The sequence below is a fragment of the Saccharothrix sp. AJ9571 genome, assembly GCF_021725495.1.
Lineage (GTDB): Bacteria > Actinomycetota > Actinomycetes > Mycobacteriales > Pseudonocardiaceae > Amycolatopsis > Amycolatopsis magusensis.
On sequence record NZ_CP091382.1, the window covers coordinates 4,079,237 to 4,189,831 of the forward strand.

112 protein-coding genes (2 of these 112 only partly in view) are annotated in these 110,595 nt (G+C 70.0%); 64 read left to right on the top strand and 48 right to left on the bottom strand.

The window, feature by feature from the left end; all coding sequences use genetic code 11:
* Positions 1 to 382, top strand: partial view of a carboxymuconolactone decarboxylase family protein gene (locus L3Q67_RS18655; protein ID WP_499191574.1) — the 3' portion only. It extends 77 nt beyond the left edge of the window; the window shows 382 of its 459 coding nt (coding positions 78-459); its start codon lies beyond the left edge, outside the window; the stop codon is at positions 380 to 382.
* On the top strand, positions 379 to 1,101 hold the full coding sequence (locus L3Q67_RS18660) for an isocitrate lyase/PEP mutase family protein (protein WP_499190693.1): 723 nt from the start codon (positions 379 to 381) through the stop codon (positions 1,099 to 1,101). The genes L3Q67_RS18655 and L3Q67_RS18660 overlap by 4 nt, the downstream gene beginning before the upstream one ends.
* 58 nt (positions 1,102 to 1,159) lie before the next feature.
* Here L3Q67_RS18660 and L3Q67_RS18665 read toward each other — a convergent pair whose 3' ends face one another.
* The 5 genes from L3Q67_RS18665 to L3Q67_RS18685 are packed head-to-tail and all read right to left on the bottom strand — an operon-like array spanning position 1,160 to position 6,054.
* Positions 1,160 to 2,161 carry an ABC transporter substrate-binding protein gene (locus tag L3Q67_RS18665; RefSeq protein ID WP_499190694.1) on the bottom strand — a complete coding sequence of 334 codons (1,002 nt, stop codon included), beginning with the start codon at positions 2,159 to 2,161 and terminating at the stop codon, positions 1,160 to 1,162.
* A gap of 47 nt (positions 2,162 to 2,208) precedes the next feature.
* Entirely contained in the window at positions 2,209 to 3,270 is a 1,062-nt protein-coding gene (locus L3Q67_RS18670) for an ABC transporter permease (RefSeq protein ID WP_499190695.1), read from the bottom strand.
* Positions 3,267 to 4,031 (bottom strand): sugar ABC transporter ATP-binding protein, encoded by a 765-nt coding sequence (locus L3Q67_RS18675; RefSeq protein WP_499190696.1) that lies wholly within the window; start codon positions 4,029 to 4,031, stop codon positions 3,267 to 3,269. Before L3Q67_RS18675 ends, L3Q67_RS18670 begins: the two co-directional genes overlap by 4 nt.
* Positions 4,028 to 5,071, bottom strand: a complete 1,044-nt coding sequence (locus tag L3Q67_RS18680) for a class I mannose-6-phosphate isomerase (protein WP_499190697.1) — start codon at positions 5,069 to 5,071, stop codon at positions 4,028 to 4,030. The genes L3Q67_RS18675 and L3Q67_RS18680 overlap by 4 nt, the downstream gene beginning before the upstream one ends.
* The gene (locus L3Q67_RS18685) at positions 5,068 to 6,054 is read right to left on the bottom strand and encodes a LacI family DNA-binding transcriptional regulator (protein WP_499190698.1); all 987 of its coding nucleotides are present in this window, start codon (positions 6,052 to 6,054) and stop codon (positions 5,068 to 5,070) included. The genes L3Q67_RS18680 and L3Q67_RS18685 overlap by 4 nt, the downstream gene beginning before the upstream one ends.
* Positions 6,055 to 6,338: 284 nt before the next feature.
* On the opposite strand from L3Q67_RS18685, the gene L3Q67_RS18690 reads away from it, so the two are divergent.
* Positions 6,339 to 6,704: a DUF3817 domain-containing protein gene (locus L3Q67_RS18690; protein ID WP_499190699.1), complete on the top strand. Its 366-nt coding sequence runs from the start codon at positions 6,339 to 6,341 to the stop codon at positions 6,702 to 6,704.
* Between the two features lie 50 nt (positions 6,705 to 6,754).
* Here the strand turns inward: L3Q67_RS18690 and L3Q67_RS18695 are convergent, their stop codons facing one another.
* Complete coding sequence (locus L3Q67_RS18695; RefSeq protein WP_395901729.1) at positions 6,755 to 7,255, bottom strand: MarR family winged helix-turn-helix transcriptional regulator; 501 nt, start codon at positions 7,253 to 7,255, stop codon at positions 6,755 to 6,757.
* An 89-nt stretch (positions 7,256 to 7,344) separates the two neighbouring features.
* Between L3Q67_RS18695 and L3Q67_RS18700 the strand changes: the two genes are divergently transcribed.
* Entirely contained in the window at positions 7,345 to 7,635 is a 291-nt protein-coding gene (locus L3Q67_RS18700) for a thiamine-binding protein (protein WP_499190700.1), read from the top strand.
* Positions 7,636 to 7,666: 31 nt separating this feature from the next.
* Positions 7,667 to 8,638: a YbbN family protein gene (gene trxA, locus L3Q67_RS18705; protein ID WP_499190701.1), complete on the top strand. Its 972-nt coding sequence runs from the start codon at positions 7,667 to 7,669 to the stop codon at positions 8,636 to 8,638.
* A gap of 64 nt (positions 8,639 to 8,702) precedes the next feature.
* Here trxA and L3Q67_RS18710 read toward each other — a convergent pair whose 3' ends face one another.
* The gene (locus L3Q67_RS18710; RefSeq protein WP_499190702.1) at positions 8,703 to 10,148 is read right to left on the bottom strand and encodes a neutral zinc metallopeptidase; all 1,446 of its coding nucleotides are present in this window, start codon (positions 10,146 to 10,148) and stop codon (positions 8,703 to 8,705) included.
* A gap of 96 nt (positions 10,149 to 10,244) precedes the next feature.
* Entirely contained in the window at positions 10,245 to 11,642 is a 1,398-nt protein-coding gene (locus tag L3Q67_RS18715; protein ID WP_499190703.1) for a neutral zinc metallopeptidase, read from the bottom strand.
* A 76-nt stretch (positions 11,643 to 11,718) separates the two neighbouring features.
* Here L3Q67_RS18715 and glgP point away from each other — a divergent pair, with 76 nt between their 5' ends.
* Positions 11,719 to 14,277: a glycosyltransferase family protein gene (gene glgP / locus L3Q67_RS18720; RefSeq protein ID WP_499190704.1), complete on the top strand. Its 2,559-nt coding sequence runs from the start codon at positions 11,719 to 11,721 to the stop codon at positions 14,275 to 14,277.
* Positions 14,278 to 14,344: 67 nt separating this feature from the next.
* Complete coding sequence (locus L3Q67_RS18725; RefSeq protein ID WP_499190705.1) at positions 14,345 to 15,577, top strand: SGNH/GDSL hydrolase family protein; 1,233 nt, start codon at positions 14,345 to 14,347, stop codon at positions 15,575 to 15,577.
* 789 nt (positions 15,578 to 16,366) lie between these two features.
* Here L3Q67_RS18725 and L3Q67_RS18730 read toward each other — a convergent pair.
* Together L3Q67_RS18730 and L3Q67_RS18735 are read right to left on the bottom strand one after the other, a co-directional pair.
* Complete coding sequence (locus L3Q67_RS18730; protein WP_395901719.1) at positions 16,367 to 16,759, bottom strand: rhodanese-like domain-containing protein; 393 nt, start codon at positions 16,757 to 16,759, stop codon at positions 16,367 to 16,369.
* Positions 16,756 to 17,301 carry a cysteine dioxygenase gene (locus tag L3Q67_RS18735; protein WP_499190706.1) on the bottom strand — a complete coding sequence of 182 codons (546 nt, stop codon included), beginning with the start codon at positions 17,299 to 17,301 and terminating at the stop codon, positions 16,756 to 16,758. The genes L3Q67_RS18730 and L3Q67_RS18735 overlap by 4 nt, the downstream gene beginning before the upstream one ends.
* A gap of 334 nt (positions 17,302 to 17,635) precedes the next feature.
* Here L3Q67_RS18735 and L3Q67_RS18740 point away from each other — a divergent pair, with 334 nt between their 5' ends.
* From L3Q67_RS18740 to L3Q67_RS18755, 4 genes are read left to right on the top strand one after another with little or no spacing between them, the layout of a single operon-like run.
* Complete coding sequence (locus tag L3Q67_RS18740; RefSeq protein ID WP_499190707.1) at positions 17,636 to 18,448, top strand: ABC transporter ATP-binding protein; 813 nt, start codon at positions 17,636 to 17,638, stop codon at positions 18,446 to 18,448.
* 58 nt (positions 18,449 to 18,506) lie between these two features.
* Positions 18,507 to 19,286 (top strand): enoyl-CoA hydratase/isomerase family protein, encoded by a 780-nt coding sequence (locus L3Q67_RS18745; protein WP_209670154.1) that lies wholly within the window; start codon positions 18,507 to 18,509, stop codon positions 19,284 to 19,286.
* A gap of 4 nt (positions 19,287 to 19,290) precedes the next feature.
* A complete protein-coding gene (locus tag L3Q67_RS18750; protein WP_209670152.1) occupies positions 19,291 to 20,268 on the top strand; it encodes a class I SAM-dependent methyltransferase in 978 nt (325 codons plus the stop codon).
* Positions 20,269 to 21,447, top strand: a complete 1,179-nt coding sequence (locus tag L3Q67_RS18755; RefSeq protein ID WP_499190708.1) for a THUMP-like domain-containing protein — start codon at positions 20,269 to 20,271, stop codon at positions 21,445 to 21,447.
* Here the strand turns inward: L3Q67_RS18755 and L3Q67_RS18760 are convergent.
* Positions 21,431 to 22,093, bottom strand: coding sequence for a transcriptional regulator (locus tag L3Q67_RS18760; RefSeq protein ID WP_499190709.1), 663 nt, complete (start codon positions 22,091 to 22,093; stop codon positions 21,431 to 21,433). The genes L3Q67_RS18755 and L3Q67_RS18760 overlap by 17 nt on opposite strands.
* The gene (locus L3Q67_RS18765; protein WP_499190710.1) at positions 22,090 to 23,190 is read right to left on the bottom strand and encodes a sensor histidine kinase; all 1,101 of its coding nucleotides are present in this window, start codon (positions 23,188 to 23,190) and stop codon (positions 22,090 to 22,092) included. The genes L3Q67_RS18760 and L3Q67_RS18765 overlap by 4 nt, the downstream gene beginning before the upstream one ends.
* A gap of 96 nt (positions 23,191 to 23,286) precedes the next feature.
* On the opposite strand from L3Q67_RS18765, the gene L3Q67_RS18770 reads away from it, so the two are divergent.
* The gene (locus tag L3Q67_RS18770; RefSeq protein WP_499190711.1) at positions 23,287 to 23,853 is read left to right on the top strand and encodes a copper resistance CopC family protein; all 567 of its coding nucleotides are present in this window, start codon (positions 23,287 to 23,289) and stop codon (positions 23,851 to 23,853) included.
* Here L3Q67_RS18770 and L3Q67_RS18775 read toward each other — a convergent pair.
* From L3Q67_RS18775 to L3Q67_RS18795, 5 genes are all read right to left on the bottom strand, one after another.
* Positions 23,850 to 24,626 (bottom strand): ABC transporter permease, encoded by a 777-nt coding sequence (locus tag L3Q67_RS18775; RefSeq protein ID WP_499190712.1) that lies wholly within the window; start codon positions 24,624 to 24,626, stop codon positions 23,850 to 23,852. The two genes, L3Q67_RS18770 and L3Q67_RS18775, sit on opposite strands and share 4 nt — an antisense overlap.
* The gene (locus L3Q67_RS18780) at positions 24,623 to 25,603 is read right to left on the bottom strand and encodes a DrrA family ABC transporter ATP-binding protein (protein WP_499190713.1); all 981 of its coding nucleotides are present in this window, start codon (positions 25,601 to 25,603) and stop codon (positions 24,623 to 24,625) included. The genes L3Q67_RS18775 and L3Q67_RS18780 overlap by 4 nt, the downstream gene beginning before the upstream one ends.
* Before the next feature lie 159 nt (positions 25,604 to 25,762).
* Positions 25,763 to 26,446 carry a PadR family transcriptional regulator gene (locus L3Q67_RS18785; protein ID WP_499190714.1) on the bottom strand — a complete coding sequence of 228 codons (684 nt, stop codon included), beginning with the start codon at positions 26,444 to 26,446 and terminating at the stop codon, positions 25,763 to 25,765.
* Positions 26,447 to 26,583: 137 nt separating this feature from the next.
* The gene (locus tag L3Q67_RS18790) at positions 26,584 to 28,047 is read right to left on the bottom strand and encodes a prenyltransferase/squalene oxidase repeat-containing protein (RefSeq protein ID WP_499190715.1); all 1,464 of its coding nucleotides are present in this window, start codon (positions 28,045 to 28,047) and stop codon (positions 26,584 to 26,586) included.
* 206 nt (positions 28,048 to 28,253) lie between these two features.
* On the bottom strand, positions 28,254 to 28,889 hold the full coding sequence (locus tag L3Q67_RS18795; RefSeq protein WP_499190716.1) for a poly-gamma-glutamate hydrolase family protein: 636 nt from the start codon (positions 28,887 to 28,889) through the stop codon (positions 28,254 to 28,256).
* Between the two features lie 174 nt (positions 28,890 to 29,063).
* Here L3Q67_RS18795 and L3Q67_RS18800 point away from each other — a divergent pair, with 174 nt between their 5' ends.
* Positions 29,064 to 29,288, top strand: coding sequence for a hypothetical protein (locus L3Q67_RS18800; RefSeq protein WP_499190717.1), 225 nt, complete (start codon positions 29,064 to 29,066; stop codon positions 29,286 to 29,288).
* A gap of 98 nt (positions 29,289 to 29,386) precedes the next feature.
* Complete coding sequence (locus L3Q67_RS18805; protein ID WP_499190718.1) at positions 29,387 to 30,205, top strand: MerR family transcriptional regulator; 819 nt, start codon at positions 29,387 to 29,389, stop codon at positions 30,203 to 30,205.
* Here L3Q67_RS18805 and L3Q67_RS18810 read toward each other — a convergent pair.
* Positions 30,196 to 31,152, bottom strand: coding sequence for an MDR/zinc-dependent alcohol dehydrogenase-like family protein (locus L3Q67_RS18810; RefSeq protein WP_499190719.1), 957 nt, complete (start codon positions 31,150 to 31,152; stop codon positions 30,196 to 30,198). The genes L3Q67_RS18805 and L3Q67_RS18810 overlap by 10 nt on opposite strands.
* 36 nt (positions 31,153 to 31,188) lie before the next feature.
* On the bottom strand, positions 31,189 to 31,533 hold the full coding sequence (locus tag L3Q67_RS18815; protein WP_499190720.1) for a MerR family transcriptional regulator: 345 nt from the start codon (positions 31,531 to 31,533) through the stop codon (positions 31,189 to 31,191).
* Positions 31,534 to 31,625: 92 nt separating this feature from the next.
* Here L3Q67_RS18815 and L3Q67_RS18820 point away from each other — a divergent pair, with 92 nt between their 5' ends.
* Both L3Q67_RS18820 and L3Q67_RS18825 read left to right on the top strand, forming a co-directional pair.
* Complete coding sequence (locus L3Q67_RS18820; protein WP_499190721.1) at positions 31,626 to 32,021, top strand: VOC family protein; 396 nt, start codon at positions 31,626 to 31,628, stop codon at positions 32,019 to 32,021.
* The gene (locus tag L3Q67_RS18825) at positions 32,018 to 32,764 is read left to right on the top strand and encodes an SRPBCC family protein (RefSeq protein WP_499190722.1); all 747 of its coding nucleotides are present in this window, start codon (positions 32,018 to 32,020) and stop codon (positions 32,762 to 32,764) included. The genes L3Q67_RS18820 and L3Q67_RS18825 overlap by 4 nt, the downstream gene beginning before the upstream one ends.
* On the opposite strand, the gene L3Q67_RS18830 is transcribed toward L3Q67_RS18825, so the two are convergent.
* A complete protein-coding gene (locus L3Q67_RS18830; protein WP_499190723.1) occupies positions 32,754 to 34,007 on the bottom strand; it encodes an FAD-binding oxidoreductase in 1,254 nt (417 codons plus the stop codon). The genes L3Q67_RS18825 and L3Q67_RS18830 overlap by 11 nt on opposite strands.
* Before the next feature lie 181 nt (positions 34,008 to 34,188).
* On the opposite strand from L3Q67_RS18830, the gene L3Q67_RS18835 reads away from it, so the two are divergent.
* Positions 34,189 to 34,908 carry an SRPBCC family protein gene (locus L3Q67_RS18835; RefSeq protein WP_499190724.1) on the top strand — a complete coding sequence of 240 codons (720 nt, stop codon included), beginning with the start codon at positions 34,189 to 34,191 and terminating at the stop codon, positions 34,906 to 34,908.
* Here L3Q67_RS18835 and L3Q67_RS18840 read toward each other — a convergent pair.
* A complete protein-coding gene (locus L3Q67_RS18840; RefSeq protein WP_499190725.1) occupies positions 34,899 to 35,768 on the bottom strand; it encodes an alpha/beta fold hydrolase in 870 nt (289 codons plus the stop codon). The two genes, L3Q67_RS18835 and L3Q67_RS18840, sit on opposite strands and share 10 nt — an antisense overlap.
* Before the next feature lie 65 nt (positions 35,769 to 35,833).
* Here L3Q67_RS18840 and L3Q67_RS18845 point away from each other — a divergent pair, with 65 nt between their 5' ends.
* Both L3Q67_RS18845 and pip read left to right on the top strand, forming a co-directional pair.
* Positions 35,834 to 36,652, top strand: a complete 819-nt coding sequence (locus L3Q67_RS18845; protein WP_499190726.1) for an AraC family transcriptional regulator — start codon at positions 35,834 to 35,836, stop codon at positions 36,650 to 36,652.
* A 38-nt stretch (positions 36,653 to 36,690) separates the two neighbouring features.
* Complete coding sequence (gene pip, locus L3Q67_RS18850; protein WP_499191575.1) at positions 36,691 to 37,587, top strand: alpha/beta hydrolase family protein; 897 nt, start codon at positions 36,691 to 36,693, stop codon at positions 37,585 to 37,587.
* Here pip and L3Q67_RS18855 read toward each other — a convergent pair.
* Together L3Q67_RS18855 and L3Q67_RS18860 are read right to left on the bottom strand one after the other, a co-directional pair.
* Positions 37,584 to 38,387 carry an ArsR/SmtB family transcription factor gene (locus tag L3Q67_RS18855; protein ID WP_499190727.1) on the bottom strand — a complete coding sequence of 268 codons (804 nt, stop codon included), beginning with the start codon at positions 38,385 to 38,387 and terminating at the stop codon, positions 37,584 to 37,586. The genes pip and L3Q67_RS18855 overlap by 4 nt on opposite strands.
* A 163-nt stretch (positions 38,388 to 38,550) precedes the next feature.
* The gene (locus tag L3Q67_RS18860) at positions 38,551 to 39,288 is read right to left on the bottom strand and encodes a maleylpyruvate isomerase family mycothiol-dependent enzyme (RefSeq protein ID WP_499190728.1); all 738 of its coding nucleotides are present in this window, start codon (positions 39,286 to 39,288) and stop codon (positions 38,551 to 38,553) included.
* Between the two features lie 42 nt (positions 39,289 to 39,330).
* Between L3Q67_RS18860 and L3Q67_RS18865 the strand changes: the two genes are divergently transcribed.
* On the top strand, positions 39,331 to 40,206 hold the full coding sequence (locus tag L3Q67_RS18865; RefSeq protein ID WP_499190729.1) for a MerR family transcriptional regulator: 876 nt from the start codon (positions 39,331 to 39,333) through the stop codon (positions 40,204 to 40,206).
* Here the strand turns inward: L3Q67_RS18865 and L3Q67_RS18870 are convergent.
* A complete protein-coding gene (locus L3Q67_RS18870; protein ID WP_499190730.1) occupies positions 40,197 to 40,559 on the bottom strand; it encodes a MerR family transcriptional regulator in 363 nt (120 codons plus the stop codon). The genes L3Q67_RS18865 and L3Q67_RS18870 overlap by 10 nt on opposite strands.
* 65 nt (positions 40,560 to 40,624) lie before the next feature.
* Between L3Q67_RS18870 and L3Q67_RS18875 the strand changes: the two genes are divergently transcribed.
* Together L3Q67_RS18875 and L3Q67_RS18880 are read left to right on the top strand one after the other, a co-directional pair.
* Positions 40,625 to 41,791: an MFS transporter gene (locus L3Q67_RS18875; protein ID WP_499190731.1), complete on the top strand. Its 1,167-nt coding sequence runs from the start codon at positions 40,625 to 40,627 to the stop codon at positions 41,789 to 41,791.
* A 41-nt stretch (positions 41,792 to 41,832) separates the two neighbouring features.
* Positions 41,833 to 42,192 (top strand): MerR family transcriptional regulator, encoded by a 360-nt coding sequence (locus tag L3Q67_RS18880; RefSeq protein WP_499190732.1) that lies wholly within the window; start codon positions 41,833 to 41,835, stop codon positions 42,190 to 42,192.
* Between the two features lie 80 nt (positions 42,193 to 42,272).
* On the opposite strand, the gene rox is transcribed toward L3Q67_RS18880, so the two are convergent.
* The 3 genes from rox to L3Q67_RS18895 form a co-directional block, all read right to left on the bottom strand.
* Complete coding sequence (gene rox / locus L3Q67_RS18885; RefSeq protein WP_499190733.1) at positions 42,273 to 43,703, bottom strand: FAD-dependent monooxygenase; 1,431 nt, start codon at positions 43,701 to 43,703, stop codon at positions 42,273 to 42,275.
* A gap of 177 nt (positions 43,704 to 43,880) precedes the next feature.
* Complete coding sequence (locus tag L3Q67_RS18890) at positions 43,881 to 45,029, bottom strand: C40 family peptidase (protein WP_499190734.1); 1,149 nt, start codon at positions 45,027 to 45,029, stop codon at positions 43,881 to 43,883.
* Between the two features lie 2 nt (positions 45,030 to 45,031).
* A complete protein-coding gene (locus tag L3Q67_RS18895; protein WP_499190735.1) occupies positions 45,032 to 45,985 on the bottom strand; it encodes a nucleoside hydrolase in 954 nt (317 codons plus the stop codon).
* A gap of 52 nt (positions 45,986 to 46,037) precedes the next feature.
* Here L3Q67_RS18895 and L3Q67_RS18900 point away from each other — a divergent pair, with 52 nt between their 5' ends.
* Together L3Q67_RS18900 and L3Q67_RS18905 are read left to right on the top strand one after the other, a co-directional pair.
* Positions 46,038 to 46,802 carry an acyltransferase gene (locus L3Q67_RS18900; RefSeq protein WP_499190736.1) on the top strand — a complete coding sequence of 255 codons (765 nt, stop codon included), beginning with the start codon at positions 46,038 to 46,040 and terminating at the stop codon, positions 46,800 to 46,802.
* Between the two features lie 142 nt (positions 46,803 to 46,944).
* The gene (locus L3Q67_RS18905) at positions 46,945 to 48,153 is read left to right on the top strand and encodes a M14 family zinc carboxypeptidase (RefSeq protein ID WP_499191576.1); all 1,209 of its coding nucleotides are present in this window, start codon (positions 46,945 to 46,947) and stop codon (positions 48,151 to 48,153) included.
* Here L3Q67_RS18905 and ilvA read toward each other — a convergent pair.
* Complete coding sequence (gene ilvA, locus L3Q67_RS18910) at positions 48,150 to 49,412, bottom strand: threonine ammonia-lyase (RefSeq protein WP_499190737.1); 1,263 nt, start codon at positions 49,410 to 49,412, stop codon at positions 48,150 to 48,152. The genes L3Q67_RS18905 and ilvA overlap by 4 nt on opposite strands.
* A 143-nt stretch (positions 49,413 to 49,555) precedes the next feature.
* A complete protein-coding gene (locus tag L3Q67_RS18915) occupies positions 49,556 to 50,980 on the bottom strand; it encodes a short-chain fatty acyl-CoA regulator family protein (protein WP_499190738.1) in 1,425 nt (474 codons plus the stop codon).
* 236 nt (positions 50,981 to 51,216) lie between these two features.
* Here L3Q67_RS18915 and aceA point away from each other — a divergent pair, with 236 nt between their 5' ends.
* Positions 51,217 to 52,503 (top strand): isocitrate lyase, encoded by a 1,287-nt coding sequence (gene aceA, locus L3Q67_RS18920; protein WP_499190739.1) that lies wholly within the window; start codon positions 51,217 to 51,219, stop codon positions 52,501 to 52,503.
* A 161-nt stretch (positions 52,504 to 52,664) separates the two neighbouring features.
* Positions 52,665 to 54,266 (top strand): malate synthase, encoded by a 1,602-nt coding sequence (aceB, locus tag L3Q67_RS18925; protein WP_499190740.1) that lies wholly within the window; start codon positions 52,665 to 52,667, stop codon positions 54,264 to 54,266.
* 414 nt (positions 54,267 to 54,680) lie between these two features.
* On the opposite strand, the gene L3Q67_RS18930 is transcribed toward aceB, so the two are convergent.
* On the bottom strand, positions 54,681 to 55,739 hold the full coding sequence (locus L3Q67_RS18930; protein ID WP_499190741.1) for a helix-turn-helix domain-containing protein: 1,059 nt from the start codon (positions 55,737 to 55,739) through the stop codon (positions 54,681 to 54,683).
* 271 nt (positions 55,740 to 56,010) lie between these two features.
* A complete protein-coding gene (locus tag L3Q67_RS18935) occupies positions 56,011 to 56,451 on the bottom strand; it encodes an Imm1 family immunity protein (protein ID WP_499190742.1) in 441 nt (146 codons plus the stop codon).
* Positions 56,452 to 56,946: 495 nt separating this feature from the next.
* On the opposite strand from L3Q67_RS18935, the gene L3Q67_RS18940 reads away from it, so the two are divergent.
* The 6 genes from L3Q67_RS18940 (at position 56,947) to L3Q67_RS18965 (ending at position 62,477) form a co-directional block, all read left to right on the top strand.
* Entirely contained in the window at positions 56,947 to 58,218 is a 1,272-nt protein-coding gene (locus L3Q67_RS18940) for an NsdA family TPR-like regulatory protein (protein ID WP_499190743.1), read from the top strand.
* Positions 58,219 to 58,423: 205 nt separating this feature from the next.
* Positions 58,424 to 58,618 carry a helix-turn-helix domain-containing protein gene (locus tag L3Q67_RS18945; RefSeq protein ID WP_499190744.1) on the top strand — a complete coding sequence of 65 codons (195 nt, stop codon included), beginning with the start codon at positions 58,424 to 58,426 and terminating at the stop codon, positions 58,616 to 58,618.
* Positions 58,615 to 58,950: a WhiB family transcriptional regulator gene (locus L3Q67_RS18950; protein ID WP_499190745.1), complete on the top strand. Its 336-nt coding sequence runs from the start codon at positions 58,615 to 58,617 to the stop codon at positions 58,948 to 58,950. Before L3Q67_RS18945 ends, L3Q67_RS18950 begins: the two co-directional genes overlap by 4 nt.
* Positions 58,947 to 59,273 carry a hypothetical protein gene (locus L3Q67_RS18955; RefSeq protein ID WP_499190746.1) on the top strand — a complete coding sequence of 109 codons (327 nt, stop codon included), beginning with the start codon at positions 58,947 to 58,949 and terminating at the stop codon, positions 59,271 to 59,273. Before L3Q67_RS18950 ends, L3Q67_RS18955 begins: the two co-directional genes overlap by 4 nt.
* On the top strand, positions 59,270 to 60,112 hold the full coding sequence (locus L3Q67_RS18960) for a hypothetical protein (protein WP_499190747.1): 843 nt from the start codon (positions 59,270 to 59,272) through the stop codon (positions 60,110 to 60,112). The genes L3Q67_RS18955 and L3Q67_RS18960 overlap by 4 nt, the downstream gene beginning before the upstream one ends.
* A complete protein-coding gene (locus L3Q67_RS18965; protein WP_499190748.1) occupies positions 60,102 to 62,477 on the top strand; it encodes a hypothetical protein in 2,376 nt (791 codons plus the stop codon). Before L3Q67_RS18960 ends, L3Q67_RS18965 begins: the two co-directional genes overlap by 11 nt.
* Before the next feature lie 334 nt (positions 62,478 to 62,811).
* Here the strand turns inward: L3Q67_RS18965 and L3Q67_RS18970 are convergent, their stop codons facing one another.
* A complete protein-coding gene (locus L3Q67_RS18970) occupies positions 62,812 to 64,347 on the bottom strand; it encodes a recombinase family protein (protein ID WP_499190749.1) in 1,536 nt (511 codons plus the stop codon).
* 216 nt (positions 64,348 to 64,563) lie between these two features.
* Here L3Q67_RS18970 and L3Q67_RS18975 point away from each other — a divergent pair, with 216 nt between their 5' ends.
* Positions 64,564 to 65,547 (top strand): M28 family metallopeptidase, encoded by a 984-nt coding sequence (locus L3Q67_RS18975; RefSeq protein WP_499191577.1) that lies wholly within the window; start codon positions 64,564 to 64,566, stop codon positions 65,545 to 65,547.
* 86 nt (positions 65,548 to 65,633) lie between these two features.
* On the opposite strand, the gene L3Q67_RS18980 is transcribed toward L3Q67_RS18975, so the two are convergent.
* Positions 65,634 to 66,887, bottom strand: a complete 1,254-nt coding sequence (locus L3Q67_RS18980; RefSeq protein WP_499190750.1) for a glycosyltransferase family 4 protein — start codon at positions 66,885 to 66,887, stop codon at positions 65,634 to 65,636.
* Positions 66,888 to 66,958: 71 nt separating this feature from the next.
* Between L3Q67_RS18980 and L3Q67_RS18985 the strand changes: the two genes are divergently transcribed.
* From L3Q67_RS18985 to L3Q67_RS19005, 5 genes are all read left to right on the top strand, one after another.
* The gene (locus L3Q67_RS18985; protein ID WP_499190751.1) at positions 66,959 to 68,680 is read left to right on the top strand and encodes a glycoside hydrolase family 2 protein; all 1,722 of its coding nucleotides are present in this window, start codon (positions 66,959 to 66,961) and stop codon (positions 68,678 to 68,680) included.
* A 75-nt stretch (positions 68,681 to 68,755) separates the two neighbouring features.
* Positions 68,756 to 69,163 carry a pyridoxamine 5'-phosphate oxidase family protein gene (locus tag L3Q67_RS18990; RefSeq protein ID WP_499190752.1) on the top strand — a complete coding sequence of 136 codons (408 nt, stop codon included), beginning with the start codon at positions 68,756 to 68,758 and terminating at the stop codon, positions 69,161 to 69,163.
* On the top strand, positions 69,160 to 69,804 hold the full coding sequence (locus L3Q67_RS18995) for a transcriptional regulator (RefSeq protein WP_499190753.1): 645 nt from the start codon (positions 69,160 to 69,162) through the stop codon (positions 69,802 to 69,804). The genes L3Q67_RS18990 and L3Q67_RS18995 overlap by 4 nt, the downstream gene beginning before the upstream one ends.
* A gap of 51 nt (positions 69,805 to 69,855) precedes the next feature.
* The gene (locus L3Q67_RS19000) at positions 69,856 to 70,890 is read left to right on the top strand and encodes a GAF domain-containing sensor histidine kinase (RefSeq protein WP_499190754.1); all 1,035 of its coding nucleotides are present in this window, start codon (positions 69,856 to 69,858) and stop codon (positions 70,888 to 70,890) included.
* Between the two features lie 96 nt (positions 70,891 to 70,986).
* Positions 70,987 to 71,877, top strand: coding sequence for a nitroreductase family protein (locus L3Q67_RS19005; protein WP_499190755.1), 891 nt, complete (start codon positions 70,987 to 70,989; stop codon positions 71,875 to 71,877).
* A gap of 459 nt (positions 71,878 to 72,336) precedes the next feature.
* On the opposite strand, the gene L3Q67_RS19010 is transcribed toward L3Q67_RS19005, so the two are convergent.
* From L3Q67_RS19010 to L3Q67_RS19020, 3 genes are read right to left on the bottom strand one after another with little or no spacing between them, the layout of a single operon-like run.
* A complete protein-coding gene (locus L3Q67_RS19010) occupies positions 72,337 to 72,822 on the bottom strand; it encodes a glutathione peroxidase (protein WP_499190756.1) in 486 nt (161 codons plus the stop codon).
* Between the two features lie 7 nt (positions 72,823 to 72,829).
* Complete coding sequence (locus L3Q67_RS19015; protein WP_499190757.1) at positions 72,830 to 74,293, bottom strand: glycoside hydrolase family 57 protein; 1,464 nt, start codon at positions 74,291 to 74,293, stop codon at positions 72,830 to 72,832.
* On the bottom strand, positions 74,290 to 75,054 hold the full coding sequence (locus L3Q67_RS19020) for a class I SAM-dependent methyltransferase (protein WP_499190758.1): 765 nt from the start codon (positions 75,052 to 75,054) through the stop codon (positions 74,290 to 74,292). Before L3Q67_RS19020 ends, L3Q67_RS19015 begins: the two co-directional genes overlap by 4 nt.
* A gap of 45 nt (positions 75,055 to 75,099) precedes the next feature.
* Between L3Q67_RS19020 and L3Q67_RS19025 the strand changes: the two genes are divergently transcribed.
* Positions 75,100 to 75,510, top strand: a complete 411-nt coding sequence (locus L3Q67_RS19025) for a hypothetical protein (protein WP_499190759.1) — start codon at positions 75,100 to 75,102, stop codon at positions 75,508 to 75,510.
* A gap of 121 nt (positions 75,511 to 75,631) precedes the next feature.
* Here the strand turns inward: L3Q67_RS19025 and L3Q67_RS19030 are convergent, their stop codons facing one another.
* Both L3Q67_RS19030 and L3Q67_RS19035 read right to left on the bottom strand, forming a co-directional pair.
* A complete protein-coding gene (locus tag L3Q67_RS19030; RefSeq protein ID WP_209670074.1) occupies positions 75,632 to 75,793 on the bottom strand; it encodes a hypothetical protein in 162 nt (53 codons plus the stop codon).
* Positions 75,794 to 75,878: 85 nt separating this feature from the next.
* On the bottom strand, positions 75,879 to 76,703 hold the full coding sequence (locus tag L3Q67_RS19035; RefSeq protein WP_499190760.1) for a DegV family protein: 825 nt from the start codon (positions 76,701 to 76,703) through the stop codon (positions 75,879 to 75,881).
* A gap of 264 nt (positions 76,704 to 76,967) precedes the next feature.
* On the opposite strand from L3Q67_RS19035, the gene L3Q67_RS19040 reads away from it, so the two are divergent.
* From L3Q67_RS19040 to L3Q67_RS19055, 4 genes are all read left to right on the top strand, one after another.
* A complete protein-coding gene (locus L3Q67_RS19040; protein ID WP_499190761.1) occupies positions 76,968 to 77,756 on the top strand; it encodes an electron transfer flavoprotein subunit beta/FixA family protein in 789 nt (262 codons plus the stop codon).
* Positions 77,757 to 77,774: 18 nt separating this feature from the next.
* Positions 77,775 to 78,734, top strand: coding sequence for an electron transfer flavoprotein subunit alpha/FixB family protein (locus L3Q67_RS19045; protein ID WP_499190762.1), 960 nt, complete (start codon positions 77,775 to 77,777; stop codon positions 78,732 to 78,734).
* A 177-nt stretch (positions 78,735 to 78,911) separates the two neighbouring features.
* Positions 78,912 to 79,694 (top strand): GNAT family N-acetyltransferase, encoded by a 783-nt coding sequence (locus tag L3Q67_RS19050; protein WP_499190763.1) that lies wholly within the window; start codon positions 78,912 to 78,914, stop codon positions 79,692 to 79,694.
* Entirely contained in the window at positions 79,691 to 80,599 is a 909-nt protein-coding gene (locus L3Q67_RS19055) for a lysophospholipid acyltransferase family protein (RefSeq protein ID WP_499190764.1), read from the top strand. Before L3Q67_RS19050 ends, L3Q67_RS19055 begins: the two co-directional genes overlap by 4 nt.
* On the opposite strand, the gene L3Q67_RS19060 is transcribed toward L3Q67_RS19055, so the two are convergent.
* Positions 80,580 to 81,254, bottom strand: a complete 675-nt coding sequence (locus L3Q67_RS19060; protein WP_499191578.1) for a class I SAM-dependent methyltransferase — start codon at positions 81,252 to 81,254, stop codon at positions 80,580 to 80,582. The genes L3Q67_RS19055 and L3Q67_RS19060 overlap by 20 nt on opposite strands.
* A 126-nt stretch (positions 81,255 to 81,380) precedes the next feature.
* Here L3Q67_RS19060 and L3Q67_RS19065 point away from each other — a divergent pair, with 126 nt between their 5' ends.
* From L3Q67_RS19065 to mnmA, 3 genes are read left to right on the top strand one after another with little or no spacing between them, the layout of a single operon-like run.
* Complete coding sequence (locus L3Q67_RS19065) at positions 81,381 to 82,739, top strand: MFS transporter (RefSeq protein ID WP_499190765.1); 1,359 nt, start codon at positions 81,381 to 81,383, stop codon at positions 82,737 to 82,739.
* Positions 82,740 to 82,783: 44 nt separating this feature from the next.
* Positions 82,784 to 83,980, top strand: coding sequence for a cysteine desulfurase family protein (locus L3Q67_RS19070; RefSeq protein WP_499190766.1), 1,197 nt, complete (start codon positions 82,784 to 82,786; stop codon positions 83,978 to 83,980).
* Between the two features lie 5 nt (positions 83,981 to 83,985).
* Complete coding sequence (mnmA, locus tag L3Q67_RS19075; RefSeq protein WP_499190767.1) at positions 83,986 to 85,077, top strand: tRNA 2-thiouridine(34) synthase MnmA; 1,092 nt, start codon at positions 83,986 to 83,988, stop codon at positions 85,075 to 85,077.
* Positions 85,078 to 85,479: 402 nt separating this feature from the next.
* Here the strand turns inward: mnmA and L3Q67_RS19080 are convergent, their stop codons facing one another.
* The 4 genes from L3Q67_RS19080 to L3Q67_RS19095 form a co-directional block, all read right to left on the bottom strand.
* A complete protein-coding gene (locus L3Q67_RS19080; protein WP_499190768.1) occupies positions 85,480 to 85,926 on the bottom strand; it encodes a GNAT family N-acetyltransferase in 447 nt (148 codons plus the stop codon).
* On the bottom strand, positions 85,923 to 86,969 hold the full coding sequence (locus tag L3Q67_RS19085) for an MBL fold metallo-hydrolase (protein ID WP_499190769.1): 1,047 nt from the start codon (positions 86,967 to 86,969) through the stop codon (positions 85,923 to 85,925). The genes L3Q67_RS19080 and L3Q67_RS19085 overlap by 4 nt, the downstream gene beginning before the upstream one ends.
* Positions 86,970 to 86,972: 3 nt before the next feature.
* Positions 86,973 to 87,782: an LURP-one-related family protein gene (locus L3Q67_RS19090; RefSeq protein WP_499190770.1), complete on the bottom strand. Its 810-nt coding sequence runs from the start codon at positions 87,780 to 87,782 to the stop codon at positions 86,973 to 86,975.
* A gap of 238 nt (positions 87,783 to 88,020) precedes the next feature.
* The gene (locus L3Q67_RS19095; protein ID WP_209670053.1) at positions 88,021 to 88,854 is read right to left on the bottom strand and encodes a nitrilase-related carbon-nitrogen hydrolase; all 834 of its coding nucleotides are present in this window, start codon (positions 88,852 to 88,854) and stop codon (positions 88,021 to 88,023) included.
* 124 nt (positions 88,855 to 88,978) lie between these two features.
* Between L3Q67_RS19095 and L3Q67_RS19100 the strand changes: the two genes are divergently transcribed.
* From L3Q67_RS19100 to vapC, 6 genes are read left to right on the top strand one after another with little or no spacing between them, the layout of a single operon-like run.
* A complete protein-coding gene (locus L3Q67_RS19100; protein ID WP_499190771.1) occupies positions 88,979 to 89,995 on the top strand; it encodes a uroporphyrinogen decarboxylase/cobalamine-independent methonine synthase family protein in 1,017 nt (338 codons plus the stop codon).
* Between the two features lie 14 nt (positions 89,996 to 90,009).
* On the top strand, positions 90,010 to 90,705 hold the full coding sequence (locus L3Q67_RS19105; protein ID WP_499190772.1) for a hypothetical protein: 696 nt from the start codon (positions 90,010 to 90,012) through the stop codon (positions 90,703 to 90,705).
* Between the two features lie 11 nt (positions 90,706 to 90,716).
* Positions 90,717 to 92,867 (top strand): NAD-dependent DNA ligase LigA, encoded by a 2,151-nt coding sequence (gene ligA / locus L3Q67_RS19110; RefSeq protein WP_499190773.1) that lies wholly within the window; start codon positions 90,717 to 90,719, stop codon positions 92,865 to 92,867.
* 49 nt (positions 92,868 to 92,916) lie between these two features.
* Positions 92,917 to 93,843 carry an LLM class oxidoreductase gene (locus L3Q67_RS19115; protein WP_499190774.1) on the top strand — a complete coding sequence of 309 codons (927 nt, stop codon included), beginning with the start codon at positions 92,917 to 92,919 and terminating at the stop codon, positions 93,841 to 93,843.
* Positions 93,844 to 93,878: 35 nt separating this feature from the next.
* On the top strand, positions 93,879 to 94,088 hold the full coding sequence (locus L3Q67_RS19120) for a type II toxin-antitoxin system VapB family antitoxin (RefSeq protein ID WP_499190775.1): 210 nt from the start codon (positions 93,879 to 93,881) through the stop codon (positions 94,086 to 94,088).
* Complete coding sequence (gene vapC / locus L3Q67_RS19125) at positions 94,082 to 94,495, top strand: PIN domain nuclease (RefSeq protein ID WP_499190776.1); 414 nt, start codon at positions 94,082 to 94,084, stop codon at positions 94,493 to 94,495. Before L3Q67_RS19120 ends, vapC begins: the two co-directional genes overlap by 7 nt.
* A 79-nt stretch (positions 94,496 to 94,574) precedes the next feature.
* On the opposite strand, the gene L3Q67_RS19130 is transcribed toward vapC, so the two are convergent.
* A complete protein-coding gene (locus L3Q67_RS19130; protein ID WP_499190777.1) occupies positions 94,575 to 95,228 on the bottom strand; it encodes an ACT domain-containing protein in 654 nt (217 codons plus the stop codon).
* Between the two features lie 218 nt (positions 95,229 to 95,446).
* Here L3Q67_RS19130 and gatC point away from each other — a divergent pair, with 218 nt between their 5' ends.
* From gatC to L3Q67_RS19160, 6 genes are all read left to right on the top strand, one after another.
* Complete coding sequence (gene gatC, locus L3Q67_RS19135; RefSeq protein WP_113693768.1) at positions 95,447 to 95,743, top strand: Asp-tRNA(Asn)/Glu-tRNA(Gln) amidotransferase subunit GatC; 297 nt, start codon at positions 95,447 to 95,449, stop codon at positions 95,741 to 95,743.
* Between the two features lie 2 nt (positions 95,744 to 95,745).
* A complete protein-coding gene (gene gatA / locus L3Q67_RS19140; protein WP_499190778.1) occupies positions 95,746 to 97,260 on the top strand; it encodes an Asp-tRNA(Asn)/Glu-tRNA(Gln) amidotransferase subunit GatA in 1,515 nt (504 codons plus the stop codon).
* Positions 97,257 to 97,460, top strand: coding sequence for a hypothetical protein (locus tag L3Q67_RS19145; RefSeq protein WP_282771184.1), 204 nt, complete (start codon positions 97,257 to 97,259; stop codon positions 97,458 to 97,460). Before gatA ends, L3Q67_RS19145 begins: the two co-directional genes overlap by 4 nt.
* Complete coding sequence (gene gatB, locus L3Q67_RS19150) at positions 97,457 to 98,962, top strand: Asp-tRNA(Asn)/Glu-tRNA(Gln) amidotransferase subunit GatB (protein WP_499190779.1); 1,506 nt, start codon at positions 97,457 to 97,459, stop codon at positions 98,960 to 98,962. The genes L3Q67_RS19145 and gatB overlap by 4 nt, the downstream gene beginning before the upstream one ends.
* A 129-nt stretch (positions 98,963 to 99,091) precedes the next feature.
* Positions 99,092 to 99,592 carry a hypothetical protein gene (locus L3Q67_RS19155; protein ID WP_499190780.1) on the top strand — a complete coding sequence of 167 codons (501 nt, stop codon included), beginning with the start codon at positions 99,092 to 99,094 and terminating at the stop codon, positions 99,590 to 99,592.
* Positions 99,593 to 99,704: 112 nt separating this feature from the next.
* Positions 99,705 to 100,457: a cupin domain-containing protein gene (locus L3Q67_RS19160; RefSeq protein WP_499190781.1), complete on the top strand. Its 753-nt coding sequence runs from the start codon at positions 99,705 to 99,707 to the stop codon at positions 100,455 to 100,457.
* 64 nt (positions 100,458 to 100,521) lie between these two features.
* Here the strand turns inward: L3Q67_RS19160 and L3Q67_RS19165 are convergent, their stop codons facing one another.
* Positions 100,522 to 101,718 carry a PQQ-dependent sugar dehydrogenase family protein gene (locus tag L3Q67_RS19165; RefSeq protein WP_499190782.1) on the bottom strand — a complete coding sequence of 399 codons (1,197 nt, stop codon included), beginning with the start codon at positions 101,716 to 101,718 and terminating at the stop codon, positions 100,522 to 100,524.
* A gap of 69 nt (positions 101,719 to 101,787) precedes the next feature.
* Here L3Q67_RS19165 and L3Q67_RS19170 point away from each other — a divergent pair, with 69 nt between their 5' ends.
* Together L3Q67_RS19170 and L3Q67_RS19175 are read left to right on the top strand one after the other, a co-directional pair.
* A complete protein-coding gene (locus tag L3Q67_RS19170) occupies positions 101,788 to 102,696 on the top strand; it encodes a 2-hydroxyacid dehydrogenase (protein WP_499190783.1) in 909 nt (302 codons plus the stop codon).
* A gap of 150 nt (positions 102,697 to 102,846) precedes the next feature.
* Complete coding sequence (locus L3Q67_RS19175; protein WP_499191579.1) at positions 102,847 to 103,389, top strand: DoxX family protein; 543 nt, start codon at positions 102,847 to 102,849, stop codon at positions 103,387 to 103,389.
* 81 nt (positions 103,390 to 103,470) lie between these two features.
* On the opposite strand, the gene ilvD is transcribed toward L3Q67_RS19175, so the two are convergent.
* Positions 103,471 to 105,315: a dihydroxy-acid dehydratase gene (gene ilvD, locus L3Q67_RS19180; protein ID WP_499190784.1), complete on the bottom strand. Its 1,845-nt coding sequence runs from the start codon at positions 105,313 to 105,315 to the stop codon at positions 103,471 to 103,473.
* A gap of 94 nt (positions 105,316 to 105,409) precedes the next feature.
* Positions 105,410 to 105,844: a PH domain-containing protein gene (locus tag L3Q67_RS19185; protein WP_499190785.1), complete on the bottom strand. Its 435-nt coding sequence runs from the start codon at positions 105,842 to 105,844 to the stop codon at positions 105,410 to 105,412.
* A gap of 288 nt (positions 105,845 to 106,132) precedes the next feature.
* On the opposite strand from L3Q67_RS19185, the gene L3Q67_RS19190 reads away from it, so the two are divergent.
* The 4 genes from L3Q67_RS19190 to L3Q67_RS19205 all read left to right on the top strand — a co-directional run bounded on the left by L3Q67_RS19190 (position 106,133) and on the right by L3Q67_RS19205 (position 109,861).
* Positions 106,133 to 107,971: an acetolactate synthase large subunit gene (locus L3Q67_RS19190; protein WP_499190786.1), complete on the top strand. Its 1,839-nt coding sequence runs from the start codon at positions 106,133 to 106,135 to the stop codon at positions 107,969 to 107,971.
* A complete protein-coding gene (gene ilvN / locus L3Q67_RS19195) occupies positions 107,968 to 108,474 on the top strand; it encodes an acetolactate synthase small subunit (RefSeq protein WP_113693759.1) in 507 nt (168 codons plus the stop codon). Before L3Q67_RS19190 ends, ilvN begins: the two co-directional genes overlap by 4 nt.
* An 81-nt stretch (positions 108,475 to 108,555) precedes the next feature.
* A complete protein-coding gene (ilvC, locus tag L3Q67_RS19200; protein ID WP_499190787.1) occupies positions 108,556 to 109,569 on the top strand; it encodes an NADP-dependent ketol-acid reductoisomerase in 1,014 nt (337 codons plus the stop codon).
* A 64-nt stretch (positions 109,570 to 109,633) separates the two neighbouring features.
* Entirely contained in the window at positions 109,634 to 109,861 is a 228-nt protein-coding gene (locus L3Q67_RS19205) for a DUF397 domain-containing protein (protein ID WP_499190788.1), read from the top strand.
* 76 nt (positions 109,862 to 109,937) lie between these two features.
* On the opposite strand, the gene L3Q67_RS19210 is transcribed toward L3Q67_RS19205, so the two are convergent.
* Positions 109,938 to 110,595: the end of an ankyrin repeat domain-containing protein gene (locus tag L3Q67_RS19210; RefSeq protein ID WP_499190789.1), read on the bottom strand. Its footprint extends 683 nt past the window's final position; 658 of the gene's 1,341 nt are visible here — the last part of the coding sequence; its start codon lies off the right edge, out of view; the stop codon is at positions 109,938 to 109,940.

The following is a 110,595-nucleotide window of genomic DNA, read 5'->3' on the forward strand; positions in this document are numbered from 1 at the left end:
GGAAAAGGCGGCGGCGGACGCGGGACTGGACCAGAAGCTGATCGAGCTGGTCAAGATCCGCGGTTCGCAGCTGAACGGCTGTGCTTACTGCCTGGACATGCACAGCCGCGACGCGCGCAAGCTGGGTGAGGACGAACGACGGATCTACCTGCTGGGCGCCTGGTGGGAGACCGAGCTCTACACCGAGCAGGAGCGGGCGGCGCTCGCGCTGACCGACGCCATCACGAAGCTGTCCGAGCGGCAGGACGTGCCCGACGACGTGTACGAGCAGGCGACCAAGGTGCTGACCGAGGACCAGTACCGCGCGGTGTGCTGGGCGGTGGTCCTGATCAACACCTGGAACCGTCTGGGCGTCACGAGCCACAAGCCGTTGCCCCGATGACGGCGGCGAAGCTCCGGGACCTGCACGTCCCGGGGCGCCCGTTGGTGCTGCCGAACGTGTGGGACGCCGACAGCGCGAAGTTGGTGGTGACGGCCGGGTTCCCGGTGGTCGCCACCAGTTCCGCGGCGATCGCGGAGTCCCTGGGCTACGCGGATGGTCAAGGGGCTCCGGTGGCGGAGATGTTCGCCGCGGCGGCAAGGATCACGCGGGTGGTCGACGTGCCCGTGACCGTGGACGTGGAGTCGGGTTACGGGCTCAGCGCCGCGGAACTGGCTGGGCGGCTGCTGGACATCGGTGTGGTGGGCTGCAACCTCGAGGACACCGACCCCGGGCGTGGTGTTCGTCCGGTAGGGGAGCAGGCCGCGCTCCTCGGTGCGCTTCGCGAGGCGGCCGGTGACGGACTGGTGATCAACGCCCGGGTGGATGTGTTCTTGGGCGCGGATGATGAGAAGGCAGTGCTCAATGAGGCCGTTGAGCGGGCACGGGCGTATCTCGACGCCGGGGCGGATTGCGTGTATCCGATCCTGGTGCGGTCGCCTGAAGTGCTGCGGGCGTTCGTGGCGGCGGTCAGTCCGGCGGCGGTGAACGCCACGCTGTGGCCGGGTGGGCCGCAGCGGGAGCAGCTGGCGGAGCTGGGGGTGGCGCGGATCTCGCTGGGAGCCGGGCTCTGGCGGGCTTCCCGCGGCTGGCTGGCGGAACGACTCGCCGACCTGGGCTGAACCGGCGGCGAGGGCACCGTCGTCCATTGTGGACGGTGCCCTCGCCGCGCGGGTCAGGTCAGCACTGCTGCTTGTAGAAGTACTGCTGGTTGGCGTCCATGTCTTCCTTGGTGATGGAGTGCAGGCCGGCGGTGATGGTGCGCTGCACCGGCTTGCCCTCGAGGGCGGCCACGGCCTGCTGCACGCCCTGCTGTCCGATCGACGCCGGGTCCTGGGCGATCAGGCCCTGGTACTCGCCCTTGCGCAGGCCTTCGACCTCGGACGGGCTGGCGTCGAAGCCGACCAGGTTGACCTGGCCGATCTTGCCGGCGTTGCGCAGGCCGGTGGCGGCGCCTTCGCCGGTGTTCAGGTTGGTGGCGAAGATGCCGACCAGGTCCGGGGTGGAGGCTAGGGCGGCGGTCACCTTCGAGGCCGCCTGGTCCGGCTCGTTCTGAGTGAACTGCACGCCGGCCGACTTCAGGTTCGGGAAGTTCTTCAGTTCGTCCTCGAAGCCCTTCGCCCTAGCGTTGGTGGTGGAGGTTCCGGCGATGGTGTCGAGCACCAGCACCGAGCCCGGCTTCTCGCCGACCAGCTTGGCCAGGGTCTGGGCGGCGAGCTTGCCGCCTTCGGCGTTGTTGGAGGAGATCGACGAGACGGCCACGCCGGTGTCCTTCAGCGCGGTGTCCACCTCGACGATCTTGGTGCCGCGGTTCTTCACCTGCTGGATGGGGGCGAGCATCGCGGTGTCGTCGGTCGGGGCGATCAGCAGGCCCGCCGGTGGGGCGGAGCCGAGGGCGTTGACCTTCTCGGTCTGCATCGCGGCGTCGAACTTCTGCGGGGCCGAGGTGTTCAGTTCGTAGCCGAGCTTCTTCGCTTCGGCTTCGGCACCGCACTGCATCGAGATGTAGAACGGTTCGGCCTGCACGCCCGGGATCAGGGTGAGCTTCTTGTTGTTCTCCGCGGGCTGGCCGCCGGCGTCGTTGCTCTGACCGACCTGGCCCGAGCCGCCGCAGGCGGTCACCAGCGCGACGATGGCGAGCGCCGAGCCGGTGGCGGCGAAGGTCTTGCGGTTGAACTTCATGGGTGCACCTCTTTGTGCTGTCGCAGTGCTGTTGCCGGGAACGAGGATCAGCGGCTGTTGCGCAGCCGCCGACGTCGCTGGTCGAACCAGACCGCCGCGATCAGCACCGCGCCGACCGCGATCATCTGCCAGAAGTCGGGAACCTGCGTGATGTTGAAGCCCTTCTTCAGCACCGCCGGGATGAACACCCCGATCACCGTGCCGAGCACCGAGCCGATGCCGCCGAAGAGGCTGGTCCCGCCCATCACCGTGGCGGCGATGGCGTTGAGGTTGTCGGTGGTGTGCGCCGAGATCGTGGTCGAGGCGTAGTAGGCCAGCGACATGAAGCCCGCGATGCCCGCCAGGAACCCGGTGAGCGTGTACACCTTCAGCAGGTGCGCGGTGACCCCGATGCCGGAGCGCCGCGCCGCCTCGGCGTTGGAGCCGACCGCGTAGGTGTAGCGGCCGAACTTGGTGGTGTGCAGCAGCCACGCGCCGATCAGCGTGATCACCGCCGCCACCAGCACGAGGTTCGGGATGCCGAACCAGGTGCCGTAGCCGAGGGTGTTGTTGAGCACGGTCGGCACGCTGCGCACGTCCGAGCCGTTGTTGAGCAGGTACGCCGCGCCGAGGGCGGCGCCCATCGTGCCGAGCGTGACGATCAGCGGCGGGATCTTGGCCACGGCGATCAGCAGGCCGTTGATCAGGCCCCACACCGTGCCGGCCACCACGCCGGCGATCAGGCCCACCGAGATCACGCCCCAGCCGGCGTTGGTCGCGGTACCGCCCGGGCTGAGCGCCTCCATGGTCTTCGCGGACACCATGCCGGCGAAGATCAGCACCGAGCCGACCGACAGGTCGATGCCGGAGGTGATGATCACGAAGGTCATGCCGACCGAGAGCACCAGCAGCACGGCGGTCTCGATGAGCAGCGTTTGGAAGGTGAACACCGTGGCGAACTCGCCAGGTGCGGCGATGGTGAACACCACGCACAGGGCGAGCAGCACCAGGGCGATCCAGAAGGTGTTGGCGGACACCAGCCGGGAACCGAGCGAGCGCCGGGCGAAGCCGCCCGTGCCATCCACTTCGGACTGAACTTCGGACTTGGCGGGTTCGGTCGCCCTGCTCACGCCGCCTCCTCTTGCGTCAGTGCACCGGTCATCGCGGCCACGAGGTCTTCGAGCTTGGTGTCCGCGGCCTGGAACCGGGCGACCCGCTTGCCCAGCCGCAGGACCTCGACCCGGTCGGCCACCGACAGCACCTCGGGCATGTTGTGGCTGATCAGCACCACGCCGATGCCCTGGTCCCGCACCTTCTTGATCACGTCGAGCACGCGTTCTCGCTGGACCACGCCGAGTGCGGCGGTCGGCTCGTCCATGAACACGACCTTGCTGGCCCACACCACCGAGCGGACCACCGCCACGCTCTGCCGCTGCCCGCCGGACAGCGCGGCGATCGGCACCTCGGTGCTCTGCAGGTTCACGCCGAGGCGCTCGAAGTGCTCCACGGCCTGGCGGCGCATCTCGGCTTTGTCGAGCATGCCGAGCTTGCCGAGAATGCCCTTCCGGTGCAGTTCCCGGCCCAGGAACAGGTTCGCCGCCGGGTCGAGCTCCGGGGCCACGGCGAGATCCTGGTAGACGGTTTCGATGCCAAGCCGCCGGGCGGTGGTCGGTGAGTCGAGGGTGACTTGTTTGCCGTCCAGGAGGATCTTGCCCGAGGTAGGCTGTTCAGCGCCCGAAAGGCATTTGACCAGGGTGGACTTCCCGGCGCCGTTGTCGCCGATCAGCGCGGTGACCTGCCCGGCGTACGCCTGGAACGAGGCGCCGCGCAGGGCTTCCACCGAGCCGTAGCGCTTGGTCAGGTCCTGGGCGTCGAGCAGCAGTTCACTCATCGATCGGGCCTCCTTTCCGGGGCCGGCGGCCGGCAGCGGATGAGGGTCACATCCCCCGACAGCTCGGTGGCGCCGGCGCCGAACGGCACCACGAGGGTTTCGCCCTTGCTCAGCTTCAGTTCGTCACCGTGCTCGGTGCGCAGCGTGCCCATGCCGTCCATCACCACCAGCACCGAGAACGACGGGTCCAGTGCCAGCGGGCTGCTGGGGCGGAGTTGATCGGCGCGGAAGAACTCGCCGGAGCCGTCCGCGAGCAGGTCCACAGTGGACCCGTCCGCGCCCGCGGTGCGGCGGATGATGGTCTCCAGCCGGTCGGGGTCCCAGCCGGAGGTGTCCAGAGCCTCCAGCGCGGTGTCGAAACCGAGGCCGAGGTGTCCCTTCTCCGGGTTGGCGAGGAAGTCACGCCATTCGATGGTCAGCGAGAAGTCGGTCGGCTGCTGCAGTTCGACCACGAACACGCCCTCACCGATGGCGTGCGGCAGGCCGGCCGGGATGTAGACGGTGTCCCCGGCGGTGACCGGGATGCTGTTCAGCGCGCCGAGCATGGACGGGGTGTCCTGCTCCCGCACCCATTCGTCGACGGTCTGCTTGCTCAGCGTCTCCCGGAAACCGGGGTAGACCCGGGGGTCGTCGCCGTAGGTGCCGACCACGATCCACGCCTCGGTCTTGCCGAAGTGGGAGTCGAAGTGCTTCTGGGCGAAGGCGTCGGTCGGGTGGAAGTGCACCGGGAGCCGCTGACCGGCGTCGAGCAGCTTCACCAACAGGCCGGTCGAATCGGCGAACGCCTCCACGTGCTTCGCGCCGAGCCAGCCGGTGGGGTCGTCGCGGACGGCGTCGCGCAGCCAGCGGCCGTCGGCGAGTCTGGTCAGGCCGTTGCTGTCCTGCCCGTACATCGTGGTGGTGGAGCCGACCCAGTCCTCCGGGCCGAAGTCGCTCGCGGAGGCGGAGAGCCCGCGCAGCTTCGCGATGGCTTCGCCACCCCGGTAGAACTGCGGCGGCTGGTTCGCGGGGAGCCGGAGCGGAGCGTGGGAAGCGCTCATCGAGGTGCCACCTCGCCGGAACCGCGGGCTACAAGACGCACGGGGAGAACTACCTTTCTTGGGGTGGACTGGTCGCCCTGGACTCGAGCGAACAGCAGGTTGGCCGCGGCCTCACCGAGCGCACTGACGTCGTGCGCGATCACGCTGACCGGCGGGTCGAGGAGGTCGGCGAGTTCGAAGTCGTCGAAGCCGACCAGCGCGGGGCGGTTCGGGCTGTGGGCCAGCGCGCGCAGCAGGTGCACGGTGACGCGGTTGTTGCCGGCGACCACCGCGGTGGCCGCTTCGGGTCCGGCGAGCAGGGTGCGGATCGCCTCGCCGACGCTTTCCTCGGTCGGCTTGCGCATGATCACCAGGCGCTCGTCGTAGCGGATGCCCGCCCGCGCGCAGCCTTCGCGGAAACCGCGCAGGCGCTCGTTGGCGGTGTAGATGCCCGCGCTGTCGGCGAGGAAGGCGATGCGGCGGTGCCCGTGCGCGGCGAGGTGGGTGACCGCTTCGGCTGTGCCGCCGATGTTGTCCACCAGCACCGTGTCGGCCACGATGTCGCCGGCCGGGCGGTCGATGAACACCACCGGGGTGCCCGCCCGCATCTCGGGCACGAGGTAACCGTGCTGCATGCCTGCGGGCACGATCAGCAGGCCGTCCACCCGTCGGGAACAGAACTCGAGGGCCAGCTCACGCTCCCGCTCGCGGTTCTCTTCGGACGAACCCGTCAGCACCTGCCGTTCGTAGGAGCCGGCGATCCGCTCCACGGCGCGGTTGAGTTCGGAGTAGAAGGGGTTCCCGACGTCCTCCACGATCAACCCGATCGTGCCCGTGGTCGAACCGCGGCGGAGGTTGCGCGCTCCGAGGTTGCGCCGGAAGCCGAGCTGTTCGATGGCGGCCATGACCCGCTCGGCCGTGTCGGGGTGAACCGCTGGTTCGTCGTTCACCACACGTGAGACGGTCTTGATGCTCACGCCCGCGAGCCGCGCCACATCGCTCATCGTGGCACGGCGGGCGCTGCCCCGGCCGGGAGACGACAACGTTGTCATAGTGGCCGGAATTGCACACCAGCGCACCGCGCACTGTCAATACCCGGGCCGGTCCGGAGAGTGACAAGGTTGTCGCGAACCGACGGTGGTGAGCGCGATCACGCACCCCCGGTGTTCCGGTGATCGCCATCACGGCTCACACTGGGATCACATCGTCCGACAACGCGGTTGACGTGGGCAGGAACGCACTGTCCGCACCCGTTGTACGGACGTTTTTCGACTTATAGGAGGAAGTCGTGTCCAGCAAGGCCGCTGTACTGTTCCGCGTGGCCGCCGTGGCCGAGGCGCTGTCCTGGGCTGGTTTGCTGATCGGGATGTTCTTCAAGTACGTCGTCGAGTCCGGCGACGGTGGCGTGCCGGTGCTGGGCATGGTGCACGGCGTGGTCTTCGTGGTCTACCTGCTCACCTCCCTCGTCGTGACCAAGCCGCTGGGCTGGAAGGCGAGCACCCTGGTGCTGGCGCTGGTCGCGAGCATCCCGCCGCTGGCCACCTGGGCCTTCGAGAAGTGGGCGCTGCGCACCGGCAAGCTGGACGGCCCCGAGCTGGTCGCCCACGGTGGCACCGGCCTGTTCGCCCAGAAGGGCGAGCCCGTCGCTGCCTGAGTTGAACCGTCCGGGAACGGGGGTCGCCGAAAGGCGGCCCCCGTTTTCCGTTATTCGGTGAAGTCGCCGGTCGCCTTGCGCACCTTGGTGAGCAGCTCGATCAGCTGCTGGGTCTGCCGGTCGGTGAGCCCGTTCAGCCCGAAGCCGATCGCGGTGACCGCCTCGGTGGCCTCCTCGCGGCGCTTGCGGCCCTCGTCGGTGATCTCGACCAGCGTGGTCCGGCGGTCGGTCGGGTGCGGTACTCGCTTGACCAGGCCGTCCTTCTCCAGCCGGTCCACGATGTTGGTCACGCTCGTGGGGTGCAGCTGCAGACGCTCGCCCATCACCCGCATCGGCAGGCTGGACCGCTTGGCGAAGGTGAGCAGGACCAGCGCCTCGTAGCGGGCGAAGGTGAGGCCGTGCGGCTTCAGCGCACCGTCCACAGCGGACTGGATGATCTGCTGGACCCGCATGATCCCGGTCACCGCGGCCATGGTGCCGGAGTCGCCGATGCGCTCTTCCCACAGCTCGGCGGCGCGGGCGATGGGATCGAAGGGCAGCGGGCTGTTCATGGCTGCCGAAGTTACCAGCGGGTACCGCCTGGGTGGGGCAGGGTGGTGGATAACCAGCCGGTTTCCTGCCCTTTCGCGGAGGTAGTCCCATGATCGTCGCGTTCAGCGTGTCCCCGCTCGGCGAGTCGGCCGGTGTGGCCGAGGCCGTGGCGAAGGCGGTTCAGGTGGTGCGCGAGTCCGGCCTCCCGAATGAGACCAACGCCATGTTCACCCTGATCGAAGGAGACTGGGATGAAGTGATGGCGGTGGTGAAGCGGGCGACCGAAGTGGTGCAGGCCGAGGCGCCGCGGGTCTCGCTGGTGCTCAAGGCCGACATCCGCCCCGGCCACAGCGGGGAACTGGCGGGCAAGGTCGAGCGACTCGAGCAGCACCTGCGGTGAAGCGGGCTCCGAGGCGTGCCAGGATGGAACCGTGACACATCCACGCGGATCCGCAGCCAAGTCAGCAGCCCTTTCCGCCGCGCTGTCCGGCGCGGTGGACCTCTCCGCGCTCAAGGCCCGCGCCGACGCGGCGCGGCAGCAGCGCCCCGCGCCGAGCGCGCCCCCGCCCGCCGCCGGTGGTGACGGCCCGCCCGCGTCCTCCGGTGACGCGGTGATCGAGGTCAGTGAGGCGACCTTCCAGTCCGACGTCGTGGAACGCTCGCTCAAGCAGCTCGTGGTGGTCGACCTGTGGGCCGAGTGGTGCGGCCCCTGCAAGCAGCTCAGCCCGGTGCTCGAGCGCCTGGCCGCCGAATCCGGTGGTGCCTGGGTGCTGGCCAAGGTCGACGTGGACGCCAACCCCCGGATCGCGCAGCTGTTCGGCGTGCAGTCCATCCCGACGATCGTGGCGATCGCCGGTGGACAGCCGGTCGACGCGTTCTCCGGCGCGCTGCCCGAGCCGCAGATCCGGGAATGGATCAAGTCCCTGCTCGACGCGCTCAAGGACAAGCTGCCCGGCATCTCCGACGCGGCCGGCGAACCGGCCGAGGAGACCGAAGACCCCCGGTTCATCGAGGCCGAGGACTCCTTCGAGCGAGGCGACTTCGCCGCCGCCAAGGCCGCCTACCAGCGCATCCTGGACGCCGAGCCGGCCAACGAGCAGGCCAAGGCCGCACTGGTGCAGGTGAGCTTCGCCGAGCGTTCGGCGCAGGTGGACCCGTCGGCGGTCGCCCGTGCCGACGCGGACCCGAAGGACCTCGACGCCCAGCTCGCCGCAGCGGACTTCGAGCTGTCGCAGATGCAGGTGGACGAGGCGTTCAACCGGCTGATCCAGGTCGTCCGGCGGACCGCCGGTGACGACCGCAACCGCGTGCGCGAGCACCTCGTCGGCCTGTTCGAGCTGTTCGACGCCAGTGACGAGCGGGTGCTCAAGGCCCGCCGCAACCTGGCCTCCGCCCTCTTCTGATTGCTATGAGTGGGGCATTACTAGCGATAAACGCTAGTAATGCCCCACTCATAGCATTGTCCGCTCAGCCGTATTGCTGGCTGCAGACGCCTGAGCCTTCGAGGTAACCGCGCCGCAGCGACTCGACCCGCTCGAACCCGTTCTCCACCTGCTTGCCGTTGATGTCGGCGGCGATCACGCTCTTCGGCTGCAGCAACTCCGCGATCGCCTCGTCGAGGTCACCGGAGGACAGCCGCAGCTTCGCGCCCGGCTTGTTCGCCTCGGCCGCCCACGCGCCGACCAGGCAGGAAGTCCGCAGGCCCGCGTTCGCGTTGTCCACCGAGGCGCCGACGCCCTTCTGGATGCCCTGCGTGTACCGCGACGCGACCTCCGCGAACGCCGCGAAGTCGCCGAGGCCGCCCGGGTCCTCGCCTTCGAACTCGGCCTTGCGGTCGCCGGTGCGGCCCAGGGTGTTGAGCGCCCCCAGGTCGATGCTCACGGTGTTCGTGTCCGGGCAGTACGAAGCGGGCGGGGTGGCCGGGCCGCCGGGGCAGGTGCCGCCGTCGTCGACGATCTTGGGCGGCTGCGCGCCCGCCTTGCCGAACGCGGCGTCCAGGCTTTCCTGCAGGATGCCGATCGTCTTCATGTCGATCTTCGCGTCGCCCTCGCCCTTGTCCTGCTTGTCGAAGGGGCGTTCGGTGATGCGCTCGTCGACGTTCTGCTGGTTGATCCCGGCGCACTCCTTGGCGCCCTTCTCGAACCCGAGCTGGAAGGCGAAGGTCCGGTCGAACCCGGTGCCGTGCGCGGACCGGTCCTTGGCCGACTGGCCCGCCTGGTCGCGGATCATGAACAGCGAGGCGAGCACCTGGTTGACGCCCTCCGAGGTGGACACCTGGAAGTACTTGCTCTTCTCCTCGGCCATCCAGCGGAAGTAGCCGCCGGTGAAGCAGTCGGCCTGCTGCTCCTTGACCAGCGTCGAGGTGTTCTTGGTCATACCGGCCTTCTCGCCGAGGCGGTACTGCACCGCGTGGCCGAACTCGTGGCCGAGCACGGTCACGATCGCCATCGGGCCGAACTCCTCGTTCAGCAGCGGCAGCAACTGCTTGCGGTCCCAGGCGACCAGGTCCTCCGGCGAGCAGAAGAACGCGTTCATCGCGGCGTCCTTGAGCGAGGCCCCGCAGACCTCTTCCCGGTCGGTGGTCGGGTCGTAGGACTGCAGCTGCTTGACCGGCTCGAACTGCTGCCCGAAGTGGGCGGGCATCTCCTGCGTCCAGTACTCGCTGACGTCGGCGATCGAGGCGATGGCGATCTTGTCCTCGACGCTGTCGGTGGCGTTCTTGACGTCGAGGTTCGGCGTCGGCGCGTCGCTCTTCAGCCCGCTCTCGAAGTGCGTGACCGGCAAGCCGGCGACGTTGCCGTCGGTGACCTTGTCGGCGTCGGGCCCCGCTTCGCCGCCCTTGTCGTTGCACGCGCTCAGCGTGAGCACGGCGGTCAGCGCGATCAGGGCCCCCCGCCCCCAGTTCTTACCCATGGTCGCTCGCTCGTTTCGTTCTCCGGCCCCTCACCAGGGCTGAACCAAGTCCGGCACAGCGCACCCTACTAAGCGGGTACGACCCCCGTGAGGACATCACCCCAGATCGCACGCCTTGGTGCCGCCGACCACCCCGCCGCGGAAGGCCGACACGCGGTCGAACCCGGAGGGGATCGAGCCCCCGTCGACGTCGCGTGCCGGGTAGTCGTAGCCGAGCAGGACCTGCACGGCCTCGTCGAGGTCGCCGGGTGACACGGTGAACTCGCCCTGCGGGTTGAGCAGGGAGCCGGTGTAGGCACCCGCCAGGCAGAGCGTGCCGCGCTGGGCCGGTTCACCAGTGGTCGGCTTGCCCGCGGCGGCGAGCGCGCTCAGGCCGAAGCGGCTGGCCAGCACGGTTCCGGTGGCGAAGTCGCCGATGTTGGTGTGGATGTCGCCGAGCGTGCCGTCCTCACGCACCTGCACCGAGTTCTGCTCCGGGCAGAACGCCACCGCGCCCTGCTCACCGGCGGTGCAGCGCGGGTCCGCGGTCACCGGCTCGATCTTGGGCGTGGACCACTCGTGCCCCGCCTGTGACATCTCGCGCGTGAAGTACGAGCCGAGGTCCTCGGAAATCGCGGGCACCAGGTCCGGCAGCGGCAGGTTCCCGCCGCGTGCCGCGTCCTCCTCGCTGAGGAACGAGCGCTGGGTGAACGCCCGGTTCGACGCGGTGATGTCGGCGCACAACCGGGGCCCGGACTCGAAACCGTCCTGGAAGGCGGAAACCCGATCGAAGGCGTCGCCGTGGGCGGAGGCCTCGCGGTGTGAGGTGCCGAGCGGGTCGCGGAAGGTGATCAGCGCGCGCATCAGCGAGTCGAGTTCTTCCCGCTCGACCTGGAGGTGCTCGGCCTTGCCGTCGACCACCCAGCGGATGAACGAACCGGCGTAGCAGTCGGCCATCGCCTCGATCACGATGCCGGGGTAGAGCGCGGCGCTGTCGCGGTCACCACCGCGGCCGAGGCCGGTGCGCTGCTGCACGGCGTGCCCCATCTCGTGCGCCAGCACCAGCATCACGCCGCCACCGCCGAACCGTTCGGTCAGCACCGGCAGCAGGGCCGCGCGGTCCCAGACGATCACGTCGCCGTTCGAGCAGTAGTAGGCGTTGCCGCTGATCGTGGCCGCCGATTCGGTGCACGGCGGCGGTTCGGCTCCGGCGTCGGCGGTGTCGACCGAGTAGAAGCCGCCGCGCAGGTCCTCCCACGGTCCGCCGAACAGCGACGGGTACGTCTCGGTCCAGTACGCCTGGATGTCGGTGATCGCGGTGGCGGCCAGCCGGTCCACGTCGCCGCCGTCGGACCCGTTCACGAAGTCCGGGTCGACCACGGACTTCGCGCTGCGGGCCAGATCCTCGGCGATCACCGCCGGGCTGCGGACCGCGGTGCCCCGCACCGGCGTGCCGCACGCCGCCAGCGAAACCACGGCTAGGGCGAGCGCGATCAGGGTGGCGGGCGTGCGCATGGGTCCATTGTGCGGCAGGTGACCGGCTGTAGTGGGCGAACGGGCGAACAGTGCACGGAACGCTAGGGTCACGGACATGAGAGCAGTTCGCCGGTTCACCGTCCGCCCGAGTCTGCCGGAGCCGCTGGCCGGGCTCCGCGCGCTGGCCACCAACCTGCGCTGGACCTGGCACCCGCCGACGCGCGACCTGTTCGCCTCGATCGACGCCAAGCTCTTCAACGAGATCCGGGACCCGTTGCGCCTGCTCACCGCGCTGCCGCCGGCCCGGCTGGAGGAACTGGCCCTCGACGACGACTTCCTCGCCGCCGCCCGTGCCGCGACGGAGAACCTCGAGCACTACCTGACCGAGCCGCGGTGGTACCAGCGCCGGGCGGGCGAAGGCGACGGCAGGCTGCCCGCCGCGGTGGCCTACTTCTCGATGGAGTTCGGTGTCACCGAGGCGCTGCCGAACTACTCGGGCGGCCTCGGCGTGCTCGCCGCCGACCACCTCAAGGCCGCGTCCGACCTCGGCGTGCCGATGATCGGCGTCGGCCTGCTCTACCGCGCCGGGTACTTCCGGCAGGCGCTGTCGCTCGACGGCTGGCAGGTGGAGCACTACCCGGTGATCGACCCGATCGGGCTGCCGCTGGAGCTGGTCACCGGCGAGCACGGCGCACCGATGCACGTCGCGGTGGCGATGCCCGGCGGCCGGGAATTGCTGGCGCAGGTGTGGAAGGCGCGCGTCGGCCGGATCCCGTTGCTGCTGCTGGACACCGACACCGACGTCAACGACGACGACCTGCGCGGCGTCACCGACCGGCTCTACGGCGGCGACGCCGACCACCGCATCCGACAGCAGATCCTCGCCGGCATCGGCGGTATGCGCGCGGTGCGTCAGTACTGCGCGCTGACCGGGCACCCGCAGCCGGAGGTCTTCCACACCAATGAAGGGCATGCGGGCTTCCTCGGCCTCGAGCGCGCCGGTGAGGTGATGCGCGACGGCGGACTGAAGTTCGACCAGGCGCTGTCGGCGGTCCGCGCCGGGACCGTGTTCACCACGCACACCCCGGTTTCGGCCGGGATCGACCGCTTCCCGGTCGACCTGGTGCAGCGCTACTTCGGCGACGGCAGGCTGGTGCCGGACGTGGAGCTGCGTCGCGTGCTCGCCCTCGGTGCCGAGGAAAACCCCGGCATGTTCAACATGGCGCACATGGGCCTGCGCCTGGCCCAGCGGTCGAACGGGGTTTCCGCGCTGCACGGGCGGGTTTCGCGCCGGATGTTCGCGCGGTTGTGGCCCGGGTTCGATGAGCGCGAGGTGCCGATCTCGTCGGTGACCAACGGGGTGCACGGACCGACCTGGGTGGCGCGCGAGCTGAGCGCGCTGCTCGGTGGCAGTCACGAAGAATGGGGCTACGACGGCGATTCCGACAACTGGTCCGGCATCCGCGACCGGGTCAGCGACGAGCAGCTCTGGGCGCTGCGCCGGGACCTGCGGCAGAAGCTGGTGATGGAGGTGCGCCGCCGGGTGCGGGCCGCGTGGTTGCAGCGGGGTGCCTCCGCGCTCGAACTCGGCTGGACCGATCAGGTCTTCGACCCGGACGTGCTGACCGTCGGCTTCGCCAGGCGCGTGCCGACCTACAAGCGGCTGACCCTGATGCTGCGCAACCCGGATCGCCTGCGCGCGCTGCTGCTCGACGAGGAACGGCCGGTGCAGGTGGTGGTCGCGGGCAAGTCGCACCCGGCGGACGAGGGCGGCAAGGCGCTGATCCAGCAGATCGTGCGGTTCGTCGACGACGCGCGGGTGCGGCACCGGATCGTCTTCCTGCCGGACTACGACATGGCGATGGCGCGGTACCTCTACCGCGGCTGTGACGTCTGGTTGAACAATCCGACAAGGCCACTGGAGGCTTGTGGGACTTCCGGAATGAAGTCCGCGCTGAACGGTGGACTGAACCTCTCCATCAGGGACGGCTGGTGGGACGAGTGCTACGACGGCAGCAACGGCTGGGCGATCCCCACCGCGGACGGGGTGCTCGACCCGCTGCGCCGCGACGACCTCGAGGCCGCCGCCCTGTACGACCTGCTCGAGTTGCAGATCGTGCCGTTGTTCTACGAGCGCGGACCGGGTGGCACGCCGGAGGGCTGGCTCTCGCGGGTGTGGCACACGCTGCAGACGCTGGGGCCGAGGCTGCAGGCTTCGCGCATGGTCCGGGAGTACGTGGAGACCGGCTACCGCCCGGCGGTGGAGACGGTGCACGGCGCTGTCGCCGACGGCTACCGCGGGGCACTCTCGCTGGCCGAGTACCGGACGAAGGTGGAGGTCGCCTGGCCGCGGCTGACCATCTTCGACACCGAACTGCAGGTGGAAGCCCCGGACACGCTGGTGGTCGGCACCGAGGTGCGGGTCGGCACGCGGATCGACCTGGCCGGGCTGGAACCGTCCGAAGTGGACGTACAGGCGGTGGTCGGCAAGGTGGGCGACACCGATGAGCTGGCCGAAGCGGTGACCGTCTCGATGGAACCGGCGGGCATCGGCGCGTTCGCGGCGAAGCTCCGGCTGCCGTACGCGGGCTCGCTCGGCTACACCGTCCGGGTGCTGCCGAAGCACGGGCTGCTGGCGTCCCCGGCCGAGCTGGGCCGGGTGATCCACGCCTGAGTCTCGTTTTTGTCGGACCCCTTCGCTAGCGTTCGCCAGACCTGGACGAACTGGGAGGACAGGTTTGATGAAGCGAAGATTCCTCGGCTTGCTGGTGGGCCTCGTGACCGCGGCCGGCCTCGGCACCGCGCCCGCCGCGGCCGCCGCACCGGAGGCGGGGCTGTGGTCGGGCACCTGGGCGACCGCGGTCCAGCAGCCGACGTTCGGCGTGGTGCCGAACTGGTCGGAGGCCGGGTTCGCCGAGCAGTCGGTGCGCCAGGTCGTCCGGGTGGCTTCGGGCGGTGTGGCCGCGCGGGTGCGGTTGTCCAACGAGTTCGGCGACCAGCCGCTGCGGCTGACCGGCGCGACGGTGGCGAGGTCCGCCGAGGGCGCCGCGGTCAAGCCGGGGTCGGTGCGGCCACTGACCTTCCGGCACGCCCGGTCGGCGGAGATCCCGGCGGGCGGGGAACTGCGCAGCGATCCGCTGCCGTTGCTGGTGGCTCCGCTGGAGGAGTTGACGGTCACGCTGTACTTCCGAGAGCCGACCGGGCCGGTCACCTCGCACGTGAACGCGATCGCGACCAGTTACCGCGCGAGCGGTGACCACCGGTCGGACACGAGCGCGGCGGCGTTCACCGAGACCTCCGTCTCCTGGTACCTGCTCTCCGGGGTGGAGGTGCTCGCGTCCGGCAAGGGTGCGGTGGTGGCCTTCGGCGATTCGATCACCGAAGGCGCGCTGTCCACTGTGGATGGCGACAACCGGTACCCGGACGAGCTGGCCGAGCGGCTCGGCGGGAAGCGCCCGGTGCTGAACAGCGGCATCGGCGGCAACCGGGTGCTCACCGACTCGGCGTGCCTGGGGGAGAAGGCCACCGCCCGGTTCGAGCGGGATGTGCTGGACCAGCCGGGCGTTCGCTCGGTAATCATCCTGGAGGGCATCAACGACATCGGCATGAGCGACTTCCCGCCGGACGACTGCCTCGGTGCGACGCCGTGGGTGACCGCGGCCGACCTGATCGCCGGGCACCGGAACCTGATCAAGCAGGCGAAGGCGGACGGCATCCGGGTGATCGGCGGGACGCTGACCCCGTTCAAGGGCGCGTTCTACTTCAGCGCGGAACGGGAAGCCGTACGGGATGAGGTGAACCACTGGATCCGCACCTCGGGCGAATACGACGCCGTCGTCGACTTCGACCGGGCGTTGGCTGACCCCGCGGACCCGGACGCCATGCTGGCCGCCTACGACTCAGGCGATCGCCTGCACCCGAACGACGCCGGCTACCACGCCATGGCGGCCGCCGTCGACGTAACGCAACTCTAGCCCCGTACGCCGGGTAGGCCCCCTTCGCGGATGCCCACCCGGCGGCGGCCAGCTATCGCCGACCCGCCCGTCTCCACGAAATGCTCGCGTCAGCACACCTGCCGCGACACGGCTTCACGGCGGCGACGCCACACCAGCCGAGCCCACCCTGCCGAGTTCGGGTTCAGGCGAGACGGCCCAGCGGGCTCAGCCACCGGCGGGGGAAGCTCCTTGCCTCACGCCCGCATTTCCTGGCGGGCGGAGCCGGGCGCCATTTCCGAGCAGGCGACCACGGCCGGGCTGCCGAGTGCGGAGTTCAGCTACCCGAGTGTGGAACTCGGCTACCCCAACGTGGGGTTCGCCTGTCTGAGCCTGGGACTCGCCTACATGAACGTGGGGCTCGCCTACGCGAAGGTGGCACTCGGGTGCCTAAGCGTGGGACTCGGCTACCCCAACGTGGAGTTCGGCTGCGCGAGCGTGGGTCCCGCCTGTCTGAACGTGGGACTTGCCTACGCGAAGGTGGCACTCGGGTGCCTGAGTGCGGGGTTCTGCTGCGCGAACGTGGGTTTCGGCTGTCTGAGTGTGGGACTCAGCTGCACGAATGTGGGTCTCGGTTGTCTGAACGAGGGACTCGCCTACGTGAGTGTGGGACTCGCCTATATGAACGTGGGGCTCGGGTGCGTGAGTGCAGAGTTCAGCTACCCGAATGTGGAACTCGCCTGCACGAACGTAGAACTCAGCTGTCTGAACGTGGGGCTCGGGTGCGTGAACGTGGGGCTCGGGGGTGGGGTCGGGTGTGTGTGGGGTGGGTTAGGGGATGGCGGGGCGGCCGCCGGGGGTGGTGGGGAGGCCGGCGGAGCGCCAGGCTCGGTAGCCGCCGATGAGGTCGGTGGCGTGGCGCAGGCCCAGGCGTTTGAGGTCGGCGGCGGCGAGGCTGGAGGCGTAGCCCTCGTTGCACACCACCACGACCGCCAGGTCCGGGTGCACCTCGGGCAGGCGGTGCTCGCTCGCCGGGTCCAGGCGCCATTCCAGGTGGATCCGTTCGACGGGGACCGAGCCGGGGATCTCGCCTTCCTCCAGGCGGTTGGCGTGCGGGCGGATGTCCACCACCAGCGCGCCCTCGGCCTGCAGGCGGCTGGCCGCCTCCGGCTCCACCCTGGACAGCGTGGAGCGGGCGGCGGCGAGCGCGTCTTCGATGCTCATCGGTTCAGCGTGGCAGGCAGCGGCGGGATCTGCGCGGGCACGTCGTTCAGGCTGGTGTACGAGCGGGTGGGCACCAGCGGCGGCGAGTACGCGTGCACACTGGCCGCCGGGGTGGCGCCGGCGCCGGTGACCTGGTGCGCGCGACCGGCGCCGAAGCCGATGCCGTCGCCGGTGAAGTGCGACCGCTGCCGGATCGGGCCGCCCGGGTAGCGGTAATCCTCGGTCAGCCGGCCCTGCAGCACGGTGAACGAACCGGCGGCACCGCCGTGGTCGTGCGGGGCGGTGTGCTGGCCGGGCAGCCACGACAGCAGCCACAGTTCGACGCCGTCGGTCAGCGCGAGGCGCGCCCACCAGCGCCGTTCCTCGTCGAAGCGGAGTATCGAGCGCAGGCTCGAGGCCAACTCGTTGGTCACGGTCCTGGTCAGGTCGGCCAGTTCGCGCGGCGTCCACAGCTGCCGCTCCGGGTGCAGCAGGGCCGGGAGTAGCGGGTCGGTGATGCGCGGGTGGATCTCGAAGTCCGGGCGGATGAGCGACTGGGTCATGGCGGTGCCTCCTGGCGTGTGCGTGGAACAGAGCGGTGCACAGCGCGCGGCACGGGCTGAACCGGAAGGAAGTCCGGTGGAAGAGCAAGGGAGAAGAAAGGCGTCAGCCGCCGTGCCGCGCGGTGGTACACCCGCAGGAGGCGACGAGCACGAGGTCGACGGTCAGGTCGGACCACATGTTGCGCCACCCGGTGCGGCGCCATGCGGTTGTCGGCCTGATCACGGTAGGGATACTGCCACAGATCGGGCACACCGCGTGAGCTGTTCCACGCGGTGGACGCACTGGGGGTAGGCCGTTGAGCGCGGGCGAGGCCGCGTCGGTGACAATGACGCCGTGACCGAGCTGACGCAGCCGAACGAACTTGACGACCTCGTGGTGCGGATGAGCGGCGTGGGGGTGCGGCGCGGCCAGAACGACCTGCTCGCCGACCTCGACTGGGCGGTGGAACTCGACGAGCGCTGGGTGGTGCTCGGCGCGAACGGGGCCGGCAAGACCACCCTGCTCCGCCTGGCCGCCGCCGAACTGCACCCGACCACCGGCAGCGTGGACCTGCTCGGGGAACGGATCGGCAAGGTCTCGGTGTTCGAGCTGCGCCCGCGCATCGGGTTCACCTCGGCCGCGCTCGCCTCGCGGGTGCCGGGCGAGGAGACCGTGCGGGACGTGGTGGTCAGCGCCGGGTACGCGGTGCTCGGCCGCTGGCGTGAGGTGTACGACACGCTCGACACCGAGCGCGCGGAGGAACTGCTGGGCGCGATGGGCATCAAGCACCTCGCCGACCGCACCTTCGGCACCCTGTCCGAAGGGGAGCGCAAGCGCGCGCTGATCTCGCGCTCGCTGATGACCGACCCCGAGATGCTGCTGCTCGACGAGCCCGCGGCCGGGCTGGACCTCGGGGGTCGCGAGGATCTGGTGGCGCGGCTGTCCGAGCTGGCCATGGACCCCGACGCGCCGGCGATGGTGCTGGTCACGCACCACGTCGAGGAGATCCCGCCGGGCTTCACCCACGCGCTGCTGCTGCGGGACGGCCGCGCGGTCGCCTCCGGGCTGGTCGACGACGTGCTGACCAGTGAGAACCTGTCCGCCACCTTCGCGCAGGACCTGGCACTCGAACGCTGGGGCGACCGCTACTTCGCCCGTCGCCGCTGAGCTCGCGTACTGCCCGGTAGCCTGCTGGAACCAGTCAAGCTTGCCGAGGAGGATGGGCGTGGGAGAGTTCGTATCTGTCGAGGTCGAGGCCGGGGTGGGCACGATCCGGCTGGACCGCCCGCCGGTCAACGCGTTGAACAACCAGGTGCAGGCCGAGCTGGCGGAAGCCGCCAAAGAGGTGACCGAGCGTGCCGACATCCGCTCGGTGATCCTCTACGGCGGGGAGAAGACCTTCGCCGGTGGCGCGGACATCAAGGAGATGGCCGCCCGCTCCTACGCCGAGATGGTGACCTTCGGCACAGCGCTGTCCACTTCGCTCAGCCTGCTCGCCGGCATCCCGAAGCCGACCGTCGCGGCGATCACCGGGTACGCCCTCGGCGGCGGGCTCGAGCTGGCGCTGACCGCGGATCGCCGGGTGGCCGGTGACAACGTCAAGGTGGGCCAGCCGGAGATCCAGCTCGGCGTGATCCCCGGCGCCGGTGGCACGCAGCGGCTCGCGCGGCTGATCGGCCCGAGCAAGGCCAAGGACCTCGTCTACACCGGCCGGTTCGTCAAGGCCGAGGAGGCGCTGGCGCTGGGCATCGTGGACGAGGTCGTCGCCCCGGACGACGTGTACGCGGCGGCGCACAAGTGGGCCGCGCAGTTCGTGAACGGTCCGGCGGTGGCGCTGCGGGCGGCGAAGGCCGCAATCGACGGCGGCCTCGACGTCGACCTGGCCAACGGGCTGAAGCTGGAGACGCAGCTGTTCGCCGGGCTGTGGGCGACCGAAGACCAGGCCAACGGCATGCGGTCGTTCATCGAGAACGGCCCCGGCAAGGCCAGCTTCGAAGGGAAGTAGCGAGATGACCGAGGTGAACGACCCGGCGCCGCACCCGCACGCGACCGAAGAAGAGGTCAAGGCCGCGTTCGGCGACCCCAAGCTGGCCAACGTGCTCTACCACGACTGGGAAGCCGGGACCTACGACGAGAAGTGGTCCATTTCCTACGACGAGCGCTGCATCACCTACGCCACCGACGTGTTCCGCGCGGTGGCCGGTGAGGAGGACTCGCCGTACCCGACCGCGATGGAGCTGGGCAGCGGCACCGGTTTCTTCCTGCTGAACCTGATGCAGGGCGGGGTGATCAAGAAGGGCTCGGTCACCGACCTCTCGCCGGGCATGGTGCAGGTGGCGCTGCGCAACGCGGAGAACCTTGGCCTGGACGTGGACGGCCGGGTGGCCGACGCCGAGCGCATCCCGTACCCGGACGACAGCTTCGACCTGGTGGTCGGGCACGCGGTGCTGCACCACATCCCGGACGTGCCCGCGGCCTTCCGCGAGGTGCTGCGCGTGCTCAAGCCGGGCGGGCGGTTCGTCTTCGCCGGGGAGCCGACCAAGATCGGCAACTTCTACGCGCGCAAGCTCGGCCAGCTCACCTGGTGGCTGACCACGAACGTGACCAAGCTGCCCGCGCTGTCGGACTGGCGGCGGCCGCAGGAGGAGCTGGACGAGTCCTCGCGGGCGGCGGCTCTCGAAGCCGTGGTCGACCTGCACACCTTCGACCCGTCCGAGCTGGAGCGCATGGCGCTGGGCGCGGGCGCGGTGGACGTGCGCGCGGTCACCGAGGAGTTCGCCGCGGCGCTGGCAGGCTGGCCGATCCGCACCTTCGAGGCCGCGGTGCCGCAGGAGAAGCTGACGGTGAAGTGGCGGCTGTTCGCCTACCACCTGTGGCTGCGGCTGTCCGCTGTGGACAAGAAGCTGCTGGCGAAGGTGCTGCCGCGGCAGCTGTTCTACAACGTGATGATCGCCGGCACCAAGCCGCCCGCGGCGACCGGGCTGTAGTTGGCCTACTCGTTCACCCTCGACGACGTCGCCTTCCTGCGCTCCGAAGCCGGGGAGGCGGCGCTCGCGACGTGTGCCGAGCTGCCGCTGACCGAGCGCACCCGGATCGCCGACGTGGCCGCGGCCAAGCGCGTGGTCGGCGGCCACTACGCCGCGGCGCTGGAAACCGTGCTGCTGCGGCGCAAAGCGGTGACCAAAGTGGACGGTTCGGCGGGGTGGCTGTTCACCGGCGACTCGCTGCAGCAGGCGAGCGCCTCGGTGGTGGCGCGGCACCGGGCGGAGCGGCTGGCGGGCCGCGAGGTCCACGACGTCACCTGCTCGATCGGCGCTGACCTGGTCGAACTGGCGAAGATGGCGAGCGCGTGCACCGGTTCGGACCTCGACGAGGTCCGGCTGGCGATGGCGCGGCACAACTGCGCCCAGGCCGGGGTCGATGCGCAGCTGCTCCAGGCGGACGCGCTGCGGCCACGGGACGGGAACGCCGTGGTGGTCGCGGATCCGGCTCGCCGGGACTCATCGGGTCGCCGCACCTGGAAACCGGCGGATTTCGCGCCACCGCTGGACGAACTGGCCGCCGCGTACACCGGCCGCGACCTGGTGGTGAAGTGCGCGCCGGGAGTGGCGCCCGAGTCGGTGCCGTGGGCGGACGAGATCGAGCTGGTCTCGCTCGACGGCCAAGTCCGCGAGGCCTGCCTGTGGGCGGGGGAGCAGGCGACGGTCGCGCGCCGGGCCACCGTGCTGCGGTCGGACGGTACACAGTGGACGGTCACCGGCGCCGAGCCGGACGAGGTGCCGGTGGCGCCGGTGGGCGAGTGGATCGTCGATCCGGACGGGGCGGTGGTGCGGGCCGGGCTGGTCCGCCACTACGGCGCCCGGCACGGCCTCTGGCAGCTCGACGAGCGGATCGCCTACCTCACCGGTGACCGACCGCCGCCCGGGGTGCGGGCGTTCCGAGTGGTCGAACACGGGCCGTACCAGGAAAAGAGCCTGCGGGCGATGTTGCGGCGGCACGAGATCGGACGGCTGGAAATCCTCATCCGCGGGCTCGACGTCGACCCGGATGCGTTGCGGCGCCGGATGAAACTCGGCGGCACCCAGGAGGCGAGCGTGGTGCTCACCCGGATCGGGCGCGCGCCGTTCGCCTTCCTCTGCCGCGCCGAGGTCATCGAGCCGGTGTGACCAGCCCGCTTTCGTAGGCGGTGATCACCAGCTGGGCGCGGTCGCGGGCGTGCAGCTTGCTCAGCAGGTGACCGATGTGCGTTTTCACCGTCGCCTGGCTGATCCGCAGTTGCTCCCCGAGCTCGGTGTTGGACAGGCCGCGCGCGATCAGCGTCAGCACCTCGCGTTCGCGGGCGGTGAGCTGGTCGAGTTCGCGGGACGGTCGCTGTGCCGGGCCGCCCTGCCTGGCGAACTCTTCGATCAGCCGCCGGGTGATCGCCGGAGCGAGCAGGCTGTCGCCCGCGGCCACCACGGCGATCGCGGTGAGCAGTTCGGCGGGCCGGGTGTCCTTCAGCAGGAACCCGCTCGCGCCCGCGCGCAGGGCGGCGAACACGTATTCGTCCAGGTCGAAGGTGGTGAGCATGAGCACGCGCACCCCGGCGGTCTCGGGTGACCCGCAGATCCGGCGCGTGGCTTCGATCCCGTCGACCTCCGGCATGCGCACGTCCATCAGCACGACGTCCGGCTGCTCGCGCCGGGCCAGGTCGACCGCTTCCGCGCCGTTCCCGGCCTCGGCGACCACCTCGCAGTCCGGCGCGCTGTTCACCAGGACGCGGAAACTGCCGCGCAGCAGGGCCTGGTCGTCGGCCACCAGCACACGGATCACCGTTTCACCTCGTCCGGTTCGCGGGGCAGGCGAGCGCTGACGCGGAACCCGCCGGTCGGTGCCGCGCCCGCTTCGAAGGCACCGCCGTACATCATCACCCGCTCACGCATGCCGAGCAGACCGTGCCCGCCCGAACCGGCGCCCGGCCCGCGGCCGTCGTCGGTCACCTCGATCCGGATGTCGCGCTCGTCCACGGAGACCACCACCTCGCAGTGCTTCGCGGCGGCGTGCTTGACCACGTTCGTCAGCGACTCCTGCACGATCCGGTGCACCGACAGGCTCAGGCTCTCCGGCAGGTCCAGCCGGTCGTCCACGCGCAGGGTGACCTCGATCCCGGCTTCGCGGGCGTGCTCGGCGAGCTTGCCGAGAGCGCCGATCCCCGGCGAGGGAGCCAGTTCGGCACCGTCGGGGCTGCGCAGGACGCCGAGCAGGCGACGCAGTTCGGTGAGCGTGCCGCGGCTGGTCTCCTCGATGATCCGCAGGGCGTCGCGGGCCTCGCCGGGGTTCTGCTCGGCGACGTGGTTGGCCACGGACGCCTTCACCGCGATCAGGCTCATGCTGTGGGCCACCACGTCGTGCAGCTCGCGGGCGATGCGCAGGCGTTCGCCGGTCAGCGCTTCCTCCGCACGGAACGCCTGCCGCCTGACCTCACGGGCACGCATCACGCGCACCGCCCGTCCGGCACCCCAGGCCGCGGACATGATCAGCCACAGCAGGAGTGAAGCTTCGACGGGCGCGTCGAACAGCGACTCCGGTGACGCGGTGAGCAGGACCGCCGCCGTGCCGATGAGCGTGGTCACCAGTGCCGGGATCGCACGCGCCGAGGGTACCGACAACCCGACCACGTAGAGCACGAACGACACCGGCAGCAGTGGTTCCCTGGTCAGGTCGAGCGCGACCGCGGCGAACGAGCCCAGCGCGACCACGGCCAGCACCGGCAGCGGCCAGAGCCGTCGCACGGCCAGCGGCGGGCCGATGGCGGCTACCACCAGTGCCACCACCCAGAGCGGGCGCGCACCTTCCTGGAACCCGAAGTAAGCCGCGGTCGCCAGCGCGGCGGCGCCCGCGTCGGCGAGCAGGAGGTGGATTTTCGGCACCGGTTGAACCTAATCCGCGGGCGGTTCCGTCTACCTCGGAGGCCCGTTGGGGCTCAGGCATAATCGCGAAGTCGACGACCTTGAGGAGAACCCGCGATGAAGCGCACCGCCGTGTCGCTGTTCCTGACCGCGCTCGCCCTGCTGGCCACCGCCGGTCCGGCCGGTGCGCACACCAAGCTGGAGTCCAGCGATCCGGCGCAGGGCGCCTCGCTCGAAGCCGCGCCCACCCAGATCACGCTCCGCTTCAGCGAACTGGTGAAGGTCGAGACCAGCAAGGTCACCGTGACCGGCCCGAGCGCTTCGGAGTGGAAGGTCGGCGCACTGGCGGCCAAGGGCCCGATGCTGACCGTGCCGGTCGAGCCGGTCGGCCCGGCGGGGGAGTACGCGGTGAACTACGAGGTCACCAGCGCCGACGGGCACTCGGTCAGCGGCACCACGCGGTTCACCCTGACCAAGGAGGCCGCGCCGGCGGGCGCGGCCCCCTCGTCCGCGCCCGCCGTGCCGAACACGCCGACGACCACCGTTCCCACCGAGTCCGCCGACCCGCAGCCGCAGGCCGCCGAGGACACGAGCATGCCGGTGTGGCCGTGGATCGTCGGCGCGGCGGTCCTGCTGGCTATCGGCATCGGAGCGGTGCTCGTCCGACGCCGGCGCACCAGCTAGTTCGAGCGCTGGTACGCCCGGAACGCCCGGGTGGCCAGCCAGCTCATCACCGCGGCCAGCGCCAGCAGCGACCCGCCGTGGCCGAGGACCCGCGACCAGTCCGGATCCGCGGCGAGTGCCTCGCGCCCGGCGACGGCGGCCCAGTCCACCGGGTTGTATTCGGCGACCGTGCCGACCCAGGACGGCAGCAGCGACGGCGCCATCATCACCGAGGACAGGAAAGCCAGCGGCAGCGCGAGGAACTGCGAAATGCCGATCAGTGCTTCCTGCTGGCGCACCAGCAACGCGATCGCGTCGGACAACGCGCCGAAGATGATCGACAGCAGCACCGCGCAGGCCAGCACCACCAGCACGCCGGTGACCCCGCCGTCGTAGCGGGCACCGGCGAGCAGGCCGACGCCGAACACGATCAGCGACTGGATCACCGTGACCACCGACTGGTGCGCCAGCGAGCCCGCGATCAGCGCACCCCGGCTCACCGGCGAGGTCAGGTTGCGGTCCATCACGCCGCGTTCCATGTCGTCGATGAACGAGGTGCCCGCCCAGCCCGCCGACATCATCGCGGTCATCACGATCACGCCGGGGGTCAGGTAGCTCAGGTAGTCGCCGGTGCCGAAGCCGGGCAGCTCGGCCACGCGGCGGAAGAGCTCGCCGAACAACAGGAGCCACACCATCGGCTGGATCAAGTTGAACAGCAGGTAGGCGGGTTGGCGGGAAAGGCGGCGCAGGGCGTGTGCGGTGAGCCTGCCGGTGTGCGAGGCGAAGGTGGTCATCGGACACCCCCGGCCACGCTGTCGGCGGTGCGGAAGTCGCGCCCGGCGTGGCGCAGGTACACGTCGTCCAGCGACGGGCGCGCGGTGCCGATCGACACCGGTTCGACGCCCGCGCGGCCGAGCGCGGCCAGCACCCCGGGCAGCGCGGTCGCGCCGGTGGCGACGCGGGCGCGAAGGGTCAGGCCGTCCACGCTGATCTCCCCGGCCACCGGTTCCAACGCCCGCCGCGCGGCGGTCAGATCGTCCACGGTGGACAGTTCGGCGTGCACGCTGTCGCCGTTCAGTTCGTTCTTCAGCTCCTCCGGGCTGCCGGTGGCGACCACCTGGCCGCGGTCCACGATCACCAGCCGCGCGGCCAGCTTGTCGGCTTCTTCGAGGTAGTGGGTGGTCAGCAGCACGGTCAGCCCGTCCTCGCCGGACAGGCGGGCGATCTCGGCCCACATGTCGGCCCTGGCCTCGGGGTCGAGTCCGGTGGTCGGCTCGTCCAGGAACAACACGCTGGGCCGGGCGACCAGGCCGAGCGCCACGTCCAGCTTGCGCTGCATGCCGCCGGACCACTTGCCCGCGGGCCGGTCGGCGGCGTCGGTCAGGCCGAACCGGTCGAGCAGTTCCTTGGCGCGCCCGCGGGCGGCCGTGGCGGACAGGCCGTGCAGGTGGCCCTGCAGCACCAGGTTCTCGCGGCCGGTGCTGACCGGGTCGAAGGCCGGTTTCTGCGAGACGCTGCCGATCACCCGCCGAACCCGGCCGGGCTCGCGGCGGACGTCGATGCCCGCCACGCTCGCCTCGCCGTCGTCGGGGGCGGCGAGGGTGGTGAGGATCTTGACGGTGGTGGACTTGCCTGCCCCGTTGGGGCCGAGCAGGCCGAAGACGATGCCGGCGGGCACGGTGAAGCCGAGTCCGGCCAGGGCGCGGACGGCTTTGGCGCCCTTGCCGTAGGTCTTGACCAAGCCGGTCGCGGTGATCGCATGGGTGGGCACGGTGGTACTCCTTCGGTGTCGTGAGAAGGAGTCGACCGTCGCGGTGCACTACTCTGGCGTTCGCAGGCGCGCTCGGAGCAGCTGTCCGCGGACGGCGACCCGGGTGTGTCGGATGGCTCCCGGCCGCGGTGTTGCCGCACCCCGGCCGGGGCCATCACCTCAGTTCTGTTCGGGTTGGCTGAGCCAGCTCATCTCCTCCGCGAACTCGGTGGCGACGCGCGCCTCGATCTCGTCCGGCGTGGCTCCCGACTCGCGCAGCTCGTGCAGCCTTGACCACACGCGCAGGCCGTCGAACTCGCCGGTCTTCATCTCCCGCAACAGGTTCCTGACGAACTCGACCTCGGTCTCCAGCAGGGCCTGCCGGAACTCCGCTTCGATGGTGAACAGCCGCGGGAAGCCTTCGGGGGTGGTCGCCGCGATGGCCTCGTAGCTCTGCTTGGCCAGCAACTGCGTGCGCAGGCGGGCTTCGAGGAGCCGGACGACCTCCTCCGGTGAGAGCACCGGCATCAACGACAACGCGGCCTCGAACTGGGCGAACTCCTTGGCCGGATTGGCCAGCAGGTCGCTGAGCCAGTCGTGCATCTCGGCCACGCCGGACGGGGTGATCTCGTAGACCGTGCGCTCGGGACGCCTGCCCTCGCGCACGGTCTCGCGAGACTCGATCAGCCCGCGCTTGCGCAGCGACTCGACCACGGAGTACAGCGAGCCGTAGTTGAGCTTGATGCTGTCCTCCTTGCGCCGCTCGCGCAGGGTGCCGGACATCTCGTAGGGGTGCATCGGGCGTTCGTTGAGCAGCGTCAGCACCGCCAGTGCCAGCGGATTCGCCCTGCCACGCGGTGCCATCGCCTCGATGCCCTCTGCTCTCGCTCGAATACTCGATCCAGAGTACCCGAACCAGAGTGCTCTAGGTCAAGCCTGAATGCTATGAGTGGGGCATTACTTGCAATGGACGCAAGTAATGCCCCACTCATAGCGTTTGCTCAGGTGCTGCGGACTTGGGGCGGGGTGAGGGTGGGGGTGGCTTTGTTGCCGAAGGCCCACGCTTCGATGCTGCCCAGCGGCGGCACGTAGGTCGACGCCCCCTGCGTGCTGTACGTCCACGCCGTCGCGCCGGTGTTCGCGTGGTAGTACGCCCAGTGCGCGTTCACCGGTGGCGTGTTCACGCACGGGTCCTGCGCCGGGGACGGCAGGGCGTTGATGCGGCAGAGGAACGCCATGCCCCAGCGCGAGGTGCCTGCCGGGGTGAATCCGGCGTTCTGCAGCGCCGCCACGCCGTTCGCCTGCGCGCCCGGCGCGCAGCGCGTTTCCTGCGTGCCACCGAAAGCGGCGAAGTCGACGGTCACGGTGACCCCGCTGGTCCCGGCACACGGTCCCGGCGTGCCGGCGGCCTGCATCGACACCGCGCACGGCACCTCGGGCACCGCGGCGGACGGGGTGGACGGCGCCAGCGGGAAGGCCTTGCCCGCGGCGGCGGGCACGGCCTGCACGGTGGCGAGCAGGTTGACCGAACGGCTGCCCGGGTAGAAGAAGGCACCGCGGTCGGCGACCGGGTCGGCGCAGCCCAGCTGGAAGCTCGCCAGCGCGGCGTAGGCGTTGCCCGGCTTGCCACCCGCGGCGACGATCGCCTGGATCGCCAGCGCGGTCGAGTTCGGGTCCGACGCCTGCCCCGGCGCGGCGATGTAGGCGAAGCCACCGTCGGAGGAGCGGGCCGCGTTCAACGACGACAGCACCTTCTTCGCGGCGGGCAGCTTGCCGTAGGCGGCCAGGCCCTGCACCGCCATGCCGGTGCTGTTGGTGTCCGGACCGGCGAAGGCGGCCGGATCCGCCGTGGCGCACGGCACCGCGGTGTCCAGGCGGTAGGCCTGCCAGAGCCCGTTCGCGCACTGCTGGCCGGTCAGCCACGCGGTGGCCGCGACGACCCTGGGGTGCGCGGCGGGCACCTTCGCCGCCTTGAGCGCGGCGAGCGCGAGGCCCTGGCGGAACGCGCCGTCGTAGGTCGGGTCGGCCGAGCCGAACAGGCCGTCGGCGCGCTGGGTGGCGAGCAGGCGGTCGACCAGGTTCTCCCCGCCGAACTGCCGCGGGTTCTGCTTGCCCGCGACGACCGCGAGGAGCACGTAGCCGAGGCGCCCCGGGTCGTCCTGGCCGTCGGCGCCCTTCAGCGGCTCGCCGAGCTGCGTGCTCAGGTAGGCGACGCCGTCCTGCGCGGCCTGGCGGCCCACCCCGGCGGCGTGCAGGCCGAGCACGGCGTACGCGGTGCTGGTGACGTCGGCGTTGAGGTTGCCGCCGCCCGCGGTGATCGCGCGGGCCAGGTAACCGGCGCCGTGGCGGGCCACGGCGCTCTGCCCGGCTTCGGCGGCCGCGGCCGGTGCGAGCAGCCCGGCGGCGAGTGCGGTGATCGAGGCCAAGACGGCCATCGATCTGGCGCGGAAAAGCTTCGTGCGCAAGGAAGTTCCTCCTCCGGACAGGCGCGGTCACCCACGCGTGCCGGAAGGGGCCAGCGCAGGCCCCGAGCCGCAGTCCACGACGGTTCGACGGAGCCCGTTCCCCGGCAGGCGGTCCGGCTCGCCCGCGTTGTCCACGCGAGCCCACGGTTGCGGGTCAGCGCCGGTTTCCGACCGGCTTTCCCCGACGAGGAACGTGCACCGGAAAGCTACCCGGTGACCGGGCCGTCCCGCCAGACCCCGCGCAGCGCCGCCACCAAACCGTCTACAAAGGACTCGAACAGTCCCGGCTCGTCGTGCATCGAGTCGCGCAGGCTCAGCGGCAGTTCGAGTTGCACACCCCTGCCGGCGCGGGTCCGGTTGACGATGTTGCGCGGTGACCGCCCGGCGAGCGTGGGGTGGTCCGCCGCGTCGATGGTCTCGAACCCGCGCGCGCCGAGTTCCGCGTGCACGATTCCGCCGAATTCGGTGTCGAGGCCGCCGATCAGCACGCCCTCGCGGGGCAGGCTGACGCAGCCGTGCAGGCTCAGTGCCCGGTCGGTGCCCGCGCACAGCGCCAGCGCCACCGGATCGTCGCAACGGCTGGAGGTCACGTGCAGGCTTCGGTTGTCCTGGAAGCTTTCGAACAACCAGTAGTCGCATGTGGACCGGCGCGCGACGGCCAGGCACAGCTGCGAGGTCCCCGGTTCGAGCGTGCCGCCGTGCGGGGCCAGCACTACCGGGGTGCCGGGGCGACCGGACTGGCGGAACCAGCGGGCGTAGTCGATGTGCTCGGTGAGCGAGGGGTCCGCGTACAACGCCGTGTTCGAAAGATATCTGTGCGTAGCCGCGCTCGTCACCGTCATCCCCGCAACATACGGCCATTCGGCGGGAGCGTGGTGTTCGAATGGCGCAATCGGCCGCCGATGGCGGTGATCCGCGTTTCATTCACCCGGCCCGGGGAACTCTCAATCATGTCCAGAGTGCGAGTTTCCGGCGGCCGTTCGACGGCCGCGCGAGTGATTACCGGCGTCGGGGCAGTGATCGCGCTCATCGAGGTCATCTACATCTTGATGATCTTGCTGGGCGCCAATGCGACCAACGCGTTCGTCGAGTTCATGCGAGCCATCGCCGAGCCACTGGCGTTGTTCTTCCCCGGCCTGTTCCAGCTGGAGAACTACCAGGTGGGCGTGCTGATCAACTACGGGCTCGCCGCCGTGTTCTGGCTCGTGCTGACCGGGCTGATCGCCCGCATCGTGCGCTAGCGGGCCTCACCGGTGCCCGCCACCTCCCCGTGTTCGTTCAGTCGGGGGCGGGCACCGGGAGGTGGCGCCTGGGGGCTTGATCGTGTGAAGCTGCCCGGGTGTTCAGCATCGGGGAGTTCGCCGGGCTCGGCCGCGTGTCGGTCCGCATGCTCCGGCACTACGACACCATCGGCCTGCTGCGGCCCGTCCGCGTGGACGGGCGCAGCGGCTACCGCTACTACGACGCGGCCCAGTTGCGCGACCTCAACCGCGTGGTCGCGTTGAAGGACCTGGGTTTCACGCTCGAGCAGGTCCGCGAAATCGTCGACCAGAAGCTGAATCCCGAGGAACTGCGCGGAATGCTGCGGTTGCGCCGGGCTCAGCTCGAAGCGCAGATCTCCGCCGACTCCGATCGGCTCGACCGCGTCGAGGCGCGGTTGCGGATCATCGAGCGCGAGGGGTACCTGCCCACCGAGGACGTGATCCTCAAGCCGGTCGCGGCGATGCGGGTCGCGGAACTTTCCGGGATCGCGGCCAGCTACGCCACCTTCGACATCGGACCGGTGGTGCAGCCGTTGTTCGTCGAACTGTGCCGCCGGCTCGACGCCGCCGGGCTCACCCCGGTGGCGCCCACCATCGCCTACTACGAACCGGTCGGCGAGGACGGTGTGATGGTGCACTCCGCGGCCCCGGTACCGCTGGAAAGCGGGCGGAAGTACGACTTCGACGTGGTGGACCTGCCCGCGCTCGACGCCGCCGCGACCGTGCTGCACCACGGCCCGATGGAGGACGTCGACCGCACCTTCCAGACGCTGGCCCACTGGATCGAGGAACACGGCTACGCGCCGATCGGGCACGCGCGCGAGGTCTACCTCGACTACGAAAGCCCGGAGCGTGGCGTGACCGAACTGCAGGTGCTCGTCCGCCGTCAGGCCTGACGCCACGGGTCGAGGGCGTGCTTTCCGTGTGTCCGTCCGGATTCGAGGGCTTGGAGTACGGCGGGTCCGTCGGCCAGTGGGTGCACTTCGGCGGTGCCGGGCGGGTACACGCCTTGCGCGATGAGCACTTCGAGTTCGTCGAGCAGCGCGCGATAAATACCCGGCGCCGCGGTGGCCAGTGCGCCGATGTGCAGTCCCTTGAGCTGGACCCGGTGGGTGAAGACCAGGTCGTGCGTGCTCAGTGTGGCGTCACCGGACGCGGCCCCGAACACCACGACGCGGCCGGTGAACGGCTTGGTCACCGACAGGCTCGTTTCGAACGTCGCCTTCCCGACGGATTCGAAGACCAGGTCCACGCCTCCGGTCAGCCGCAGGATTTCCTCGGCCAGATCGGGACGAGTGCTGTCGAGGACGACGTCGGCCTGGATGGTGTGGTGCTTCGCCGGTGACGCCGTGGCGATGACGCGGGCGCCGTAGTGGCGGGCCAGGCGGACGGCGGCCTGCCCCACACCTCCCGCGGCGGCGTGGACGAGCACCGCGTCCCCGGCTTCGACCGCGCCGAGTGGTCGCAACGCCGCCAGTGCGGTCGCCCAGTTCAGCACCATGCCGAGGGCTTCGGCGTCGCTCCAGCCCGCCGGGACCGGCAGCACACCGGCGGCCGGCATCACCACGTACTCCGCGAAGGCACCCGCGCCGGTCCCGATGACGTGGGTGCCGTCGCCGCCGACGATTTCCCCGGCGGCCTCGAACCCCGCGATGTAGGGCGCCGACGGTCCACCTCCGTAAGTGCCGTGGGACTGCATGACGTCCGCGAAGTTCAGGCCCGCGGCACCGACCCGGACCAGGTATTCGCCGGGACCCGGGGTCGGACGGGGGACATCGGTCGCGAGGATCAGGTCCGCCGGGCCGCGGTGCGACCGCTGGACCAGGGCACGCATTTTCTCCATGCCGCCGAACGTAGAAGCCTCACGCAGGTGTCAAGGTCAAGGACGAACTTCGCGGAGATACGCGTCGAGCGCCGCCTGCTGTTCGTTGAGGGAGGCGATGCGGGCGGCGAGCCGGTCGCGGTAGCGCCGGACCTCGTCGGCGAACTCCGGAGCGCCGTCCGCCAGGGACTTGATCAACCGCACGGACAACCCGGACTCCAGCAGCGAGCGGATGACGAGCACGCGGTCGAGGGTGGAGCGGCAGTAGTCGCGGTAGCCGTTCTCGTGGCGGCCGGGCACGATCAGGCCCTCGTCCTCGTAGAACCGCAACGACCTCGCGCTCACGCCACTGGCCAGGGCGGCCTCGCCGATCTTCACGATCGAAGGCAACACCACGGTCACGGCGGATCTTCCGACCGACAGAATGCCGTGTCTTGACAATCGAAGTTGTCGGTGGAACCGTGGGCCGCGCCGTACAACACAGGGAGGCGACGATGAAGGTTCAGCTCACCAGCATCATGGTGAACGACCAGGATCGGGCGGAGCGGTTCTACACCGAAAAGCTGGGGTTCCAGGTCAAGCACGACATCCCGGTCGGCGACGCGCGCTGGCTGACCGTGGTTTCCCCGGACGAGCCGGACGGCGTGGAGATCCTGCTGGAGCCGGCGGGCTACGAGTTCGCGCGGACGTACCAGTCCGAGCTCTACGCGAAGAACATGCCGCTGACCATGCTGTTCTCCGAGGACGTCCGCAAGGAGTACGCGCAGCTCGTCGAGGCAGGCGTGCAGTTCCGCGGCGAGCCCGCCGAGACCATGGGCGGGATCAGCGCGATCTTCGACGACACCTGCGGCAACTACCTCATGCTGATGCAGGTGACCCAGCCCGGATGAGCGAACAACGGCGGCTGCACAAGGAGATCTCCTTCGACGCCACCCCGGAACAGGTGTGGGCGGCCATTTCCAGCGGGCCCGGCATGTCGATCTGGTTCGTGCCCCACGAGATGGGTCCCGAGGGGGAGGGCGAGGCCGACTTCGGCGGTGGCAACACCCAGGCGGGCCGCGTGCTCGCCAGGGAAGAGGGCAAGCGGATCGTCTACGGCGACACCGATTCCCCGGCCGCGCTGGAGTTCCTGGTCGAGGGCCGGGACAACGGCGGCACCCTGCTGCGGTTCACCCAGAGCGGGTTCTTCGACGGTGAGGACTGGGCCGGCGAATACGAGAGCTTCGACCGCGGCTGGAACCTCTTCTTCCACAACCTCGCGCAGTACTTCCGGTACTTCGCCGGGTTGCCCGCGACCACGCTGGTGACCGGCTCGACCACCTCGCTCGGTCCGGACGCGATCTGGGCGAAGTTGAGCGCGGCCCTCGGCGTGGACCCGGAAATCCGGCTCGGCGACCGGGTGCGGCTGACCCCGGCCGGCCTGCCGCCGATCGACGGCGAGGTCGACTACCGCGTCCGCGGGGTGCTCGGGGTCCGCGCGGCCGAAGGGCTGCACCGGTTCCAGGGTTTCGGCGCCGAGGGCCACGGCATGGTCAACTCGATCCACTACTACTACGGCACCGCGCCGGACCGGGCGGCCACGACCGCGGCCTGGCAGCAGTGGCTACTGGCCGCCTTCCCGGTCAGGCTCTGAGCGCGGCCAGCCGCCGGGCGACCTCGGGTGAGTGGAACTGGCGCACCGGCGGCCGGTCGCCGTAAGCGAAGTTGAGGGCACGGCCGAGCGTCCACGGCTCGACCGCGGCGAACACCGCCTCCTGGGCTTCGTGGGCGTCGGCGCCCGGACCGGACAACACCATCAGCTGGTACCGCGCGTCCCGGTGGCCCACCGCGTTCGGCACGGCGGGCGGCCGGGACAGCGCGCCACCGAGGTGCCGCAGGTCGGTCACCAGGCCCACCGGCGCGCCCGGTCCGGTCAGTTCGACGAGCCGGCCCGCCAGGTCCGCCGGGAAATCGCTCAGCAGCGCGGTGTCGCCGTAGTAGGCGTGCGGGGTGTCCGGCTCGCTGAAGATCGTGCGCGCCGCCTGGTCGAACGGGATCTCCGCGAACCTCTCCAGCAGGCGCGGGCCGATTTCGCGCAGGGGCGCGATCAGCCGCTCGCCTCCCGCGGGATCGCCGCTGTAGGAAATCCGGAGATGCGCGACATGCCGTCCGCGCAAGGGTTCCGGCACGCCCGGCACGTCCGGGAGCGGCACCATCCCCAGCGAGGAGGTCAGTTCCTCGGGCACGGTCTCGGTCCATTCGCGGAACCCGCGCACCACCGCGGGCAGGAGTCCGGTGTCGAAGTACATGCCGCCGCCGTAGATGGCCGGGACGTCGAACAAGGCGATCTCCAGCCCGGTGACCACGCCGAAACCACTGCGGCCGCCGCGGATCGCCCAGAACAGCTCGGGATGGCTTTCGGCGGTCACGTCGAGCAGTTCGCCGCTGTGGTCCACCAATTCGATCCGCCGCACGTGATCGGCCGCGAAGCCGAAGCGCCGGGCCAGCAGGCCGACCCCGCCGCCGAGTGAGTACGACACCGCGCCCACCCCGGGACCGCTGCCGGACAACGGCGCGAGTCCGTGCGCGGCGGTCTCGGCGAGCACGTCCTTCCAGCGCGCGCCGGCTTCGAGCCAGGCCGTCTTCTTCTCCGGGTCCACGCGAACCCCGCGCATCCGGCGGGTGCTGATCAGCAGCCCGGTGGCCGGGGTGGTGAAGCCGTGGCCGGTCGCCTGCACCGATACGGGCAGGCCCTGTTCGCGGGCGTGGTTCACCGCGGCACGCACGTCGGCCGCGTTCTCCACGGCCGCGATCACCTTCGCCTCGTGCCGGAAGGCGGTCTGGAAACCGGCCGCTTCGTCGTCGAACCCGGGGTCGCCGGGGTGCAGGTAGTTCATCTCGTTCCTCCGTTGTCGCTCTCCTTCCACCCTGGGTGGCTCTCAGGCAGAAGTCCAACAGCTGGTTCTGCTCGAAACCAGAAGCAGTAATCATGATACAGACAAGTTTGACTGTCTTGACAAGAAAAGTTGTCGGTGAGACTCTGGCTTTACCAGCGAAAACGAATCAGGGAGCAGCGAGATGAACCGCGAATTCGAAATCCGCAGCGAGCGTGAGATCGACGGCACCCCCGACCAGGTCTTCGAAGCGGTCACCACCGGGACGGCAGGCTGGCTGTGGCCGATCGCGTGCGAACCCCGCCTCGGCGGCTCGGTCGACATCGCCGAGGGCGCGAAGGTCACCGCTTGGGAGCCCGGCAGGCGCTTCGCCAACCGCGTCGAGCAGGGCGACTGGTTCAACGCGCTGGACAACGTGATCGAGCCGCGGCCGGGTGGGCGGTCCCACCTGCGGTACGTGCACAGCGGCGCGTTCCCCGAAGAGAACTGGCAGAACCTGTACGACGGCTGCCTGCACCACACCGAGATGTACCAGGCCACGCTGGCGACCTACGTCAAGCACTTCGCCGGGAAGCCCGCCGGATACGTCTCCGCGGACGCGCCCGCGTCGACCGCCGGGGACGTCGGGGCGTTCGACCGCCTGCTGCGTGAACTGGGGCTGACCGATGCCGTGCTCGGCGATCGGGTTTCGGTCGAGGTGTCCGGAATCGGGACCATCGAGGGTGAAATCGACTTCCGCACCCCGCACTTCCTCGGCATCCGCGCCGAAGACGCCATCTACCGGTTCATCGGCCGCAACGCCTGGGGTGACCCGGTGGCCGTCGCGGCGCACCACTTCGGCGAGGTCGACACCGCGCGGGCGGCGAAGGAGTGGGAAGCCTGGCTCGCCGCTGTCTACGCCTGAACCACGTTGATGAAGTGCAGCACGCGCTCGACCATCCGCCGGAAGTCGGCGGGGGAGAAGTAGTGGCCCAGCTCGGGCCACACCTCCACTTCGGACCGCGGCAGCCAGGCACGCGCTCTGGTCGCGGCGGTCGCGGAATCGTGCACAGCGCTGCGGCCCGAGAAGACCGCCAGCGTCGGCACCGCCATCGCCCGCAGTTCCGCCTCGGGCGGGCAGGTCTGGAACGGCACCGCCGGCCGGTAGACGCGGGTGAGCGCGCGAACGAGCCGGACGGCCGGATCGCCGGAGATGTCCTGGCCCGCGGCCCAGAGGAAGAAGCGCCGCCACCTCCACTCGTACGGGAACAGCTTGAGCAGCAGGCCCTGCCGCAGGGCGCCGAACGAGAAGTTCGCGGTGACCGTGGTCGGGTCGAGCAGGGTCAGCGTGGCCAGGCGGGCGGGGTGGCGGAGCGCGTAGTTCATGGCCTGCCAACCACCCGAGGACATGCCGCCCAGGTGCACGCCGGTCAGGTGCAGCGCGTCGAGCACCTCGTCGAGGCAACGGGCGCGCTCGGCGTGGCTGGTGATCGGCTCGGTCTGCACGCTGTGGCCGCCTTCGCCGAGGATGTCGAGCGTGTAGACGGTGTGCCCGGCCGAAAGCGGTGCCCAGAACGGCGCGCAGCTGGGTGCGCCGGCCAGCAGTCCGTGCAGCAGCACGATCGGCGGGCCGCTTTCGCCGTGCCGGTAGACGCGGGTGGTGCCGAACGAGGTCTCGACGTCGAGCACCGCGGCCGGTGGCGGTCCGTGCGCCATCGTCTCCCGGTAGATCGCGAGGTAGTCGTCCCGCCCGTTGTCGTCGGTGAATGCTCCGGTTTTTCCCATGCCCGGCACGGTAGGGCGCGGAAATCCGATCGTCTTGGACGAAGGGAAGACCCTAGGGTGCAGGCATGGGGAGCTGGGCGCTGGTGGTGCCGCACGAGGAGGTCGACCGGCTCGACGGCACCCACGTGTTCGCCGTCCCGCACCCCCGCCTCGCCGCCCACGTGCTCAGCTACACCGCGCAGGACTTCCGCCAGCACGAGCGCCGGACGTGGCGGATCGCCCCGCTCGGCGTCATCACGCTCGCGATCGACTTCGAAACACCGGTCCGGCGACTCGAATGCGGAACGGTGCTGCCGTTCTCCTCGGTGGCCGGACTGCGCGACCGGCCGATGGTGATCGAGGAGTCGCCCGGTTATTCGCACGGGATCGCCATCGGACTGACCCCACTCGGCGCGTATTCGCTGCTCGGCCTGCCGTTGAAGGAAATCGCGAACACCACTGTCGGGCTCACCGAGTTGCTCGGCGTGCGCGGCCGGGTGCTGACCGAGGAACTGGCCGGAACGCGTGGCTGGACCGCCCGATTCCGGCTGCTCGACGAGCGCTTCACCGAATGGCTGAGCGGCGGTCGCGTACTCGACGCGCCGGTGCTCGGGGCGTGGCGGTACCTGGAAAGCACGGGCGGCCGGGTGCGGATCGACCGGCTCGCGGACCGGATCGGCTGGACCCGCCAGCACCTGAACCTCCGCTTCCGCGAACAGATCGGGCTGAGCCTGAAGACCGCGGGCCGGGTCGCGCGCCTGCGCCACGCCGCCGTGCTGATGACCGGCGGGCTTTCGCTCGCCGAAATCGCCGCGGTCGCCGGTTACGCCGACCAAGCACACCTGAATCGCGACTTCCGCGCACTGACCGGCTGTACCCCCACGGAATACCGGAGGAAAAGGTGACCAGGCTCCATCCGGAGATCGAACCGCACCGGCACGGAATGCTGGACGTCGGCGACGGCAATTCCCTGTATTGGGAGGAATGCGGGAATCCGGCCGGGAAACCCGCGCTGGTGCTGCACGGCGGTCCCGGTTCGGGGTGCACGCCGGGAGCCCGCCGGTTGTTCGATCCCGAGCGCTATCGGGTCGTGTTGTTCGACCAGCGCAATTGCGGCCGCAGCACCCCGCACGCGAGCGAGCCGGACATCGACCTCTCCCAGAACACCACCCATCACCTGGTCGCCGACATCGAAGCGCTGCGGACCGCGCTCGGCATCGAAAGCTGGCTGGTTTCGGGTGCCTCGTGGGGTTCGGTGCTCGGACTGGTCTACGCCGAACGGCATCCGGAGCGCGTCACCGGGATGCTGCATTCCGGCGTGGCCACCGGACGGAGACTCGAAACCGAGCTGCTCACGCGCGGCCTGGGCGCGATGTTCCCGGAGGCCTACGCGCGATTCCGCGAACTCGTGCCGGACGGGGAGATCGCCGCCGGTTACCACCGGCTGCTCTTCGACCCGGACCCCGAAGTCCGCGAACGCGCGGCACGTGCCTGGTGTGACTGGGAAGACGCGATCGTGCCGACCGCGCCCGGCCCGAGCCCGCGGTACGCGCGCCCGGAATTCCGGATGGCGTTCGCGCGGATCGTCACGCACTACTTCGCCAACGGCAGCTGGCTGGACGAAGGTGCCGTGCTGCGCGACGCCGGGAAACTGGCCGGTATCCCCGGGGTGATCGTGCAGGGCGTGCTCGACCTGTCGAACCTGGTCGGCACGCCGTGGGAACTCGCGCGGGCCTGGCCCGGTGCCGAACTGGTGCTGGTGGACGACACCGGGCACAACAACTCCCCCGGTCTGGACGCGGCCCGCGTGGCCGCGCTCGACCGCCTCTCGCGCTTCTAGTCTTCGGCCGGCTCCGGCTCCGGCAGCGGTTCGCCGGTCTCCACCAGGGACTTCAGGCTCGACAGGATGTGCGGCCAGCCACCCTGGACCGCCTCCAGCACGGTGCTGCCCGGCTCGAACCCGTCGTGCCGCACGGTCAGCTTCACCACCTCGCCCGCCGGTTCGAGGTCGAAGGTCACCTTGGACCTCGGCTCGGCGGCGGCCTGCTTGACGAAGTCCGGGTCCACCTCCATGATCCCGGCGAAGTCCGGGGTGAAGGTGTGCCAGGTGTAGGACAAGCGCCGGTACGGGTCGGACTCCAGCACCACCTGCTCGGGATCGGCGGACTTCCAGCCGTTCTGCTCCCAGGTCACCGGCGCGCCCTTGGTCCACTCCGACTCCAGCACCGCGCCCCAGTAGCGGATGGTGAAGGCCGGGTCGGTCAGCGCCTGCCACAGCTCTTCCGGGGTGGTCTTGATGTAACTGGTGTGGACGAACTCGGGCTTGCTCATGGGTCTGCTCTCCAATGCGGTCTTCAGGTCGGCGAGTGCGCGCACCCGCTCGCGGTGGTACCGGCTGATCCAGCGGTCGGCGATGGCGTTGATCGGTTCGGCGTTGACGTAGTGCCACTTCTCCCGGCCCCGCCGGACGGTGGTGACCAGGTTCGCCGCCTCCAGCACGGCCAGGTGCTTGCTGACCGACTGCCGCGCCATCTCCAGTTCCGAGCACAGCTCGCGCAGGGTCTGCCCGTCGCGTGCGTTCAAGCTGTCGAGCAGCCGCCGGCGGCTGGGGTCGGCCAGTGCCTTGAACACCTCGTCCATCGCCCCACCTCGAATAGGCAGCCAACTGGCTGCCCATAAGATAGGCAGCCATCCGGCTGCCTGTCAACCCGAGGGCACATCAGCAGGCGAGCCGGGCCCCAACCGGGGCGGGTCACCCGTCCCCAGGTGCACAGGTCCAGTTGAGGCGTCGGCTGACCGGCGGTCAGAGGGCGGTTCGGCTGAGCCAGTGGTCGAGCAGGGCGCGATCGCCGGTGACGGTGAGCTGGTCGGGGGAGAGGCGCCGGGTCAGCACCAGCAGCAGGTCGCGCTCACTGCCCTCGACCGTGACGTCCGCGTCGCCGACGGTACGGGAGCAGGTCGCCCCGGAAGGGGTTCTGGTGATCAGCCAGCCGGTGGTTTCCGCGCGCAGCAACAGTTTCTCCCCGTTGCCCGCCAGTTCGGCCAATCCCGGTTTGACCTTTTCGACGCCGGGCGCGGACAGCAGGCCCAGGCCTTCGTCGATCGCGTCGGTGGCGACGTCCGGCGCGATTTCGAAGGTGGTCCGGCCGGTGGTGAAGGTGGCGTCGGCGTGGTGGATCACGGTGTCGTGCAGCATGCGCCGCAACCAGAACACCGCCGGGCCGGGGCCGAGGAGCGTGGTCACCGTGGTGTCGGCGCCGGTGGTCCGCACGGCTTCGGCCAGTTCGGTGGCGCCTTCGGTGAGCCAGCGGGTCCAGTCCGCCGGCGGATCGGCTTCCCGCGGGTCGGGCACCGCGGCCGGTTCCCGGGTGCGCACCATGCCCGCGGCCCAGCGGTGGGCCTGGCCGATGTGCCCGACGAGGTCCCGCAGCCGCCACTCCGGGCAGGTCGGCACGCGGGCGGCCGGGTCACCGCCCTCGGCGGCCTCGGCGAAGCCGGCGGTGTGGGTGTGCAGGGCGTTCGTGAGCCAGGTGAGGTCCATGTCCCCTACCGTAGGAATTCCACCGGGGTGGAGGTTCGACGAATGGTGACCGCGATCACAGTACTCGGCATCGGTGAGCTGGCCCGGCGCACCGGCGTGCCCGTGCGCACGGTCCGCTTCTATTGCGACGAAGGCATTCTCGAACCGGTGCGCAGCGCGGGCGGGCACCGCCGGTTCGACGTCACCGCGGTCGAGCGGCTCACGCTCATCCGCCGGTTGCGCGGGCTCGGGCTGGGGTTGCCGTCGATCCGGCAGGTGCTGGCCGGGCAGCGGTCGGTCGCCGAAGCGGTCACCGCCGAACGGGCCGCGCTCGACGCCGAACTCGCGGCCCTCGCGTGGCGCCGTGCTTCGTTGCGCGCGGTCGAGACGGGCGCACGCCTGGACCTGCTCGCCGCGGTGGGGGACGGCCGCGCGGCCCGCGAAGTGCTGACCGGCTTCTGGCGCAACGACTTCCTCGGCCCAGCGCCCGCGGACACGGTCGAAATGTTCCTCGCCAGCAGCGTGCCGACGCCACCCGAAGACCCGTCACCGGCCCAAGTGGTCGCCTACGCGGAAATGGTCGCGCTCGTCGACGACGCCCAGCTGCGGACCGGATTGCGCCGACGGCCGCGGATCGCCGACCAGGCCGCGTTGCACGACGGCGTCGGCGTGGCCTGCGACCTGGCCCGGCCACTCGTACTCGCCGGGCAGCGGCCCGAACCCGGCGCCGCGCTCGACCGGTTCGTCGACGCCTACGCCGTACTCGGCCGCACCGGCGACACCCCGGAATTCCGGCGCTCACTGCACGCGAAACTAGCGGTGGAACGGAATCCGCGCCTGCGCCGGTACTGGGACCTGGTCGGCGAGGTGACCGGCGAGGAGGTCACCATCGGCCAGGCGCACGCGTGGTTGCTCGACGCGCTCGGCGTTCAGCGGTAGGCGCGCACGGCGTCCAGATAGCCGGAAATGGCGTCACGGTTGCGGACGAGGCAGTCGATGCGACCGGCGATCCGGTCCCGCTCGTTTTCCAGCGCCGCCAGCATTTCCGGCGTGGCGTCGGGGAAGTGGATCGCGCGCGGCCGGTTCAGGCAGGGGAGGATCTGCTTGATCAGCCGAGTCGGCAGCCCGGCGTCGAGCAGCCCGCGGATCTGCGCCACCCGGTCCACGTTGTACTCGGCGTAGTCGCGATAACCGTTCGGCAGGCGATCGGCGACGATCAGCCCCTGTTCCTCGTAGTACCGCAGCAGCCGGCGGGGGATGCCGGTCCGCTCGGACAGCGCGCCGATGCGCATGTGTGCCACCTCACTGGGTTCGTGGTTGACCTTCACACCGGTGTGACGGTTCGAGCATGGGCGGCATGAGACTCCCGCTGCCCGCCCTGCTGGCGCTGACCACCGCCGCGTTCATCACCGTGCTGACCGAGGCGCTGCCCGCCGGGGTCCTGCCCGCGCTGAGCACCGACCTTGGCGTCGGCGAATCGGCTGCCGGGCAGACCGTGACCATCTACGCGATCGGCACCGCGCTCGCCGCGATCCCGCTGACCGTGGCCACCGCGGGCTGGCGGCGCAAACGCTTGCTCCTGGCCGGGGTCGCCGGGTTCGCGGTGGCCAACACGGTCACCGCGGTGTCCGGGGACTACGCGCTGACCATGGTCGCCCGGTTCGTCGCCGGGGTCGCGGCCGGTGTGGTCTGGGCACTGCTGGCCGGATACGCCCGACGGCTCGCGCCCGAACGCTTGCAGGGCAAGGCGATCGCGATCGTGATGGCGGGCATCCCGCTCGCGCTCTCGCTCGGCGTGCCCGCCGGGACGTTCCTCGGCGGCGCGGTGGGCTGGCGAGCCTCCTTCGGCGTGATGTCGGTGCTCGCCGTGGTGCTGCTGGGCTGGATCGCCGTGGCGGTCCCGGATTTCCCCGGGCAGACCGGCGGCGGCCGGATCCCGCTGCGGCGCACGCTCGCCGTTCCCGGTGTGGCGCCGATCCTGGCGGTGACGCTGGTTTTCGTGCTGGCCCACACGATCCTGTACACCTACATCGCCACCTTCCTGGAGCGCGCGGGCCTCGGTGCTTCGGTCGACCTGGTGCTGCTGATCTTCGGGATCGCGTCGATGGTGAGCATCTGGGTGGTCGGCGCGCTCATCGACCGGCGGCTGCGCGCGCTGACCATCGCGGGCACGGTGCTCGTCGGCGTGGCGGCGGCGATCCTCGGGGTGTTCTCGGGCGACGCGACGCTGGTGTTCCTCGCCGTCGCGTTGTGGGGACTCGGCTGGGGCGGGGTGCCGACGCTGCTGCAGACCGCCGCCGGGCAGGCGGGCGGGGACGCCGCGGACACCGCGCAGGCCATGCTCGTGACCCTGTGGAACGCGGCGATGGCCGGTGGGGGCGTGGCGGGCGGCCTGCTGCTCGACCACTTCGGTGCCGGTGCGTTCCCGGTGGCCGCACTGGTGCTGCTGCTGCCGGTGCTGGCCGTGGTGCTCCGGGCGCGCGAGCACGGGTTCGCTGCTCATGCGGGCTACGGTAGAAGTTGACACCAGTGTCAGGTTCAACTGTTTTCGGGCCGGGAGGCGGCGTGCGGATCGGTGAACTGGCTCACCGCACCGGCGTGAGCGAGCGTTCGCTGCGGTACTACGAGCAGCAGGGCCTGCTCACCTCGTCGCGCACCCGGGGTGGGCACCGCGAGTACCCGGAGGCCGCCGTCGACCGGGTCATCCGGATCCAGGAGTTGTTCGCCGCCGGCTTGCCCAGCAGGAAGATCGCGCGCCTGCTCCCGTGCCTGCGCGACGCCGACGGCGGCCCCTCCGAACTCGCGGACGCTCAGCTGGTCGCCGACCTCACCGCCGAACGCGAGCGGATCGACCGCATGATGGCCGACCTGGCCCGCTCACGCGAGGTCCTGGACCACGTCATCGAAGCCGCCGACGGCACCTGACGCGATAGCAGCCCCGCGACCCACCCCGCCGAATGCTATGAGTGGGGCATTACTTGCATTCAACGCTAGTAATGCCCCATTCATAGCATTCGGGCGGCGGTGGGTTTGCCGAACCAGCGGGGGAGGTGGGTGTCCAGGTCCTGTTGGTCGTCGCCGATCCAGGCGATGTGGCCGTCGGGGCGGAGCAGGACGCCAGGGACATCCAGTGCCGCGGTGGGATCCGCGAGGTGGTCGACCCGGTCCGACCAGCCGCCGACGGTCAGGCGTCCGGTGCGGTCCAGCAGCAGCCCGCGGCCGTGGTGCAGCAGGTCGTAGAGGCGGCCCTGCTCCACGTCGAGGTCGCGCAGGCGGCGGCCGAGCAGGTCGGGGCCTTCGCCGAAGTCGTAGCGGATCCCGATCGCGGTGATCTTCTCGAGCAGGTAGCGGTTCACCTCGTCGAAGTCCATCAGCTTGGTGAGCAGTCTCCGCAGGGCCTGCGGGCCCGGCTCGGTGGACGAAAGCGCCACTTGGGCGCGGGTGTTGTCCAGCACTTCTTCGGCGACCGGATGACGTTCGGCCTGGTAGGTGTCCAGCAGGGCGTCCGGCGCCCAGCCGCGGACCTGGGCGGCCAGTTTCCAGCCCAGGTTGACCGCGTCCTGGACGCCGAGGTTGAGGCCCTGCCCGCCGGCGGGCGGGTGGATGTGGGCCGCGTCGCCGGCCAGCAGCACCCGCCCGACCCGATAGCGGTCGGCCAGCCGGGTGGCATCCCCGAAACGGGACATCCAACGCGGGGAATGCACGCCGAAATCGGTTCCGGCGATGGCGTGCAGCGCTTGCCGGAAATCGTCGAGGGTGGGCGGTTCCGCGCTGATTCCCGCAGCGGGAACCACGACGCGATGGATTCTTTCACCGAAAGGCTGAAGGCTGAAGGACTTGTGGATTTCGCGGAGTTCGGTCACCTTGGCGGCGATCTCCTCTTGCGGCGCCCCGAATTCCATTTCGCCCATCAGTGTCTCGGTCCGCGACGGCTCGCCGGGAAAGTCGACGCCGAGCAGTTTGCGCACAATACTGCGCCCGCCGTCACAACCGACGAGATAACGCGTACGCAGCTGCTTACCAGTGGTCAGTTCGACGGTCACGCCCTCGTCGTCCTGCTCGAAACCGGCCACCGCGCCACCACGCCGGACCTGCGCACCGAGGTAGACCGCGTGTTCTTCGAGAATGCGGACGATGACCGGCTGCGGAATGCCCAGCAGGTAGGCATGCGCGGAATCGATGTTCGGGGGCGCGGGTTTGTCGATGGCGGCGAAGAACGCGCTTGCCGGACGCCGTCTTCCGTGTTCGAGAAGACGATCCAGTAGTCCGCGCATGGCCATCAGTTCGAGGCTGCGAATGTGCAGTCCGACGATGCGGACGACCGAGACGGGCTCGGTTTCCTTTTCCAGCACGAGTACCCGTACATCGTGCAGCCGCAGTTCGGCGGCCAATACCGCGCCGGTCGGCCCGCACCCGGCGATGATCACGTCAATCATTGAGGTGTTGCCTTTCGGGAGTGGTCGAAGCGCTCCCGGCGACACCTACGTCGATCGCCCGGCCGTGATCGGAAGGGGGAGCACCCACATCGCTACAGCGTTCATGGGTCTCACCTCCTCGGGTGGTGTCACGGTCGACCGCAAGCTACAAGCCCGCGCACCACCCCGTCCACTCCTTTAGGCGGAAGGACGGCCCGCCCCGGCGTAGTCGTCGCCGGGGCGCCGGTAGGCGTGCACCTGCACGGCCTGCCCGAACGTCGGCGCGTCCACCATCTGCTTGTTCCCCACGTAGATGCCGACGTGGTGGATCTTCGTCGACGGGTTGCCGAAGAACACCAGGTCGCCCAGTTGCGGTTCCTCCGCCACCGGCACCAGCGGCACGCTGCCGTACTGCCAGTGCGCGGTGCGCTTGAGCGTGATGCCCGCGTTCCCGTACGCGGCGGTGGTCAGGCCCGAGCAGTCGAAGCCCTCGTGCCCGCCTTCGATGCCGTTGCCGCCCCACACGTACGGCAGGCCGATCTTCTCGATGGCGAAGTAGACCGCCTTGAGCACCGAGGTCTTCGGCGGCGCGTCGGTCTTCGCGACCGTGCCGTAGACGTTCGCGGTGGCCAGCACGCGGTGCAGGAACAGCGGCGCGTCCTGCAGCGAGCTGACCGCGTTCCACCAGGTCGGGCCGTCCGACAGGTCACGGCCGTCGGCGCACAGCGCGCGGGCGGCGGTCAGCGCGGCGTCGTCGAGGTTCTGCGGATCGGGCGTGCCCGCGCCACTGGCGCTGCGCGCCCACTTGTCCCAGACGGCCGGGGTCAGCTGCATCGGCCCGTTGGCGTCCAGTTCGGAGACCACGGTGCCGTTGAAGTCGAGCAGTTCCACCGTGCCGATCGGCTGCGCCGGGCGGCCGTCCTCGTTGATCACGCCGCCACCCGCGCGGCCGTGGTCGGTGGCGTTCTTGCCGATGCCTGCCAGCGTCACCCACGACACGTGGCACTCCGGCTGCTCCTGGCTCATGGTGATCGTCGCCTTGGCGTAGGCGAGCATCGAGCGCTGCGGGATCTCCAGCCAGGTCGAGTACTTCGCGGCCCAGTCGTCGAGCGCCTTGCCCGGCGACGCGGGCAGTGCCGCGGCGCCCGGCTGCGGCTGCGGGGTCGACGGCGGTGCCGGTGGTTCGGTGGTCACCGGCGGCGCCGTGCCGGCGGCCCCCGTGCTGTTCGCCAGCGGCGCGCCGTCCGGGCGGTTGGCCAGCACGAACACCCCGGTCGCCACGGCCACCGCGACCACCGCGATGACCAGTGCCCGCCGGAACGGCCGCTGCCTGGATTCCTCCGCCACCACTACCCCCTGATCCCGTCGAGCACGAACTTGCGCAGGCCGTCGAGATCGGTGTCGACGGCCACCTCGATCGACGGCCCTTCCGGCTCGCCGTTCGCTTCCCGATGTGTCCAACGACGCTGATCGAGCAGGGTCGCGCCCCGGTACGGGCCGAACGAGCAGTCCACGTCGACCGGGTACCGCTCGGTCTCGAGGATCCCAGGCCGGATCGCCTCGGCCACGGCCACCGCGTCGTGCAGCACGATGCCGTCGTAGCCCAGTTCCTTGCGGTAGTGGTCGAGGTAGTCGCCGGTGAGCGAGACCAGCACCTCACCGATCGCGTTGCCCTCGGCCAGCTCGGCCAGCCAGTCGGTGGACACCGCGCAGCGGCGGGTCAGGTCCATCGGCACCAGCGTGACCGGCACGCGTTCCTCGACCAGCACTCGGCGGGCGGCTTCGGGATCGGCCCACACGTTGAACTCGGCGGCCGCGGTGATGTTGCCGCGCCCGATCGCGCCGCCCATGATCACCAGCCGCTCGATGCGGTCGCGGATGCGCGGGTGCGCGGCCAGCAGCAGGGCGATGTTGGTGAGGGGGCCGATCGGCGCGATGGTCACCGGCTCGTCGGTGCGTTCCAGCAGCGAGACCAGCATGCTCACCGCGTCGGCGGTCTCCAGCTCGCGCTCGGCGGCGGCCAGCGAGGCCGACCGGCCGGACAGCCCGTCCGCGCCGTGCACCGAGGAACTGCGGCTCTGCGCGTGGACCAGCGGGCGCTCGGCCCCGGCGGCGACCGGCACGTCGGCGCGGCCGAAGCGGTTCAGCAGGCGGCGGGCGTTCTCCGTGGTCGCTTCCAGCGGCACGTTGCCGAACACCGTGGTCACGCCGACGAGCTCGACCTCGGCGCTGCGCGCGGCCAGTGCCAGCGCGAAGGCGTCGTCGACCCCGGGGTCGGTGTCGATGATCAGTTTCCTGCCCACTGCCGCTCCCTAGCCTGTCACCCGCCGACGGCTACAGGTTACGGTCAGCCCCATGACATCCATGTGGGGTTCCCCGGTGGTGGCCAGGGCGAAGGCGTGGCGGCGGGCGCGGCGCGACCCGCGGCAGGCCCGGTTCCTCACCGCCGACTCGCTGCGCTGGGTGCTGCGCAACCGCGCCTACACCCCCTGGTACCTGGTGCGGTACTGGCGGTTGCTGAAGTTCCGGCTGCTCAACCCGCACATCATCCTGCGGGGCATGGTCTTCCTCGGCAAGGACGTGGAGATCCACTGCCGTCCCGGCTACGGGCGCCTCGAGATCGGCCGCTGGGTGCACATCGGCGACGGCAACGCGATCCGCTGCCACGAGGGCTCGCTGCGCATCGGCGACAAGGCCGTCTTCGGCAGGCAGAACGTGGTCAACGGCTACCTCGACATCGAGCTGGGCGGGGCCACGCTGGTCGCCGACTGGGTCTACATCTGCGACTTCGACCACGTGACCACCGACATCACCCTGCCGATCAAGGACCAGGGCATCATCAAGTCGCCGGTCCGGATCGGGCCGGACACCTGGATCGGCACCAAGGTCTCGGTGCTCAAGGGCACCCGCGTGGGCCGGGGCTGCGTGCTCGGCGCGCACGCGGTGGTCCGCGGGGACATCCCGGACTACGCGATCGCGGTGGGGTCACCGGCGCGCGTGGTCCGCGACCGGCGCGCCGACTACGAGGCCGACGCCGAACGCCGCGAGGCCGTGCGCGACATGGCCCGCAAGGCGGACAAGGCACTGGAGAAGACGCTGCGCGACCTGACCTCGAACTGAGGCGAACCGGACGAACGGCGGCTTGTCGTTCGTTGCCTTAACTAACTAGCATCGGGCGCCTCACCCCGCGAATTCGGAGGAGCAGCTCGTGCGAGTACGCAGACGTTCGGCCTTCGCCCTGGTCACCCTCTCCAGCATCGCCCTGCTCGGCACCACCGCCCCCGCGGTCGCCGCGCCGGACGACGGCCTCTACACCGCCGCCGCCCAGTGCAGCGAGACCCCGCGCGAGCTGCCGATCAACGAGTTCACCGACCACCGCGAGCTCGGCGTGGAGCTCGACCGGATCGAGCGCGTCAGCGGCGGCAAGGTGCAGGTCGAGCAAATCGGCCGGAGCAACCGAGGGCGCGAGATCCACTCGGCGCGCGTGGGCACCGGCCCGAAGGCCGTGCTGCTCACCAGCGAGATCCACGGCAACGAGAAGACCGGCACCGACGCCCTCCTCGACCTCCTGGACTTCGTCGGCACCAGCGACTCGGCCAAGGCGAAGCGCTGGCGCAGCGAGCTGACCATCGTCGCCATCCCGAAGATGAACCCGGACGGCGCCGAACTCGACCGCCGCGGCAACGACATGACCTGGCCGGAGGTCACCGCGAGGCACCCGCAACTGCGGGGGGTCCAGCCGGCGTGGAACTACTACACCGGCACGACCCAGGGTGACGACTACTCGAAGCGGCCCGGGTTCGACATCAACCGCGACTACCACCCCGACCTGAACTACGTGCCGCGCAAGGAGGACTTCCCCGGCACCTCGGCGCAGACCGGCTGGTACCTCTCGCCGGAGACCTCGATCGTGCGTGACGTCTACCGCGGCCTGACCGCCGAGTTCGGCAAGGTGGACACCTACGTCGACCTGCACCACCAAGGCGCCTGCTACGTGATGCCGGACGACCCGGAGGAGTTCGTCACGCTGTCCATCTCGGGCAAGTTCGTCAACGACCCGGCGACCACCCCCGGCTACGAGAAGTACGCCTCGAAGTACGACCTCAAGTACTCGAAGCAGCTGAACGTGGCGGTGAACAACGCGCTGCAGGGCGCGGCGAACAACCGGCCGGTGTTCGGCAACGTGACGCTGTACCCGCAGGACACGAACCTGCCCGGCACCGGGCTGGGCTCGTTCGCGCTGAACGGCAGCGGCACGGTGTTGTTCGAGGTCCGCGGGCAGACGCAGACGCTGGGGCAGCAGTACCGCGCGGTGCTGACCAGGTCCGTCTACATCGGTCTGGACGGCATGCTCTCGTCGATCGCCAGCGGGAAGGTGCGCACCCTGGACCCGGCCGACTACGACCGGATCCCGCCGCGCGGCCCGAACATCGGCACGGCCGCCGAGGCCGAGGCCCGCTTGGACGGCTAAAGCAAGAAGTGGAAGAGCGGACTGCCCGGCTCCACCCGTTCCACCTGGAGCGGGCTGGCGTCGAGGCGGTCCAGCAGGCCGGGCAGGTCGGCCGGGCGCTCGATCTCGATCCCGATCAGCGCCGGGCCGGTCTCCCGGCTGTTGCGCTTGACGTACTCGAACAGGGTGATGTCGTCCTCCGGGCCGAGCACCTCGTCGAGGAAGCGGCGCAGCGCGCCCGGCTCCTGCGGAAAGCCGACGAGGAAGTAGTGCTTGAGTCCCTTGTGGACCAGTGAGCGCTCGAGGATCTCGCTGTACCGGCTGACGTCGTTGTTGCCGCCGGAGACCACGCAGACCACGGTCTCCTGCGGGCCGATCTCGATGGTCGCGCCGAGTGCCGCGCTGGCCAGCGCGCCCGCGGGCTCGGCGATGATGCCGTCGGACTGGTACAGCTCCAGCATCTCCGTGCACACCCCGCCCTCTTCGACGGTGGTCAGCTCGGCGCCGCTGTCGCGGATGATCGGGTAGGTGACCGAACCGGCGATGGCGACCGCGGCGCCGTCGACGAACGAGTCGACGGTCTCGATCCGCACCGGCTCGCCCGCCTCGATCGCGGCGGCCAGGCAGGCCGCGCCCGCCGGTTCGACGCCGACGATCCGGGTCGACGGGTGGCGTTCGCGCATCCAGCTGACGATCCCGGCGAGCAGCCCACCCCCGCCGACCGGCACCACGAGCACGTCCGGCGCGAACCCGAGCTGGGCGACGATCTCGCTGGCCACCGTGCCCTGCCCGGCGACCGTGCGGGGGTCGTCGAAGGCCGGGACGAGGGTGGCGCCGGTGCGCTCGGCCTCGCGCTTGGCCTCGGCGGAGGCGTCCTCGTAGCTGTCGCCGGTGACGATGACCTCGACGTGCGCGCCACCGAGCGTGGCGATCCGCTCGCGCTTCTGCCGCGGTGTGGTGCGCGGCACGAACACGCGGCCGTTGGCCCCGAGCCTGCGGCACGCGTAGGCGACGCCCTGCGCGTGGTTGCCCGCGCTGGCGCAGACCACGCCGCGGGCGCGGACCTCCTCGTCGAGCTGCACGATGAAGTTGTAGGCGCCGCGGACCTTGTAGGAGCGGACCGTCTGGAGGTCCTCGCGCTTGAGCCAGACGCGGGCGTTCATCTGCGCGGAGAGACGGGAACTGGGTTCGAGCGGGGTGCGGGTGACCACCCCGGACAGCCGTTCCGCGGCCTGGTCCACCAGCTCCGCGCTTACTTCCGCCGTGCGTACGCCCTGCATGCCCCGGGAACCTACTCCGGCCCCTCCCCGCCCGATCGAGCCCCCGCCGCCACCCCTCGCCGAATGCTATGAGTGGGGCATTACTTGCATTCAACGCTAGTAATGCCCCACTCATAGCATTGCCGGGGGCGGCCCCCGTCCGGTCAGGGCTTCGGGACCGCCGGGTAGGGGACGAAGGTGCTGGTGTTCTCGTCGACGGTCAGTTGCTTCCCGATGGTGGGGAACGCGCGCTGCGGGCAAGCCGGGCGTTCGCAGACCTTGCAGCCCATGCCGATCGGCGTCGCGGCGGCCCGGTCGTCCAGGTCCAGGCCGGTCGAGTAGACCAGCCGCCGGGCGTGGCGGAGTTCACAGCCCAGGCCGACGGTGAACATCTTCCCCGGCGACCCGTAGCCGCCGATGTTCCGCGAGATCGTCCGCGCGATCCAGAAGTAGCTCTTGCCGTCCGGCAGCGAGGCGATCTGCGTCAGGATCTTGCCCGGCGAGGTGAACGCCTCGTAGATGTTCCACAGCGGACACGCCCCGCCCACCCGCGAGAAGTGGAACCCCGCCGCCGACTGGCGCTTCGACATGTTCCCCGCCCGGTCCACCCGCACGAACGAGAACGGCACCCCGCGCATCTTCGGCCGTTGCAGGGTGGACAGCCGGTGGCAGGCGGTCTCGAAGCCGACGCCGAAGTGGTCGCACAGCCGCTCGATGTCGTACCGGAACTCCTCGGCCCGCCGGTGGAACGCCTCGTACGGCAGGATCAGCGCCCCGGCGAAGTAGTTCGCCAGCCCGACCCTGGCCAGCGAGCGCGCGGCCGGACCGGAGAACGCCCACGAATCCGCCAGCTCGGCGATCAGGTCGTCGTACTCCAGCAGCGCGATCTGCGAAGCCATGCGAAACGCCTGCTGCCCGACCCGCAGGCTCGGCGCCATCCGCAGCACCCGCGCGTGCGGCTCGTACCGGTGCTGCTCGCCGACCGTCTCGTCGATGCCTTCACTGGTCACGTGCACGCCGTAGCGCTCGGTCAGCCGGTCACGCAGCGCGGAGAGCACCTCACCCCGGCGCAGCGGGAGGTCGGCGGCCATCCGTTCGGCGCGTTCGTCCAGCTCGGCGACGTAGTTCTCCCGCTCGTAGAAGAAGTCACGCACCTCCTCGTGCGGCAGCGGCCCGGCCGCGCTGCCGTGCACCCCGCTGCCGTCCTCGGTGACCAGCGCGGCGGTGTTCTCCACCGCGTCGCGGTACCGCCGGTGCAGCCGGACCAGCGCCTGCGCGATGGACGGCAGGTTCGTCGCCAGCTCGTTGATCTCCCCGTTGGTCGCCTGCACGCCCAGCGACTCGTCGAGCAGGGCTTCGCGCACGTCGGCGACCAGGCGCGCGGTGTCGTTGTTCGCGAAGAACTCGGCGTCCACACCGAACGCCTGGGTGATGCGGAAGAGCACCGGCACGGTCAGCGGACGGGCGTTGTGCTCGATCTGGTTGAGGTAGCTGGGCGAGATCTCCAGCAGCCTGGCGAGGTCCGCCTGGCTCATCGAGCGGGTTTCGCGCAGGTGGCGCAGCTTGGCGCCGGCGAAGGTCTTGTCCACTGAACCCATCCTTTCGGGAAGGTTTCCCGACCTGAACGATCTAGTGAACGATCAAGCTGGGGGAAATCCGCAGGTGTGCGAACTGCGCGTTCGCAACCTTCGCTCGCATGCTACGAAAAGTTTGCAAAATTTGGCAAATTGGAGCTGTAGCCGTGTTTCCGCAGCGCATGTCATGGTCGAGACAGGAAGCGAGAAATCGCAACGTTCGCAAAGGTTTCGCAAAGGTGGGAAGATCGATGGCTGAGACGGTCAACAGGGAGCAGGCGGCGGCAGAGCTTGCCAAGCAGTGGGAGACCGACCCCCGCTGGCAGGGTGTGGACCGTACCTACAGCGCGGCCGACGTGATCAAGCTGCGCGGCAGCGTGGTCGAGGAGAACACGCTCGCCCGCCTCGGCGCGGAGAAGCTGTGGAACCTGCTGCACACCGAGGACTACATCCACGCGCTGGGCGCGCTCACCGGCAACCAGGCGGTCCAGCAGGTGCGCGCCGGGCTGAAGGCGATCTACCTGTCCGGCTGGCAGGTGGCGGCCGACGCGAACCTGTCCGGCCAGACCTACCCGGACCAGAGCCTCTACCCGGCCAACTCGGTGCCCGCGGTGGTCCGCCGGATCAACAACGCGCTGGGCCGCGCCGACCAGATCACCTGGGCCGAGGGCAACACCGACATCGACTGGTACGCCCCGATCGTCGCCGACGCCGAGGCGGGCTTCGGTGGCCCGCTCAACGCGTTCGAGCTGATGAAGGGCATGATCGCGGCCGGTGCCGCGGGCGTGCACTGGGAGGACCAGCTGGCCTCGGAGAAGAAGTGCGGCCACCTCGGTGGCAAGGTGCTCATCCCGACCAAGCAGCACGAGCGCACGCTGAACGCCGCCCGCCTCGCCGCGGACGTGGCCGGGGTGCCGTCGCTGATCATCGCCCGCACCGACGCGCAGGCCGCCACGCTGATCACCAGCGACGTCGACGAGCGCGACCAGCAGTTCATCACCGGTGAGCGCACCGCGGAAGGCTTCTACAAGGTCCGCAACGGCATCGAGCCGTGCATCGAGCGCGGCCTCGCCTACGCCCAGTACGCCGACCTGCTGTGGATGGAGACCTCCGAGCCCGACCTGGAGGTGGCCCGCAAGTTCGCCGAGGCGATCAAGGCCAAGTTCCCGGACCAGCTGCTGGCCTACAACTGCTCGCCGTCGTTCAACTGGAAGAAGCACCTGGACGACGCGACCATCGCCAAGTTCCAGCGCGAGCTGGGGCACATGGGCTACAAGTTCCAGTTCATCACGCTGGCCGGCTTCCACGCCCTGAACTACTCGATGTTCGACCTGGCCAAGGGCTACGCGAACGAGGGCATGACCGCCTACGTGGACCTGCAGGAGCGCGAGTTCGCTTCGGAGGAGCGGGGTTACACCGCCACCAAGCACCAGCGCGAGGTCGGCACCGGCTGGTTCGACCAGGTGGCCACCGCGCTGAACCCGGAGAGCTCGACCACCGCGCTCAGCGGCTCCACCGAAGAAGCCCAGTTCCACTGAGTCCAGCTCGGGGGACGACCCCCGAACCCCCGCGAAAGCGGGATCGAGCCAGGAAGCCGCCGGGCCCGCCCCCTTGGTAGTCGCCCGCACGACTGGGGCGCCCGGCGGCTTCCCTCCCTCTCCTTCTCTCTCTCGAGAAAGCCAGTTCCCGGAGGAACCAGATGTCCGACAAGCTCGCCTACCGCATCGACCTCACCGGTCCGAGCGCCGACCGGTTCGACGAGATCCTCACCCCGGCCGCGGTGGAGTTCGTGGCCAAGCTGGACAACGAGTTCGCCGGCCGCCGCCGCGAGTTGCTCGACGAGCGGCGCCTGCGCCGGGAGAAGCTGGCCAGTGGCGAGGAGAAGCTCGGTTTCCTGCCGGAGACCGCGCACATCCGGGGTGACGACTCCTGGCAGGTCGCGCCCGCGGCCCCCGGCCTGGAGGACCGCCGGGTGGAGATCACCGGGCCGACCGACCGCAAGATGACGGTCAACGCGCTCAACTCCGGGGCCAAGGTGTGGCTGGCCGACTTCGAGGACGCCAACGCCCCCACCTGGCACAACATGATCGACGGACAGCTCAACCTCTACGACGCCATCCGCCGCGACATCGACTTCACCGGCGAGAACGGCAAGCGCTACACCATCGGTGACGAGCCGGCCACCATCGTCGCCCGCCCGCGTGGCTGGCACCTGGTGGAGAAGCACATCCGCATCGACGGCCGCCCGGTCTCGGCGAGCCTGGTCGACTTCGGCCTGTTCTTCTTCCACAACGCGCGCCAGCTGCTCGCCCGCGGCCGCGGCCCGTACTTCTACCTGCCGAAGCTGGAGAACCACCGCGAAGCGCGGCTGTGGAACGACGTCTTCCGCTTCGCGCAGCGCGAGATCGGCCTGCCGCAGGGCGCGATCCGGGCCACCGTGCTGATCGAGACGATCACCGCCGCGTTCGAGATGGACGAGATCCTCTACGAACTGCGCGAGCACGCGGCCGGGCTGAACGCCGGGCGCTGGGACTACATCTTCAGCGTGATCAAGAACTTCAGCGAGCACGGCGCCGACTTCGTGCTGCCGGACCGCGCGCAGGTCACCATGACCGTGCCGTTCATGCGGTCCTACACCGAACTGCTGGTGCAGACCTGCCACCGGCGCGGCGCGCACGCCATCGGCGGCATGGCCGCGTTCATCCCCAGCCGCGACCCCGAGGTCAACGCGAACGCGCTGGAGAAGGTGCGCCAGGACAAGGTGCGCGAGGCCGGTGACGGCTTCGACGGTTCGTGGGTGGCGCACCCCGGCCTGGTCCCGGTCTGCCGCGAGGTCTTCGACGAGGTGCTCGGCGGCTGGCCGAACCAGCTCGGCAAGCTGCGCGAGGACGTCGTGGTCACCGCCGAGGATCTGCTCGACGTGGCCAGCGCCGGTGGCGAGGTCACCGAGGACGGGCTGCGCGCCAACATCAACGTCGGCCTGCGTTACCTCGACTCGTGGCTGCGCGGCACCGGCGCGGCGGGCATCTCGAACCTGATGGAGGACGCGGCCACCGCGGAGATCGCGCGCTGCCAGGTGTGGCAGTGGATCCGCAACGGCACGAAGCTCGCCGACGGCACCGCGGTCACCACCGAGCTGGCCTTCGAGCTGTTGCGTGAGGAGTTGGGGCGTATCCACGCGGAGCTGGGGCCGGGGAACCGGCTGGACGACGCGCGGGACATCTTCGTGGAGACGGCTCTGGGGGAGAAGCTGCCTGCGTTCTTCACTACGTCGGCTTATGCGCGGTACCTGACTGCGTAGGTGGCTCCCACCCCGATTTTTTAGTGTGACGACGGCGAAGGCCTCCATGTCAAGGCGGGAAAGATGCCTTGACATGGAGGCCTTCGCCGTGTTTTTGGCGGGGATCGGGGTGGGGAGGGGGTCTGGGCGGGTGCTCCCGGTGGGGTGCCCCGGATGGCGGTCGCGTGGGTGGGGTGGGGTGCCGTGAATGTGGCTTTCACGGCGGAATGTGCCGTGAAAGCGAAGTCTCATTTGGTTACATACTTGTGACGCCGCATGCAGTCGGCTACCTGCCCAGCGCTGGGCAGGTAGCCGTCTCATCCGCCCTAAGTTTGGAGCGAGCGGAGCGCACGGGTTGAAATCTGCCTGCTCCGTGCATTGGTGGAACGCTCACGGCCAACTTCGAGGCACCGTCAACGATGCCCGACGTGTCGGCTATGACGCGTCGCTGGGGATGGGTTCGGCCAGTGCTTCGGTCGGCTGGTACCTGCCCAGGTGGAGAGAGATTGTGTCGGTGGTGCAGTCGAACGCGGTGGCCAGTTCTGAGAGGGTGAGGTTGAACGTGGTGCGGAGACGCCGACATACCTCGGTGTCAATGTCCTTGCGCCGTTGGGAGGCGGTGAAGTGGCTTTGCCGCACGGCGAGAAGCCTGCCGATGCTGTCTTGCTGATTGAGTGATCGTGTGGTGAGCAGGCTAAAGGCTGCCTGGTATTCGGTGACGGTGGCTGGTTCGTCGGTGCAAGCCGTGGCGATCAGGTTGTCCATACAGAGCCAGGCGTTCGCCTGATCTCCGGTGAGCATGGTGTAACCGGTGTCGACGACGGCGTGCCCGGTTTCAGCGAAAGGCAAGACTTGCAACGTGACGTGAGGGGTCTTCGCCAGTCGGGTGAGGTGATCGAGTTGCCTGAGCATGGTTCGCCGGTTTCCTGCGAGGTTGTAGAGGGCGGCTTCACCGACCACAACGTGCACGTGCAATGGGTTCGCGCGGTCGAGCAACCATTGGCTGTGCCGCACGTGATATTTCGCCAGTTCGCCCACCGTCTGCGTATTTCGAGTAGCGACAGGTTCCGCCAGTTCGGCGGCGTAGGCTTCGATTTGGAAAATCGGTGGTAGAAGGCTCGGCGCGTACGTGTACTGGAACGTGGCGGCAGCCTGCAAATTGTGAAACTGGTGATAGCGGGCGGGTACGGAGACTGCGAGGGCTTCCTTACTGGCACGAATGCGAAGACCACGCAGGCGCTTGGCCTCGCTGCGGCCGATTTCGTACAACCCGATCAGCACTTCGAGTTCGGCCGGACCTACACGCCGCGTACCCGCCTCGGTATCGGCTAGTTTGGCCTGATTCCAGGCCACGTGCTCGGCGGCGGTTTCCAGCGTGAGTCCGGTGTGTTCGCGATACAGCCGTAATTCCTCGCCCAGTTGCTCGCAGTATCGGCGTGAACCGGGCAGGGGTGACTGTTCGGCCTCATGGTGAAACAATCGGGATTCGGTCATCGAAGAGACCATGTGTTCAGTCCTACCCTTCGAGATCTTTGGTTCGCTCCGAAATTTCGTGGTCGAGATGCTTGAAAAGCTTCTGCAGAAGGTGCATTTGGGCGACGCCGATTCCGGGTTCTTCAATCTCCCGGATGAGTCTCAGTGCGACACCCCGTAACTGCGGATTCAATCTGTGGATCAGTCGGGACCGATCGTCGACGAGGGCGTCTCCAGCCGAATGGGCCGCCGTTCCCGTGGGCATTTGGATGCTCCATCAATTGAGTATTGACTAGTAGGTGTCATACGGACGCCACTCGATGCAAGTCGGCCGTTTTCGTGTCTCAAGCCATTCGACAATGGCCTTACGTGCATCGACGATCGGAATGACCGCCGTACGCGGGAATACGGCACCCGTCGTGCCATTGAATATTAGATCCACCTCCGGCAGAGGGCGTTTCGGATTGAAAGAATTTGCGATCGCCATTTCGGGATCGTCGTGATCCATATAGTTCAGAGCCGCAAATCCTGTGGATGGCCGAACGCTGATTCGAAGCTGATGATCTGGAAAAGGGCCATCTTTGCTGCAATGAAATTCAACATCTCCGACAGTCAGGATCGTTTCCCAGTCGACGTGATCAAGCGTAATTATCTCGTCGATCAGCCGAACTGATGCCAGCTTTCCACTGGTAACGCGGACCACGCCAGTGGTGAGCGATGCCGTGAGGAGCATATGTTCACGTCGCCGTTCGGTTGAGAGGAAGCCGTCTGAGATCGGCCGTAACGCCCCTTGCAGGCGGGGTGCTCAGCCTTGCCTCTTCAACCGTCACGCTGGGTAGGAATCGGGTCTATATCGCCCTCGGCATGCTGCATGCCGAGGGCGACATAACCGCAGGTGAGACCCGGGGTGTGTGCCGATGAGTTCGCACCGCTGGTGAGAGCCTGCCGTGCTATGTACGCTGGTCAAGGGTGGTTCGGCGCTACCAGCGACGAGGGGAATCCGATGAGTTCACCCAGCGGTCCGCAGCACCGCGCAACTGGCGCGCCTGGTGGTCGTCGCTGCCAGGGTTGCGGGACGACGCTGGCAGCCGACAACACCGCGCGCTTGTGTAGCAGGTGCCACCGGGAACAGCGTGACCAACTTCGGACACCTCCCGCTCGGCTAAGGGATAGCTTTTTCGAAACGGACGAGTTCCGGGCCGCCTTCGAGAGTCAGCACATTGGCAAGGTGTTCAAGGCGTACAGGAACCATCCGCGCCACCTCCAGCTTTTCGGCAAAGCCCTTAACCAAGAGCTTCTTGGGCGGTGGCTCGGACTGACGCAAGCTCAGGTGAGCAAGCTGGAGAATGGCAAGCCGGAACAGAACATTGTAACGCTCCGGAACTACGCCAAGATCCTGCACTTGCCGCAGCATCTCTTGTGGTTCGACTTCCCTGGGCAAAGTCGACTGCGATTCCCAAGGGTCGCCGCGGGTAAGAAAGAATCAAATGCGAAAACTCCATCGGGCGGCCTGATTACTCCCGAGGTCAGAGATGAATTACTTGTCGTAAACACAGGAATGGACACTCTCGAACTGCTTCGACGAGTTCGAGCGTCAGCGATCGATTCATCCACCATCGATGCGCTCAACATCACCATTGAGCAGTTGTGTTGCGACTATCCCCATGCGGATGCGCGCCAGTTGATGCAGACAGGAAAGAAGTGGCTCGGCAAAATGACCGAGCTTCTCAACGGTCGGCTGACACTTGCCCAGCACCGGGAGATCCTGGCCAATGCCGGGATGCTGGCCTTGCTTGTTGGCTGCCTCGAATACGATACTGGCGATTCACGGTCGGCCGAGGCAACGCGACGTATGGCAATGGAACTAGGCAAAGAGGCTGAGAATGCCGGAATCGTTGGCTGGTCGCATGAGATGCTGGCCTGGTTCCACCTGACCGCAGGAAACTACCGTGCCGTAATTCCGGCCGCCGAAGCTGGAACTATTTCTTCGTCGTCACATTCGGTCGCCGTGCAGTTGTATGGTCAACAGGCGAAGGCTTATGCGCGCATGGGCATGGCTGAAGAAGTTCACAAGGCTCTCGACAGCGGCAGCGAACTATTGAGCCGACTGCCGTACCCCGATAGGCCGGAGAATCACTTTGTGGTTGATCCGGACAAGTGGGATTTCTATGCGATGGATACGTACCGGATTGTTGGCGAGGATCAATTAGCACAGCGAAACGCCGAAGAGGTAATGCGCCGTAGCGTCAACTCTGAAGGTGTCCCAATGGCGCCGATGCGCATCGCGGAGGCACAACTCACCCTCGCCGTGATCGCTGCTAGGCGCGGCGACGTAGAGGAAGCGGCGGCCCTAGGCATTCAAGCGCTCCAGAAGGGGCGCCAGAGTCGCCCGTCTCTGTTGATGGTTTCCGCTGAGCTTGAGCAGGAGTTAGCTAGGTACGGCGCAGACGCGGGCGCAGACTTCCGCGAACTCTTCGCCGATATCAAGCGGGCTCAGTAGGCCCATATTCCCGCTGAGAATATGGGCTCTTGAACATTCTTTTCTAGAATGTCTCGCGCGCTGAATGTGCCCATGACCTGGGGATATGCGGCTGCGGGATCTTTTATGCACGTCTTGACGTAGGCGTTTCCTGGCGTTGGCAGCTTACTCATTGGTACGGCTCGCAAATCTGCGAGCCGAAGCCAAGAGTTAGGACTCAACACCAATGAAGAACACAACTCAGGGCGCCGGTGGCTCGGCGTTCTACTCCTTGGCTGACGCCGCCTGGGTTCTCGGGGTCAGCTGCAACGAGGTGCACCGCGCTGTCCGTGTCGGCACGCTCCGCGCGGAGCGTCGCCGTAACCGGCTGGTCATTCCGGCTGCCGAACTGCGTCGGGTGCTGGGCGGTGGTGCGCGATGACCGCATTCGATTACACGGAGATGGCGGCTCAGCTGGATCGGTACGCCGACGTGCCGGATCGGGTTCTCGCCGGGCTGGTGGTCCGGGACGGCCTGTGTTTCTGGGCGTTCGACCGGGCGGAGATGCCCGCCTTGACGGGCGCGGATTCGCCGGATCGGGAGCTGGCAGCGGGGATGTGCGCGGGGTGCCCGGTGATCGCCGAGTGCCGGGAGCTGGATCTGCGGGTGGCCGGGCCGGACACGGTGGGGGTGTGGGGTGCGCTGCCCGACACCGACCGGCGCGCCCTGTATCCGGTGTGGCTGCGGCGCCGGGAAGGCGGTGAGTCGCGATGACGCTCGCGCCGACACAGATTCTCGCCGGGGCCGGGGCGCTGCTCGCGCTGCTGCTGGTGTGGCGGTTCAGCGAGCGCAAGGCTCGCCGGGCGGCTGAGGCGGCACGGGCGAGTTCCCGGGTGGTGTCGCTGGCCGGGCGGGTGGTGTTCACGGGCGCGGCGTTCACGGGCGTGCAATGGCTGGTGATCACCCACCCCGGGAACACCACGCTGTTGCTGGTGGTCCTCGGGGCGCCGAACCTGATCGCGTCCTATGTCCTCACACGGACGTTGACGGTCACGTCCATGGACACCACGACCCGCCGGGGTGGTGGTCGTCGATGAAGACGCTCGAATGGAACCGGGTCGGGGCGGCTGCTGGGCGGCGGTTCCCGGAGCAGGCCGGAGCGGGCGGGGCGCGGCGGCTGGCCGCCGAGGCCGCCGAGGCTGCGGCGCTGCGGCGCTGGCAGACCCACCCGGATGTGGTGGCGCTGCGGGTCGAGCGGGTGCGCGCTCAGGTGGACCGGTTGTGCTGGGCCGGGATCATCCTCGGGTTGGCGTTCACCACGGCCAACGTGCAGTGGTTCGCTGCGGCCGGAGCCGCAGTCGGCTCACTGCCGTGGCTGACCGCGTGGCTGCTGGACCCCACGGTGTGCCTGGTGCTGCTGGCGATCCTGCGGGCGGAGCAGGTCACCGCGCGCTACCAGGTCCACACGGGAGCGTGGGTGCGGGCGGCGAAGTGGCTCACGCTGGCGGCGACTTATGTCATGAACACGTGGTCATCGTGGGCGGCTGGTTCGGCGGCCGGGGTGGTGCTGCACTCGGTGCCACCGCTGGTGGTGTTCGTGGCCGCCGAAGCCGTCACGGACCTGCGGGACAAGCTCACTGACGCGGTGGGCGTGGCGTTCATGAACGCCACCGATCCGGCACCCGGTCATGACAGGCCGGAGCCGGGTCATGAACCCGATCCACCACGGCCGACGCGCGAGGCGCCACCGGCCCGCGCCCGGCGCAAGCTGTTCGCCGACTACCTCACCGACGCCCGGGACGCCTGGACTCCCGGGGTCGAGGTGACCCCGGCATGGGTCCGTGAGGTCACCGGCTGCTCACGTGGACTGTCCTCGCGGCTGGCCGCCGCGCTGGCCGCTGAGGTCCGGGACGGGGGTACCTCCGATGAGCGCTGAACCGCAGGACCGGAGCACGGACATCACGCGCGGCGAGCCGGGGGAGGTTGAGCACGTCGGCCCGGTACTGGACGGGGTGTTGGTCGACGACACGTTGCCGCAGCCACGCCGACGTACGGTGCGGTGGCGGCTCGCCCGGCGGTGGCGGCATTGGCGCCACGCGGCAGTTCGCGTGTGGCGGACTGGGCCGCTGGTGCGGGCGCGGTCGGTGGCGGCCTACCGGGTGCGGAAGATCCCGCAGGACGTAGCGCGGCTGGTGTGGTTCGTGCTGCGGGGCAACTGGCGGTGGCTGGTCAAGTTCTGGAACTGGGCCACCTATGCCGACCTGCGGGCGGATGCCCGGCGGGCACGGCTGGCCGGGGACGCCGAAGCACGCCGCGCCGCACAGGAGCTGATCCGGTCCGACGCCACGGCCCGATGGGCCAAGCTCGGCATCGTGCTGCGGCGCTGCGTGATCACGCTGCGGGTCGCCGCTCCGGTGGCGGCGGTGCTGTGGGTGGTGCACGCGGTGATGGACAGGGCGGACATGTGGACGTGGCTGGCCGATGTCTACACGGGATTGGAAGCGGTGTGGTCGGCGGTGATCCTGGCCGTGCCGCTGGTGCTGCTCGTGGTTCCGGTGGCGTGGGCCGTGGCAGCGGCGTTCGAGGGACGCGACCGCACCCCGGGTACGGGCTGGCTGGTCCGGCCCGACCGGGACGACGCGGACTCCTGGGTGGACGAACGGATGATTTCCAAGGCACTGGCCCATCTCGGGATTGCGCCGCTGGACCGCTTCTACCGAGACGGCGGGGAACTGGCCTACACCGTGGCCGCCCGCAAGGACGGGGACGGCACCTTCGCCCAGGTCAGATTGCCGCTGGGGGTGACCGCGGACATGGTCGCCGCGCGCCGGTCCAAACTGGCCGCGAACCTGGGCCGGGCATCGCTGGAAACTTGGCCCACCAAAGGAGATGAAGACGGCATCCTGGATCTGTGGGTCGCCGACAAGGGCACCCTCCAGGCCCGCGCCGGCGCCTGGCCCTTGGTCCACGAGGGACAGCTCGACGTGTTCGAGGGTGTGCCGTTCGGACTGTCGCAACGGGGTCTGGTCATCAACGCCCCACTGATCGGGGTCAACTGGCTGATCGGTGGCAGGCCCGGACAGGGCAAGTCAGCGGCGCTGCGGACACTGATGCTCGGTTCGGCGCTCGACCCCTCCGCCGAACTGTGGGCGTTCGTGATGGGCGAGTCACCCGACTTCGACCCATTCACACCACGTCTGGCCCGCTACCGGATGGGGATGGATGACAGCGTGGCCGAGGCAGCCACGCGGGCGCTGGCGGACCTGCTGACCGAAATGGAGCGACGCGGGAAGGTGCTCGGTGAGCAGCCGGGCCGCCCGCCGAAGGTGTCGCGCAAGCTTGCTGACAAGCGCGGCCTTGGCCTGCACCCGCTGGTGTGCGGGATCGATGAGTGTCACGAACTGTTCCAGCACCCGAAGTACGGCAAGAAGGCGGCTGAGTTGGCGGTGCGGCTGATCAAGCGGGGACGCAAGTACGGCATCGTGCTGTTGCTGGCCACTCAATCGCCCACGAAGGACAGCATTCCCCGGGAGGTCACTCGCAACGTCGCGTGTGGTGTGGCGTTCTCCGTGGCCGATCAGGTCGCCAATGACGGCCTGCTGGGGTCGGGCAAGTACGCGGCCGGTATCCGCGCGACCGAACTCCGCATCAACACCGATCGGGGAACGTGCGTGGCGGTCGGCATCACCGATGAGACGTTCGAGTTGGTGCGCACGTTCTATGTGCCGTTCGAGGACGGGGCCGACGACGTGACCCCGGTTATCGCCCGTGCCGTGGCGCTGATCGAGGAAGCAGGCCGGGCGATCGAGACCAGCGGGCGGCCGGAGATCGAAGCGGCACCGGTCGCCGATCATCTGGCCGACATCGACGCGGTGATGGACGGGGAGCGTCGCGTGCGGACACAGGTGGTCTTGACCCGGCTGGCACGGCACGACCCCGGCGAGTACGAGGGATGGACCTTCCGCGATCTCACCGCCGCGCTCGCGGTGTACAAGATCGCGCCCGGCAAGTCGGACGGGCACAAGGTCATCCGCACTGAGGACGTCACCGCCGCACTCGCTCGCCGCGCCGCCGACGGCAGGGAGGCGGACAGGGACTCGGAAGGGAGGCAGGGAGTTCTCCCTGCCGGGTCCCTGGACCAAAGTCCCCGCGACGAGCAGGGCAAACCCCGTTCAGGGACCGTAGGGACCAGCGGCAGGCCGACCCCGGAATCCGGCCGAAACCCGGGTGATACGGGGGACGGGTCGAGGTCCCTCCCCGGATCGTCGCCGACCGAGCGAGGGGAGGTGATCAGCCCTTGACCGACCACCCCACACGCGTTCCACAACCAACCACACGGCAGCACCCCCAGAAGGACAGCGACCATGACCCCAACCCTAACCCTCACCACAAGGAACGGCCGACAGCCGAAGAACCCGCGCAAGCAGATCAGGACGGACCAGTCGAAGCGATCGACGCAGAAGGACTGGAGCACTGGCGGCAGGCGTGCGCCGCCTTGCCTCCGATGACGGCTGATGAGATCGAAACTCTCGCCGTCGTACTCCGCCGCATCGATCAGCGCCGCGCCACATAGAGAAGGAGACAAGAACAAATGAGGGCTGCCGCAGTGTGTGGCAGCCCTCATCACGTTGAGTCCTACAATGCCGTCCCAGTGTTCTCGGGATCGGCGAGTCGCAGTCGCTCCCGGTCGAAGGCCCGGGTACCGGTGCGGCTGGACGGGTCCAGTACTAGCAGGTTTCTGCCCAGTGCCGATGTCAGCATGGTCCGGCGTTCGGCAACGTCACCGTCGTCCCACTGCCGTGCCACCTCGGCCGCGTCCTGCGCGGTCACCGGACCGCTCGGGTTGCCGCCGGACAACCCGTCCCGCTCCGCGCGCAATCGCGCGAGATCGGCGACGAGCGGCTTGTTCGCTTGATCGAACGCGTCTAGGTTGATCTCACGTCGGCCCAGCCGCTCAGACAACGCGTTCTGGATCTTCTCGCATTCGTCGATCTCCGCGCTCACTTTGGCGAGCCGATCAGCCACCCGCGCCCGCGCCGCCGCAACCGCCGACGCATGACGCGAATCCGACTGGCGCGCGATCACTAGCAATCGCAATTCGTGATCCACCGCGCGACGGTCGCCGTAGACCTTGCCGCACCCGCGCCGCTGCTTGTTACAGAAATACACCGCGCGCCGCTCTGCCGTGTCCTTGTACACGGTGTTCTTCAAGCTCGCTGACATCTTCGTCTGACACAGCCCACACCGCAGGATGCCCGTGCCGACGTACTTCTCACCGACTACCCTGCCGCGTCGTCGCGAGGCGTAGAGCGAGCGAAGGCGCGCGAACTTGTCCGGGTCCACGATCGGTTCACCGTCCATCCGGCCCACCAGCTTGCCGTCATGCTCGATCAACCCGGCATTGGTCGGCCGCAACAGAACCGACCGCACCGTGATCGCAACCCACTCCCGACCTTGCGCACTCAGCAAGCCAGCCGCGTTCCACCCGTCCGCGATCGTGCCCTGTCCGATCCCCGCCAAGTGAGCGTCGGTGCCCTCTCGAAGGGCGGCCCGCTCCTGCTCGACCAGATCGGCGGAAACGTCGGGGCGGTCTGCCTCAGTCTCATCACTGCCGGGCACCCACGTCATGTCCTTGCCCGGCCAGCCGAACCGGCGCGGCCCGCCCAGGTGCGCAACCCCCTGTTCGCGTTTAGTGGCGAACCGGCGCTTGATTCGGCGGGACGTGTCGTCGGATGAGCGCGCCGCATGCGCGACCTCGATCCGCAGAATGAACCGGTCATCCGGGTCGGCCAAGTCGCGTTCACCGTGCGCCGAGTAGACCTTGAACCCGCGTTCGCCCAGTTCAATCAGCTTTTCGAGGTCACGCGGCTGCCGGAACAGTCGGTCGGTATGCCAGACCACGATCCCGTCCGACTCGCCCGACTCCACCCGTTCCAGCAACCGCGCCCACCCCGCGCGCCGAACGCTGCGCTTCCACGCCGACAGACCGTCCTTGAGCTCTTCACCCAGCGTCGCGCCGACACGCTCAATCACCTTCCGGTTGTCGGCCCACTGGGTCTCGATCTTCTCCAGTTCACCCGTCTCAGGAACGCGGGACAACCGGCCGTAGGAGTCCAGCACCAACGGCCGGTTCCGGCCCTGACCTGCGCTAACATCCCGTTTGCTGCCCATAACATCCAGGCTATGTCAGCAAATGGGACGCCGCCAAAGCCACATTCACGGCACCTGGGTGGGGGAGGCGCGGGCGCGCGTGGGGGCTGTCTCAAACCTTGGGGGAGGGCAACTTTAGGTACGCCTACTTACCGGGTTCCGGATTGTTTTCACGTTCGGCTACCGGGCAGGCTCCGGCGAGTCGGACAATCTCCCCCTCGTCGAGGAGTTCTCGTGATGAGACTGCGTCACGCGCTGGTCCTGGTGGCCGCCTCCGCACTGCCGATCGCAGTGCTGAGCGCGCCTGCCACCGCCGCCCCCGCACTCGCGGCCCCGGACATCCCGGTGGCAGGAGTGCAGGCCCACCTCACCGCACTGCAGAACATCGCCACGGCCAACGGCGGCAACCGCGCCCACGGCCGCGCCGGGTACAAGGCCTCGATCGACTACGTGAAGGGCAAGCTCGACGCCGCCGGCTACCAGACGCAGATCCACACCTTCAGCTACAACGGTGCCACCGGCTACAACCTGATCGCCGACTGGCCAGGCGGCGACCCGAACAACGTGATCATGGCGGGCGGGCACCTGGACAGCGTCACCGTCGGGCCCGGCATCAACGACAATGGCAGTGGTTCGGCCGGGCTGCTCGAGGTCGCGCTGACCGTGGCCAAGCAGGGCCTGCAACCGCAGAAGCACCTGCGCTTCGGCTGGTGGGGGGCCGAAGAGCTGGGGCTGATCGGCTCCACCCGGTACGTGAACAGCCTGACCGCCACGCAGCGTTCGCTGATCAAGGCCTACGTGAACTTCGACATGACGGGCTCGCCGAACCCGGCGTACTTCGTCTATTCGAGCTCCGGCCAGCCCGCCGGTTCGACCGCCATCGAGAACACGCTGAAGGCCGGGTTCCAGGCCAAGGGCGTGCCGACCGAGCCGACCAACGTCGGCGGGCGGTCCGACCACGCCGCCTTCGCCCGCGCGGGCATCCCGATCGGTGGCACGTTCAGCGGGGCCGAGGGCCTCAAGACCGCGGCGCAGGCGCAGAAGTGGGGCGGCACCGCCGGTCAGGCCTTCGACCGGTGCTACCACCGCTCGTGCGACACCACGAGCAACATCAGCGTCACCTCGCTGGACCGGCACACCGACGTCATCGCCCACACCCTGTGGTCGCTGAGCGGTGCCCCGGCCAGGGCCGCGCTCGACTGCGTGCGCTGCCCGATCTGATCAGAACGCTGATCAGGTGAAGCCAGCCCTCGTGGTCGCGTGCGGCGGCGCCGCGGCCACGAGGGCGTTCAACCAGGTCGACCGGGTCAGCCGGGGAAGGCGTTGCCGGTGGCGATCTTCGGACGACCCAGGATCTCCGGTTCCCTGACCTTCGCCCGGCGGTAGACGGCGGCGGTGTCTTCGGCGATGCGGCACCAGTCGAAGTCCGCGGCCAGCCGGGCCTGCGCGGCGGCGGCGCGGCGTCGCGCGGCCCCGGCGTCCGCCAGCACGGTGTCCACCGCGGTACCCAGCGCGGTCACGTCACCCGGGGTGAACGCGAGCCCGGTAACCCCGTCGACGACGACCTCGCCGAGCCCGCCCGCGGTCGACGCCACCAGCGGCGCCTTCGCGGCCGCGGCCTCCAGCGCGACGATCCCGAACGGTTCGTACCGGCTCGGCAGCACCACGGCGTCGGCGGCGGACAGCACCGCCCGCAGGTCGCGGTCCGACAGGTGACCGACGAACTCCACCGCCCGCCGGACGCGCAGCTTCTTGGCCTGCTCGACCAGTTCCTCCAGGTGCCGCCCCTTGCCCGCGACCACCAGCCGGGTGCCGGGGTGGTCGCGCCGGATGCGCGGCAGGGCGGCGAGCAGGTCCTGCACACCCTTCTCCCACTCCAGGCGGCCGAAGTAGAGCAGCAGGGGAGCGCCTTCGGGGCTGTAGGTCCGCCGCGCGTGCTCGACCTCCGCGGCGGGCACCTGCCAGCCGCGTTCCTCGATGCCGTTGTGGATCACGGTGATCTCTTCCGGCGTCACCTCGAACAGGTGCCCGACCTCGGCGCGCATCGCCTGTGAGCAGGTGATCAGCGCGTCGGACCGGTTCGCCAGCCACCACTCCACCGAGTGCACCTGCTGGTTGAGCGGGTGCGACAGCCAGCCCGAGTGCCGTCCGGCCTCGGTGGCGTGGATGGTGCCGACCAGCGGCACGCGCGCGGCGTCGGCGAGCGCGATGGCGGGGTGCGCGACCAGCCAGTCGTGTGCGTGCACCACCTCGGGCTGCCAGCCGCGCAGCAGTTCGTTCCCGGCGCGGACCATCGCGTGGCCCATGGCCAGCGTCCAGGCCACGAGGTCGCGTTCGAAGGTCACGTGCATGGGGTCCTCGGCGACCCGGATGATCCGGACGCCCTCGACCACCCGATCGGTCTGCGGGTGCGTCGAAGCGTCGGTGCCGGCGACGTGGCGGCAGAGCACCACGACCTCGTGCCCGTCGCGGACCAGGTGTCTGGCCAGCGCGTGGACGTGCCGGGCCAGCCCGCCGACCACGACCGGCGGGTACTCCCAGGAGAGCATCAACACGCGCATGCAGGGCAGGTTACTCGTGAGTCAAGCGCGGGCCGTGCGGCCGTGGCGGATCTTTGCCAGCATCGGTGGTGATGAGCACGGACTGGAAGCCCAAGGAGCCCATCCTGCCCACCCCGTGGACGCACGAGGCCGGCCCGGACCACGCGCTGCCGGAGTACCCGCGCCCCCGCCTGGTGCGCGACCGCTGGCTGAACCTCAACGGGCTGTGGGAGTACACCACCGAGCACAGCCGCGGCGAGCGGATACTGGTGCCGTACCCGCCCGAGTCCACGCTGTCCGGGATCGGCAGGCACGACGACCTCATGTGGTACCGCCGCACCTTCGAAATCCCACCCGATTGGGCGGGTGACCGGGTGCTGCTGCACTTCGGCGCGGTCGACCAGCGTGCCCGTGTCTGGGTGAACCACCAGCTGGTCGCCGAGCACGAGGGCGGCTTCACCGAATTCGGCGCGGACATCACGGACGCGCTGCGGGCGAGCGGGCCGCAGGAGGTCCTGGTGCGAGCCGAGGACCGCGTCGACATCGGCACGCACCCGCTGGGCAAGCAGCGCCTGGACCCGGGCGGCATCCTCTACACCGGCGCGTCCGGCATCTGGCAGACCGTCTGGCTCGAACCCGTGCCGCGCGACCACATCCGGCGCCTCGACATCGACAGCGACCTGACCGGGCTCACCATCACCCCGCGCGTGTCCGGCGGCGAGCGGGTGGAGGTCGTGGTCAGCACGCCGGACGGCGAGGAGGTCGCCCGCGCCGACGGGCCCGCCGGCCGGGCCATCCGCGTCGAGGTGCCGTCGCCGCGGTGGTGGTCGCCGGACGATCCCCACCTCTACGACCTGACCGTCCGGCTGGGTGAAGACACCGTTCGCGGGTACGCCGGGCTGCGCACGATCGGCGTCGCCCGTGACGAGCGGGGGAGGCCGCGGATCGCGCTGAACGGCCGCATCACCTTCCTGCACGGCCCGCTCGACCAGGGCTACTGGCCCGACGGTGTCTACACCGCGCCCACCGACGAGGCGCTGCGGTTCGACCTGGAGAAGACCAAGGAACTCGGCTTCAACTTCGTCCGCAAGCACGCCAAGGTCGAACCGGCGCGCTGGTACCACTGGACCGACAAGCTCGGGCTGCTGGTCTGGCAGGACATGCCGTCGCTGCCGGTGCTGCTCGACAACCCGCCGGGCCCGCAGGCGCCGCCGGTGCCGGAAGCCCGGCGGCGGTTCGAGGCCGAGCTGCTGGAGCTGATCGACCAGCTGCGCGGGGTCACTTCGCTGGTCGGCTGGGTGCCGTTCAACGAGGGCTGGGGCGAATACGACACCGTGCGGATCTCCGCGCTGGTCCGTGAAGCCGACCCGACCCGGATGGTGAACGCGAGCAGCGGGGTCAACTGCTGCCACTCACACCACGACACCGGCGCGGGCGACATCTACGACGACCACACCTACGTCGGCCCCGGCCGTCCCGAGATCATCGATGCGCGGGTGACCGTCGACGGCGAATACGGCGGGCTCGGCCTGGTCCTCCCCGGTCACGTCTGGCCGGGACCGCCGATGGCCTACGAAATGACCGGCAGTCCCGAGGAACTCACCCGCCGCTACGCCGAGGTGAGCACCGAACTCGCGCGGCTCGTGCCCGAAGTGGGCCTGTCCGGGGCCATCTACACCCAGACCACGGACGTCGAGAACGAGGTGAACGGATTTTTCACCTACGACCGCAGGCAGGTGAAGCTCGACATCGCCGTGGCCGCGGCACACAATCGACAGGCGATCGAGGCGGGCGGTCAGGCCCAAGATCGGTGACTTTCGGCCCTTCCCGGAGCAGGCCGGGTTTGCCAGGTTGAGCCGGTGTGTCGGGGATACGCACCGGAGGTCGACATGGGCGGTTCACGCGCGGAGGCGCTGAGCCACGGCGAATGCCTTGACCTGCTGGAAAGGGCCGGGGTGGGGCGGGTGGTGTACACCAAGCACGCGATGCCGGCGATCGATCTGGTCGGCTACACCATGCGCGACGGCGCGGTGATCATCCGCAGCTCCGGCGACAGCGAACTACCCGGGGCGCTGCGCAACGCGGTGGTGGCCTTCCAGGCGGACCGCCTCTCGTCCGATCTGACCGCGGGCTGGACGGTGAGCGTGGTCGGGCACGCCACCGAGATCTCCGACCGCGCCGAACTGGCCCGGCTCTCCGGCGCCGCGGTGACGCCGTGGGCGACCTCGCCCGCCGACCGGTTCCTCAAGATCACCGTGAAGCTGGCGTCCGGCACCCGGATCGGCGGCGGTCGATGATCAGGGTCTTCCTGGTCGACGACCACGAGGTGGTCCGCCGCGGGGTCGCGCACCTGCTCGAAGCCGACGCGGACCTGGAGGTGGTCGGCGAGGCGGGCACGGCCGCGCAGGCGCTGGCGCGGATCCCCGCGCTGCGCCCGGACGTCGCGGTGCTCGACGTGCGCCTGCCGGACGGCAACGGGGTGGAACTGTGCCGCGATCTGCGGTCGCGGGTACCCGGCCTGAACTGCCTGATGCTCACCTCGTTCACCGACGAGCAGGCCATGCTCGACGCGATACTGGCCGGTGCGGGCGGGTACGTGATCAAGGACATCGACGGCCTGCGGCTGGTTTCCGCCGTGCACGACGTCGGTTCCGGGCTGTCGCTGCTGGACAACCGGGCGGCCGCCGCGCTGATGGCGAAGCTGCGCGCGGACGTGGCCGCCGACGGCCCGCTGGCCACGCTGTCCGATCGGGAACGCGAACTGCTCGGCTTCATCAGCGACGGCCTGACCAACCGGCAGATCGCCGTGCGGATGAACCTCGCCGAGAAGACCGTGAAGAACTACGTCTCGCGCCTGCTGACGAAACTCGGCATGCAACGCCGCACGCAGGCCGCCGTGCTGGCGACCCGGTTGCGCGGGCAACGATCGGACGGCTGATGCCCCTGTACGGCGCTGTTGCCGACGGCTGCGGGGTGCGAGTCTGGACGCGTGACCGAGGGTGAGGTCCTGCGCTTGGTGGTCGCCCGCGCCCGCGAACTGCTCGGCGCCGACCACACCCTGCTGGTGCTGCCCGACGACGGCGCACTGGCCGAAGCGGTCGAAGCCCTGGTGGTGATCGCCGCCGCCGGACCGGCCGCGGCCGGGTTCGACGGCAGGCGGCTCCCGGTCAGCCGCACGATCGGCGGCGCGGTGTTCCGGTCCGGCAAGGCGCGTCGCGCGCTGTCGCCGGGGGCCGGGCTGGACGACCGGTCCGGGCCCGCGCTGGCGGTCCCGCTGCGGACCGGGGAGGAGGTGTCCGGGGTGCTGATCGCGTTGCGGGACAAGGGCGGCGAGCCCTTCGAGGCCCATCGGGTGCCGGTCGCGGAGGGTGTCGCCGAGCAGGCCGCGCTGGCCGTGCGGACCGCGCGCGAGCAACTGCACCAGTACGAACTGGACCTGCTCAACGAACGCGACCGGATCGCCCGTGAGCTGCACGACCAGGTGATCCAGCGGGTGTTCGCGGTCGGGCTGTCGCTGCAGAGCATCCGCCAGCGCGCCGAATCCCCGGAACTCCGGCGGCGGCTGGGGGAGTGCGTGGAGGACCTGCAGGAGGTCGTCCGCGAGATCCGCGGCACGATCTTCGACCTGCACGGCGACCCGGAGGGCGCGACCTGGCTGCGGCGACGGCTGCAGCAGGTGATCGGCGAGCTGGTCGGGGACAGCGGCATGCGTTCGGTCGTGCGGATGACCGGGCCGCTCAGCGTGGTCCCGCCGGAGCTCGCCGAGCACGCCGAGGCGGTGGTGCGGGAGGCGGTGCGCAACACCGTGCGCCACGCCGGGGCGAAGACGGTGACCGTGGCGGTGGCGGTGGAGAACGAACTGAGCATCGGCGTCTCCGACGACGGCGCCGGTATCGCGCCCGAATTGATCCACAGTGGACTGGCGGCGCTGGCGGCGCGCGCGGCGGACGCCGGTGGCACGCTGCACGTGCAGGCTTCGCCCGAAGGGGGCACCCGGTTGCTCTGGTCGGTGCCCCTGCCCTAGGTGAGCGGGCGGAAGTCCCTGCCATCCGGGGACTTTCGGCCCTGCGGGACCGTGGTCCGGTTGTGCCATCGTCGAACCTGGCGAAGGAGGCGCGCGATGGCTGCTCATCCGGACGAGCGAACCGTGCGAACCGCGATCGAGCTGGCCGTGCGCGCCCCGTCGGTGCACAACTCGCAGCCCTGGCGCTGGCGCACCGGCGGCGACGCGGTGGAACTCCACGCCGGACGCGACCGCCAGGTGCCGGAAACCGATCCGGACGGGGCCGAGCTCCTGCTGGCCTGCGGGGTCGCGCTGCACCACCTGCGAATCGGTTTCGTCGTGGAGGGCTGGCGCACCCGCGTGCACCGGCTGCCCGATCCGCTCGACCCCGGGCACCTGGCCACGGTCGAGTTCTACCGCGGGGAACCGGGTGCCGACGAGGTCGCGCTGGCGGCCGCGATCCCGCGCCGCCGCTCCGACCGGCGCCGGTACGAGCCGAGGCTTCCCCCGGAGTCACACCTCTCCCTGATCGCGGACCGCGCGGAAGCCACCGGCGCGGTGGTGCGCGCGGTCGCGGACCGCCGGGCGCGGCCACAGTTGGTGCGGGCGCTCGCCGAATGCGCCCGCCACCAGCTGCTGGGCCCCGCGGTACTGCTCGAACTCGCCGGCGGGCGCTGGCCGCCGTGCGTGCCGGACCACGACCACGAGTCCGTACTGCTGACCATCGGCACCGCCGCGGACGACCGCCTGGCGCGGTTGCGGGCGGGGGAGGCGCTGAGCGAAGTCCTCCTGACCGCCACCGGGCTCGGTCTGGCGAGCTGCGCGCTGACCGACCCGCTGGGGGCCGCCGATGTGCGGCGGGTGCTTTCGAAAGAACTGCTGGACGGTGCGCACGCGCAGGTCGTGTGCCGCCTCGGCTGGGCACGGCTGAACGCCGAACCCCCGCCGGCCACCACACGGCGACCGCTGGACGAGGTGGTGCAGAACCTCGCGGCCGTCGCCGTGTGAACCCGGGGCCGCGAGCGGACGGCCAGGCGTGCACAGCCGCCGCCCCTCGCGGCCCGCCACAGCAATCCCGGGTGGGATGAACCGGCCGGCCGGCCCGCGGCACCCGCCGCCCCGGCCGGCCGTCCCACGCCCCCGAACCCCACACTCACGCACCCGAATTCCACACTCACGCAGCTGAGATCTACGTTCGCGCGCCCGAACTCCACGTTCGCGCACCCGAACCTCACACTCACGTACCCGAACCCCACGTTCGTGCAGCTGAACTCCACACCCGCGTACCCGAGTCCGACATTCGGCCGAACCTACGGCTCGGGAACCTCGCGCTGGGAACGCGGCACTCGGGCGCACGAACGTAGAACTCGGGTGCCTGAACGTGGGACTCGGGTGCCTGAGTGTGGGACTCGGCTGCCTGAGTGTGGAACTCGGGTGTTTGAACGTGGGACTCGGGTGGAGCAGGGGTTAGGGGAGGGCGGCTTCGATGGCTTTGAGTACGGCTTCATCCTCGGGCTCGGTGCGCGGGCGGAAGCGCGCCAGGACCGAACCGTCCGTGCCTACGAGGAACTTTTCGAAGTTCCACTGCACATCCCCTGCCTCGCCGTCGGCGTCGGGGGAGGCGGTGAGAGCGGCGTAGAGCGGGTGCCGTCCCGGGCCGTTCACCTCGGTCTTCGCGTAGAGCGGGAAGGTGACGCCATAAGTGGTCGAGCAGAAGGTCCGGATTTCCGTCGCGCTCCCCGGCTCCTGACCGGCGAACTGGTTGCACGGGAACCCCACCACCGAGAAGCCCCGCGCGCCGAAGCGTTCCTGCAGCTTCTCCAAGCCGGTGTACTGGGGTGTCAGCCCGCACTTCGAAGCCACGTTCACCACCAGCAGCACCTTGTCGCCCAGTGCGTCGAGCGTGGTGGGCTCGCCGTCGAGCGTTTCCACCCCGATGTCCTTGATCCCCATCACAACCTCACAGCAGATCGCGGGCATCCAGGTGCCCGAACGGTCGGTCCCCACCAGCCGACGGCGAACCGCCGGCCAGCGCGTCGAAGCGCTCGGTGTGCACGCGCGCCCGTCGCCGAGCGTAGTCTGCGGCCGAGTCCTTGGTGACCATGAACGCCCAGTCGCTGGACAACGCCAGCAGCGCCTCGGTCACCAGCTGGTCCCGCGCGGGATCCCGGTGGCCGCGCGCGCCCGGCGGCAATGCGAGCAAGCGCTGTTGCAGCTCGGTGTTCGCGGTGACCATGTCGGCGACCTGCTCGCCGTCCCACACCCGCCAGTCCTTGCCCGAACCCCACGAAGACGCGGGCAGGTCCACCGGCGCGCCCAGATGACCAGCGTCCAGGGCGCCGCGCAGCGTGGTCACCCGCACGCCCGCCTCCGGCAGCGCTCGCAGCACCGCCTCCAGCCACGCCGGGCCTTCGTGCCACCAGTGTCCGAAAAGCTCGGTGTCATACGCCGCGACGACCAGCGATTCGCGCCCGTGCTGCGCCCGCAGCGAACGCAACCGCGTCACCACGGTGTCCACGAAATCCTTGACGTGCAAGCGAAGCGTGTCCGCGGCGAGCGCCGGGTCGTACGGCGCCTTGTCCGCGGGCTCCACCTGCTTGCCGGTCACCCGCGAGGGCTTCAGGCCGACGTTGTGGTCCCAGGTGTGGAAGTCCCGATAGGCGCCATGCCCCGGATAACCGGCCTTCGGTGACCACACGCGGTAGGTCACCTCGAGGTCTCGCCCGAAGCACACCACGTCCGACGAGCCGACCGTCCGGGCCGCGGAAGTGTCCCCGCGCAGCGAAGGCCCGTCCACCAGGAACCGCTGCACCCCAGCCGCCGCGTAGTCGGACTCCATCCCCGGCGCATAACCGCATTCCGGCGCCCAGATCCCTTCCGGACGGTGGCCGACGCGCAGCTGGGTGTCCGTGAGACCGGTTCGCAGCGCGAAAGCCCGCACGCGCGGGTCGAGCAGCGGCTGGAACGGGTGGGTCGCCGGGCCGCCGAGCAGTTCGATCGTCCCATTGTCCACAAGGGATCGAAGGACCGGTGAGAACCCGTGGCGCCACCGGGTTTCCAGCTCCTCGCACGCATGATCGGCGGCCAGGTGCTCATCGGCGGCCAGTGAGCGCAGCAGCGGATCACCGGACCACAGCGTGGACGCCTGCCGCGCGCGCAGTTGCCAGTGCCCGAGCCAGTGGTGGAAAGCCCGCAGGCAGTACGGGTCGTCCAGCTGCGCGGCCAGCACCGGCGTGACGCCGAGGGTGAGCACATCGCGTTTGCCCTCGTCGGCGAAGCGGCGCAGCAGGTCCACCACCGGCAGGTACGAATGCGCCCAGGCCTGGTACAGCCACTCCTCGCCGACCGGCCAGGACCCGTGGTGCGCCAGCCACGGCAGGTGGCTGTGCAGGACCAGGCAGAACGTGCCCTCGTGCTCGGTCACGGGCGCACCGCCACGGCCACCAGGTCCAGGCTCGCGTCGACGTCCTCGCCGTGCACCACGAAATCCCCGGTGCGGATCGAGTCGACGTCGGCGAGCAGCTCGGCGGGCCAGGTCGCCTGTCCCGGCAGTGACCCCATGACCACGTCCAGCTGGGCCTGGATGATCGAGCCGCCGTACCGCTCGTCGAGCGCCCGCACGGCCGCGCCGTGGTGCAACCCGTGCAGCAGTTCGACCCCGAATCCGGCGGAGCGCAGCAGTTCGTCCAGCTCGGCGGCCGAGAGTTCCCTGGTGTGGTACGGGTTCAGCGGCACGTCGCTGTCCGGGGTGAAGGTGAGCCGGTTCGGCGTGGTGACCAGCAGCCGTCCGCCCGGCTTGAGCACCCGCAGGCATTCGGCCAGGAACCCGCCCTGGTCCCAGAGGTGCTCGATCACCTGGAAGTTCGCCACCACGTCCACAGTGGACGAGCGCAGCGGCAGGCAGGCGAGGTTGCCGCGGATCACGTCCAGTGACGGGTAGCGCCGGGCCACGTGGGCGGTGGTCGGCTCGTCGTAGTCCAGCGCCAGCACCCGTGGCGCGGAGGTGGCGATCAGCCCGGCACCGTAACCTTCGCCACACCCGGCCTCCAGCACCGTCGCGCCCGCGCAGTAGGGCAGCAGGGCGGCGTAGGCGGCCTCGTGGCGCCGGAACCAGTAGTTCTCCTCCGGCACGTCCGGCACGGTGCGTTCTCCGGTGAGGTGCAGGGCCTCGGCGGGGGTGGTCACCCGGTCACCCTGTCACACCCACCGGGGCCATCCCGTCCAAAGGTCATGCAGTCGACATTCACCCGCGCCACGCTGGCGCTGCTCGCCCTGGTCGGATTCGCCACCGGAGGGTGGGCGTGCTTCCTGCCGCGGTCGTTCTACCTGGATTTCCCCGGCTTCCGCAGCGGCTGGGTTTCGGCGGACGGGCCGTTCAACGAGCACCTGATCCGCGATGTCGGAGCGATGTTCCTGGCGCTGGGCGTGGTCGCCGCCGGCGCACTGGTGCTGAAGACCACCGGAGCCGCGCGGCTGGCGGGCGCGGCCTGGCTGGTGTTCAGCGTGCCGCACACGATCTACCACTTGGCCCACCTGCACGTGTTGCAGCCGGTGGACCAGGCGCTCAACGCGGTCGGCCTGACCGCGGGCGCGCTCGCCGCGCTGGTGGTGATCCTGGTGCCGGGGCGGCCGGTCCACTAGAGCAATCGCGAGGTCGGGAGGTCGTGAGTCCGGTAAAACACCGCGAGGTCGTCCCAGTGACCGGCTCAAAGCGACCTCGCCGCCGCGCCGGAGGCGCGGCCAAAGACAAGGCGGCCAAGATTCAGTAGCGGGGCTTGCCCCGGCCCCGCAGCTTGCCCAGTACGCCCTTGGCCTGCTGGCGCTTGCGGGGGTCGTTGGCGTACCGCTTGACCTGGTCGATCGTCCGGCGGCCCTGCGGGCTTCTCGCGAATCGCGCGATCTTCTGGAACAGCGATGATGCCATCTCGGTCCTCCTGCGCGTGGCGGTTTGTCCGGTTCGTCAGAGCAACGAACCGCGGGTCCACGTGGTTCCCCCACCTGTTACCCGTTCACCCCGTGGGGGAAACGGTGATACCCAGGGCGCCGGGACCGACGTGCGCGCCGATGATCGTGCTGGCCTCCAGCGTCATGGTCTCGCGGACCTGCGGCATGCGCCGGCGCAGCTGCTCGGCCAGCTCCAGGACGCGCTCGTCGTCGCCGAAGCGGACCAGTGCCACGTCGACCGGCTTGCCGCCCGCTTCCTGGGTGGCGAGGTCGACCAGCTTGTTCAGCGCGCGGCGGCGGCCGGGCACCCTGGACAGCGGGGCGACCTCGCCCTCGCGCACGGTCAGCAGCGGCTTGAGCGCCAGCGCGCTGCCGAACATCGCCTGCGCGGAGCCGATCCGGCCGCTGCGCTTGAGGTACTCGAGGGTGTCCACGTACAGCAGTTCGGTGCTGGTGCGGAAGCGGTACTCGGCGGCTTCGATGACCCGGTGCGGGTGTGCGCCCGCGGCGGCGGCCCTGGCCGCGGACAGCACGGCGAAGCCGAGGCTCATGCCGGTGGTGCCGCTGTCGAGCACGTGCACGGGGATCCGCACCTGCTGCGCGGCTTCCCGCGCGGCCTCCACGGTCGCGGACATGCGCCCGGAGAGGTGGATGCTGACGATCGCGGTGGCACCGCTGCTCATCGCGTCCTGGTAGGCCCAGAAGAAGGCGCCGGGATCGGGCGGCGAAGTGGAGACTTCCTGACCCGCGCGCATCGCCGCCAGCAGGTCGGCGCGCTCGAAGCGCTGCTCGTCGTCGAGTCGATCTCCGACGTGCAGCTGGACCTGGGCGATGCCGATGTTCCACTGGGCCGCGAGCTGCTCGGGCAGGCAGGCGGTCGAGTCGGTCATCACGGCTACGTGGTTCACCACAGTCAAGCAGGCTAACCCGGCGCGTCCAAATGGTGTAATGCCGATACCACTGAGTGGGACGGAACACACACTGTACGCAGTCGGCCGGAAACTATCGGGACGATCGTCCCGATTATTGGCTCATCCAGGTGAATGGCGTCACCTCGGCGCGCCGGCGCGCCCGGATCTGCGGTTCACTACTGGCGAGTACAGCCCTGCGGGTGCACTGAGGCACCCGAAATAGCGGGAGGTCGTGAAGGACCCATGACGAACATCGTTGTCCTGGTCAAGCAGGTGCCCGACACCTATTCCGAGCGCAAGCTCAGCGAGTCCGACCACACCCTTGACCGCGAGTCCGCCGACGCGGTGCTCGACGAGATCAACGAGCGTGCGGTCGAGGAAGCGCTGAAGATCAAGGAAGCCGGCGAGGGCGAGGTGACCGTGCTCGCGGTCGGCCCGGACCGCGCCACCGACGCGATCCGCAAGGCCCTGTCGATGGGTGCCGACAAGGCCATCCACGTCTCCGACCCGGCGCTGCACGGGTCCGACCTGCTCGCCACCGCCAAGGTGATCGCCGCCGCGGTCCGCAAGGTGGGCAACGTCGACCTGGTCATCGCCGGCAACGAGGCCTCCGACGGCCGCGGCGGTGCGGTACCGGCGATCGTGGCCGAGCTGCTCGGCCTGCCGCAGCTCACCCACGCCCGGCAGCTGACCGTCGAAGGCACCACGGTCAAGGTCGACCGCGAGACCGCGGACGAAGGCCTGACCCACCTCGAGGCGAGCCTGCCGGCGCTGGTCAGCGTCACCGAGAAGATCAACGAGCCGCGGTACCCGTCGTTCAAGGGGATCATGGCCGCGAAGAAGAAGCCGGTGGAGACGCTCACCGTCGCCGACCTCGGGGTCGACGCGGGCGAGGTCGGCCTCGGCAACGCCTGGTCCGCGGTGGTCGAGGCCGCGCCGAAGCCCCCGCGCAGCGCGGGTGAGCGCGTCGAGGACGACGGCGACGGCGGCACCAAGGCCGCCGAGTACCTGGTCGGCCAGAAGATCATCTGAGACTGAGGAGACGGGAATATGTCTGAAGTTCTGGTCCTCGTCGACCACGTCGACGGTGAGGTCAAGAAGTCCACGCTGGAGCTGCTGACCGCGGCCCGCGCGCTCGGTGAGCCGTCGGCCGTGGTGGTCGGCGAGCCGGGTTCGGCGAGCAAGGTCAAGGACAGCCTGGCCGCCTACGGTGCCGCGAAGGTGTACGTGGCGGAGTCCGCCGACGCCGCCGGCTACCTGGTCACGCCGAAGGTCGACGCGCTCGCGCTGCTGGCCGAAAAGGCTTCGCCCGCCGCGGTGCTCGTGTCCGCCACCGCCGAGGGCAAGGAGGTGTCCGGCAGGCTCGCCGCGCGGCTGGACTCCGGGCTGCTCTACGACGTGGTCGGCGTCAACTCCGACGGCACGGTCGAGCAGTCGGTCTTCGGTGGCGCGTACTCGGTGAAGGCCAAGTCCGCCAAGGGCACGCCGATCATCTCGGTCCGCCCCGGCGCGGTCGAGGCGGAGAAGGCCGACGGCGCCGCCGCGGAGGAGACCGTCGAACTGCCCGCGGTGGACGCGGCCAAGTCGGCCAAGATCACCGGTGTGGAGCCGATCGTCGGTGGCGACCGCCCCGAGCTGACCGAGGCCTCGATCGTGGTCTCCGGTGGCCGTGGTGTCGGTTCGGCCGACAAGTTCGACGTGGTGGAGAAGCTGGCCGACTCGCTCGGTGCGGCCGTCGGCGCTTCGCGTGCCGCGGTCGACTCCGGCTACTACCCGGCGCAGTTCCAGGTCGGCCAGACCGGTAAGACGGTCTCGCCGCAGCTGTACATCGCGCTGGGCATCTCCGGCGCGATCCAGCACCGGGCCGGGATGCAGACCTCGAAGACGATCATCGCGGTCAACAAGGACCCCGAGGCCCCGATCTTCGAGATCGCCGACTTCGGCGTGGTGGGCGACCTGTTCGCCGTCGCCCCGCAGCTCACCGAAGCCGTCACCAAGCGCAAGAGCTGACCATCCATTGCCATGAGTGGGGCATTACTTGCGGTGAACGCTAGTAATGCCCCACTCATAGCATTCCCGGCCTTTCGTACCTGAGAGGAGGCTGAGAACCCGCTATTAACGGAACGTGCACCGAAGCGCCACCGCGTGGCTCTCCCGGTGGTTCTTCCCGGGCGTAGACCTACGGGCATGACTCGATCACAGCTGCTCGTCAGCACTGATCAGGCCGGTGCCGAGCTCCCCGCGGGCGCACCCCGCTACTCCCTCCTCGTCGCCAACGACAACGAAGAGGTGCGCGCCGCGCAGCGCCTGCGTCACCGCGTCTTCGCCGAGGAAATGGGCGCCACCCTCCACTCGCCCGAACCCGGGTACGACATCGACGAGTTCGACCGGTTCTGCGACCACCTCGTGGTCCGCGACGACAACAGCGGCGAGATCGTCGGCACCTACCGCATGCTCCCGCCCGAGCGCGCCGCGGACGCTGGCCGCCTCTACGCCGACACGGAGTTCGACCTGGCCGCGTTCGCCGGCCTGCGTGGCTCGCTGGTCGAGACCGGCCGCTCCTGCGTGCACCCCGAGCACCGCAGCGGTGCCGTGGTCAGCCTGGTCTGGGCGGGTATCGCCCGCTACATGCTGCTGTCCGGGCACCGCTACCTCGCCGGTTGCGCGTCCGTGCCGCTGACCGACCACGGCAGCTACGCCGCCGGTGTCTGGGATCTGTTGCGCACCAAGCACTACGCGCCGGAAGAGCTGCGCGTGCGGCCGCTGAACCCCTGGCACAGCGACGATGTCCCGCGTCCCAGCCGTTCGGTGCTGCCGCCGCTGATCAAGGGCTACGTCCGGCTGGGCGCCAAGGTGTGCGGTCCGCCCGCGCTGGACGAGGACTTCGGCGTCGCCGACTTCCTGGTGCTGCTGGACCTGCAGAACGTCGACGAGCGCTACCTCAAGTTCTTCCTGGGAGCGGGGGGATGAGCCCCCGGCACCCGTGGATGCCGCCTTCGCCGTGTGGTGACCACTGCCTGACCACCGGCGAGCCGACCGTCCACTTCGTCCGCCGCGTGCTGCGCTTCGCCGCGGCGATCCTGATGGTGCTGACCGCACTGGCGGCCGTCCCGGGACTGCTGGTGTTGCGCGGCCGGGCGCGGGATCGCTTGGTACGCCTGGTGTTCGGCGGCGTGCTGCGCTCGTTCGGCGTCCGGCTGGTGGTGCACGGCGGCGCCGAACTGGCCGATGCTCCGGCTCGTGGCGCGCTCGTGGTGACCAACCACATTTCGTGGCTGGACATCGTCGCGGTCAACGCCGTGCGGCCGATGCGTGCGCTGGCGAAGCGGGAGATCGCGAGCTGGCCGGTGCTCGGCCTGCTGGTGGCCAAGGCGGGCACCATCTTCCTGGACCGCGAACGACTGTCCACCCTTCCGTCCACAATGGACCAGCTGGCCGGTGCGCTGCGCGGTGGCTCGCTGGTCAACGTCACCCCGGAAGCGACCACCTGGTGCGGCCGCGCTTCCGGCCGGTTCACCACGGCGGCCTTCCAGGCGGCGATCGACGGCGGGGTGCCGGTCCGCCCGATCGCCCTGCGCTACCGCCTCGCCGACGGCCGCGAGACCACCTGGCCCGCGTTCATCGGCCCGGAGTCCCTGATCGCCTCGCTGCGCCGGGTGGCCCGGTTGCGCGGGCTGGTGCTGGAAGTCTTCGTGTGCCCCGAAATCGCGCCGGGCCGGGCGGTGGACCGCCGTGAACTGGCCGGGCTCGCCGAAGCCGCGGTGTCGGCCGCGCTCGGCACGGTCCAGATCCCCGCGCAGCGCCGTCGCAAGGTGACGGTGCGGGTGGACGCGGTGGCGCCGCGGCCCGCACGGGTCACTCCCGCGCCACGATGAGCCGGAAGCCCGCGTCCCACCGGTCGAGGGCCAGCAGGTCGCGGTGCTGTTCGTGCCAGCGCCCGGAGTCGAGGTCCTCGCGCAGCCGCCGGATGCCCCGCTCGACGGCGGCCGGATCGGTCTGCGCGAGCGCGGAGCAGGCGCGGCGGACCCGCGGATCGAGGTAGGCCGCCGGTCGTCGCCAGTAGGCGGGGAACACGCCGTCGGTGAAGTCCCACGGCAGCGGCAGCGGGAGCACGGTTTCGGCACCCAGTTCGGCGGCGATGTCCGGGGCCGACGGCCGCCCGAGTTCCAGGTCGGCGATCTCCGGCACGTACTCGCGGACGAACCAGAATTCCGTGTGCAGGCGGGTGTCGTAGGCCAGGACCACCTGAAGTGGCGCGATCCGCCGTAGTTCGGCGAGCCCGCGCCGCCAGTCGGTCCAGTGGTGGACGGTGAGCACGGCCAGCGCGGCGTCGGCCGCCCGGTCGCGCACCGGCAGGGCCTCGGCGAGCGCACGCACCGCGGGACTCGCCCCGGCCGGTCGCTGGCGGACCATCTCGGCGGACGGCTCGACGGCGAGCACCGTCCGATCGTGGGGCTCGTACGAGCCCGTGCCCGCACCCACGTCGATGATGGACCGCGCGTCACCGAGCGCGGCGAGGATTTCCGCCATCCAGCGGGGATCGGTGCGCCGTCCCAGTGAGTATCCCGTGCCGATCCGGTCGTAGAGCGCGGTCACACGTGCCTCCGGGTGCTCGTTCTTGACCTCCACCGCGGTGGAGCTTGCAGGCTGAGGCCCATGACCGACACCCTGGCCCCCGGCCGCGGCGTGCTCTGGACCAGGGAACACCGCGTCACCACCACCGGCATCCTGCTGGTGATCACGCTCGTCGCGTTCGAGAACATGGGTGTGGCCACCGCCATGCCGACCATGGTGGCCGAACTCGACGGCACGGCGCTGTACTCCTGGCCGTTCGCCGCGTTCATGGTTTCCAGCGTGGTGGCGACCGTGCTGTCCGGCAGGCTCGGCGACGCCCGCGGCCCGAAGCTCGGCCTGCTGACCGGGCCGCTGCTGTTCCTGGCCGGGCTCGTCGTCGCGGGCACGGCGGTGACCATGCCGCTGCTGCTGCTCGGCCGGGTGTTGCAGGGCTTCGGGTCCGGCCTGGTGCTGGTGGCGGTGTCCCTGCTGATCGGGCTCGTCTTCACCGACCGCGAACGGCCGGTGATCTACGCGGCGAACGCGGCGGCGTGGGTGCTGCCCGGGGTGATCGGGCCGTCGATCGCCGGACTGGTCACCGAGCGGTTCGGCTGGCGGTGGGTGTTCCTCGCGTTGATCCCGCTGGTGGGCATCGCCGTGGCGCTGCTGTTGTCGGTGGTGCGGCGGCTCGAACCCCACGTCCCCGGCGAGCGGGAGCGGCGGGCGGGGGTGCCGTCGGCGGTGGTCGTCGCGATCGGGATCGCGGCGCTGACCTGGGCCGCGCAGCACCCGTCGCCGGTGGCGCTGGGCTACGGCGTCGTCGGGGCGGTCGCGCTGGTGCTCTCGCTGCGCCGCCTGCTGCCGCCCGGCACGCTGACCCTGCGCGCGGGCCTGCCGACCGTGGTCGCGGCGCGGGCGCTGCTGTCCGGGGCGTTCTTCGGCATGGAGGCGTTCCTGCCGCTGACCTTGAGCAGCGTGCACGGCTACAGCCCGGCGGCCGCGGGCCTGCCACTGACGGTCACCGCGCTCGGCTGGTCGGCCGCTTCGATGCTCCAGGGGCGCTATCCGGACTGGTCTCGGGAGTTCCTGTTGCGCACCGGGTTCGCCCTGGTGGCGGTCGGGGTCGGGGTGTTCGTCTTCGTCGCGCAACCCTGGGCGCCGAGCTGGCTCGCCTTCGCCTGCACGGCGATCGGCGGCGCGGGCATGGGGCTGGCGATGCCTTCGGTCTCGCTGCTCCTGCTGCGGTTCTCGCCGGTGGCCGAGCGCGGGTTCACCATGTCGGCCAGCCAGCTGGGGGACTGGGTCGGTTCGGCGCTGACCGTCGGCTTCGGCGGGGTGCTGCTGACCGCGCTGGGGACGGCCGAACGGCCCTCGGCGGCGATGGCGGTGGTCGGGGCGGCGATGGCGGGGGTGGCGCTGATCGGCTTCGCCGCCACCCGGCGGTGGCCGTCACAGGGGTAGGTGAGCATCGTCACACGCCCTCCGGGGCTACCCTGGAGGACGCGATGACCTATCTCGACCACGCGGCGACCACTCCGATGTTGCCGTCCGCCATCCAGGCGATGACCGAGGCATTGTCCACCGTGGGCAACGCCTCTTCGCTGCACTCTTCGGGGCGGCGGGCGCGGCGGCTGGTCGAGGAGGCCAGGGAGGTCGTGGCGGGGGCGCTGGGCGCCCGGCCGTCCGAGGTGATCTTCACCGGCGGCGGCACGGAAAGCGACAACCTGGCGGTCAAGGGCATCTTCTGGGCACGCAGCGAGGCCGACGAACGGCGTCGCCGGGTCCTGGTCAGCGCGGTCGAGCACCACGCCGTGCTGGACACGGTCGAGTGGCTCGCCGAGCACTGCGGGGCCGTCGTCGACTGGCTGGCCGTGGACGAGACCGGCCGGGTCGACCCGGAGACGCTGCGTGCGGCCGTCGAGCGGGACCCGTCCGACATCGCGCTGGCGACGGTGATGTGGGCGAACAACGAGGTCGGCACGGTCAACCCGATCGCCGAGCTGGCCGCGATCTGCGCCGAACACGGCATCCCGCTGCACACCGACGCGGTGCAGGCGATCGGCGCGGTACCGGTCTCCTTCGCCGAGAGCGGCGCGGCCGCGCTGACGCTCAGCGGGCACAAGGTCGGCGGACCGTACGGTGTCGGCGCGCTGCTGCTCGGCCGCGACACGCCGTGCACGCCGTTGCTGCACGGTGGCGGTCAGGAACGCGATGTGCGGTCCGGCACGCTCGACGTGCCCGCGATCCACGCGTTCGCGGTCGCCGTGCAGGCCACCGTCGAAGCGCAGCCCGAGCACGCGAAGCTGCTGGGTGAGCTGCGGGACGAACTGGTCGCCGCGGTGCTGCGGGAGGTGCCGGACGCTCGGCTCAACGGGCACCCCGAGCACCGGATCCCCGGCAACGCGCACTTCACCTTCCCCGGCTGCGCCGGCGACAGCCTGCTGATGCTGCTCGACGCCAAAGGCATCGAGTGCTCCACCGGCTCGGCTTGCACGGCCGGGGTCGCGCAGGCGAGCCACGTGCTGCTGGCGATGGGCGCCGAAGCCGCGTCGGCGCGGGGATCGCTGCGGTTCTCTCTGGGGCACAACTCCACCCGCGAGGACGTGGCCGCGCTGGCGGCGGCGATCGGCGGGGTGGTCGCGAGGGCGCGGCAGGCAGGACTTTCCGGGATGCGCAAGACGAAGACGAAGGCGGAGGTGTGAGGCGCATGCGCGTATTGGCCGCGATGAGCGGTGGCGTGGACTCGGCGGTCGCCGCCGCCCGTGCGGTGGCGGCGGGGCACGAGGTGGTCGGCGTGCACCTGGCGCTGTCGGCGAAGCCGGGCACGCTGCGCACCGGTTCGCGGGGCTGCTGCACGATCGAAGACTCGCGCGACGCCCGGCGGGCCGCGGACATCCTCGGGATTCCCTTCTACGTGTGGGATTTCGCCGAGCGGTTCACCGAGGAAGTGGTGGAGACCTTCGTCGGCGAGTACGCCGCCGGGCGCACGCCGAACCCCTGCGTCACCTGCAACGAGAAGATCAAGTTCGAGGCGCTGCTGGACAAGGCGATGGCGCTCGGCTTCGACGCGGTGGCCACCGGGCACTACGCGCGGTTGTCCATTGTGGATGGTGTGCCGGAACTGCGCCGCAGCGTGGATTCGGGCAAGGACCAGTCCTATGTGCTCGCTTCGCTGACGCCGGAACAGTTGCGCCACTCGATGTTCCCGCTGGGGGACTCGTGGAAGACCGAGGTGCGCGCCGAGGCCGAGCGCCGCGATCTGGCGGTGGCGAACAAGCCGGACAGCCACGACATCTGCTTCATCCCCGACGGGGACACCAGAAGTTTCCTGGAAAAGCGCCTCGGCACGCGACCGGGTGATTTGGTCGACGCCGAGACCGGTGCCGTGCTCGGACGGCACACCGGGGTGCACGGGTTCACCGTCGGGCAGCGGAAGGGCCTGGGGATCGAAGCCCCTGCGCCGGACGGGCGGCCGCGGTACGTGCTGTCACTGGAGCCCGTCTCGGGCACGGTGAAGGTTGGGCCGCAGCGCGACCTCGGCGTACACCGGATCTCGGCGGACCGGCCCATCTGGCCGGCGGGGCCGCTGGAGGGGCCGACCGAGTGCGTGGTGCAGGTGCGCGCACACGGGGGGCTGGCTTCGGCGGTGGCTGAGGTTTCGGGGGATGAGGTGACGATCCAGCTGCGGGAGCCTTTGCGAGGGGTGGCGCCGGGGCAGGTCGTGGTGCTTTATCGGCCGGATGCGGAGTTGGGGGATTTGGTGTTGGGGAGTGCGAAGATTTCTGGTACTGGGGTGTAGGTCCACCCCGGTTCTTAGTGTGACGACGGCGAAGGCCTCCTTGTCAAGGCGGGAAAGATGCCTTGACAAGGAGGCCTTCGCCGTGTTTTGGGCTTTGGACCGGGGATGGGGAGGGCTGGGTGGGCTCGTGGTCGACTTCCGTTGCCGGGTCGCGGTTTGTTCTCTTGTGCTCGGGTTTGATGGCCGGGCGCCGGTTGGGCGGTGGGGATGGGCTCGTGGTCGGTTTCCGTTGCCGGGCGCGGGTTGGGCGGTGGGGGTGTGTTGGGTGCCGTGAATGTGGCTTTCACGGCGGAATGTGCCGTGAAAGCCACATTCACGGCACCTCGGCGGGGGGGCGATGTCACGAATGTGGCTTTCGGGGCCGAATCCGCCCCCAAAGCCACATTCGTGTCGGTGGCACGGTTATAGCTGTAGCTTGAAGCCGGTGTGGGTGGCGGCGAAGCCGAGGCGTTCGTAGAAGCGGTGTGCATCGGTGCGCCGGGCGTCCGAGGTCAGTTGCACGATGACGCAACCCCGCGAGCGTGCCTCTTCGATGGCCCATTCCAGCAAGGTGGTCCCCAGGCCCGTGCCCCGCTGGCTCGAGTGCACTCGTACGCCTTCGATCTGGCCCCGCGCCGAGCCCGTGCGCGCCATGCCGGGGATGACGGTCAGTTGCAGCGTCCCGACAGCCGAACCGTCGGCGTCGGCCACCACGAGTGCCTGGTTCGGGTCCGCGTCGATGGCGTCGAAGGCGGCGAGGTAGGGCTCCAGCCGCGAAGGGGTTTCCCGGCCCGCGCCGATGTCGTCGTCCGCCAGCATCTGGGCGATGGCCGCCACATCGGATCGTCGCGCCCGTCGAATCTCGATCATGCGACGGAATAGTGCCTGACGTCGTCCACTTCGGACAGTGTGAGCGCGCCCCGGTGTGCCAGCAGGTCCAGGTGCGCGGCGGTTTCGTTCACCGCCAGGCACTGGTTGAACGCGTCCAGGTCCCCGAGTGCGCGCTGCCGCCGCGTCCAGCCGAGCCGTAGGGCGACTTCATAGGCGGTGCTCGCGCCATCGGCCACCTGCGTGCCGATTTCGTCGAGGCGCTCGTCGTGGTGCACCAGCAGCTCGTCGACGCGGGCGTGCACGCTTGGGGCGACCGGGCCGTGCGCGGGCAGCATGCGCCGGTCCGGGAGGCCGCGGACCAGGGCCAGCGACTCCAGGAAATCCTTCAGCGGCAGGTCCGGGCCGGCGGGCTGGAAGCCGATGGACGGGGTGATGTGCGGCAGCACGTGATCGCCGGTGAACATCAGGTTCGCCGCGTCGTCGACGAAGACCAGGTGCCCGGCGGTGTGGCCAGGGGTGGCGACCACGTCCAGTTCCCGGTCCGGCAGCACACTGCGGCGGCCCGGGGTCAGCCACTCGTCGGGCGCTTCCCACAACGCGGTGTCCGAGCGCGGGCGCCGGTAGTTGCCGAACATCTTCGCCAGCGCCTCGATCACCGGTGCCGCGTCCGCCTGGGCCAGCGACCGGAGCTGCGCGTTCATCGGCATGGTCGACGGGTCGGCGCTGATCTCCAGCGACGGCCGTTCGTCCGCGCCGAGCGCGACCCGGCCGCCGAAGTCCCGGCGCAACGCCACCGCCTGGGTGTAGTGGTCGCGGTGCACGTGGGTGATCAGGAATTCGTCGATGTCCCCGAGTTCCGCGCCGAGCGCCTTGAGCGCGGCGCCGAGCAGTTCACGGGCTTCCTCCAGCGCCCAGCCGGAATCGACCAGCACCAGGCGCGAGCCGTCGGTCACCGCGTAGACGTTGATCGCGCGCAGGGCGTCGTTGGGCAGCGGCAGCGGGATCCGGTGGATACCGGGCGAAACCGCGTACACACCCGGCTCCGCCCAGTGCCGGGAGCCGTCGTCTTCGGTGATCTCCACGTGTCAGTCCGAGTCCTGTTTCAGCGCGGTGTCGATGGTCAGTGCCGCGGCCACCACCATGCTGGCCAGCGGATCCGGCAGCTGCCGGTGGATCTGCACCACGTAGTTGTCCGCCGTGGTGAAGGCGGCCTTGACGAACCCGCCGAAGGTCTTGGTCACCCTGGCCACCTCCTCGCCGGACTCGTCGCGGATGGAGAAGTTCCACGCGCGCCAGTTCTCCGCGTGGATACCCCCCACCTTACGATCACCGACCAGGAAAGCGAACCTGATCTTGCCGATCATGTTCTCCTGCACGATCTCGCCGATCGGCGAGTCGTCGGCCCTGGTGACCAGGAACCGCGACTTGAAGATCTTGCGCGGCCGGGTCACCTTGAGCACCGTGCTGTGGTTGGCGTCGCGCACCTCGAACCGGTGCGTGAGGTACTGGTCGTAGGAGCTGAGCAGGCGCAGCACCTTGCGCAGCCCGCTCTGCCCGACCTGCACCACCCCGCCGAGCCGGTCGCCGTTCGCGTCGAACACGCCGAACTCGTTGGCCACCTCGAACAGCTTCGCGCGCTGGTTGACCACCAGCACCGGCTCGGTGAACAGCGTGCCCCCGCCACCGCGCACCGCCTGGCCCTTGGTGGCCCTGGCCGCCTGCGCGCGGATCCGGTCCGGATCAGGCGCGCCCTCGAGGTCCAGCTCGATCCTCTCGGCGTCGTGCGGGCGCGGCGCCGGACGGGTCCGCTCGGTCCAGGCGGAACCGTCCCACCAGCGTTGCGCGGTCGGATCGGCCCGGTCGGCGTACCAGCCCGGCTGCGAAGAGCTCGTCATGGCGGTTGAGCGTAATGCGAGGACCCCCGAGGTGGCGGTGATCAGGGGATTTACGGGGAATGTCCGTGTCTGTCCCTAGGCGCTGTCCTGCGAGTCAAGGTCGCGCTCTTCGCGCCCAGGCGGCTCCTGGCGGCACGGGCGAGTTCGGCCGAGTACGGCCAGTACGAGGCCGAATCGCCCGCACCGCCAGGAACCACCTGGATCACGAAGCCCATCGACCAGACTCACAGGACAGCGCCTAGTCCGGTCCGCTTTCGGTGATGAGCCGTTCCAGTTCCCGGCGCAGCAGTCCGAGCCGGGCGTCGGCGAGGAGCGGGATCTCGCGACGGCGGCGGCGCACCGCGGTCAGGTCGATGTCCACCAGGGTCAGCGATTCCTCCCAGGTCGGCGCGGTGGCGACCACCGAACCCCAGGGGTCGATCACCCGCGAACCACCCCAGAACCGCACGCCAGCCTCGTCGCCGACCCGGTTCACGAAGATCACCCAGCACTGCTGCATGCGCGCGGTGAACACGAGGAGGTCGTGCCAGTACTCGGCGGGGTCGAACGAGCCCGCGGTCAGCTTGGCCGCGCTGTTCGTCGGCACCACGAGGATCTCGGCGCCGTCCTGCGCGGCCAGCCACGGCAGCATCGGCTGCCAGGCGTCGTTGCAGATCAGCGTGGCCATCCGGCCGTGCCGGGTCTCGAAGGCACGCATGGTCTGCCCGGGGCTGGCGTGCTTGCGCTCCTCCCAGATCAGGTAGTTCGGCAGGTACAGCTTCCGGTGGTTGTGCACCAGTTCGCCGTCGGAGAGGTACAGCGCGGAGTTGTGCCTGCGGATCCGCCCGTCTTCGAGCAGGCCGATCACCACGTCGGGACCGTGCTTGGACAGCTCGGCCAGCCGCGCGTCGTCCGGCCAGAGCGAGATGTCTTCGGCGAGTTGCCCGAGCGCGTAGCCGGTGAGGCTCAGCTCGGGGAACACCACCAGGTCCGCGTCCTGTGCCGCGGATTCCTTGATGAGCTGCTCGGTGCTCGTCAAGTTCCCGTCGACGTCGCCGAGGCGGCAGTCGGTCTGGGCCAGTGCCACGCGCATCGCGGTTTCACCTCCTCGGTGATCATCGGTTGCCGATGGTCCACAGTGTGACTTCCGGACGCCGCGAACGACAGGCGGCGGGGCGACCGTTTACCCGCGTGCAACACCGAGCACAATCGGCCAGGTGAACGAGCGAGCATGGCAAGCGGGTGCGGCCACCGGCATCGGGTCGATGCCGGGTACCGACGCGACCGAGGCGGCGGCGGTGATCTTCGGCGAACTGCCGGATTTCCCGCACGAACCGGAACTACCCAGCCGCGGGGTGGGTGCCGATCTGCTCGGCCGGACCGCCTCGCTGCTGGTCGACCTGGCCGTCGAGGTGGTCCCGTCCGGCTACCGCGTCGCCGCGCACCCCGGCCACGACCACCGGCGCGCGGTCGACCTCCGGCGCTGGGACCTGGACGCCCTGCAGGAGGCGGCCGGCCGGCCGTCGCTGCTCAAGACGCAGGTCGCCGGGCCGTGGACGCTGGGTGCGGGGATCGAACTGCCGCGCGGGCACCGGGTGATGACCGACCGCGGGGCCCTGCGCGAGTTCAGCGAGTCGCTGCTGGAAGGTCTGCGCACGCACGTCAACGAGCTGGCCGCGAGGACCGGCGCGAAGATCGTGGTGCAACTGGACGAACCTTCGCTGCCCGCGGTCCTCGCCGGCGCGCTGTCCACCCCGTCCGGCTACGGGAACGTCTCCGCGGTGCCCGCGCCGGAGGCACGCGACCTGCTGGCGCACGTGATCGACGGCGTGGGGTCGATCACCGGCCAGCCGGTGATCGTGCACTGCTGCGCGAAACGGCCGCCGTTCGAGCTGCTGCGGGAGGCCGGGGCCGGGGCGATCGCCTTCGACCTGACCGTTGTCGACTTGTCGTCCGCGATGCTCGACGAGATCGGCGAGACCTGGGACGCCGGGGTGGAGCTGTTCCTGGGCTTGACGCCCGCGACGCAGTCCGAAAAGGACCTCCGCGCGCTCGCCCGCCCGGCGCTGGACCTGGTCGACCGGCTCGGGTTCAACCGCTCGATCCTGGCGGAGCGCGCGGTGCCGACCCCGGTCTGCGGCCTGGCCGAGTCGTCCGACGAGTGGATGCGGCGCGCGCTTTCGCTGACCAGGGACCTGGGTAAGGCATTCCTCGAACCTCCGGAGGACTGGTGACCTAAGGTCGGTCCGTGGGCATCCGGGACCTCTTCCGCCGTAAGCCAGCCACCCCCGATCCGCGAACGGAGTGGCCGGAGCAGACCGTGCCCGAGGACCCGGAAGCCGCCGCGGCGGCCTTCTGGGAGCGCTGGTTCGAGCTGCTGCCCGAGATCAGCGCGGCACTCGGCGACCGCGAGCCGCAGCGCGTGGAACACGAGCTGTGCCAGGCCGTCGCGCTGGTGCACCCGGATCTCCAGTTCTCGCTCGACCGCGGTCAGCGCGCGATCTACTCGCTCGTGCTGACCGGTCAGGAGGACCCGGAACTGCGGCGCTACACCGACGCGTGGAAGGCCGCCGCGCCCGCCGAGGACGCGATCTGGGAGTACCACGACTCGGTGCCGCCGGTGCCGGACCCGGCGGAGGTGACGGTCAACCTCGGCGAGCACCGGATCCCGCTCCGCGAGGTCCGCGTGGTGGCGCAGGTGGACGAAGCCGAACAGGTGGTCGACGTGGCGGTGTTCCATCCGCTGCTGGCCGAACTGACCGCCGAGTCCCGCAAGGCGATGACCTTCCTGCCGCTCGACGCCACGCTCGGTGAGCGGCTGGCGGCCGAGCGGCTGAGGCGGGTGGAGACCGCGGAAACCGAGCCCGCGGACACCATCACCCTGGTCGAGCTGCGTTCCCTCGTCCGCGGGCTGTCGCCGGAAAATGTCGGTGGTACCGACTAGTCTTACCCACTGTGAGCAGCGAAGAACTACCGCCAGACCACGTCGCCCAGGGGGCCGCGCAGGACATCGCGGACGTCCCGGCCGACGTCCGCGAGCGCCACACCGCGCTCGCCGAGGAGATCCGCGGGCACCAGTTCCGGTACTACGTGCTGGACTCGCCGACCGTGTCCGACGGCCAGTTCGACGCCCTGCTGCGTGAGCTGGAGGAGCTGGAGGAAGCCCACCCCGGCCTGGCCACGCCGGACTCGCCGACCCAGCAGGTCGGCGGCACCTTCTCCACCGAGTTCACCGCGCACGACCACCTCGAGCGCATGTTCAGCCTGGACAACGCGTTCGACACCGGCGAACTGGCCGCCTGGGTGGAGCGCACCGAGCGCGAGATCGGCTCCACCCAGTACCTGTGCGAGCTGAAGATCGACGGGCTGGCGATCAACCTGCTCTACGAGAAGGGCAAGCTGACCAGGGCGCTGACCCGCGGCGACGGCCGCACCGGTGAGGACGTCACGCTCAACGTCCGCACCCTGGACCAGGTCCCCGACCGGCTGACCGCCACCGACCGGTTCCCGGTGCCGGACCTGGTCGAGGTGCGCGGTGAGGTGTTCTTCCGGGTGGAGGACTTCACCGAGCTGAACGCGCGGCTGGTGGAGGCGGGCAAGCCGCCGTTCGCCAACCCGCGCAACACCGCGGCGGGTTCGCTGCGGCAGAAGGACCCGAAGGTGACCAAGAGCCGCAAGCTGCGGCTGATCTGCCACGGGCTGGGCAAGCGGAACGGTTTCGAGCCCACGCGCCAGTCCGAGGCGTACGAGGCGCTGGCGGCCTGGGGGCTGCCGGTGTCCGCGCACACCAAGGTGCTCGAGTCGGCGGAGGAGCTGAACGAGCACGTCGAGTACTGGGGCGAGCACCGGCACGACGCCGAGCACGAGATCGACGGCGTGGTGATCAAGGTCGACCAGGTGTCGCTGCAGCGCCGCCTCGGTACCACCTCGCGCGCGCCGCGCTGGGCGATCGCCTACAAGTACCCGCCGGAGGAGGCCACCACCCGGCTGCTCGACATCCAGGTCAACGTCGGGCGCACCGGCCGCGTCACCCCGTTCGCGGTGATGGAGCCGGTGAAGGTGGCCGGGTCCACCGTCTCGATGGCCACCCTGCACAACGCCGAGGAGGTCAAGCGCAAGGGCGTGCTGATCGGCGACCGGGTGGTGATCCGCAAGGCCGGTGACGTGATCCCCGAGGTGCTCGGGCCGGTGGTCGACGTGCGCACCGGCGAGGAGCGCGAGTTCCTGATGCCCACGCGCTGCCCCGAATGCGGCACCAAGCTCGCCCACCAGAAGGAGGGCGACGTCGACATCCGCTGCCCGAACGCGCGGACCTGCCCGGCGCAGTTGCGCGAGCGGCTGTTCCACCTGGCCGGGCGCGGTGCCTTCGACATCGAGGTGCTCGGGTACGAGGCCGCGTCGGCGCTGCTGGAAGCGGGCGCGGTGGCCGACGAGGGCGACGTGTTCGACCTCGACGAGGAGCGCCTGGCCGAGGTCGAGTTGTTCCGCACCAAGGCGGGGGAGCTCTCGGCCAACGCGCGGCGGCTGCTGGCGAACCTCGACACGGCCAAGGACCGTCCACTGTGGAAGGTGATCGTCGGGCTGTCGATCCGGCACGTCGGGCCGACGGCGGCGCAGGCACTGGCGCGCGAGTTCGGTTCGCTGGAGCTGATCGAGCAGGCGACCGAGGAGCAGCTGGCCGACGTCGACGGCGTGGGCCCGACCATCGCGCACGCGGTGCAGGAGTGGTTCGAGGTCGACTGGCACCGCGAGGTGGTCGAGAAGTGGCGCCGGGCCGGGGTGCGGATGGAGGAGGAACGCGACACCTCCATCCCGCGCAACCTGGAGGGTCTGTCCATTGTGGTCACAGGCTCGCTGGAGACGTTCTCGCGCGACGAGGCCAAGGAGGTCATCATGGCCCGGGGCGGCAAGGCGGCCGGCTCGGTGTCCAAGAAGACGGCGTTCGTGGTGGTCGGGGACGCGCCGGGGTCGAAGTACGACAAGGCCGTGCAGTTGAAGGTGCCGGTGCTCGACGAGAACGGCTTCCGGGTGCTGCTGGACCGGGGTCCGGAGGCGGCGGCCGAGGTCGCGCTGGTCACGGAGGAGCCGGCGGCCGCCACAGAGTGATGTCCGGAAACCGCCAGCTTGGTTCGGGTGGCCGGTCGAAGATCGGTGCATGCGAGAGTTCCGGTTCGGCGTGGTGGCGGAGTCCGTGCGCGATGGTGCGCAGCTGATCGAGACGGCGAAGGAGGCCGAGCGGCTCGGGTACTCGACCCTGCTGCTGCGGGACCACTTCGTCACCGAGCCGTTCGGCGACCAGCTGTCGCCGATGCTCGCCCTGACCGCCGTCGCCGCGGCGACCACGCGGCTGCGGGTGGGCACGCTGGTGCTGTCCAACGACTACCGGCACCCGGTGCTGCTGGCGAAGGAGGCCGCGACCCTGCAACACCTGTCCGGCGGCCGGTTCGAACTGGGCATCGGCGCGGGGTGGCTGCTGGACGAGTACGACCGCGCCGGCCTGCCGTTCGACCCCGCCGGCACCCGGGTCTCACGGCTGGCGGAGTCGCTCGAGGTGCTGGACGGCCTGCTGAGCGGGAAGGAACTGACCTACTCGGGCGCGCACTACCGGGTGCGGGAGCTGTCCGTGCACCCGCCGGCGCCACGGCCACCGCTGCTGGTCGGCGCCGGGGGCCGGCGCATGCTGCGCCTGGCCGGGCGGCTCGCGGACGTGGCCGGCATCCTGCCGATCGCCCTGCCCGGCGGCTCCATCTCGGACGCGATGTCGGAACGCTCCCCGGAGACCATGCGACGCAAGGTCTCGTGGGTGCGCGAGTCGGGCCGCGAGGTCGAACTGAGCCAGATCCTGTCGTTCGAAATCACCGACGACCACCGGGCCGCCGCCGAACGCACCGCCCTCGAACGGGGCTGGGGCGCTTCCGCCGCCGACTTCGTCCTGACCATGCCGTCGCGCGTCATCGGCTCGACCGCCCGCATCGCCGACGAACTGGAACACCGCCGAGCGGCCTACGGCCTGAGCTACCACGTCGTCTCGGACCAGCACATGCACACCTTCGCCCCCATCGCCGCCACCCTGCGTCGCTGAGCAGGGGCTTCGCCTGGCAGGTGTATAGTTGGTGTATGGCGCGCACAAACATTGATCTCGACGACGAACTCGTCGAGCGGGTTATGCAGCGGTACTGCCTGCGGACCAAGAAGGAAGCCGTCAACTTCGCCTTGCGCAAGGTGGCGGGTCCTCGGTTGAGCGAGGCCGATCTGGACGCGGTGCGGGGCATCGGCTGGGAAGGCGACCTGGGTGAGCTGCGCGGTGATCGGGTAGCCGAGTGGTAGACCTGCACCTGATCGATACCTCGGCGTGGATCGAATGGCTTCGCGACACCGGTTCTCCAGCGGCGGAAGCGGTCGGTGAACTCCGCAAGGATCCTCAGCGGATCGCGGTCACCCAGCCGGTGGCCATGGAGGTCCGGGCCGGTACCAAGCGGAAGAACTTGGCGCTGGTCGATCGGCTGCTGGACAACGCCGTGCAACTAGGCGTCGAGCCCGATTTGGACTTCGACACCGCGGGTGAGCTATACCTGCGGTGCCGCGAAATCGGCAAGCCGGTGCGCGTCCTGATGGACTGCCTGATCGCTTCGGTCGCCCTGCGCACCGGCGCGGTCCTGCTCCACCAGGACCGCGACTACGACACCATGGCCGCCGTCGCTCCCGACTTGCGAGTCATGCCGACCTTCCCCTGAGTCTTCGAGCCCATGCCGTGAAAGCCACATTCACGGCGCAACCCGACGAGGCGAAGTCACCCGGGCGAGTGAAGGAAGATCAGCCGTCCAGGACGACGGCGACGATGCCGGCCAGGTGCGCCAGGCGCGCGACTTCGGCGGCTCGGAACATCGGGCCGCCCGGGCGGCCCACGAGCAGGGCCCGGTCCGGCTTGCCCAGCGGGGTGGCCGCCAGCTCCGTCCCCAGTTCCTTCCACGTCTCCGGGATCCACGCCGCCTCGCTGTCGAGGACCGTCGCGCGTTCGAGCGGCAGCCACGGCAGGTCGGTGATCGGGGCCTCCGGGGCGGCCGCGGAGGACGCGAGCCGCTGGAGGGAATCGCCGGATGGGGTGACCACGATGGCCCAGCCCGAGCGGATGATCCGCGGCACGCCCTGGGCCAGCAGGTCCAGCCCGGTCTTCGGCGTCGCCGCGATCTCTTCGACGAGCTCCAGTTCACGGTGCGTGTCGAGCACGCCGGCGTACGGGCGCACGGCGTCGACCTCGACGCCCTCCACGCTCTCCGCGGCGGTGATCAGCGCGTCGGGCAGGCTGCCGGTGGGCAGCTCCACGACCAGGTCGTCGATGGCCACGCCGTTCGTGCGCTCGACCACGTCCACGCTGAGGATGTCGGCCCCGACCGTGCCCAGTGCGGTGGCCACCGCGCCGAGCGTCCCTGGGCTGTCCGGGAGCTGGACCCGGATCAGGAACGACACAGCGAACCCCTCTCACGCCGGGCGCGGAGCCTCGCCGTCCACGCAGGTGCCGGGCGCCGATTGTGGCAGACGGAGATGACGATGGGGATTCGCCGTCCGGGTCGCGGGACGCCACGGGGGTGCGATAACCCAGTCGAGTCGCCCGGGCGCGCCGCCATAGACTGGCGACCTCGGAAGAACCGACCTGCCCACCCGCAGAGCCACGGAGAGTCACCCGCGTGCCCAACATTTCCCGCGACGAGGTCGCACACCTGGCCAAGCTCGCCAGGCTGGCCGTCACCGACGAGGAGCTGGCCACCTTCGCCGGTCAGCTCGACCAGATCCTGGACGCCGTGGCCAAGGTGGGCGTCGTCGCCGACCAGGACGTCCCGCCCACCTCGCACGCCGTGCCGCTGACCAACGTCTTCCGCGAGGACGTGGTCCGGCCCAGCCTCGCGCAGGAACAGGCGCTGGCCGGGGCGCCGGCCGCCGAAGACGGCCGCTTCCGCGTGCCGCGCATCCTGGGGGAGGAGTAAGCATGTCCGAGCTGACCAGGCTCACCGCCGCCGAACTGGCGGACAAGATCAAGTCCCGTGAGGTCTCCGCGGTCGAGGTCACCCAGGCCCACCTGGACCGGATCGCCGAGGTCGACGGGTCGCTGCACGCGTTCCTGCACGTCGACACCGAGGGTGCGCTGGCCGCCGCCCGCGCGGTCGACGCCGAGACCGCCGAGGGCCGCCAGGCCTCGCCGCTGGCCGGTGTCCCGCTCGCGTTGAAGGACGTGCTGACCACCAAGGGCCTGCCGACCACCTGCGGGTCGCGCACGCTCGAGGGCTGGCTGCCGCCGTACGACGCCACCGTCACCCGCAAGCTCCGCGACGCGGGCGTGGTGATCCTCGGCAAGACCAACATGGACGAGTTCGCGATGGGCTCCTCCACCGAGAACTCCGCCTTCGGCCCGACCCACAACCCGTGGGCGCACGACCGCATCCCCGGCGGCTCCGGCGGCGGGTCCGCCGCCGCGATCGCCGGTTTCGAAGCGGCGCTGGCCATCGGCACCGACACCGGCGGCTCGATCCGCCAGCCGGGCTCGGTCACCGGCACCGTCGGCGTGAAGCCGACCTACGGCGGTGTCTCCCGCTACGGGCTGGTCGCCTTCTCCTCCTCGCTGGACCAGGCCGGTCCCTGCGCGCGCAACGTGCTGGACGCGGCGTTGCTGCACGAGGTCATCGCCGGGCACGACCCGCTCGACTCCACCTCCATCGACGCCCCGGTGCCGCCGGTGGTCGCCGCCGCCCGCGAGGGCCTCAACGGTGACCTCAAGGGCGTGCGCGTCGGCGTGGTCAAGGAGTTCTCCGGCGACGGGTACCAGCCGGGTGTGCTGCGGTCCTTCGAGGCCGCGGTCGAGCAGCTGCGGGCGCTCGGTGCCGAGGTCGTCGAGGTCTCCTGCCCGAACTTCACCCTGGCGCTGCCCGCCTACTACCTGATCGCGCCGAGCGAGGCCTCCTCGAACCTGGCCCGCTTCGACGCCATGCGGTACGGCCTGCGCGTGGCCGACGACGGCACGCACAGTGCCGAGGAGGTCATGTCGCTGACCCGTGAGGCCGGGTTCGGTCCCGAGGTCAAGCGGCGCATCATGCTCGGCACCTACGCGCTGTCGGCCGGGTACTACGACGCCTACTACGGCTCGGCGCAGAAGGTCCGCACGCTGATCACGCGCGACTTCGAGGCCGCCTTCCAGCAGGTGGACGTGCTGGTCAGCCCGACGACGCCGACCACGGCGTTCAAGATCGGCGAGCGCACCGGCGACCCGATGGCGATGTACCTGGCCGACCTGTGCACGATCCCGTCCAACCTGGCGGGCAACGCCGCCATGAGCGTCCCGAGTGGACTGTCCGAAGAAGACGGCCTGCCGGTCGGGCTGCAGATCATGGCCCCGTCGCTGGCCGACGACCGGCTCTACCGGGTCGGCGCCGCCTACGAGGTGGCGCGAGACGCCGCCGCCGGCGGCTCACTGGTGCACCGCGTTCCGGAACTGGAGGCAGCGAAATGAGCAAGAAGAAGAACCAGGTCCGCGGCTTGATCGCGCTCGGCACCGCGGCGGCCAGCGCCACCAGCGCCTTCTCCGGCGTCCGCACGGCGCGGGAGAACGGGGACAAGCTGACCATGGTCAACGCGGCGGCGAGCGCCGTGGTGGCCGTGACCGGTGCCCTGCTGGCGGTGCGCACGCTGCGGAAGGGCGGCAAGAAGTGACGGCCGTGGCGGAAACCATGGACTACGCCGAGGTGCTCGAGCGCTTCGACCCGGTCCTCGGCCTCGAAGTCCACGTGGAGCTGTCCACGAAGACCAAGATGTTCTGCGGTTGCGAGAACCGCTTCGGCGGCGAGCCCAATACGCACGTCTGCCCGACCTGCCTCGGCCTGCCCGGCGCGCTGCCGGTGGTCAACGGCCTGGCGGTGGAAGGCGCGATCCGGATCGGCCTGGCGCTCAACTGCGAGATCGCGCAGTGGTGCCGCTTCGCCAGGAAGAACTACTTCTACCCGGACATGCCGAAGAACTTCCAGACCTCGCAGTACGACGAGCCGATCGCCTTCAACGGTTACCTCGACGTCACCCTCGACGACGGCGAGGTCGTGCGCATCGAGATCGAGCGCGCGCACATGGAGGAGGACACCGGCAAGTCGCTGCACGTCGGTGGCGCCACCGGGCGCATTCACGGCGCCGAGCACTCGCTGCTCGACTACAACCGCGCCGGGGTGCCCCTGATCGAGATCGTCACCAAGCCGATCACCGGCACGGGGGAGCGCGCGCCCGAGGTCGCCCGCGCCTACGTCACCGCGCTGCGGGACCTGTTGCGCGCGCTGAACGTCTCCGACGTCCGGATGGACCAGGGCTCGCTGCGCTGCGACGCCAACGTCTCGTTGATGGCCAAGGACGCGACCGAGTTCGGCACGCGCACCGAGACCAAGAACGTCAACTCCCTGCGCAGCGTCGAGCGCGCGGTGCGCTACGAGATGACGCGCCAGGCGGCGATCCTGGTCGACGGCGGTTCGATCACCCAGGAGACGCGGCACTTCCAGGAGGCCGACGGCACCACCTCGCCCGGTCGCACCAAGGAGACCGCCGAGGACTACCGGTACTTCCCGGAGCCCGACCTGGTGCCGATCGCGCCGTCCCGCGAGTGGGTCGAGGAACTGCGCGGCACCATGCCGGAACTGCCGTGGGAACGGCGCAAGCGCGTGCAGGCCGAGTGGAACCTGACCGACGCCGAACTGCGTGACCTGATCAACGCCGGTGCGGTCGACCTGATCGCGGCGACCGTCGACCAGGGCGCGAGCCCGGCCGACGCGCGTGGCTGGTGGGTGTCCTACCTGAACCAGCAGGCCAACAAGCTCGGCGTGGAGCTGGGCGAGCTGGCGATCAGCCCGGCGCAGGTGGCGCGGGTGATCGCGCTGGTCGGCGAAGGCGCGCTGACGAACAAGATGGCCCGCGAGGTCGTCGACGGGGTGCTGGCCGGTGAAGGCGAGCCGGACGAGGTCGTGGAGAAGCGCGACCTGAAGGTCGTCTCGGACGACTCGGCGCTGTACAAGGCGGTCGACGAGGCGCTGGCGGCGAACCCGGACATCGCGGAGAAGATCCGCGGCGGCAAGGTGCAAGCGGCGGGCAAGATCGTCGGTGACGTGATGAAGGCGACCAAGGGCCAAGCCGACGCCAAGCGCGTCCGCGAACTGGTCCTGGAACGCGTCGGTGTTTGATTGCCCCGCCTCCGGCGGGCGGCGAGGACGCTTTTGAGCCGGTCACTGGGACGGAGCACGCCCGCCCGTGGGGCGGACGTGCGCGCCCCGTCCCAGTGACCGGCGCGACCTCGCGGATGGAGGCATTTGTTGTTGGAGTTCAGGCAGGTGCCGTGGTGGCAGTGGCTCGGGTTCGGGGCGGGGATCGTGGCGTTCGCCGCCATGTTCCTGCCCTGGACCGCGCTGCAGGCGGCCGATCCCGAGGTCGCCGAGGCGTTGCGCGAGCTGCCCGCCGGTGACGTGGTGCGGACAGCGTGGCACTCGGGCTTCTTCGCCTGGGCCGCGCCGATCCTGCTGCTCGTCGCGGGGGTGGCCGCGGTGGTGTTCGGCCAGTCCCGGGTGGCGCGGGTGAACGGGCTGCCGCACCTGTGGCTCATCGTGGCGGTGTTGTCGCTGCTGTTGCTGGTGCTCGGCTGGTGGTTGATCGACTGGCAGTTCAGCGAGGACCAGCGCGGCGTGCTGCAGGCCGGCGGGGTGTCGATCGAGCCGGCGCTGGGCCGGTTCCTGGGGCTGGCCGCCGCGGTGGCTTCCGTGGCAGGCTCGGTGTTCGACGTCCGAGCCGCTCGTGCCCGATATGGCGCCACCCGGTAGTTCGGGGGGCCGGGGGTCGTCCCCCGAGCGGTCAACACCCGGTAGTTCGGGGGCCCGGGGGTCGTCCCCCGAGCGGTCAACACGGTAGGAACTGCTGGCAGGAGAACGCGCGATGTCGCATGTCCCGCTTCCCGGTGCGGTCGGGGTTTCGCACTTGAGCTGCTACGAATGGCTGGCCGAGGACGGGGTGCGCGGCGGGAGCCCGCACATGCACCTGACCTGCACCGAGGCCTACGTGGTCACCGGCGGGATCGGCGCGGTGCAGACGCTGACGGTGTCCGGGTACGAGGAGCACGACCTGTCGGCGGGCTCGATCGTCTGGTTCACGCCGGGCACCGTGCACCGCATGATCCAGCGGGACAACCTGCGGATCACCGTGCTGATGCAGAACAGCGGCCTCCCGGAAGCGGGCGACGCGGTGTTCACCTTCCCGCCGGACGTGCTGGCCGACCCGGACGCGTACGCGGAAGCGGCCGTTCTGCCCGCGAAGGAGGGCCCGAAAGCGGACGCGGCGGCTCGGCGACGGCGTGACCTGGCCGTCGAGGGCTACCTGGTGCTGCGGGAAGCCACGCAAGACGGCGACGACGGCCCCCTGCGCGAGTTCCTCCGCGCGGCGACGGCGATCGTGGCGCCGAAGGTGGAACGCTGGCTGCCGATCTGGCAGGAAGGCGCACTGGCCGCGGCCGAACGCACCGGCGCCCAGCTGAAAGCTCTCCTGGAAGGCGATGGCAGCCACCTGGCGCAGGCAACCGTGGTTGCCGCCACCCCGTCACGCCACGGCGGCTACGGCATGTGCGGCCGGCGGGACGAATACGAACTCCCCGGCATCACCGTCCCCGACGCCATCCGCGCCGCGAAGCCCTGAGCCTCGTGACATCTGGCGGGGCCGCGAAAGCCACTTTCACGGCACTCGGCGGGGTCGCCGAGGCTCAGTCCTTGCCGGGGATGGCGGCGCTGGGCTGGATGACGATGAGCACCACGCGGTCGTCGCTGGACACCGGCTGCCCGCCGTCCTTGTTCACCGTGCCCGCCACGGCCAGTTCGGCGCTGATCTGCTCCATCCCGGCCAGCCGCCCGTAGGTGCGGCCGTTCTGCCCGTCCAGGGTCGCCGACGGCTTGCCGCTGATCGAGCCGTCCGCGGCGACCGGCAGGTTCTGCACGTTCCCGGCGGTCGAGGTGGCCACCATGATCAGGCTGGTGCCGTCCACGCAGCCCGCGACGCCCGGCTTGTCCGGCCACGTCCACGCCGGCGAGGTCAGCGGCTGCCCGGCGGTGACCCGGTAGAGCAGGTCCTTGTCGGCGGCGCGGTCGGTGACCCACAGCCGCGAGCCGTCCGGGGACTTGCACAGGCCACCCGGTGCGGTCAGTCCGCTGGCCAGCACCGCGGACGACGGGTTCGGGTTGCCCTGCGCGGGTTGCCCGGAGGTGTCGATCCGCAGGACCTTGCCCGCCAGCGAGTTCGGGTCGGCGGCGGCCGCCGGGTTGCCCGCGTTGCCGGTGGCGACCAGCAGCGCGCCGTTGCCGTCGGTGGTCAGCGAGCCCTGGTTGCCGCTGCCGCCGCGCGGGATGCCGGTGAGCACCGGCTTCGGCTCCTGACCCTGGGCGAAGCGCACCACCCGGTTGTCGCTCGGCGTGGTCACGTAGGCGAAGACCAGCTGGTCCTCGGCGAAACTGGGGGACAGGGTGAGCCCGGTCAGCCCGCCGCCGCCGGTCGCGTCGACCGCCAGCTCGGCGTACAGCTGCTTCTCCGAGCCCGCAGAGACCTGGAAGACGCGGCCGCTCTTGCGCTCACCGGCCAGCGCCGCCGGGTTCTGCCCGCCGGGCAGCGCGGTGACCGCGGCCACGGTGTCCATGCAGGTGCCGATCACCGCTTCGTCGAAGTCCTTGCAGCCCTGGGGCGGCGGCACCGAGGTCGGCGGCGCGGACGGGCCGCGCGAACCCGGCGTGGAACCGTCCGCGCCGGGCAGTTCCGGCTGGGGGCCGGCCTGCGGGGTCAGCTCGGGAGCCGGTTTCCAGTCCTGGGCGGTCGGTGTGCCGTCGAAGTCGGCGCATCCGGACAGCAGGAGGAGGCCGCAGGCCAGCGGGGCCAGCGGCCAGCGGGCGATCCGCCGTGACCTGGTGCGCATGATCTCCAGAGGGTAGGCGCCCGCCCGTGAACCTCGGGTGAGCGCCCCGGACCGGCTAACGTGGTGATCATGCCGCTCATCGTGCTCGTGCCCGACGAAGACGGGGTGACCGCGCTTTCCCGCGTTCCCGGCGTGAAACCCGTGCGGTACACGCCGGGTTCGGCACTGCCGTCGGAGGCCGCCGAAGCGGAGGTGCTGGTCCCGGGGCCGGTGCGCTCGGCGCCCGAGCTGCTGCCGAAGCTGCCGAAGCTGAAACTCATCCAGTTGCTGTCAGCGGGTGCCGAGGACTGGATCCCGGTGGTGCCCTCCGACGTGCTGCTGTCCACCTGCCGCGGGGCCCACGGCGGGGCTACGGCCGAATGGGTGGTTGCCGCGTTGCTGTCCACCTACCGGGAACTGGGCCGGTTCGGCGCCGACCAGGCCGCGCGGGTGTGGAACCGGCACAGCACCGACACGCTGCAGGAGAAGCGGGTGCTGATCGTCGGCGCCGGTGACCTCGGACGGCAGCTGCGGCGGCGGCTCGAGCCGTTCGACACACACGTGACCATGGTCGGGCTGACCGCCCGCGAAGGCGTTTCGGGCGTCGACGAGCTGCCCGAACTGCTGCCGCGGCACGACGTGGTGGTGCTGATGGTGCCGCTGACCTCCCGCACGCGCGGCATGGTCGACGCGGCCTTCCTCGCCTCGATGCGCGACGGCGCGGTGCTGGTCAACGTCGCACGCGGGGCGGTGGCCGACACCGACGCGCTGGTCGCGGAGCTGGCCACGGGCCGCCTGCGGGCCGCGCTCGACGTGGTGGACCCGGAACCGCTGCCGCCGGACCATCCACTTTGGACGATCCAGGGGGTGCTGCTGACCCCGCACGTGGCCGGGTCCGCGCGGGGCTCGCGGGCGCGTTCGTACGCCGTCGCGGCCACCGAGATCGGCCGGTACGCCAGCGGGGAACTGCCGGACAACCTCGTGCACGGCGAGTACTAGCCCTGGTCCGTTGGTGCGTGGGGGGCTGCGCCGGACAGCGGTATCCCTTACCCTGCGCGCGTGAGCACTCACGATGACGACTACCGGCCGAGCGGCACCGGCGGCGGCAGCCTGTTCGACGACAGCGCCTACCCCACCACGCAGACCAGCCTGATCGACGAGGTCGAGGACAAGCCGGTCAGGGACACCAGCACCCGCTGGCACGGCGGCCTGGACTTCGGGCTGCTGGTCCTGCGGCTGGTGCTGGGCGGCACGATGGGCGCGCACGGGCTGCAGAAGCTGTTCGGCTCGTTCGGCGGGCCGGGCATCGACGGTTTCGCGCGCTACCTGCAGCAACTGGGCTTCACCGGCCAGTTCACCCTGCTGTCGTGGATCACCGCGCTGAGCGAGGTGGTCGGCGGGGTGCTGCTGGTGCTGGGGCTGTTCACCCCGATCGGCGCGTCGGCCCTGCTCGGGGTCACCGCGAGCATCGTCTACGTCAAGTTCGGCGGCGGTTTCTTCAGCGCGGCGGGCAAGGGCTTCGAGTTCGAACTGCTGCTGGCCGCTTCCGCGCTGACGCTGCTGTTCACCGGCTCGGGCCGCATCGCGCTCGACGTGAACACCCCGTGGCGGCGCAAGCCCATGCCGTTCGCCATCTTCGGCCTGCTCGCCGCCACCGCCGGGGTGATCCTCGTCCTCACCCTGTGCCGCTAGTCCAATGCTACGAGTGAGGGGCCAATGCTATGAGTGGGGCATTACTAGCGTTTATCGCTAGTAATGCCCCACTCATAGCAATCAGCGGTTCGGGTCGCGGACGGCGCCGGTGTCGGCGGAGGTGGCCATGCGGGCGTAGGCACGCAGGGCGCTGGTCACCGGGCGCTGCCGGTCCACCGGCTGCCACGGCCGTTCGCTCGCCTCCATCTTCGCCCGCCGCTCGGCCAGCACGTCGGCGTCGACCAGCAGTTCGAGCCGTCGTTCGCGGACGTCCAGCAGGATCTCGTCGCCGTCCTGCACCAGGCCGATCGTGCCGCCCGCCGCGGCCTCCGGCGAGATGTGCCCCACCGAGATGCCCGACGAACCACCCGAGAACCGGCCGTCGGTGATCAGCGCGCACTTCTTGCCGAGCCCGGAACCCTTCAGGAACGCCGTCGGGTGCAGCATCTCCTGCATACCGGGACCACCGGCCGGCCCTTCGTAGCGGACCACCAGCACCTCACCGGCCTGGATCTTCTTGCCGAGGATGACCGACACGGCCTCCTCCTGGCTCTCCACCACCCGCGCGGGGCCCTGGAAGCGCCACAGCGACTCGTCGATGCCCGCGGACTTGATCACCGCGCCGTTTTCGGCGAGGTTGCCGCGCAGGATGGCCAGTCCGCCGTCGGCGGTGTGGGCGTGCTCGACGTCGTGGATGCAGCCGTTCGCCGCGTCGGTGTCCAAAGAGGACCACCGGTTCGAGGTGGAGAACGCCTTCGTGGTGCGCACCCCGCCCGGTGCCGCGTGGTACAGCTCCAGCGCGCGCTCGGACGGCGACTCGGCCCGGATGTCCCAAGTGGACAGCCACTCGGCCAGCGTGCGCGTGTGCACCGAGGTGACGTCCTCGTTGAGCAGCCCGCCGCGCCACAGTTCACCGAGGATGGCCGGGATGCCACCGGCCCGGTGCACGTCCTCCATGTGGTAGTCGGAGTTCGGCGCCACCTTCGACAGGCACGGCACGCGCCGCCCGATCGCGTCGATGTCGTCGATGGTGAAGTCGATCTCGCCCTCCCGCGCGGCGGCGAGCACGTGCAGCACGGTGTTCGTCGAGCCACCCATCGCCATGTCCAGCGCCATCGCGTTTTCGAACGCCTTCTTGTTGGCGATCGTGCGCGGCAGGGCGGACTCGTCGTCCTCGCCGTACCAGCGCTTGCACAGCTCGACCACGGTGCGGCCCGCCTCGGCGAACAGCTCCCGGCGCGCGGCGTGCGTGGCCAGCGTGGAACCGTTGCCCGGCAGGGAAAGCCCGAGCGCCTCGGTGAGGCAGTTCATCGAGTTCGCGGTGAACATGCCCGAGCAGGAACCGCAGGTCGGGCAGGCCGCGCGCTCGACCTCGGACAGCGACTGCTCGTCCACCGCCGCGTTGGCCGAGGCGGAAATGGTGGTGATCAGGTCCGACGAGGGGTGCGCCACATCGCCGACGACCACGGCCTTCCCGGCTTCCATCGGACCGCCGGAGACGAAGACCACCGGGATGTTCAGCCGCATCGCGGCGTTGAGCATGCCCGGGGTGATCTTGTCGCAGTTGGAGATGCACACCAGCGCGTCGGCCTGGTGCGCGTTGACCATGTACTCCACCGCGTCGGCGATGATCTCGCGTGAAGGCAGCGAGTAGAGCATGCCGCTGTGGCCCATGGCGATGCCGTCGTCCACCGCGATCGTGTGGAACTCGCGGGCGACCCCGCCGGCTTCGGCGACGGCCTCGGCCACGATGTCGCCGAGGTCCTTGAGGTGCACGTGCCCCGGCACGAACTGGGTGTAGGAGTTGGCGATCGCGACGATCGGCTTGCCGAAGTCGCTGTCGGTCATCCCGGTGGCGCGCCACAGGGATCGGGCGCCCGCGGCGTTGCGGCCGTGGGTGGTGGTGCGGGAGCGCAGTGGGGGCACGGCTCCTCCATAACTTGTGCTCGAAGAACTGCAGGAGTGCGGCCCAGGCGCGGGTGCGCGCCACAGGGCCATGCCGGGTGCGGTAGGCCCGAGATTACTCCTCTTCGGCGAGCTGCCCGCTGGGGTCCGCGAGCCGTCCGCCGCTGACCAGGCTGAGCACCGGCAGGTGCCGGGTGCGCACGGCGGGCAGCGCGACCTTCGTGTCGTCGCCGAGCACCGCGATCACCTTCGACTTCTCGGTCAGGGAAAGGCCTTTGAGCGATTCCCACGGCAGCACGCGCTTGCCGAACAGGGTTCGCACGGTGAGCCCGCCGGCGTCCGCGGTGGTGCGCGTGCGGATCACCCAGGCGCCGATGCCCAGCGGGAGCAGGTAGAGCGCCTGCAGGCCGGGCAGGGAGAATGCGACCGGGGTCACACAGACCGCGAGGAAGAGCACGGCCAGTATCCCCGTGGCGGGTACCCGGAAGATCGCCTTCGGGGCGCTGGGAGCGGCGGAGGGGGCGTTGTCCTGCGGTGTTTCTTCGGCCACCCCCAGATGGTGCACCGCTCGCGGACCCGCCTCCGACCGGGGTCCGGCCTCCCAGCATCCGGACACACCATCCCGCAGAGTTGACACCCTCGCCGCCGAAGGATTAACGTCCGTGCCGTGACACCGCAGACCGGCCTCGTACTTCCTCAGCGCGTCGACGCTTAGGGAGAGCCCGCTGCGTCGACGCGCGACCCTCGTGCGACCTTTATCGGTCGGCGGGGGTTTTTTGTTGCCCCAGCCCCGTTTGCCACCCGAACGAGTGACACCGACACCCACGAGGCAGAACCGATGACTAGCGCCACCTCGCGATCGGAAACGAACGCCGGGCCGCCCGCCGCAGTGCCCGGGCACCGTCCGAAGCCCACCCCGCCGGCCGGCACCCCGGTCCGGGTGACCGGGGCCCAGTCCCTCGTGCGCTCGCTCGAGGCCGTCGGCGCGGAGGTGGTGTTCGGCATCCCCGGCGGGACCATCCTCCCGGCCTACGACCCGCTGCTCGACTCGACGAAGGTGCGGCACGTGCTGGTCCGGCACGAGCAGGGCGCCGGGCACGCGGCCACCGGGTACGCGCAGGCCACCGGCAAGGTCGGGGTGTGCATGGCCACCTCGGGCCCCGGCGCGACGAACCTGGTCACCCCGCTGGCGGACGCGAACATGGACTCGGTGCCGGTGGTCGCCATCACCGGGCAGCAGTCCCGCGCGCTGATCGGCACCGACGCCTTCCAGGAAGCCGACATCTGCGGCATCACCATGCCGATCACCAAGCACAACTTCCTGGTCACCAATCCGGTGGACATCCCCAGGGTGATCGCCGAGGCCTTCCACCTCGCCTCCACCGGCCGCCCCGGCCCGGTCCTGGTCGACATCCCCAAGGACGTGCTGCAGGAGACCACCTCCTTCAGCTGGCCGCCGGAGATGCGCCTGCCCGGCTACCGGCCCACGCTGCGCCCGCACGGCAAGCAGGTCCGCGAGGCCGCCAAGCTGATCGCGCGCTCGCGCCGCCCGGTGCTCTACGTCGGTGGCGGGGTGATCAAGGCCCAGGCGTCGAAGCAGCTGCTCGAACTCGCCGAAACCACCGGCATCCCGGTGGTCACCACGCTGATGGCGCGCGGTGCCTTCCCGGACTCGCACCGCCAGCACCTGGGCATGCCGGGCATGCACGGTTCGGTCGCCGCGGTGGCCGCGATGCAGCGCGCGGACCTGATGATCGCGCTGGGCGCCCGGTTCGACGACCGGGTCACCGGTCAGCTGTCCTCGTTCGCGCCGGACGCCACCGTGGTGCACGCCGACATCGACCCGGCGGAGATCTCCAAGAACCGCAAGGCGGACGTGCCGATCGTCGGCGACTGCGCGGAGATCATCAACGAGCTCATCGCCGCCGTGCGCGCGGAGAACGACAAGCCCGACCTCGGCGCGTGGTGGACGCAGATCGACTCGTGGCGCGACACCTTCCCGGCCGGGTACGAGTGGCCCGCCGACGGCACGCTGGCGCCGCAGTACGTGATCGAGCGGATCGGCCGGCTCGTCGGGCCGGACGCGATCTACACCGCGGGCGTCGGCCAGCACCAGATGTGGGCCGCGCAGTTCATCAAGTACGAGAAGCCCGCCACCTGGATCAACTCCGGCGGCCTCGGCACCATGGGCTTCGCCGTGCCCGCCGCGATGGGCGCCAAGTTCGGCGTGCCGGACAAGCAGGTCTGGGCGATCGACGGCGACGGCTGCTTCCAGATGACCAACCAGGAGCTGGCCACCTGCGCCATCGAGGGCGCGCCGATCAAGGTCGCGGTGATCAACAACGGCAACCTCGGCATGGTCCGCCAGTGGCAGAACCTCTTCTACTCGGAGCGGTACTCGAACACCGATCTCGGTACGCACAAGCACCGCATCCCCGACTTCACCCTGCTCGCCGAGGCGCTCGGCTGCGCCGGTCTCCGCTGCGAGACCAAGGAGGAGGTCGACCAGGTGATCCAGCGCGCGATGGAGATCAACGACCGCCCGGTGGTGATCGACTTCGTGGTCGGCAAGGACGCGCAGGTGTGGCCGATGGTGGCCGCGGGCACCGGCAACGACGAGATCATGGCCGCGCGCGGCATCCGCCCGCTCTTCGACGACGACGAGGTTTCGCAATGACCAACCACACGCTGAGCGTTCTCGTGGAGAACGTGCCCGGTGTGCTCGCCCGGGTTTCCGGGTTGTTCTCCCGCCGGGGCTTCAACATCGAGTCCCTCGCCGTCGGACCCACGGAGAACCCGGAGGTGTCCAGGATGACGATCGTGGTGGCCGTCGACGAGCTACCGCTCGAACAGGTCACCAAGCAGCTCAACAAGCTGGTCAACGTCATCAAGATCGTGGAGCTCGAACCGTCCACCGCGGTCCGCCGCGAACTGCTGCTGGTCAAGGTCCGGGCCGACGCCACCGTGCGCAGCCAGGTGCTCGAGACCGTGCAGTTGTTCCGGGCCAAGGTGGTGGACGTCTCCCCGGAGTCGCTGACCGTCGAAGCCACCGGCACCAGCGACAAGATCGGTGCGCTGCTGCGCATGCTCGAGCCGTACGGCGTGCGGGAGCTCGTGCAGTCGGGCATGGTCGCCGTCGGCCGCGGTCCGCGTTCCATCACCGCAACCAGCACTCGTTAAAGCCCTCCCGTCGCCCGACCACCACCCCTCATCGTGGCGCTTTGCGCCGCAGTTCAATTTCGGAAGGAACAGTAACCCCTCATGGCAGTGGAAATCTTCTACGACGACGACGCCGACCTCAGCATCATCCAGGGTCGCAAGGTCGCCGTGATCGGCTACGGCAGCCAGGGGCACGCGCACGCGCTGAGCCTGCGCGACTCCGGCGTCGACGTCCGCATCGGCCTGCCCGAGGGATCCAAGTCCCGGGCGAAGGCCGAGGAGCAGGGCCTGAAGGTGCTCACCCCGGCCGAGGCTTCGAAGGAAGCCGACCTGATCATGATCCTGGCGCCGGACACCAAGCAGCGCTTCATCTACACCGAGGACATCGAGCCGAACCTCAAGGACGGCGACGCGATCTTCTTCGGGCACGGCTTCAACATCCGCTACGAGCTGATCAAGCCGCCGGCCGGGATCGACGTGGCGATGGTCGCGCCGAAGGGCCCGGGGCACCTGGTGCGCCGCCAGTTCGTCGACGGCAAGGGCGTGCCCGCGCTGATCGCGGTGGAGCAGGACGCCACCGGTGGCGCCGAGGCACTCGCGCTGTCCTACGCGGCGGCCATCGGCGGTGCCCGCGCCGGCGTCATCAGGACCACCTTCACCGAGGAGACCGAGACCGACCTGTTCGGTGAGCAGGCGGTGCTCTGCGGTGGCGCGTCCGCGCTGGTGCAGACCGGTTTCGAGGTGCTCACCGAGGCGGGTTACGCCCCGGAGATCGCCTACTTCGAGGTGCTGCACGAGCTGAAGCTGATCGTGGACCTGATGTACGAGGGCGGCATCGCCCGCCAGCGCTACTCGGTCTCCGACACCGCCGAGTACGGCGACCTCACCCGTGGCCCGCGCGTGATCACGCCCGCGGTCAAGGAGGAGATGAAGAAGATCCTGGGCGAGATCCAGGACGGCACCTTCGCCCGCGAGTGGGTGGCCGAGGACGAGGCCGGGCGGCCGAACTTCACCAAGCTCGAGGAGCAGGGCGCCCAGCACCCGATCGAGGAGACCGGCAAGAAGCTGCGCGACCTGATGTCGTGGGTGGACCGGCCGATCACCGAAACCGCCTGATCGGTTTCCCGCGGCCCCGGTTCGGAAAGATCCATTTCCGGATCGGGGCCGCTACCGTGTGCGCATGGACGACAAGGCGCACATCCGGCACCAGCTCGATCTCTCCGCCGCGCAGTGGCGGCAGGCCGGGCCGGAAGGTGAGGTGGCTTTCGTGCCGCACACCGACGGGGTCACCTACATCGCCCTGCGCGAAGCGGGCGGGGACAAGGTGCTCGTGTTCACCCCCTCCGAATGGACCGCCTTCCGCGCAGGCGTGCACGACGCCGAATTCGAACGCCCCGCGGACCTGTAGCCCCCCGGAGGGACACGAATGTGGCTTTCGGGGCGGAATCGGCCCCCAAAGCCACATTCGTGACATCGACCCGTCCTCACGGCGCGCGGAGGAGGGCGGCGGCGAGTGGGTGGCCGCCGAATTCGGCCCAGCTGAGGGCATCGCCCTCGTGGTTGGTGTCGCGCAGGGAGCGGTCGGCGCCGGCGGCGAGCAGGAGTTCGATGGTCTCGGTGTGCCCGTGTTGCGCGGCCAGGTGCAGGGCGGTGACGCCTTCGCCGTGGTCCGGTCCGCCGAAGGTGCCGCGCTGGTCCGGGTCCGCGCCCAGGTCGAGCAGGCGGCGCACCGCCCGGTTCTTCCCGCCCGCGGCGGCCCACGTGAGCGCCGTGCCGCGGTAGACGTCCGCGTCGAGCCGGGCGCCCTGGGCGACGAGGGCGGTGATGGCGTCCGCCTGGTCGTTGCGCGCCGCCCACGAGAGTGCTTCGTCCCGGATCTCACCCGGGTCATCCGAAGGCCGCCAAGCCGGGAAACCGCTGTGCGGCCGGTAGAACTCCCGATGCGCACCAGGCTCCGGACCGCTCAACTCCAGCCGTCCCAGCCCGGCCGCCACCCGCAGGTTGCGCGGCGCGACCGCCTGCGCGGCCAGCACTTCCGCGGTCGCCGTGTGCCCCCAGAACAACGCGACGACCAGGGGAGTGCCGCCGTCACCGCGCGCGGACAGGTCCGCCCGCGCGCCCGCGTCGAGCAGCATGCGCGCG

Bases quoted from the DNA above. Each gene is read 5' to 3' on its own strand.
- L3Q67_RS18660 (WP_499190693.1), top strand. From the start codon at position 379: ATGACGGCGGCGAAGCTCCGGGACCTGCACGTCCCGGGGCGCCCGTTG.
- L3Q67_RS18665 (WP_499190694.1), bottom strand. From the start codon at position 2,161: ATGAAGTTCAACCGCAAGACCTTCGCCGCCACCGGCTCGGCGCTCGCC.
- L3Q67_RS18675 (WP_499190696.1), bottom strand. From the start codon at position 4,031: ATGAGTGAACTGCTGCTCGACGCCCAGGACCTGACCAAGCGCTACGGC.
- L3Q67_RS18680 (WP_499190697.1), bottom strand. From the start codon at position 5,071: ATGAGCGCTTCCCACGCTCCGCTCCGGCTCCCCGCGAACCAGCCGCCG.
- L3Q67_RS18685 (WP_499190698.1), bottom strand. From the start codon at position 6,054: ATGAGCGATGTGGCGCGGCTCGCGGGCGTGAGCATCAAGACCGTCTCA.
- L3Q67_RS18695 (WP_395901729.1), bottom strand. From the start codon at position 7,255: ATGAACAGCCCGCTGCCCTTCGATCCCATCGCCCGCGCCGCCGAGCTG.
- L3Q67_RS18700 (WP_499190700.1), top strand. From the start codon at position 7,345: ATGATCGTCGCGTTCAGCGTGTCCCCGCTCGGCGAGTCGGCCGGTGTG.
- L3Q67_RS18710 (WP_499190702.1), bottom strand. From the start codon at position 10,148: ATGGGTAAGAACTGGGGGCGGGGGGCCCTGATCGCGCTGACCGCCGTG.
- L3Q67_RS18715 (WP_499190703.1), bottom strand. From the start codon at position 11,642: ATGCGCACGCCCGCCACCCTGATCGCGCTCGCCCTAGCCGTGGTTTCG.
- glgP (WP_499190704.1), top strand. From the start codon at position 11,719: ATGAGAGCAGTTCGCCGGTTCACCGTCCGCCCGAGTCTGCCGGAGCCG.
- L3Q67_RS18725 (WP_499190705.1), top strand. From the start codon at position 14,345: ATGAAGCGAAGATTCCTCGGCTTGCTGGTGGGCCTCGTGACCGCGGCC.
- L3Q67_RS18730 (WP_395901719.1), bottom strand. From the start codon at position 16,759: ATGAGCATCGAAGACGCGCTCGCCGCCGCCCGCTCCACGCTGTCCAGG.
- L3Q67_RS18735 (WP_499190706.1), bottom strand. From the start codon at position 17,301: ATGACCCAGTCGCTCATCCGCCCGGACTTCGAGATCCACCCGCGCATC.
- L3Q67_RS18750 (WP_209670152.1), top strand. From the start codon at position 19,291: ATGACCGAGGTGAACGACCCGGCGCCGCACCCGCACGCGACCGAAGAA.
- L3Q67_RS18770 (WP_499190711.1), top strand. From the start codon at position 23,287: ATGAAGCGCACCGCCGTGTCGCTGTTCCTGACCGCGCTCGCCCTGCTG.
- L3Q67_RS18775 (WP_499190712.1), bottom strand. From the start codon at position 24,626: ATGACCACCTTCGCCTCGCACACCGGCAGGCTCACCGCACACGCCCTG.
- L3Q67_RS18785 (WP_499190714.1), bottom strand. From the start codon at position 26,446: ATGGCACCGCGTGGCAGGGCGAATCCGCTGGCACTGGCGGTGCTGACG.
- L3Q67_RS18795 (WP_499190716.1), bottom strand. From the start codon at position 28,889: ATGACGGTGACGAGCGCGGCTACGCACAGATATCTTTCGAACACGGCG.
- L3Q67_RS18810 (WP_499190719.1), bottom strand. From the start codon at position 31,152: ATGGAGAAAATGCGTGCCCTGGTCCAGCGGTCGCACCGCGGCCCGGCG.
- L3Q67_RS18820 (WP_499190721.1), top strand. From the start codon at position 31,626: ATGAAGGTTCAGCTCACCAGCATCATGGTGAACGACCAGGATCGGGCG.
- L3Q67_RS18825 (WP_499190722.1), top strand. From the start codon at position 32,018: ATGAGCGAACAACGGCGGCTGCACAAGGAGATCTCCTTCGACGCCACC.
- L3Q67_RS18830 (WP_499190723.1), bottom strand. From the start codon at position 34,007: ATGAACTACCTGCACCCCGGCGACCCCGGGTTCGACGACGAAGCGGCC.
- L3Q67_RS18835 (WP_499190724.1), top strand. From the start codon at position 34,189: ATGAACCGCGAATTCGAAATCCGCAGCGAGCGTGAGATCGACGGCACC.
- L3Q67_RS18840 (WP_499190725.1), bottom strand. From the start codon at position 35,768: ATGGGAAAAACCGGAGCATTCACCGACGACAACGGGCGGGACGACTAC.
- L3Q67_RS18845 (WP_499190726.1), top strand. From the start codon at position 35,834: ATGGGGAGCTGGGCGCTGGTGGTGCCGCACGAGGAGGTCGACCGGCTC.
- pip (WP_499191575.1), top strand. From the start codon at position 36,691: ATGCTGGACGTCGGCGACGGCAATTCCCTGTATTGGGAGGAATGCGGG.
- L3Q67_RS18855 (WP_499190727.1), bottom strand. From the start codon at position 38,387: ATGGACGAGGTGTTCAAGGCACTGGCCGACCCCAGCCGCCGGCGGCTG.
- L3Q67_RS18860 (WP_499190728.1), bottom strand. From the start codon at position 39,288: ATGGACCTCACCTGGCTCACGAACGCCCTGCACACCCACACCGCCGGC.
- L3Q67_RS18865 (WP_499190729.1), top strand. From the start codon at position 39,331: ATGGTGACCGCGATCACAGTACTCGGCATCGGTGAGCTGGCCCGGCGC.
- L3Q67_RS18870 (WP_499190730.1), bottom strand. From the start codon at position 40,559: ATGCGCATCGGCGCGCTGTCCGAGCGGACCGGCATCCCCCGCCGGCTG.
- L3Q67_RS18875 (WP_499190731.1), top strand. From the start codon at position 40,625: ATGAGACTCCCGCTGCCCGCCCTGCTGGCGCTGACCACCGCCGCGTTC.
- rox (WP_499190733.1), bottom strand. From the start codon at position 43,703: ATGATTGACGTGATCATCGCCGGGTGCGGGCCGACCGGCGCGGTATTG.
- L3Q67_RS18900 (WP_499190736.1), top strand. From the start codon at position 46,038: ATGACATCCATGTGGGGTTCCCCGGTGGTGGCCAGGGCGAAGGCGTGG.
- ilvA (WP_499190737.1), bottom strand. From the start codon at position 49,412: ATGCAGGGCGTACGCACGGCGGAAGTAAGCGCGGAGCTGGTGGACCAG.
- aceA (WP_499190739.1), top strand. From the start codon at position 51,217: ATGGCTGAGACGGTCAACAGGGAGCAGGCGGCGGCAGAGCTTGCCAAG.
- aceB (WP_499190740.1), top strand. From the start codon at position 52,665: ATGTCCGACAAGCTCGCCTACCGCATCGACCTCACCGGTCCGAGCGCC.
- L3Q67_RS18930 (WP_499190741.1), bottom strand. From the start codon at position 55,739: ATGACCGAATCCCGATTGTTTCACCATGAGGCCGAACAGTCACCCCTG.
- L3Q67_RS18935 (WP_499190742.1), bottom strand. From the start codon at position 56,451: ATGCTCCTCACGGCATCGCTCACCACTGGCGTGGTCCGCGTTACCAGT.
- L3Q67_RS18945 (WP_499190744.1), top strand. From the start codon at position 58,424: ATGAAGAACACAACTCAGGGCGCCGGTGGCTCGGCGTTCTACTCCTTG.
- L3Q67_RS18950 (WP_499190745.1), top strand. From the start codon at position 58,615: ATGACCGCATTCGATTACACGGAGATGGCGGCTCAGCTGGATCGGTAC.
- L3Q67_RS18955 (WP_499190746.1), top strand. From the start codon at position 58,947: ATGACGCTCGCGCCGACACAGATTCTCGCCGGGGCCGGGGCGCTGCTC.
- L3Q67_RS18960 (WP_499190747.1), top strand. From the start codon at position 59,270: ATGAAGACGCTCGAATGGAACCGGGTCGGGGCGGCTGCTGGGCGGCGG.
- L3Q67_RS18965 (WP_499190748.1), top strand. From the start codon at position 60,102: ATGAGCGCTGAACCGCAGGACCGGAGCACGGACATCACGCGCGGCGAG.
- L3Q67_RS18970 (WP_499190749.1), bottom strand. From the start codon at position 64,347: ATGGGCAGCAAACGGGATGTTAGCGCAGGTCAGGGCCGGAACCGGCCG.
- L3Q67_RS18975 (WP_499191577.1), top strand. From the start codon at position 64,564: ATGAGACTGCGTCACGCGCTGGTCCTGGTGGCCGCCTCCGCACTGCCG.
- L3Q67_RS18980 (WP_499190750.1), bottom strand. From the start codon at position 66,887: ATGCGCGTGTTGATGCTCTCCTGGGAGTACCCGCCGGTCGTGGTCGGC.
- L3Q67_RS18985 (WP_499190751.1), top strand. From the start codon at position 66,959: ATGAGCACGGACTGGAAGCCCAAGGAGCCCATCCTGCCCACCCCGTGG.
- L3Q67_RS18990 (WP_499190752.1), top strand. From the start codon at position 68,756: ATGGGCGGTTCACGCGCGGAGGCGCTGAGCCACGGCGAATGCCTTGAC.
- L3Q67_RS18995 (WP_499190753.1), top strand. From the start codon at position 69,160: ATGATCAGGGTCTTCCTGGTCGACGACCACGAGGTGGTCCGCCGCGGG.
- L3Q67_RS19005 (WP_499190755.1), top strand. From the start codon at position 70,987: ATGGCTGCTCATCCGGACGAGCGAACCGTGCGAACCGCGATCGAGCTG.
- L3Q67_RS19010 (WP_499190756.1), bottom strand. From the start codon at position 72,822: ATGGGGATCAAGGACATCGGGGTGGAAACGCTCGACGGCGAGCCCACC.
- L3Q67_RS19025 (WP_499190759.1), top strand. From the start codon at position 75,100: ATGCAGTCGACATTCACCCGCGCCACGCTGGCGCTGCTCGCCCTGGTC.
- L3Q67_RS19030 (WP_209670074.1), bottom strand. From the start codon at position 75,793: ATGGCATCATCGCTGTTCCAGAAGATCGCGCGATTCGCGAGAAGCCCG.
- L3Q67_RS19035 (WP_499190760.1), bottom strand. From the start codon at position 76,703: ATGACCGACTCGACCGCCTGCCTGCCCGAGCAGCTCGCGGCCCAGTGG.
- L3Q67_RS19040 (WP_499190761.1), top strand. From the start codon at position 76,968: ATGACGAACATCGTTGTCCTGGTCAAGCAGGTGCCCGACACCTATTCC.
- L3Q67_RS19045 (WP_499190762.1), top strand. From the start codon at position 77,775: ATGTCTGAAGTTCTGGTCCTCGTCGACCACGTCGACGGTGAGGTCAAG.
- L3Q67_RS19050 (WP_499190763.1), top strand. From the start codon at position 78,912: ATGACTCGATCACAGCTGCTCGTCAGCACTGATCAGGCCGGTGCCGAG.
- L3Q67_RS19055 (WP_499190764.1), top strand. From the start codon at position 79,691: ATGAGCCCCCGGCACCCGTGGATGCCGCCTTCGCCGTGTGGTGACCAC.
- L3Q67_RS19060 (WP_499191578.1), bottom strand. From the start codon at position 81,254: ATGGCGGAAATCCTCGCCGCGCTCGGTGACGCGCGGTCCATCATCGAC.
- L3Q67_RS19065 (WP_499190765.1), top strand. From the start codon at position 81,381: ATGACCGACACCCTGGCCCCCGGCCGCGGCGTGCTCTGGACCAGGGAA.
- L3Q67_RS19070 (WP_499190766.1), top strand. From the start codon at position 82,784: ATGACCTATCTCGACCACGCGGCGACCACTCCGATGTTGCCGTCCGCC.
- mnmA (WP_499190767.1), top strand. From the start codon at position 83,986: ATGCGCGTATTGGCCGCGATGAGCGGTGGCGTGGACTCGGCGGTCGCC.
- L3Q67_RS19080 (WP_499190768.1), bottom strand. From the start codon at position 85,926: ATGATCGAGATTCGACGGGCGCGACGATCCGATGTGGCGGCCATCGCC.
- L3Q67_RS19090 (WP_499190770.1), bottom strand. From the start codon at position 87,782: ATGACGAGCTCTTCGCAGCCGGGCTGGTACGCCGACCGGGCCGATCCG.
- L3Q67_RS19095 (WP_209670053.1), bottom strand. From the start codon at position 88,854: ATGCGCGTGGCACTGGCCCAGACCGACTGCCGCCTCGGCGACGTCGAC.
- L3Q67_RS19115 (WP_499190774.1), top strand. From the start codon at position 92,917: ATGCGAGAGTTCCGGTTCGGCGTGGTGGCGGAGTCCGTGCGCGATGGT.
- L3Q67_RS19120 (WP_499190775.1), top strand. From the start codon at position 93,879: ATGGCGCGCACAAACATTGATCTCGACGACGAACTCGTCGAGCGGGTT.
- gatA (WP_499190778.1), top strand. From the start codon at position 95,746: ATGTCCGAGCTGACCAGGCTCACCGCCGCCGAACTGGCGGACAAGATC.
- L3Q67_RS19145 (WP_282771184.1), top strand. From the start codon at position 97,257: ATGAGCAAGAAGAAGAACCAGGTCCGCGGCTTGATCGCGCTCGGCACC.
- L3Q67_RS19160 (WP_499190781.1), top strand. From the start codon at position 99,705: ATGTCGCATGTCCCGCTTCCCGGTGCGGTCGGGGTTTCGCACTTGAGC.
- L3Q67_RS19165 (WP_499190782.1), bottom strand. From the start codon at position 101,718: ATGCGCACCAGGTCACGGCGGATCGCCCGCTGGCCGCTGGCCCCGCTG.
- L3Q67_RS19170 (WP_499190783.1), top strand. From the start codon at position 101,788: ATGCCGCTCATCGTGCTCGTGCCCGACGAAGACGGGGTGACCGCGCTT.
- L3Q67_RS19190 (WP_499190786.1), top strand. From the start codon at position 106,133: ATGACTAGCGCCACCTCGCGATCGGAAACGAACGCCGGGCCGCCCGCC.
- ilvN (WP_113693759.1), top strand. From the start codon at position 107,968: ATGACCAACCACACGCTGAGCGTTCTCGTGGAGAACGTGCCCGGTGTG.
- ilvC (WP_499190787.1), top strand. From the start codon at position 108,556: ATGGCAGTGGAAATCTTCTACGACGACGACGCCGACCTCAGCATCATC.
- L3Q67_RS19205 (WP_499190788.1), top strand. From the start codon at position 109,634: ATGGACGACAAGGCGCACATCCGGCACCAGCTCGATCTCTCCGCCGCG.